This is a genomic window from Enterovirga sp. GCM10030262 (assembly GCF_042666435.1).
Lineage (GTDB): Bacteria > Pseudomonadota > Alphaproteobacteria > Sphingomonadales > Sphingomonadaceae > Allosphingosinicella.
Map to the genome: position 1 here is coordinate 930,001 of NZ_JBHTDC010000002.1, position 111,412 is coordinate 1,041,412.

At 67.4% G+C, this 111,412-nt stretch carries 106 protein-coding genes and 1 tRNA gene (2 of these 107 running past the window's edge); 49 read left to right on the top strand and 58 right to left on the bottom strand.

What is annotated here, in order from left to right; all coding sequences use genetic code 11:
• Positions 1-692 carry the end of an oligosaccharide flippase family protein gene (locus tag ACFQRC_RS13750; RefSeq protein ID WP_379962198.1) on the top strand. 790 nt of this gene lie to the left of the window's left edge, so only the last 692 of its 1,482 coding nucleotides appear in the window; the start codon falls outside the window, past its left edge; its stop codon occupies positions 690-692.
• Here ACFQRC_RS13750 and ACFQRC_RS13755 read toward each other — a convergent pair.
• The gene (locus tag ACFQRC_RS13755; protein WP_379962200.1) at positions 689-1,117 is read right to left on the bottom strand and encodes a CBS domain-containing protein; all 429 of its coding nucleotides are present in this window, start codon (positions 1,115-1,117) and stop codon (positions 689-691) included. The genes ACFQRC_RS13750 and ACFQRC_RS13755 overlap by 4 nt on opposite strands.
• 68 nt (positions 1,118-1,185) lie before the next feature.
• On the opposite strand from ACFQRC_RS13755, the gene ACFQRC_RS13760 reads away from it, so the two are divergent.
• Together ACFQRC_RS13760 and ACFQRC_RS13765 are read left to right on the top strand one after the other, a co-directional pair.
• Positions 1,186-1,476 carry a hypothetical protein gene (locus tag ACFQRC_RS13760; RefSeq protein ID WP_379962202.1) on the top strand — a complete coding sequence of 97 codons (291 nt, stop codon included), beginning with the start codon at positions 1,186-1,188 and terminating at the stop codon, positions 1,474-1,476.
• The gene (locus ACFQRC_RS13765) at positions 1,466-1,846 is read left to right on the top strand and encodes an acyl-CoA thioesterase (protein ID WP_379962204.1); all 381 of its coding nucleotides are present in this window, start codon (positions 1,466-1,468) and stop codon (positions 1,844-1,846) included. The genes ACFQRC_RS13760 and ACFQRC_RS13765 overlap by 11 nt, the downstream gene beginning before the upstream one ends.
• 21 nt (positions 1,847-1,867) lie before the next feature.
• Here ACFQRC_RS13765 and ACFQRC_RS13770 read toward each other — a convergent pair whose 3' ends face one another.
• From ACFQRC_RS13770 to hisS, 8 genes are all read right to left on the bottom strand, one after another.
• The gene (locus ACFQRC_RS13770) at positions 1,868-2,170 is read right to left on the bottom strand and encodes a hypothetical protein (RefSeq protein WP_379962206.1); all 303 of its coding nucleotides are present in this window, start codon (positions 2,168-2,170) and stop codon (positions 1,868-1,870) included.
• A gap of 119 nt (positions 2,171-2,289) precedes the next feature.
• Complete coding sequence (locus ACFQRC_RS13775) at positions 2,290-3,795, bottom strand: DUF4139 domain-containing protein (protein WP_379962208.1); 1,506 nt, start codon at positions 3,793-3,795, stop codon at positions 2,290-2,292.
• Between the two features lie 209 nt (positions 3,796-4,004).
• Complete coding sequence (locus ACFQRC_RS13780) at positions 4,005-5,387, bottom strand: DUF4139 domain-containing protein (RefSeq protein WP_379962213.1); 1,383 nt, start codon at positions 5,385-5,387, stop codon at positions 4,005-4,007.
• A gap of 110 nt (positions 5,388-5,497) precedes the next feature.
• A complete protein-coding gene (locus tag ACFQRC_RS13785) occupies positions 5,498-6,826 on the bottom strand; it encodes an OprO/OprP family phosphate-selective porin (protein ID WP_379962215.1) in 1,329 nt (442 codons plus the stop codon).
• Between the two features lie 188 nt (positions 6,827-7,014).
• Positions 7,015-7,605, bottom strand: a complete 591-nt coding sequence (locus ACFQRC_RS13790; protein WP_379962217.1) for a DUF4167 domain-containing protein — start codon at positions 7,603-7,605, stop codon at positions 7,015-7,017.
• A 246-nt stretch (positions 7,606-7,851) separates the two neighbouring features.
• The gene (prmC, locus tag ACFQRC_RS13795) at positions 7,852-8,682 is read right to left on the bottom strand and encodes a peptide chain release factor N(5)-glutamine methyltransferase (protein WP_379962234.1); all 831 of its coding nucleotides are present in this window, start codon (positions 8,680-8,682) and stop codon (positions 7,852-7,854) included.
• 3 nt (positions 8,683-8,685) lie between these two features.
• Positions 8,686-9,753: a peptide chain release factor 1 gene (prfA, locus tag ACFQRC_RS13800; RefSeq protein WP_379962236.1), complete on the bottom strand. Its 1,068-nt coding sequence runs from the start codon at positions 9,751-9,753 to the stop codon at positions 8,686-8,688.
• Positions 9,750-11,075: a histidine--tRNA ligase gene (gene hisS / locus ACFQRC_RS13805; protein ID WP_379962238.1), complete on the bottom strand. Its 1,326-nt coding sequence runs from the start codon at positions 11,073-11,075 to the stop codon at positions 9,750-9,752. Before hisS ends, prfA begins: the two co-directional genes overlap by 4 nt.
• 209 nt (positions 11,076-11,284) lie before the next feature.
• Here hisS and ppa point away from each other — a divergent pair, with 209 nt between their 5' ends.
• The 3 genes from ppa (at position 11,285) to ACFQRC_RS13820 (ending at position 15,530) form a co-directional block, all read left to right on the top strand.
• Positions 11,285-11,821 (top strand): inorganic diphosphatase, encoded by a 537-nt coding sequence (gene ppa / locus ACFQRC_RS13810; protein ID WP_379962240.1) that lies wholly within the window; start codon positions 11,285-11,287, stop codon positions 11,819-11,821.
• 150 nt (positions 11,822-11,971) lie between these two features.
• Positions 11,972-13,879, top strand: a complete 1,908-nt coding sequence (locus ACFQRC_RS13815) for a M61 family metallopeptidase (protein ID WP_379962242.1) — start codon at positions 11,972-11,974, stop codon at positions 13,877-13,879.
• Between the two features lie 19 nt (positions 13,880-13,898).
• Positions 13,899-15,530, top strand: a complete 1,632-nt coding sequence (locus ACFQRC_RS13820; RefSeq protein WP_379962244.1) for an amidase — start codon at positions 13,899-13,901, stop codon at positions 15,528-15,530.
• Between the two features lie 81 nt (positions 15,531-15,611).
• Here the strand turns inward: ACFQRC_RS13820 and ACFQRC_RS13825 are convergent, their stop codons facing one another.
• The 4 genes from ACFQRC_RS13825 to ispG form a co-directional block, all read right to left on the bottom strand.
• Positions 15,612-15,971 carry a TfoX/Sxy family protein gene (locus ACFQRC_RS13825; protein ID WP_379962246.1) on the bottom strand — a complete coding sequence of 120 codons (360 nt, stop codon included), beginning with the start codon at positions 15,969-15,971 and terminating at the stop codon, positions 15,612-15,614.
• Positions 15,971-16,285: a DMT family transporter gene (locus ACFQRC_RS13830; RefSeq protein WP_379962434.1), complete on the bottom strand. Its 315-nt coding sequence runs from the start codon at positions 16,283-16,285 to the stop codon at positions 15,971-15,973. The genes ACFQRC_RS13825 and ACFQRC_RS13830 overlap by 1 nt, the downstream gene beginning before the upstream one ends.
• A gap of 2 nt (positions 16,286-16,287) precedes the next feature.
• The gene (locus ACFQRC_RS13835) at positions 16,288-17,181 is read right to left on the bottom strand and encodes a DMT family transporter (protein WP_379962248.1); all 894 of its coding nucleotides are present in this window, start codon (positions 17,179-17,181) and stop codon (positions 16,288-16,290) included.
• A gap of 103 nt (positions 17,182-17,284) precedes the next feature.
• The gene (gene ispG, locus ACFQRC_RS13840; RefSeq protein ID WP_379962435.1) at positions 17,285-18,415 is read right to left on the bottom strand and encodes a flavodoxin-dependent (E)-4-hydroxy-3-methylbut-2-enyl-diphosphate synthase; all 1,131 of its coding nucleotides are present in this window, start codon (positions 18,413-18,415) and stop codon (positions 17,285-17,287) included.
• 94 nt (positions 18,416-18,509) lie between these two features.
• Between ispG and ACFQRC_RS13845 the strand changes: the two genes are divergently transcribed.
• The 4 genes from ACFQRC_RS13845 to ACFQRC_RS13860 all read left to right on the top strand — a co-directional run bounded on the left by ACFQRC_RS13845 (position 18,510) and on the right by ACFQRC_RS13860 (position 20,983).
• Complete coding sequence (locus tag ACFQRC_RS13845) at positions 18,510-18,857, top strand: DUF6152 family protein (RefSeq protein ID WP_379962250.1); 348 nt, start codon at positions 18,510-18,512, stop codon at positions 18,855-18,857.
• Between the two features lie 2 nt (positions 18,858-18,859).
• Positions 18,860-19,342, top strand: coding sequence for a hypothetical protein (locus ACFQRC_RS13850; RefSeq protein WP_379962252.1), 483 nt, complete (start codon positions 18,860-18,862; stop codon positions 19,340-19,342).
• Positions 19,343-19,394: 52 nt separating this feature from the next.
• On the top strand, positions 19,395-19,934 hold the full coding sequence (locus ACFQRC_RS13855) for a DUF488 family protein (protein ID WP_379962436.1): 540 nt from the start codon (positions 19,395-19,397) through the stop codon (positions 19,932-19,934).
• Between the two features lie 110 nt (positions 19,935-20,044).
• On the top strand, positions 20,045-20,983 hold the full coding sequence (locus tag ACFQRC_RS13860; protein WP_379962254.1) for an isoaspartyl peptidase/L-asparaginase family protein: 939 nt from the start codon (positions 20,045-20,047) through the stop codon (positions 20,981-20,983).
• A 246-nt stretch (positions 20,984-21,229) separates the two neighbouring features.
• Here ACFQRC_RS13860 and pal read toward each other — a convergent pair whose 3' ends face one another.
• The 7 genes from pal to ruvB form a co-directional block, all read right to left on the bottom strand.
• Positions 21,230-21,757: a peptidoglycan-associated lipoprotein Pal gene (pal, locus tag ACFQRC_RS13865; protein ID WP_379962256.1), complete on the bottom strand. Its 528-nt coding sequence runs from the start codon at positions 21,755-21,757 to the stop codon at positions 21,230-21,232.
• Between the two features lie 34 nt (positions 21,758-21,791).
• Positions 21,792-23,153, bottom strand: a complete 1,362-nt coding sequence (gene tolB, locus ACFQRC_RS13870) for a Tol-Pal system beta propeller repeat protein TolB (protein WP_379962258.1) — start codon at positions 23,151-23,153, stop codon at positions 21,792-21,794.
• A gap of 13 nt (positions 23,154-23,166) precedes the next feature.
• Positions 23,167-23,955: a hypothetical protein gene (locus tag ACFQRC_RS13875; protein WP_379962260.1), complete on the bottom strand. Its 789-nt coding sequence runs from the start codon at positions 23,953-23,955 to the stop codon at positions 23,167-23,169.
• The gene (locus ACFQRC_RS13880) at positions 23,955-24,398 is read right to left on the bottom strand and encodes an ExbD/TolR family protein (protein WP_379962262.1); all 444 of its coding nucleotides are present in this window, start codon (positions 24,396-24,398) and stop codon (positions 23,955-23,957) included. Before ACFQRC_RS13880 ends, ACFQRC_RS13875 begins: the two co-directional genes overlap by 1 nt.
• The gene (gene tolQ / locus ACFQRC_RS13885; RefSeq protein WP_379962264.1) at positions 24,398-25,090 is read right to left on the bottom strand and encodes a protein TolQ; all 693 of its coding nucleotides are present in this window, start codon (positions 25,088-25,090) and stop codon (positions 24,398-24,400) included. Before tolQ ends, ACFQRC_RS13880 begins: the two co-directional genes overlap by 1 nt.
• Positions 25,090-25,551 carry a YbgC/FadM family acyl-CoA thioesterase gene (locus ACFQRC_RS13890; RefSeq protein WP_379962266.1) on the bottom strand — a complete coding sequence of 154 codons (462 nt, stop codon included), beginning with the start codon at positions 25,549-25,551 and terminating at the stop codon, positions 25,090-25,092. The genes tolQ and ACFQRC_RS13890 overlap by 1 nt, the downstream gene beginning before the upstream one ends.
• Before the next feature lie 76 nt (positions 25,552-25,627).
• Positions 25,628-26,656, bottom strand: coding sequence for a Holliday junction branch migration DNA helicase RuvB (gene ruvB / locus ACFQRC_RS13895; protein WP_379962268.1), 1,029 nt, complete (start codon positions 26,654-26,656; stop codon positions 25,628-25,630).
• 109 nt (positions 26,657-26,765) lie between these two features.
• On the opposite strand from ruvB, the gene ACFQRC_RS13900 reads away from it, so the two are divergent.
• Complete coding sequence (locus ACFQRC_RS13900; protein WP_379962270.1) at positions 26,766-27,896, top strand: dipeptidase; 1,131 nt, start codon at positions 26,766-26,768, stop codon at positions 27,894-27,896.
• On the opposite strand, the gene ruvA is transcribed toward ACFQRC_RS13900, so the two are convergent.
• The 5 genes from ruvA to ACFQRC_RS13925 form a co-directional block, all read right to left on the bottom strand.
• Positions 27,893-28,486, bottom strand: a complete 594-nt coding sequence (ruvA, locus tag ACFQRC_RS13905) for a Holliday junction branch migration protein RuvA (protein ID WP_379962272.1) — start codon at positions 28,484-28,486, stop codon at positions 27,893-27,895. The genes ACFQRC_RS13900 and ruvA overlap by 4 nt on opposite strands.
• A gap of 110 nt (positions 28,487-28,596) precedes the next feature.
• Positions 28,597-29,085, bottom strand: coding sequence for a crossover junction endodeoxyribonuclease RuvC (ruvC, locus tag ACFQRC_RS13910; protein ID WP_379962274.1), 489 nt, complete (start codon positions 29,083-29,085; stop codon positions 28,597-28,599).
• Between the two features lie 97 nt (positions 29,086-29,182).
• A complete protein-coding gene (locus ACFQRC_RS13915; RefSeq protein WP_379962276.1) occupies positions 29,183-29,926 on the bottom strand; it encodes a YebC/PmpR family DNA-binding transcriptional regulator in 744 nt (247 codons plus the stop codon).
• Between the two features lie 92 nt (positions 29,927-30,018).
• A complete protein-coding gene (locus tag ACFQRC_RS13920) occupies positions 30,019-30,339 on the bottom strand; it encodes a heavy metal-binding domain-containing protein (protein ID WP_379962278.1) in 321 nt (106 codons plus the stop codon).
• A gap of 127 nt (positions 30,340-30,466) precedes the next feature.
• On the bottom strand, positions 30,467-30,709 hold the full coding sequence (locus tag ACFQRC_RS13925) for a DUF2312 domain-containing protein (RefSeq protein WP_379962280.1): 243 nt from the start codon (positions 30,707-30,709) through the stop codon (positions 30,467-30,469).
• Between the two features lie 134 nt (positions 30,710-30,843).
• On the opposite strand from ACFQRC_RS13925, the gene pyk reads away from it, so the two are divergent.
• The gene (gene pyk / locus ACFQRC_RS13930) at positions 30,844-32,304 is read left to right on the top strand and encodes a pyruvate kinase (protein WP_379962282.1); all 1,461 of its coding nucleotides are present in this window, start codon (positions 30,844-30,846) and stop codon (positions 32,302-32,304) included.
• Here the strand turns inward: pyk and ACFQRC_RS13935 are convergent.
• The 3 genes from ACFQRC_RS13935 to ykgO form a co-directional block, all read right to left on the bottom strand.
• The gene (locus tag ACFQRC_RS13935; protein WP_379962284.1) at positions 32,301-33,179 is read right to left on the bottom strand and encodes an NAD(P)H-hydrate dehydratase; all 879 of its coding nucleotides are present in this window, start codon (positions 33,177-33,179) and stop codon (positions 32,301-32,303) included. The two genes, pyk and ACFQRC_RS13935, sit on opposite strands and share 4 nt — an antisense overlap.
• 30 nt (positions 33,180-33,209) lie before the next feature.
• Positions 33,210-33,833, bottom strand: a complete 624-nt coding sequence (locus ACFQRC_RS13940; RefSeq protein ID WP_379962286.1) for an HAD family hydrolase — start codon at positions 33,831-33,833, stop codon at positions 33,210-33,212.
• 123 nt (positions 33,834-33,956) lie between these two features.
• Positions 33,957-34,082, bottom strand: a complete 126-nt coding sequence (ykgO, locus tag ACFQRC_RS13945) for a type B 50S ribosomal protein L36 (RefSeq protein ID WP_006833921.1) — start codon at positions 34,080-34,082, stop codon at positions 33,957-33,959.
• A 234-nt stretch (positions 34,083-34,316) separates the two neighbouring features.
• Here ykgO and ACFQRC_RS13950 point away from each other — a divergent pair, with 234 nt between their 5' ends.
• Genes ACFQRC_RS13950 through ACFQRC_RS13975 form a run of 6 tightly spaced genes read left to right on the top strand, consistent with a single transcriptional unit; the run spans position 34,317 to position 39,359 of the window.
• Positions 34,317-35,174 (top strand): cytochrome c oxidase subunit II, encoded by an 858-nt coding sequence (locus ACFQRC_RS13950; RefSeq protein WP_379962292.1) that lies wholly within the window; start codon positions 34,317-34,319, stop codon positions 35,172-35,174.
• Complete coding sequence (locus ACFQRC_RS13955) at positions 35,175-36,923, top strand: cbb3-type cytochrome c oxidase subunit I (RefSeq protein ID WP_379962294.1); 1,749 nt, start codon at positions 35,175-35,177, stop codon at positions 36,921-36,923.
• Complete coding sequence (locus tag ACFQRC_RS13960) at positions 36,920-37,552, top strand: heme-copper oxidase subunit III (protein WP_379962296.1); 633 nt, start codon at positions 36,920-36,922, stop codon at positions 37,550-37,552. The genes ACFQRC_RS13955 and ACFQRC_RS13960 overlap by 4 nt, the downstream gene beginning before the upstream one ends.
• A 16-nt stretch (positions 37,553-37,568) precedes the next feature.
• Positions 37,569-38,264, top strand: a complete 696-nt coding sequence (locus ACFQRC_RS13965; RefSeq protein WP_379962298.1) for a heme-copper oxidase subunit III family protein — start codon at positions 37,569-37,571, stop codon at positions 38,262-38,264.
• A 7-nt stretch (positions 38,265-38,271) separates the two neighbouring features.
• Positions 38,272-38,646: a cytochrome C oxidase subunit IV family protein gene (locus ACFQRC_RS13970; protein WP_379962300.1), complete on the top strand. Its 375-nt coding sequence runs from the start codon at positions 38,272-38,274 to the stop codon at positions 38,644-38,646.
• 2 nt (positions 38,647-38,648) lie between these two features.
• On the top strand, positions 38,649-39,359 hold the full coding sequence (locus ACFQRC_RS13975) for a c-type cytochrome (RefSeq protein ID WP_379962302.1): 711 nt from the start codon (positions 38,649-38,651) through the stop codon (positions 39,357-39,359).
• On the opposite strand, the gene ACFQRC_RS13980 is transcribed toward ACFQRC_RS13975, so the two are convergent.
• Both ACFQRC_RS13980 and galE read right to left on the bottom strand, forming a co-directional pair.
• On the bottom strand, positions 39,356-41,089 hold the full coding sequence (locus ACFQRC_RS13980) for a diguanylate cyclase (RefSeq protein ID WP_379962304.1): 1,734 nt from the start codon (positions 41,087-41,089) through the stop codon (positions 39,356-39,358). The two genes, ACFQRC_RS13975 and ACFQRC_RS13980, sit on opposite strands and share 4 nt — an antisense overlap.
• A gap of 85 nt (positions 41,090-41,174) precedes the next feature.
• The gene (gene galE, locus ACFQRC_RS13985; protein ID WP_379962306.1) at positions 41,175-42,188 is read right to left on the bottom strand and encodes a UDP-glucose 4-epimerase GalE; all 1,014 of its coding nucleotides are present in this window, start codon (positions 42,186-42,188) and stop codon (positions 41,175-41,177) included.
• 85 nt (positions 42,189-42,273) lie between these two features.
• Between galE and ACFQRC_RS13990 the strand changes: the two genes are divergently transcribed.
• Genes ACFQRC_RS13990 through gpmA form a run of 3 tightly spaced genes read left to right on the top strand, consistent with a single transcriptional unit; the run spans position 42,274 to position 44,692 of the window.
• A complete protein-coding gene (locus tag ACFQRC_RS13990; protein ID WP_379962308.1) occupies positions 42,274-42,879 on the top strand; it encodes a DUF4136 domain-containing protein in 606 nt (201 codons plus the stop codon).
• Entirely contained in the window at positions 42,876-44,006 is a 1,131-nt protein-coding gene (locus tag ACFQRC_RS13995) for a M14-type cytosolic carboxypeptidase (protein WP_379962310.1), read from the top strand. The genes ACFQRC_RS13990 and ACFQRC_RS13995 overlap by 4 nt, the downstream gene beginning before the upstream one ends.
• Positions 44,006-44,692, top strand: coding sequence for a 2,3-diphosphoglycerate-dependent phosphoglycerate mutase (gpmA, locus tag ACFQRC_RS14000; protein WP_379962313.1), 687 nt, complete (start codon positions 44,006-44,008; stop codon positions 44,690-44,692). The genes ACFQRC_RS13995 and gpmA overlap by 1 nt, the downstream gene beginning before the upstream one ends.
• An 18-nt stretch (positions 44,693-44,710) precedes the next feature.
• On the opposite strand, the gene ACFQRC_RS14005 is transcribed toward gpmA, so the two are convergent.
• Complete coding sequence (locus tag ACFQRC_RS14005) at positions 44,711-45,301, bottom strand: GGDEF domain-containing protein (RefSeq protein WP_379962315.1); 591 nt, start codon at positions 45,299-45,301, stop codon at positions 44,711-44,713.
• A 142-nt stretch (positions 45,302-45,443) separates the two neighbouring features.
• Here ACFQRC_RS14005 and purE point away from each other — a divergent pair, with 142 nt between their 5' ends.
• The gene (purE, locus tag ACFQRC_RS14010) at positions 45,444-45,932 is read left to right on the top strand and encodes a 5-(carboxyamino)imidazole ribonucleotide mutase (RefSeq protein ID WP_379962318.1); all 489 of its coding nucleotides are present in this window, start codon (positions 45,444-45,446) and stop codon (positions 45,930-45,932) included.
• Positions 45,929-47,023, top strand: coding sequence for a 5-(carboxyamino)imidazole ribonucleotide synthase (locus tag ACFQRC_RS14015; RefSeq protein ID WP_379962320.1), 1,095 nt, complete (start codon positions 45,929-45,931; stop codon positions 47,021-47,023). Before purE ends, ACFQRC_RS14015 begins: the two co-directional genes overlap by 4 nt.
• A gap of 31 nt (positions 47,024-47,054) precedes the next feature.
• Here ACFQRC_RS14015 and ACFQRC_RS14020 read toward each other — a convergent pair whose 3' ends face one another.
• Positions 47,055-49,949: a M16 family metallopeptidase gene (locus tag ACFQRC_RS14020; RefSeq protein ID WP_379962322.1), complete on the bottom strand. Its 2,895-nt coding sequence runs from the start codon at positions 49,947-49,949 to the stop codon at positions 47,055-47,057.
• Between the two features lie 132 nt (positions 49,950-50,081).
• Between ACFQRC_RS14020 and clpB the strand changes: the two genes are divergently transcribed.
• The 3 genes from clpB to ACFQRC_RS14035 are packed head-to-tail and all read left to right on the top strand — an operon-like array spanning position 50,082 to position 55,385.
• Positions 50,082-52,658 carry an ATP-dependent chaperone ClpB gene (clpB, locus tag ACFQRC_RS14025; RefSeq protein WP_379962324.1) on the top strand — a complete coding sequence of 859 codons (2,577 nt, stop codon included), beginning with the start codon at positions 50,082-50,084 and terminating at the stop codon, positions 52,656-52,658.
• Positions 52,659-52,701: 43 nt separating this feature from the next.
• Positions 52,702-54,468, top strand: coding sequence for a tetratricopeptide repeat protein (locus ACFQRC_RS14030; RefSeq protein WP_379962326.1), 1,767 nt, complete (start codon positions 52,702-52,704; stop codon positions 54,466-54,468).
• Complete coding sequence (locus tag ACFQRC_RS14035) at positions 54,465-55,385, top strand: class I SAM-dependent methyltransferase (RefSeq protein WP_379962328.1); 921 nt, start codon at positions 54,465-54,467, stop codon at positions 55,383-55,385. The genes ACFQRC_RS14030 and ACFQRC_RS14035 overlap by 4 nt, the downstream gene beginning before the upstream one ends.
• Before the next feature lie 262 nt (positions 55,386-55,647).
• On the opposite strand, the gene ACFQRC_RS14040 is transcribed toward ACFQRC_RS14035, so the two are convergent.
• A complete protein-coding gene (locus tag ACFQRC_RS14040) occupies positions 55,648-58,518 on the bottom strand; it encodes a TonB-dependent receptor domain-containing protein (protein ID WP_379962330.1) in 2,871 nt (956 codons plus the stop codon).
• 343 nt (positions 58,519-58,861) lie between these two features.
• Between ACFQRC_RS14040 and ACFQRC_RS14045 the strand changes: the two genes are divergently transcribed.
• Positions 58,862-59,389, top strand: coding sequence for a hypothetical protein (locus ACFQRC_RS14045; protein WP_379962332.1), 528 nt, complete (start codon positions 58,862-58,864; stop codon positions 59,387-59,389).
• 217 nt (positions 59,390-59,606) lie between these two features.
• Here ACFQRC_RS14045 and ACFQRC_RS14050 read toward each other — a convergent pair whose 3' ends face one another.
• From ACFQRC_RS14050 to xseA, 4 genes are read right to left on the bottom strand one after another with little or no spacing between them, the layout of a single operon-like run.
• Entirely contained in the window at positions 59,607-60,851 is a 1,245-nt protein-coding gene (locus ACFQRC_RS14050; RefSeq protein ID WP_379962334.1) for an aspartyl/asparaginyl beta-hydroxylase domain-containing protein, read from the bottom strand.
• Between the two features lie 23 nt (positions 60,852-60,874).
• Positions 60,875-61,762: a M23 family metallopeptidase gene (locus ACFQRC_RS14055; protein WP_379962336.1), complete on the bottom strand. Its 888-nt coding sequence runs from the start codon at positions 61,760-61,762 to the stop codon at positions 60,875-60,877.
• The gene (locus ACFQRC_RS14060; protein WP_379962338.1) at positions 61,759-61,959 is read right to left on the bottom strand and encodes a DUF2093 domain-containing protein; all 201 of its coding nucleotides are present in this window, start codon (positions 61,957-61,959) and stop codon (positions 61,759-61,761) included. The genes ACFQRC_RS14055 and ACFQRC_RS14060 overlap by 4 nt, the downstream gene beginning before the upstream one ends.
• An 11-nt stretch (positions 61,960-61,970) precedes the next feature.
• Complete coding sequence (gene xseA, locus ACFQRC_RS14065; RefSeq protein WP_379962340.1) at positions 61,971-63,350, bottom strand: exodeoxyribonuclease VII large subunit; 1,380 nt, start codon at positions 63,348-63,350, stop codon at positions 61,971-61,973.
• Between xseA and purD the strand changes: the two genes are divergently transcribed.
• From purD to ACFQRC_RS14080, 3 genes are read left to right on the top strand one after another with little or no spacing between them, the layout of a single operon-like run.
• On the top strand, positions 63,349-64,626 hold the full coding sequence (gene purD / locus ACFQRC_RS14070; protein WP_379962342.1) for a phosphoribosylamine--glycine ligase: 1,278 nt from the start codon (positions 63,349-63,351) through the stop codon (positions 64,624-64,626). The genes xseA and purD overlap by 2 nt on opposite strands.
• A gap of 49 nt (positions 64,627-64,675) precedes the next feature.
• Positions 64,676-65,110, top strand: a complete 435-nt coding sequence (locus ACFQRC_RS14075; RefSeq protein ID WP_379962344.1) for a hypothetical protein — start codon at positions 64,676-64,678, stop codon at positions 65,108-65,110.
• 27 nt (positions 65,111-65,137) lie between these two features.
• Positions 65,138-65,698 carry a hypothetical protein gene (locus ACFQRC_RS14080; protein ID WP_379962346.1) on the top strand — a complete coding sequence of 187 codons (561 nt, stop codon included), beginning with the start codon at positions 65,138-65,140 and terminating at the stop codon, positions 65,696-65,698.
• A 5-nt stretch (positions 65,699-65,703) separates the two neighbouring features.
• On the opposite strand, the gene ACFQRC_RS14085 is transcribed toward ACFQRC_RS14080, so the two are convergent.
• Entirely contained in the window at positions 65,704-67,029 is a 1,326-nt protein-coding gene (locus tag ACFQRC_RS14085; protein WP_379962348.1) for a hemolysin family protein, read from the bottom strand.
• A 144-nt stretch (positions 67,030-67,173) separates the two neighbouring features.
• On the opposite strand from ACFQRC_RS14085, the gene ACFQRC_RS14090 reads away from it, so the two are divergent.
• The gene (locus ACFQRC_RS14090; RefSeq protein WP_379962350.1) at positions 67,174-67,851 is read left to right on the top strand and encodes an OmpA family protein; all 678 of its coding nucleotides are present in this window, start codon (positions 67,174-67,176) and stop codon (positions 67,849-67,851) included.
• A 42-nt stretch (positions 67,852-67,893) separates the two neighbouring features.
• Here ACFQRC_RS14090 and ACFQRC_RS14095 read toward each other — a convergent pair whose 3' ends face one another.
• Positions 67,894-68,346, bottom strand: a complete 453-nt coding sequence (locus tag ACFQRC_RS14095; protein WP_379962352.1) for a nucleoside deaminase — start codon at positions 68,344-68,346, stop codon at positions 67,894-67,896.
• 103 nt (positions 68,347-68,449) lie between these two features.
• The gene (locus ACFQRC_RS14100) at positions 68,450-68,731 is read right to left on the bottom strand and encodes a hypothetical protein (protein WP_379962354.1); all 282 of its coding nucleotides are present in this window, start codon (positions 68,729-68,731) and stop codon (positions 68,450-68,452) included.
• Between the two features lie 195 nt (positions 68,732-68,926).
• Here ACFQRC_RS14100 and rpmB point away from each other — a divergent pair, with 195 nt between their 5' ends.
• Positions 68,927-69,217 (top strand): 50S ribosomal protein L28, encoded by a 291-nt coding sequence (gene rpmB, locus ACFQRC_RS14105; RefSeq protein WP_379962356.1) that lies wholly within the window; start codon positions 68,927-68,929, stop codon positions 69,215-69,217.
• A gap of 92 nt (positions 69,218-69,309) precedes the next feature.
• On the opposite strand, the gene ACFQRC_RS14110 is transcribed toward rpmB, so the two are convergent.
• The gene (locus tag ACFQRC_RS14110) at positions 69,310-70,278 is read right to left on the bottom strand and encodes an esterase-like activity of phytase family protein (RefSeq protein WP_379962357.1); all 969 of its coding nucleotides are present in this window, start codon (positions 70,276-70,278) and stop codon (positions 69,310-69,312) included.
• A 178-nt stretch (positions 70,279-70,456) separates the two neighbouring features.
• On the opposite strand from ACFQRC_RS14110, the gene ACFQRC_RS14115 reads away from it, so the two are divergent.
• Complete coding sequence (locus tag ACFQRC_RS14115; protein ID WP_379962358.1) at positions 70,457-70,861, top strand: glycine zipper 2TM domain-containing protein; 405 nt, start codon at positions 70,457-70,459, stop codon at positions 70,859-70,861.
• Between the two features lie 96 nt (positions 70,862-70,957).
• On the opposite strand, the gene cobT is transcribed toward ACFQRC_RS14115, so the two are convergent.
• The 5 genes from cobT to ACFQRC_RS14140 form a co-directional block, all read right to left on the bottom strand.
• On the bottom strand, positions 70,958-72,784 hold the full coding sequence (gene cobT / locus ACFQRC_RS14120) for a cobaltochelatase subunit CobT (protein ID WP_379962360.1): 1,827 nt from the start codon (positions 72,782-72,784) through the stop codon (positions 70,958-70,960).
• A gap of 6 nt (positions 72,785-72,790) precedes the next feature.
• Positions 72,791-73,180 carry a type II toxin-antitoxin system VapC family toxin gene (locus tag ACFQRC_RS14125; protein ID WP_379962361.1) on the bottom strand — a complete coding sequence of 130 codons (390 nt, stop codon included), beginning with the start codon at positions 73,178-73,180 and terminating at the stop codon, positions 72,791-72,793.
• Positions 73,177-73,461: a type II toxin-antitoxin system Phd/YefM family antitoxin gene (locus tag ACFQRC_RS14130; RefSeq protein ID WP_379962362.1), complete on the bottom strand. Its 285-nt coding sequence runs from the start codon at positions 73,459-73,461 to the stop codon at positions 73,177-73,179. The genes ACFQRC_RS14125 and ACFQRC_RS14130 overlap by 4 nt, the downstream gene beginning before the upstream one ends.
• Positions 73,462-73,525: 64 nt before the next feature.
• A complete protein-coding gene (gene cobS, locus ACFQRC_RS14135) occupies positions 73,526-74,485 on the bottom strand; it encodes a cobaltochelatase subunit CobS (RefSeq protein WP_379962437.1) in 960 nt (319 codons plus the stop codon).
• Between the two features lie 123 nt (positions 74,486-74,608).
• Entirely contained in the window at positions 74,609-75,307 is a 699-nt protein-coding gene (locus ACFQRC_RS14140; RefSeq protein ID WP_379962363.1) for a winged helix-turn-helix transcriptional regulator, read from the bottom strand.
• A gap of 61 nt (positions 75,308-75,368) precedes the next feature.
• Here ACFQRC_RS14140 and ACFQRC_RS14145 point away from each other — a divergent pair, with 61 nt between their 5' ends.
• Genes ACFQRC_RS14145 through ACFQRC_RS14170 form a run of 6 tightly spaced genes read left to right on the top strand, consistent with a single transcriptional unit; the run spans position 75,369 to position 79,152 of the window.
• Positions 75,369-75,797 carry a VOC family protein gene (locus ACFQRC_RS14145; protein WP_379962364.1) on the top strand — a complete coding sequence of 143 codons (429 nt, stop codon included), beginning with the start codon at positions 75,369-75,371 and terminating at the stop codon, positions 75,795-75,797.
• Positions 75,798-75,819: 22 nt separating this feature from the next.
• Complete coding sequence (locus ACFQRC_RS14150; RefSeq protein WP_379962365.1) at positions 75,820-76,314, top strand: SRPBCC family protein; 495 nt, start codon at positions 75,820-75,822, stop codon at positions 76,312-76,314.
• 19 nt (positions 76,315-76,333) lie between these two features.
• Positions 76,334-77,011, top strand: coding sequence for a glutathione S-transferase family protein (locus ACFQRC_RS14155; protein WP_379962366.1), 678 nt, complete (start codon positions 76,334-76,336; stop codon positions 77,009-77,011).
• Complete coding sequence (locus ACFQRC_RS14160) at positions 77,008-77,760, top strand: DUF1428 domain-containing protein (RefSeq protein ID WP_379962367.1); 753 nt, start codon at positions 77,008-77,010, stop codon at positions 77,758-77,760. Before ACFQRC_RS14155 ends, ACFQRC_RS14160 begins: the two co-directional genes overlap by 4 nt.
• A gap of 58 nt (positions 77,761-77,818) precedes the next feature.
• Complete coding sequence (locus tag ACFQRC_RS14165; protein WP_379962368.1) at positions 77,819-78,631, top strand: VOC family protein; 813 nt, start codon at positions 77,819-77,821, stop codon at positions 78,629-78,631.
• Positions 78,632-78,642: 11 nt separating this feature from the next.
• A complete protein-coding gene (locus ACFQRC_RS14170) occupies positions 78,643-79,152 on the top strand; it encodes a VOC family protein (protein ID WP_379962369.1) in 510 nt (169 codons plus the stop codon).
• A gap of 81 nt (positions 79,153-79,233) precedes the next feature.
• Here ACFQRC_RS14170 and ACFQRC_RS14175 read toward each other — a convergent pair whose 3' ends face one another.
• Entirely contained in the window at positions 79,234-79,818 is a 585-nt protein-coding gene (locus ACFQRC_RS14175; protein ID WP_379962370.1) for a J domain-containing protein, read from the bottom strand.
• A gap of 39 nt (positions 79,819-79,857) precedes the next feature.
• Here ACFQRC_RS14175 and ACFQRC_RS14180 point away from each other — a divergent pair, with 39 nt between their 5' ends.
• From ACFQRC_RS14180 to ACFQRC_RS14225, 10 genes are all read left to right on the top strand, one after another.
• The gene (locus tag ACFQRC_RS14180) at positions 79,858-80,145 is read left to right on the top strand and encodes a BolA family protein (protein WP_379962371.1); all 288 of its coding nucleotides are present in this window, start codon (positions 79,858-79,860) and stop codon (positions 80,143-80,145) included.
• Positions 80,146-80,247: 102 nt separating this feature from the next.
• Positions 80,248-81,150, top strand: a complete 903-nt coding sequence (locus ACFQRC_RS14185; RefSeq protein ID WP_379962372.1) for an alpha/beta fold hydrolase — start codon at positions 80,248-80,250, stop codon at positions 81,148-81,150.
• Between the two features lie 9 nt (positions 81,151-81,159).
• Entirely contained in the window at positions 81,160-81,615 is a 456-nt protein-coding gene (nusB, locus tag ACFQRC_RS14190; protein WP_379962374.1) for a transcription antitermination factor NusB, read from the top strand.
• 108 nt (positions 81,616-81,723) lie between these two features.
• The gene (thiL, locus tag ACFQRC_RS14195) at positions 81,724-82,674 is read left to right on the top strand and encodes a thiamine-phosphate kinase (RefSeq protein ID WP_379962375.1); all 951 of its coding nucleotides are present in this window, start codon (positions 81,724-81,726) and stop codon (positions 82,672-82,674) included.
• A gap of 142 nt (positions 82,675-82,816) precedes the next feature.
• Positions 82,817-84,991: a sodium-translocating pyrophosphatase gene (locus ACFQRC_RS14200; RefSeq protein ID WP_379962376.1), complete on the top strand. Its 2,175-nt coding sequence runs from the start codon at positions 82,817-82,819 to the stop codon at positions 84,989-84,991.
• 100 nt (positions 84,992-85,091) lie between these two features.
• A complete protein-coding gene (gene infA / locus ACFQRC_RS14205; protein ID WP_184014731.1) occupies positions 85,092-85,310 on the top strand; it encodes a translation initiation factor IF-1 in 219 nt (72 codons plus the stop codon).
• Between the two features lie 111 nt (positions 85,311-85,421).
• Entirely contained in the window at positions 85,422-85,994 is a 573-nt protein-coding gene (locus ACFQRC_RS14210; RefSeq protein WP_379962377.1) for a Maf family protein, read from the top strand.
• Entirely contained in the window at positions 85,987-86,979 is a 993-nt protein-coding gene (locus ACFQRC_RS14215) for a hypothetical protein (protein WP_379962378.1), read from the top strand. Before ACFQRC_RS14210 ends, ACFQRC_RS14215 begins: the two co-directional genes overlap by 8 nt.
• Positions 86,957-87,166: a DNA gyrase inhibitor YacG gene (locus ACFQRC_RS14220; RefSeq protein WP_379962380.1), complete on the top strand. Its 210-nt coding sequence runs from the start codon at positions 86,957-86,959 to the stop codon at positions 87,164-87,166. Before ACFQRC_RS14215 ends, ACFQRC_RS14220 begins: the two co-directional genes overlap by 23 nt.
• 38 nt (positions 87,167-87,204) lie before the next feature.
• Positions 87,205-87,280 (top strand) — tRNA-Phe (locus ACFQRC_RS14225).
• Positions 87,281-87,296: 16 nt separating this feature from the next.
• Here ACFQRC_RS14225 and ACFQRC_RS14230 read toward each other — a convergent pair.
• From ACFQRC_RS14230 to ACFQRC_RS14280, 11 genes are all read right to left on the bottom strand, one after another.
• Entirely contained in the window at positions 87,297-88,256 is a 960-nt protein-coding gene (locus ACFQRC_RS14230; RefSeq protein ID WP_379962381.1) for a 2OG-Fe(II) oxygenase, read from the bottom strand.
• 9 nt (positions 88,257-88,265) lie between these two features.
• Entirely contained in the window at positions 88,266-89,279 is a 1,014-nt protein-coding gene (locus ACFQRC_RS14235) for a DUF2891 domain-containing protein (protein ID WP_379962383.1), read from the bottom strand.
• A 14-nt stretch (positions 89,280-89,293) separates the two neighbouring features.
• Complete coding sequence (locus ACFQRC_RS14240; RefSeq protein ID WP_379962384.1) at positions 89,294-90,229, bottom strand: DUF979 domain-containing protein; 936 nt, start codon at positions 90,227-90,229, stop codon at positions 89,294-89,296.
• A complete protein-coding gene (locus ACFQRC_RS14245) occupies positions 90,226-90,906 on the bottom strand; it encodes a DUF969 domain-containing protein (RefSeq protein WP_379962385.1) in 681 nt (226 codons plus the stop codon). Before ACFQRC_RS14245 ends, ACFQRC_RS14240 begins: the two co-directional genes overlap by 4 nt.
• Entirely contained in the window at positions 90,903-94,568 is a 3,666-nt protein-coding gene (locus ACFQRC_RS14250) for a hydantoinase B/oxoprolinase family protein (protein ID WP_379962386.1), read from the bottom strand. The genes ACFQRC_RS14245 and ACFQRC_RS14250 overlap by 4 nt, the downstream gene beginning before the upstream one ends.
• A gap of 85 nt (positions 94,569-94,653) precedes the next feature.
• On the bottom strand, positions 94,654-95,961 hold the full coding sequence (locus ACFQRC_RS14255) for an amidohydrolase family protein (protein WP_379962387.1): 1,308 nt from the start codon (positions 95,959-95,961) through the stop codon (positions 94,654-94,656).
• A gap of 240 nt (positions 95,962-96,201) precedes the next feature.
• Complete coding sequence (locus ACFQRC_RS14260) at positions 96,202-100,416, bottom strand: translocation/assembly module TamB domain-containing protein (RefSeq protein ID WP_379962389.1); 4,215 nt, start codon at positions 100,414-100,416, stop codon at positions 96,202-96,204.
• A complete protein-coding gene (locus ACFQRC_RS14265) occupies positions 100,416-102,449 on the bottom strand; it encodes a BamA/TamA family outer membrane protein (protein WP_379962390.1) in 2,034 nt (677 codons plus the stop codon). The genes ACFQRC_RS14260 and ACFQRC_RS14265 overlap by 1 nt, the downstream gene beginning before the upstream one ends.
• Positions 102,450-102,532: 83 nt before the next feature.
• Positions 102,533-105,640 carry a CHAT domain-containing protein gene (locus ACFQRC_RS14270; protein ID WP_379962391.1) on the bottom strand — a complete coding sequence of 1,036 codons (3,108 nt, stop codon included), beginning with the start codon at positions 105,638-105,640 and terminating at the stop codon, positions 102,533-102,535.
• Positions 105,640-110,313, bottom strand: a complete 4,674-nt coding sequence (locus tag ACFQRC_RS14275) for a beta strand repeat-containing protein (RefSeq protein WP_379962392.1) — start codon at positions 110,311-110,313, stop codon at positions 105,640-105,642. Before ACFQRC_RS14275 ends, ACFQRC_RS14270 begins: the two co-directional genes overlap by 1 nt.
• Positions 110,313-111,412 carry the 3' portion of a ShlB/FhaC/HecB family hemolysin secretion/activation protein gene (locus tag ACFQRC_RS14280; RefSeq protein WP_379962393.1) on the bottom strand. The gene runs 733 nt beyond the window's last position, so the window shows 1,100 of its 1,833 coding nt (coding positions 734-1,833); the start codon falls outside the window, past its right edge; its stop codon occupies positions 110,313-110,315. Before ACFQRC_RS14280 ends, ACFQRC_RS14275 begins: the two co-directional genes overlap by 1 nt.

Consider the following 111,412-nt stretch of genomic DNA (forward strand, 5'->3'; position numbering starts at 1 on the left):
GCGGCGTCTTCTACCCCGCCTTCCGCCGCCTGCGCGACAAAGGCGAGGCGCTGGACGGGCCGTATCTCCGGGTGGTTTCGGGCTACACGGCGACGACCTGGCCGGCGATGGCGTTCCTCGCGGCCGCGTCGACGCCTCTGGTGCTGATGCTCTACGGACCCGTCTGGGCCGGAGTGGCGCCTCTGCTGGTGTGGATCGCCTTGAGCGAATTCGCCTTCACCGCGCTGCCGCTGCACATGGACATTCCGCTGCTGATGGGAAAGATGCGCCGGCTGCTGCAGCTCAACATCCTCGACACGATTGCCTCGATGGGCCTGCTGATCGCCGGCGCCCTGTGGAGCCTCGAATGGGCGGCGGCGTCGCGAATCGGCTATGGCCTCGCTTGGCTGTGCATCTACGCCGCCTTCATGCGGCGGCTGGTCGGCTTTCGCTGGAGCGCTATGGCCGCCATCTACCTCAAGAGCCTGGCGGCGACGGCGGCGACGGTCGCGCCGCTGTTGATCGTCTACTGGCGCTGGCGCTCGCCCGAAGAGGTGGATTTCCTCATCCTCGCAGCGTCGGCCCTCGCCGGCTGCCTGGGCTGGATCGTCGCCATCTTCCTGGTCCGCCACCCGGTCCGCGAGGAAGTATTGGCGGTGTTCGAATCGGCGCTCGACATGCTGCCGCGCCCGCTGCGATTAGGCCGTTTCTAGACGCTCTGTATGTAGACCCGCATCGCCTCGGCTTCCCGTTCGAAGCGGTCGATCCGGTATTTGACGAGATCGCCGATCGAGACGATGCCGATCAACCGGTCGCCACCGACCACGGGCAGGTGACGGATGCGGCGCTTGGTCATCTGCGACAAGGCCGCGAGCGCGCCGACTTCGGTCGAAACGGTGATGGCCGGCGCGGTCATCACCCGTTCCACCGGCCAATCGAGTATGTCGGCGCCGTCCGTCCTCAGGCAGTAGATGATGTCGCGCTCGGATATGATGCCGGCGACCGACTCTCCCTTGACCACGGGCAGCGCGCCGATCCGGTTCTCCGCGAGTATCGAGACGGCGTCCCGCACGGTCCGGTCGGCCCCGATGCTGTGGACCTTGTCGCCCTTGCCCCCCAATATCGCCGCTATCGTCATGGTTCGGCCTCCTCTTCATGCGCCGACTCAAGGCTTGATGATCCCATGACCCGCCGTCAAATGAAAGCATGGCCGATCGAGACATCCTCGCGCTCAGGACCGCGCGCGCCGCACGCGCGTGGGCGCGCTACAGGCGGTTCACGGGACGGCTGGCGGTCGCGGCGATCCTCGCTATATCGCTGTCCCTCATCTATCTGAAAGGTGCCGGCGAGCCGATCCCGATCCGTATGATGATCGCGATTCTCGCCGGGCTGGGCCTGTCGGTGCTGATCGGCACCGCCTTGATGGCCTTTTTCTTCCTTCGCAACGAATCGAGCCGCCGCGACGCGGCCTCGGGAAAGACTGAAAATGACGACTGAAACCAGGGGCGACCCGATATTGCGAGTCGTCCCCCGCCCAGGCGACATCAACGCCAATGGCCATATCTTCGGCGGCTGGGTGCTGAGCCAGATGGACATCGCCGCGGGCATCGTCGCCTCGCGCGAGGCCGAAGGCGCCGTCGCCACCGTGGCGATCGAGGCGATGGAGTTCATCGCGCCGGTGCTGATCCACGACATCATCTCCATCTATGCGACGATCGAGCGAATCGGCCGCACGTCGATGGCGATCCGAATCGAGGTCGTCGCCGACCGCGACCGCGGGTCGAGCCAGGTGAAGGTGACCGAAGGCCTGTTCACCTTCGTCGCGCTGGACGAGAATCACCGGCCGCGGCCGGTGAAGCGGGGCTGACGTCCGGCAGCCGAGCGCGGATCAGCTGGTCGTGTAGGTGCCTTGATACCAGCCGGAACCGCCGGCATCCCAGCAATATTCGAGCGTCTTGTCCTGGAAGTTGCAATAGACCCGGATGCAGGGTCCGTCCTGGTTCTGCCAGCACGTCGCCGACACGTTCGAGCCGGCCTGGGCGAATGCGCCGTCGGTCCACGCCGAACCATCCCAGCACCTCTCGGACACCTTGTAGCCGTCCGTCGAATAGACACGGATGTGAGATGATCCGCTGCTATCGAACCAGCTCACCGCCGCCGTGCCGACGGGAAAATTGAAGTTGGTCGCCATGCCGCCCTCCCCTCTTTTGCGTGGGCGACCTGTCGAGGTCGTCCTCAAGCCCGGCACTGTCTCCCGTTTGGGAGCTTCATTCAACCCTCCGCGATTCGATCGCGCGGCCCGCGCAGCCGCTAAGGCCGGGACTTGATCCGGTAGCTTAGGGTCGCGCTGCCGTTGGCGGGGACGGTCACCGTCCATAAGGGGCCGCCGTCGCGCGTCGACAGCCGCGCGCTCGGCCTGGAGATGCGATTCGCGGTGCCCGGCAGCTTCGCCTCGAACCGCACGGGCCGGTCCTTGGCGTTGGTCACCGTCAGCCGATAGGCGGCACTTCGCTCGTCCTCGGCTTCCATGACCAGCGACGTGCGGACATCGATCGATTCGCCAAGCTCGATCTCGACATCCTCGCCGACCGCGAGATCGCGCGTAAGACCCTGCCCAACGAGGATGCGCCTGCCGCCATGATCCTGGAAGAAGGCGACCTCTCCGGACGGCAGGGCGAGCCCGAGGCCGGCGCTTTCGCGATTGCGCGTAGTGACCACCGGCGTCGCGCCCGATTCGCCGGGTTGATAGAGGTTCGCCCGATAGACGATGGCGATGGAAACGTCGCCGCGCCGGAGCAACGCCACCTGCTTTTGACTCATCGCCGCAACCGTAACAGGCTCGGGAATTCGATAGAGCCTCAGATCCCCCAGGAATTCCTCCTCCGCGATCATCGCGAGGGGGCTCGTGGAGGTGAGGTCTCTCCTCTGCATCCGCGAACCGGTGACGACGATCGAATCGAGGGCCATCGGCGGAGGCGGTGGCGCCGCCGGAGGCGGTGGGACGCGCCTTTCGAGATCGCTGGTCGTGGTTCCCGCCGGCCAGCATTGGAGGACAAGCGGCTCCGCTCTCGGTTTGATGCCGCGGCGCGAATCGCGGTCGAGCCGTCCGGCCACCGCCTGGGTGTCGGCGTCGGCGAAGCCCGTCTCGTCGCCATTGGCAAGGGTCAGCCAGGCGAACAGGTCCATGCTTTTTTCGTCGGCCGACAGTTCGGCGACATAATCGGCCTGCCAGTCGAAGCCGGTGGCTAGATAGGAGAGGGTGACCGTCGCGCTGGCCGGCGCGGCGCTGCGAACCCGGACCGAAAGGGTCGGTTTCGCCGACAGTCCTTCGGGCACGCGATCATAGAGGATCGTCTCGGGAAGGCCGGTGCAGCGGAGCGCCTCGATTCCCGCCGGCGTTTCCAGCACCACCGCGCCGCCCGCGCCCGAGCGGATCACCGCGTCGGTCTCGCTCACCTCTCCGGTCGCGCCCGAGGTGCGCCGGATGTGGACGCGGCGGCCGAGCGAGGCGTCGAGCAGGCTGGCGGGCGAAAGGAGGTACGCGTCCTGGTTCTTCTCGATCACGCCATCGGGAAAGCCGGTGACGATCGCGCTTTCCGGAATGATTCCGCCCGCGACGCCCTCGAAGCGGACGTCCGATTCGCCGGGCGGGACAGAGACCGTGCGGGTCTCGCTGATCAGCGCATAGCCGTTGAGCCAGTCGATATCCATCGGATCGGCGCCGCGATTCGGGTCGCGATAGACGGTGATGGAGACGGATTCGGGGCCGGGCGAGGTGGTGACGGTTTGGGCAAGCGCCCCGCTGGAACACACCATCGCCCAAACCACAACCGTTCGTGTCGAGCGAAGTCGAGACAACCAGCCGAGCGAAGCCGAGGCTCTCATGCGCAAGAATATCTCGGCTACGCTCGATGGGGCGTCTCGACTTCGCTCGACGCGAACGGGTGGGGGTGGGGGTGGGTTCACCAATGAGGGCCCTTCGACAGGCTCAGGGCGAACGGAGACTTGAGCATCGGCGGTGCCCTTCAGAACCGCGTGTCGAAGGTGGCCGTGACCGTCGCCTCGCCATTGGCGGGAACGGCGACGCGCCACAGCGCCTCGTCGGCCGACCGCCGGTCGCTCTCCTGGCTCTCCTCCACGATTCGCGTGTCGCCCCACAGGCCGTCCTGGATGAGATCGACCGTCACCGGCTGCGGCCGTGCGTTGGTCAAGGTGTAGCGCATCGTCGTGCGCCAGCGCTCGTCGTTCACGCGCTCGCGCCGCTCGACCACCGGCTGGACCTTGACGTCGAACGCCTCGCCGGTGCGGATGGCGATGTCGGAGCCCATCGGCGTGTGGCCGATGGAATTCTCGCCGACGAACTGGGCGTTGCCGCGCGCGTCCTTCATATAGACGCGGACGGTTCCCGCCGGCAGCGCGTCGCCCAGACCGGCGTTGCGGGAGCTTGAGAATTGGAGAACGGTGTCGGCGCTCTCCGCCTGGTCGCGGGTCTGGAGCCAGCCGTTGCGATAGACGTAAGCGCGGCGCGCGGCCGCCCCGGTCACGTCGAGGAAGCTCACCTGCTTGGTCTGCTGGTTGGCGATCGTCGTCCGCTCGGGCAGCGGATAGAGATAGAAATCGCCGAGGCTCTCGCGCTCGGCCGTCTCGGTGCCGGGCCGGTTGCCGGGCGGAGGCGGAGGCGGAGGCGGCCGATAGCCGCGCCGGCCGCCATAATTCTGCTCCTGCTGCACCTGGCCCGCGATCAGCAAGGTATCGGCATCGGCAAAGGTGGTGCCGGTGCTGTTGGTCAACGTCACCCAGCCCTGCACGTCGATGGTGCCGGCGGCTTCGTCGAACAAGGTGACGTAATCCGCCTTCCACCCCATGCCGGGCGTCAAATAGCTGAGGGTCACCGGCCGCGTGCCGGCGCGCGGGCTCTCCAGCGTCACCGAAAGGGTCGGGCGGGCGCGGAGATTCTCGGGCACCTTGTCGAAAATGACGCGGACGGGAAGGCCGTCGTCGCGCAGCACTTCGATCCGCTCGCCGATCTGGAGCACGACGCCGCCATTCACCGCGAGCACCCGCGCCCGCTCGCGCTCCTCGGCGCCGGTGGCGGGGTTGGTGCGCACCAGGGTGATCGTCTCGCCGACCGCTTTTTCCATCAGGCTCGATGGCGATAGCAGGTCGAAATCGAAATTCTGCTCGACGATCGCGACATCGGGGGCGTTGAGCGTCACCGTCTCGGGGCTGATCTGGCCGGAGACGTTGGGAAATTCCTGCCGTGATCGGCCCGACGGGATCGCCATCTGGCGCGTGTCCTGCACCAGCGCGAGATTGTCGTTATAGATGGTGACGGCGACGTTGCCCTGCGCGCTCTGCGCCCAAGCAGGCGCGGCCAACAGGCTGGAAACCAAAAGCAAAGCGCGCATCAACAAGCTCCCCCCGCTGGATGGGAGGAGCTTGTTACATGGTGACTTGCGGTGTCAATGCAGCTTGGTTGGTATGGCCGGATCGGCTTCCTTGTTCCCCGGAACGCACCCTAGAAATCCACCTGCGCCCGCGCGCCGATGACGTCGATGCTGTAGTTGCGATCGCCGGCCAGCGCGGGGATGGCGGCGTCGTCATAGCTCATCCGCCCGTAGTTCAGCAGGAAGCGGACATGATCCTGCGGGATCCAGACGAGCGAGGCCTGATAGCCCTGCTGCCTGCCGCCCAGGATGCCGGCATCGTTGAGGTCGAGATGGTCGTAGCGCAGATTGACCTGGAAGGCGCCGAAGCCGCCGTCGCCGACCGGGTTCAGAACCTTGGTGCGGTCGAATTTGCCGCTCTTGTAGCCGCGCGTCTCGCCGGTGAGGAAATAGCCGACCTCGGCATAGCCGCCGAAGAAGGTGGGGCTGCTCGCGGCGGGATCGGCGAGGTCGGCGTCTAGCCAGTGCACCTCGCCCGCGGCGTGGAACGGGCCATGGATGGCGGCCGCCTCGAGGCCGTAGCTCGTCTCTTCGGTGACGCCGAGCTCGGGCGTCGCCAGGAAGCGTGTGTCGGTCGAATGGATGAGAGGCCGCTGGCGGTAGCGGACGGTGTCGCCCCGTTCCGCCAGGTCGCGATTGTCGCGATAATGGGCGGAGCCTCCGAAGTGGAGCTGCGTCTTGCCCATCTTGGGGGCGAGGACGATCCGGCCGTCGGCGCCGAGCGAGTTGTTCTCGTCGTCGAGGTCGTGGATATTGTCGGTGAAGATTCCGGCATTGGCGATGAAGGGCCCGTTCTCATAGCCCGCCGAGAGGCCGACGCGGCGTTCGAAATTGAAGGCGTCGGTAAAGGCCGCGCGCTCTATGAATGAGGTGGAGAGCGAGCTGGTCAGCTCCTCCAGCGACTGAAAGCCGTTATGCTGGCCGATGGTGAGGCCGAAGCCGCCCCCCGCATCATAGCCGATGGTTGCGTCGGTGATCTCGGCGTCGCCCTCGGCGAAGTCCAGCTCGAACTTGTAGTCGAACCCACCGGGAATCGTGCCCGTGACACCTAGGCGGGCGCGTCGCAGTTCGTTGGAGAAACCGAGGCCGCGATCGGCGACCCCATCGGGACTGCCGACATGGCCGACATCATATTGCAGCCGTCCGCGAGGCTTGAACGACCAGCCGTCTTCGCCTTTGAACTCCGGCGCGCCCTTCCAGGTCACCTGGGTGGCCGAAGCCTCGGCGGGCGCGGGCGCGGCGGCCTTGAGGGCCGCCACTTCCGCTTCGAGGCTGTCGATCTTGGCGCGCATCGCGGCCAGCTCGGCCGCGACATCGGCCGTGTCCTGCGCGAAAGCCGGCGTCGCGGCGGTGAGCGCGGTGGCGGACAGCAGAGCCGCCAGGAGGATTTTGTTGCCCATCGGGATTCCCAATCATCATTCCGGCGCCCAATGCGCCGACCGTTCGAGGCGGAACTAGGACATATCGGTGACAGGCAAAGGACAGTCACGTGACATTATTGTGACTGCAACTCGTGACGCAGCCGCGCAAACGAAAAGGGCGGCGACTCCATGGAATCGCCGCCCTCGCCGGTGATGGTTGAAAGACCTCAGGCGGCCGGAGCGATTTCCTCGTCGTCGCGTGAACGGCGGACCCGGCGGCGCGGCGCCTTGGGCGCGTCGCCGCTGTCGACGGAGGCGATGGCCGGCGGCAGGATGTCGGCGGAAATCCGCTCGTCCCCGTCTGACGAGCCTTCGTCCTCGCGATCGCGGCGCACGCGCGGGCGCTTGGGGCGGGGTTCGTCGCCGTTGCGCTTCTCGCGGGCCGCGCGCGGCTCGCGTTCGGGGCGCTCCTCGCGCTCCTCCCGGTCGTCGCTCTCGCCGGCGTTCATCCCCTCGTCCCGATCGTCGTCCTCGTCGGACTGGTAATCGTCACGGGGACGCCGCTGCTCCTCGAAGCGCGGGCGGTTCTCATTGAGGACGCGGAAATAATGGTCCGCGAACTGAAGGTAGGTTTCGGTCTGGACACGATCGCCGGCGAGCTGCGCGTCGCGCGCCATCGCCTTGTACTTCTCATGAAGCTGGCTCGCATTTCCGCGCGAGCGATTGTCCTGGCGATTGCCTGAATTGGGTGCATTGTTCGGCGAGCGGGGCCCGCCGCCGCGACCGCGTCTGCGGCCGCCCTGACGATTGTTGATCAAAGCTAGTCCTCGTCAAAGGTGGTTATAGCCACTCCATCGGCCGGGCCCTTCCCGGCCGTCTGTTTGCGCGACTCCCGTGGCGGGCGGCCGCGCGCGGCTCCCGCCTCCTCACGCCAGGACCGTCCAGAGACGCCAGAGCAATCGGGGGTCGGCGACGGGAAGCCTCACGCATCCAAAGCTGTGATTGGCCCCGTCCCTGCCGCCTATGTAACTATCCGCGCATGAAAAACCAAGCGGAAAGATGTTTCAGCGAGATGACGGGCGCAGGATGAGGCAACGGACATGTCCGGCAAGGTCGTCCCGGAACGCCGCTTCGAGGCCCCCCGCATCGAAAAGCGCGGCGACGGACTTGCTCTGCCCGGCGCCGACTTCAACGCAAGCCACGCCGCCTTGCGACAACAAAGCCGGGACCTGCAATGCCAGGCGGCGATAGGCGTCGAGCCCGTCCGGCCCGGCGAACAGCGCCTCCGCGGGCTCCCAATCCGCCACGTCCCGGGGCAGCAATGCGCCCTGCTCGATATAAGGCGGATTGCACAGGACGAGATCGAAACGCTCCTCCAGCCCCTCCGCCCAATCGCCGGCGCGGAACCGGGCGCGGCCGGAGAGGCCGAGACGATCGGCGTTGGCGCCGGCAAGCGCCAGCGCGCGCTCCGATCGATCGACCCCAAGCCCGAGCGCGAGCGGCCATTGATCAAGCGCGGCCAGCAGCAAGGTGCCGGGCCCGGTGCCGAGGTCCAAGATGGTGCGTGGGCCGGCCTCCCCGAAATGGTCGACCGCCGCCTCGATCAACGTCTCGCTGTCGGGCCGCGGGATGAGGACGCCGGGCGCCACTTCCAGCTCGATCGTCCAGAAGGCGCGGCGGCCGGTGATATAGGCGACCGGCTCTCCCGCCTCGCGGCGGCGCAGGAGGGATTCGAAAGCGGTGGGCGCTTCATCGCCGAGACCGGAGAGCAGCAAGCCCTCGCGCTCGATCCCCAGTGCGTGAGCCATCAGCAGTTCGGCATCCAGGCGGGCCGTTTCGCTGTTCGCGGCGAGCCGCTCGGTCGCCGCGAGCAAGGCGGCGCGGGCGCTCGTCACGCCTCAATCATCCAGAGCCGCAAGCCTCTCGGCCTCGTCCTCGGCGATGAGCGCGCCGATCAGTTCGCCCATCTGGCCCTGCAGGATTTCGGGGAGACGGTGGAGGGTGAGGTTGATGCGGTGGTCGGTCACCCGTCCCTGCGGGAAATTGTAGGTGCGGATGCGTTCGGAGCGGTCGCCCGAGCCGACCATCGACTTGCGCGCACCGGCGCGCTCGTCGGCCAGACGCGAGCGTTCGGCTTCATAAAGACGGGTGCGGAGCACCCTCAGCGCCTTGGCCTTGTTCTTGTGCTGCGATTTCTCGTCCTGCTGGATGACGACGAGGCCCGTCGGCAAATGGGTGATGCGGACCGCGCTGTCGGTGGTGTTGACCGACTGGCCGCCGGGCCCGGACGAGCGATAGACGTCGATGCGGAGGTCCGCGTCGTTGATCTGGACGTCGACATCCTCGGCCTCGGGCAGCACGGCGACGGTGGCGGCGGAGGTGTGGATACGGCCGCCGCTCTCGGTCGCCGGCACGCGCTGGACGCGGTGGACGCCGCTCTCGAACTTCAATTTGGCGAACACGCCCTGGCCGGTGACCGAGGCGACCACCTCCTTGTAGCCGCCGACATCGGACGGGCTGGCCGAGATCAGTTCGACCCGCCAGCCCTGCTCCTCGGCATAGCGCTGGTACATGCGGAAGAGGTCGCCGGCGAAGAGCGCCGCCTCGTCGCCGCCGGTGCCGGCGCGGATTTCGAGCATCGCCGGGCGGTCGTCGGCCGCATCGCGCGGCAGCAATTTCAGCGCCAGCGCCCGCTCCGCTTCGGGGAGCTTGCGGCGGATATCCTCCGCTTCGTCGGCGGCCAGCTCGCGCAGCTCCGGATCCTCGGCCATGCCGTTCAGCACGTCGAGCTCCGACCGCAACCGCCGCACCTCCCGCGCCGCCGCCGCGACCGGCTCGATCTCGGCATAATCCTTGGACAGCCGCACGAACGCGTCCGGCGCCAGATTGGGCGCCGACATGGCATTCTGAATCTCGTCCTTGCGCGCCTCGATCTGCGCGATCCGTTCGGCGGAAATGGAAGTCATTTTGGCGGCAGGCCGACTTTACGAGTACCATCCTCGGCGACGTGCGTGATTACACCTTCCATGAAATCGTTCGCAGCAAGTCGTTCGAAGAGTTCCATTGCAAGGAAGTCCAAGGGGGCCGACGACTGCGCGCCTGTTTCCATATCCCGAATTGTGGCCTCTCCCGCGGCGATCTCGTCATCGCCCAAAAGGACCACCCACCTCGCGCCCGCCGCGCTAGCCTTAGCCAACCGTTTCTTTAGGTTGCCGCGGAAAGCCATATCGCAGGACACACCCTCGCCACGCATCTCGGCGAGCAATCCAACTGCCTTCGCCTCTGCTGCCGGACCGAGAGGCACGAGGGCCGTGTATATCCTCTCCACCTTCGGCGAATCGATAAGCATCGCCAGCCGCTCGATGCCGGCGGCCCAGCCGACCGCAGGGGTATGCGGCCCACCAAGCGCTTCGATCAGGCCGTCATAGCGGCCGCCGGCGAGGACCGTCCCCTGCGCGCCGAGGCGGTCGGTGACGAACTCGAAGGCGGTGTGGCGGTAATAATCGAGGCCGCGCACCAGCCGGGCGTTGCGGGTCCAGGCGACGCCGGCGGCGTCGAGGCCGGAGGTGACCTTGGCGAAGAAATCCGCTGCTTCCACGGTCAGGAAATCGTCGATGGCGGGCGCCGTGTCGGCAACCGGACGGTCCTTCGGATCCTTGCTGTCGAGGATACGGAGAGGATTCTTGTCGAGCCGGGCCAGGCTGTCCTCGGACAATTCGCCACGATGTTTCTCGAAATGCTCAACCAAAGCCGTCCGCCAGGCATCGCGCGTTTCCGCGTCGCCGAGCGTGTTGAGCTGAAGCGTGACGCCCTCGGCGATCCCCAGTTCCTCCAGAAGCTGATCGGCGAAGGCGAGCAGTTCCACATCCGCCAGCGGCGAATCGGTGCCGATGATCTCGGCGTCCAACTGGTGGAACTGGCGGAAGCGGCCCTTCTGTGGGCGCTCGTAGCGGAAGACGGGGCCGTGGGTCGCGACCTTCAACGGCGCGAGCTGCTGCCAGCCTTCGGAGAGATAGGCGCGGCAGATGCCGGCGGTGAATTCGGGGCGGAGCGTCAGCGAATCGCCGCCGCGATCCGGAAAAGTGTACATCTCCTTCGAGACGATGTCGGTGGTCTCGCCGATCGAGCGGGCGAACACCTGCGTGTCCTCGAACACCGGCATCTCGATGCGCTGGAAGCCGTAGAGCCGCCGCACCTTGTCGAACGCCTCGACCACGCGGCCGAAGCGGTCGGCCTGCTCGCCCCAGATATCCTGGGTGCCCCTCACTCTCTGCGGTCCCTTGCTCATGCGCGGCCCTTAGCATTTTTGGCTCGCGTGGGAAGCGGGGCGGCGCTAGGGGCGGCTCCGAACCACAGCCCGCTCATCCTGAGGAGCCGCTGAGCGAAGGCGAAGCGGCGTCTCGAAGGACGTGCACCGGTCCTTCGAGACGGGCCTTCGCCAGGCTCAGTCCCTCCTCAGGATGAGCGGGTTAGTTTCCGATCAGCGAATGGAAGCCCATGAACATAGACCTCATCCCCGTCGGCGTCGATCCGCCCAACTCAGTCAACGTCATCATCGAGGTGCCGGTCGGCGGCGAGCCGGTCAAATATGAGTTCGACAAGGTTTCGGGCGCGATCTTCGTCGACCGCATCCTCCACACGCCGATGCGCTACCCGGCTAATTACGGCTTCATCCCGCATACCCTTTCGGAGGACGGCGATCCGCTCGACTGCATGGTCGTGGCGCGATCGCCCTTCATTCCGGGGTCGGTGGTCCGCGCGCGCCCGATCGCGGTGTTGATGCTCGAGGACGAATCGGGCGGGGACGAGAAGATCCTGGCGGTCCCGGTCGACACCACCTTCCCTTATTACGAGAAGGTCGACGAGGCCGACGACCTGCCGCCCATCGTCAAGCAGCAGATCGAGCATTTCTTCACCCACTATAAGGATCTGGAACCCGAGAAATGGGTGCGGGTCGGCACCTGGGGCGGCCGCGAGGACGCGCGGCGGATCATTCTGGAAAGCATCGATCGGGCGAAGGCGAACGGGAAATAGGCCGCCTCCCGTCATTCCAGCGGACACTGGATTCTCACTTCTGAAGGAAAACCAGATTCCAGCTTTCGCTGGAATGACGGGGTTCTGCGGGTGGACGTGGGCCGGTCGATCCTTCATCCAAGGGGCACAGCCTCTTCGATGGAGTTTCCGTTGCACCCCAGCCTGCTCGTCCCTCTCGCCCTCCTTCTCGCCACTTCGGCCATCGCCCAACCGACCCCGCCCCAGCCGCTGCCCATCGACGCGCGCATTCCGGCGGCGCGGGACATAGCCTATCCGGGCACGATCGAAATCGAGGTCGATGCGTCCGACACGGCGCGCGCCATTTTCCGGGTCAAGCAGACGATTCCCGTGGCCGGGGCCGGGCCGCTCGTCCTCCTCTATCCCGAATGGCTGCCCGGCAACCACGCGCCGCGCGGGCCGATCGCCTCCATCGCTGGGCTAAAGATCAGCGCGAACCGCCGGCCCATCGCCTGGCGCCGCGACCCGGCCGACGTCTATGCCTTCCACGTCAATGTGCCCGAGGGCGTCGAGGCCATTGAGGTCGAATTCCAGCACCTCTCGCCGACCGAGCCCAATCAGGGCCGCATCGTCATGACGCCCGACATGATGAACGTGCAGTGGGAGAAGATGACGCTCTATCCGGCCGGCTATTATGTACGGAACATCGAGGTCGCGCCGACCATCATCCTGCCCGCCGGGTGGCAGGACGCGACCTCGCTCGACGTGGCGGGCAAGAACGGCAGCCGCATCGCATACGCGCCCGTCTCCTACGAAACGCTGGTCGATTCGCCGATGTTCGCCGGGCGCTATTTCAAGGAAATCCCGCTCGGCGAGGACGTCGATCTCAACATCGTCGCCGACCGGCCGGCCGACCTCGCCGCCACCCCGGCCCAGATCGCCGCGCACAAGAAGCTGGTCGAGCAGGCGCTGAAGCTGTTCGGCTCGCAGCATTATGACGAATATGAGTTCCTGCTCGGCCTCACCGACACGATGGGCGGCATCGGGCTGGAGCATCTGCGCTCGTCGGAGAATACCCATCCGCGCACCTATTTCACCGAATGGAACAAGGGCTCGGCCGGCCGCGACCTCCTCGCCCACGAGATGACGCACAGCTGGAACGGCAAATATCGCCGCCCCGCCGACCTCTTCACCCCCGATTACCGGATGCCGATGCGCGACAGCCTGCTCTGGGTCTATGAGGGCCAGACCCAATATTGGGGCAACATCCTGTCGGCGCGCTCGGGCATGATGCCGGTCGAGGACGTGAAGGCGGAACTTGCCCGCACCGCGGCTTATTACGACATATTGCCGGGTCGGTCGTGGCGGCCGCTGATCGACACGACCAACGATCCGATCGTCGGCGCGCGGCGCCCCAAACCCTGGTCGAGCTGGCAGCGCTCGGAAGATTATTACAGCGAGGGCATGCTGATCTGGCTCGATGTCGACAGCATGATCCGCCAGCAGACCGGGGGCGAGCGTTCGCTCGACGATTTCGCCCGCGCCTTCTTCGGCATCAACCCCGGCCACGAAGGCATCGCCACCTACACGTTGGAGGATGTCGTCCGGACGCTCAACGAGGTCGCGCCCTACGATTGGGCGACCTACCTCAACCGCCGCGTCGAGCAGACCGGCGAAGCGCCGCTCGAATGGATCGAGCGCGGCGGCTACCGCCTCGTTTATAGCGAGACCCCGACCGACTATTTTAAGTCGCGCGAGAAGGATCGGGGGATACTCGATCTTACCTATACGATCGGAGTCACGATCGGAAAGGAGGGCGAGATAGAAGGCGTCGCCTGGGATTCGCCTCTCTTCGACCAGGGCGTGACGACCGGCAGCAAGATCGTCGCGATCGACGGCCGCGCTTATTCGAACGACGATTTCAGGCGCGCGATCAGTGCGGCCAAGGGCGGCAAACAGCCGATCTCGCTGCTGGTTAGGAAAGGCGACCTCTACCGCATCGTCGCGCTCGATTATCATGACGGCCTTCGCTACCCGCGGCTGGAGAGGGTCGGGAGCGGCCCCTCGACGCTGGACGCCCTGCTCGCGCCGCTGCCATAAGAAGGGGAAGGGGGACCCTATGCCGCCATCGTTCCCCGGCGAAAGCCGAGGTCCAGATCGGAGCCGGAAGCTGGACCCCGGCTTTCGCCGGGGAACTGCCAGGCTTTCAAGCTTCATTGTCGCCGCCGCGCTGGCCCTGGCGGGTTGCGCCAGCGCGCCGCCCGTCGCGATCGACCAGCGCCCCAGCCTCGGCGCGGCTTCCGCGGAGACCCGGACGCTCGCCGCCCTCGCCCGCATCGAACGGCTCAACCCGGCGCTCAACGCCGTCATCGCCGTCGATCCGACCGCGCTCGATCAGGCCGCGGCGCTCGACCTCCAGAGAAAGGCGCGCGGGCCGCTGTTCGGGATGCCCTTCCTCTTGAAGGACAATATCGAGGCGAAGGGGCCGCTCCCCACCACCGCGGGCAGCCTGGCGCTCAAGGACAATGTCACGGGCCGCGACGCGCCGCTGGTCGCCAATCTGCGCGCGGCGGGCGCGGTCATCGTCGGCAAGGCGAACCTGTCGGAATGGGCGAACATGCGCTCGTCAAACTCGATCTCCGGCTGGAGCGCGATCGGCGGCCAGACCCGTAACCCGCACGCGCTCGACCGCAACCCCTGCGGCTCGAGTTCGGGCAGCGGCGCGGCGGTGGCGGCGGGGATGGTGCCGGCGGCGATCGGCACCGAGACCGACGGCTCCATCACCTGCCCGGCGGCAGTGAACGGCATCGTCGGTTTCAAGCCCACGGTCGGCCTGGTCAGCCGCACCCATATCGTGCCCATCAGCCACAGCCAGGACACGGCCGGCCCGATGACCCGCAATGTCCGCGACGCCGCTTTGGTGCTGACGGCGATGGCCGGCACCGACTCCGCCGATCCCGCCACCGCCGAAGCGGACGCGCGCCGGACCGACTATGTCGCCGCCCTCTCCGCCGACGCCCTCAGGGGCCGGCGCATCGGCGTGATGCGCTTCGCCGACGGCTTCGGCACCGACGCGCCGTTCGAGGAGGCGCTGGCGACCTTGCGGCGGGCGGGCGCGGTGCTGGTCGACATCGCCAATTTCGAAGGACGCGGCGCCATCGGCGAGGCCGAATATCAAGTGCTGCTGACCGAGTTCAAGGCCGACCTCAACGCCTATCTGGCGACGCTGCCGCCGAACGTCGAGACGCGCTCGCTGGCCGACCTCATCGCCTTCAACAAGGCCCATGCGGCGCGCGAACTGGCGCTGTTCGGGCAGGAGATTTTTATCGAGGCGGAGGCAACCAGGGGTCTCGACGGCCCGGCCTACGTCAAGGCGAGGGCGGATTCGCTCCGCATGGCCGGCGCCGAGGGCATTGACCGGCTGCTGAACCAGCATGACGTGGTCGCCTTGGTCGGCCCGACCATGCCGCCGGCCTGGCTGATCGACGCGGTCAACGGCGACCAGATTTCAGGCGGCGGCGCCGGCGGCCTCGCCGCGGTGGCGGGCTATCCGCACCTCACCGTGCCGATGGGTGCGGTGAAGGGGCTCCCGGTGGGCCTCAGCTTCATCGGACCCAAATGGTCCGACGGGCTCATCCTGTCGCTGGGCTATGGCTATGAGCAGGCGTCGCAGAAGCGGGTGGAGCCGCAATTCCTCGAATCGATCGAGGAAGGTCCCGAAATCGCGCCATTGCTGGAGCCGGTGGAGTAAGGAAGATATGTCACCCTGAACTTGTTTCAGGGCCCATGTCTCCACCCGCGCAGAGGCTCGCAGATGGATGCTGAAACAAGTTCAGCATGACGGCTTTTTGCGAGGCTTCTTCTTCGCGGCGCCCCTGAGGCCGGCGTCGACCGCCAGCTTCGCCCAGCGCTGCATCGCTTCCGGCTCGTCATAGACGTCGCTCGGGCCGCGGCGGTAGTTCATTGTGTCGACGCGACCGTCCTTGAAGGTGACGGAGAAGCGCTCGCAGCCTTCGGCGTCCCAGATCGCGTCCGTCTCGGCATCGGCCTTGAACCAGATCTCGCCCTCGTCGAGGATCGCGAAGACGATTCCATCGAGGTACAGCGTAGCGCCGCCCATCATCTTGCGCATGGTCACGGCGCCCAGCGGCTCAAGCGCCTCCTGCACCCAGGCGTAGAGGCCCTCGTCCATCAGTGGATGAGCTTCAGGCCGGCGATGCAGGCGACGATGCCGAAGATGAACGCGATGCGCAGCGCTCCGGCGGGCTCCTGGAAGAAGAATATGCCGACCAGCACGGTGCCCACTGCGCCGATGCCGCCCCAGACGGCATAAGCGGTGCCCATCGAAATCTGGCGCGACGCCAGCTCCAGCAGGCCCATGGAGAGCGCCACGGAGACGAGGAAGGCGAGCGTCCACGGCACATTTTTAAACCCGTCGACGAAGCGCAGGCAAGTGGTGAAGCCGACCTCGAACAGGCCGCCCAGGATGAGCCAGACCCAAGCCATTGTCACAATGCCGCCTCCATCTCCGCTATCGATACGGGCCGGCGCCGCGTCGCGATGACGCAGGCGACAACGATCATCGCCGCGCCAATCAGGGTCAGCGGCAGCACCGGCTCCGAAAAGACGACAAGGCCGAAGAACGAGGCCCAGATGAAGGCGGTATATTCGACCGGCGCCAGATGCTGCGCCTCCGCCCGCGCATAGGCCCACGAAAGAAGCATCAGCGACACGAAGGCGAGCAGGGCGGCCCCGGCCAGCGCCGGCACCTGCGGCGCAGTCGGCGCCACGGCGAGCAGGGGCGCGGCGATGAGGAAGCAGGCGCTCATGATGAAGCTCATGAAGAAGGCGACCTCCAGCGGCTTGGCGAGCAGCGCCTGCCGGCGCATCAGGATGATGTTGTAGGCGTAAAGTCCGGCCGAGGCGAGGATGGCGAGCGCGCCCCGGAACGCCTCCGGCCCCATCTCCGCCGCCGCCTGCCCGGAAAGAATGACGAGCACGCCGGCGAAGCCGAGCAGGGAGGCCAGGATCGCCTGCCGCTCGATCTTTTCCTTCAAGAGCCAGGCCGCGAGATAAAGGGCGATGAGCGGCGCCACGAAGGACAGCGCCACTCCCTGCGCCAGCGGCACCCGCGCCAGCCCCCAGAAGAAAAGGAACGCCATCGCGGCCGAAAGCACGCCGCGCAGCACGTGTATTCGCGCCGCCTGCGGACCCGGCCACGGGCTTCGCCGCGCGAAGAACATCGCCCCGCCGATCACCGCCCCGGCGAGCGTCCGCCAGAGCAAGGCGTTGTACGCGCCCATCTCGACCGACAACCCCTTCATCAGGGCGTCCATCGCGGAGAAGGCGGCGATGCCGAAGGAGGCGACGCCGAAGGCGGTGGCGGTGGAGACGGGCTTCATCGTCCCTCCCCGTCATTCCCGGGAAAGCGGGAATCCCGCTTCTTGTACTCGGGCAGGGGAAAAGCTGGATCCCCGCTTTCGCGGGGATGACGGTGAGGATGTATCACTCGGCGGCGTCGGGGATCGGCGTGTCGATCTGCGCGGCTTCGATCTCCGCCGCCTTGGCCTCGACCAGCCTGACGATGTGGTCGACCATATCCGCATCCTGGACGTGGTGATCGGTGACGCCGGACAGATAGACCATGTGCTTGCCCTGACCGCCGCCGGTGATGCCGATATCGGTCTCGCGCGCCTCGCCGGGGCCGTTGACGACGCAGCCGAGCACCGACAGCGACATCGGCGTGCGGATGTGGGAAAGCCGCTCCTCCAGCTTTTCCACGGTGCGGATCACGTCGAAGCCCTGCCGCGCGCAGCTTGGGCAGGAGACGACCCGCACGCCCCGGTTGCGGATGCCGAGCGCCTTCAGCATCTCGAAGCCGACGCGGACCTCCTCCTCCGGCTCGGCCGAGAGCGAGACGCGGATCGTGTCGCCGATGCCGGACCAGAGCAGCATCCCCATTCCGATCGAGGATTTGACGGTGCCGCCGATCAGGCCGCCCGCCTCGGTGATGCCGAGGTGGAGCGGGCAGTCCACCGCTTCGGCGAGCTGCTGGTAGGCGGCGACGGCGAGGAACACGTCGCTCGCCTTGACCGCAACCTTATAGTCGCGAAAATCCTGGCCCTCGAGCAGCTTGATATGGTCGAGCGCGCTCTCGACCAGCGCCTCCGGGCACGGCTCGCCATATTTTTCGAGCAGATCGCGCTCGAGGCTGCCGGCATTGACCCCGATCCGGATCGCGCAGCCGTTGGCCTTGGCCGCGCGAACGACCTCCGCCACCCGCGCTTCCGAGCCGATATTGCCGGGATTGATGCGAAGGCACGCCGCGCCTGCGTCGGCGGCTTCCAGTGCGCGCTTATAATGGAAGTGGATGTCGGCGACGATCGGCACATTCGCGGCGCGGACGATCTGTTTCAGCGCCGCTGTCGAATCCTCGTCGGGGCAGGAGACGCGGATTATGTCCACGCCCGCTTCCTCGCAGCGCCTGATCTGGTCGATCGTTGCCTTCGCGTCGGACGTGAGCGTGTTCGTCATCGTCTGCACGGTGACGGGCGCGCCGCCGCCGACCGGCACATTGCCGACCATGATCTGGCGGGAGGGGCGGCGCGCAATGTCGCGCCAGGGGCGGATGGACATGCGCCGCATATAGAGGCTCGACGTTACAAGGCCAAGGCAGGGAGACGGACGCGGCCGCGATGCGTTATGCGTGTATCGAACATGGAGATAGCAGATGCGAAAAAGCCTCTATGCGGTGCTGGCCGTTCTCGCGGTACCGGCCGCCGCCGTCGCCCATCACGGCTGGAGCAGCTACGACGCCGACCGCGCGGTCGGGCTTGCCGGGCCATTCACGTCCGTTTCGTGGAGCAACCCCCATGGCACCGCCACGATGAACTGGCAGGGCCGGCAATGGGACGTGATCCTGGCGCCAGTCTCGCGAATGGAAGCGCGCGGCCTGACTCGCGAGATGATCGCGCCGAGCAACCGGATCAGGCTGCTCGGCTATCCGCGCAAGGACGGCACCGCCGAGATGCGGATCGAGCGGATCATCGCCGACGGCAAGACGGTCGAGCTGCGCTGACGGTGGAGAGCCTCGCCGGCTTCGCCGAAGCGTTACAGGCTTCCTCCTTCGGTGTCTGGGCGGGCCAGTCGTCAATCGCTTATCCGGTCGCCAATGTCGCCCACCTGCTCGGGCTCGTCATGCTGGTCGGCGGGATCGGCGTGGTCGATCTTCGGCTGGCGGGCGCGTTCCCCTCGCTACCGCCCGCCGCGCTTTCGAGAGCGCTGACTCCGGTCGCGATCGGCGGCCTGCTGCTAATGCTGCCGAGCGGCTTCACCATGTTCGCCGCCGACGCCGAAGCGCTCGCCACCTCGGATATTTTCTTCCGCAAGCTGGTTCTGATCGCGCTGGCGCTCGCCAACGCGGTCGCGTTCCGCTGGCTGTGGGGCCGGCGAATCGCCGACTGGCACATTGCGCCCCCATTGGCCGGGCGATTGATGGCGGCCGTCTCGCTGCTGCTGTGGCTGACGGTGGGAACCTTGGGCCGGCTGATAGCCTATACCTGATGCGGGGGGTGTGCCCCGTCCCGTATTGGAGACGACGATGACGGACGCGGCCATGAGCCTGCCCTTCTTCACCATCGGCCATTCGACGCGGTCGATCGAAGAGTTTGTCGACCTGCTCCGGGCCGGTGAAGTGGCCATGGTCGTCGACATCCGCACCGTGCCGCGCTCGCGGACCAATCCGCAGTACAATCTGGATGCGCTTCCGGAGTCGCTAGCCGCCTACCAGATCGGGCACAGCCGGATCGAGGAGCTTGGCGGACTTCGTGGGAAGGCGCGTGACGTGCCGCCGGAGGTCAATGGCTGGTGGAAGAATCGCAGCTTCCACAATTATGCCGACCACGCATTGTCCGACGATTTCCAGCGTGGCCTTGGCGCACTAGTGGCGCTCGGCCGCGAGCGGCGGGTGGCGATGATGTGCTCCGAAGCCGTCTGGTGGCGCTGCCACCGCCGCCTCGTCGCGGACCAGCTCCTCGTTCGCGGAGAGACGGTCTTCCACCTGATGGGCAAGGACCGGGTCGAGCCGGCGAAGATGACGCCCGGTGCTAGCGAGACCGCCAAGGGTATTCTGGCCTATCCCGCGCAAGCGGCGTAACCGGGGGCCGCGTCCACTTTTTTCGCGAGCGCCGATCGTGTCTCGCCGCTATTCGGGCGCGACGGGGAGAACCACTCATGCGTTTCATGCTATTGATCGGAGCTTTGATGATGACCACCGCCGCTAATGCCCAGACCGACTGGAAGCTCGTCATCCATGGCGGCGCGGGCGTCATCGAGCGCGACAGGCTGAGCCCGGAGAAGGAAAGGGAAATCCGCGCCGCGCTCGATCAGGCGCTGGCGACGGGATCAAAGATCCTGGCCGACGGCGGCGACGCGCTGGACGCGGTCGAGGCGACCGTCAAGGTGCTGGAGAACGACCCGAACTTCAACGCCGGCCGCGGTGCCGTCTTCACCTATGAAGGCAGGAGCGAACTCGACGCCGCGATCATGGAAGGCGAGACCCGCAAGGCCGGCGCCGTGGCCGGCGTGTCGGCGACCAAGAACCCGATCAGCCTCGCCCGCGCCGTCATGGAGGACAGCCCGCACGTCATGCTGAGCGGCGACGGCGCCGATATCTTTTCCAGGGAGCAGGGGCTGGAGCAGGCGCCGCCCGAATATTTCGCGACGCCGGAGCGCCGGCGGCAGCTTGAGGAGATGAAGTCGAACAAGCTTTCCTGGTTCGACGTCGACATGAAATACGGCACGGTCGGCGCGGTGGCGCTGGACAGCGAGGGTCATGTCGCCGCCGCGACCTCGACGGGGGGCATCACCGGCAAGCGCTGGGGCCGGATCGGCGATTCGCCGATCATCGGCGCCGGCACCTATGCCGACGACCGCGCCTGCGCCGTCTCGGCGACCGGAGCGGGCGAATTCTTCATCCGCGAGGGCGTCGCCCACGAAATCTGCGCGCGGATGAGGATGAAGGGCGACACCGCCGAGGTCGCCGCCGATGCGGTGATGGCCGAGGTGGCGGAACTGGGCGGGACCGGCGGCGTCATCGTCGTCTCGCCCCAGGGCGAAGCCGCCTGGTCGTTCAACACGCCCGGAATGTATCGCGGCAAGGCCAGCGCCGAGGGCCGGACGGTGGCGATTTTCGGGGACGAATAAGCGAAAGCCCCTCCCCCTTTGACGGGAGTGACGGGTCGGATTGTCCCCCGGACAATCCTCAACCGTGCGAGGCACGGTTGACCCGGCACTGGATACGGAGACTTGGCGGCTTTGCGCCTAGACGTAATTGGGTGAGGGTGACAGCGCCGTAGAATATCTGCGAGATCTGTCACCCTCACCCAGCTTCGCCTAAGCTCGTTCCTCGCTAAGGCTCAACCCTCTCCCCTCAAGGGAAAGGGGACAGCGTTATTGCGGGATGACCGTCACCGCGCGACGGTTCTGGGCCCAGGCATTCTCGTCCGAGCCCAGCGCCTCGGGCCGTTCCTTGCCCCAGCTGACCGTGTTCATCCGCGACGCCGGCACGCCGCGCGCGGCGAGGTAATTCTTCGCCGCATTGGCCCGGCGGTCGCCAAGCGCTAGATTATATTCGCGGGTGCCGCGCTCGTCGGCATGGCCTTCGATGGTGACGTTGACGCCGGGATTGCGCATCAGCCACTCGGCCTGCGTGTCCAACGTCTGCCGCGCCTGGTCGTCGACCGTGTGGCTGTCGGTGTCGAAGAAGACGCGATCCGACGAGACGTTCTGCAGGAAGTCCGCGCGCGATCCCGGAATGGCGCCCTGGCCGACGGTGCCGGTATCTTCGCCGATATCGGTGCCGGTCCCCGTGTCCGTAATGGGAGGTGGCGGCAGTTCCTCGGGCGCCTTCTTGGCGCAGGCCGCGGTCAGCGCGAGCGCGGCGGCGATCGCCGTTATCTTCAAGCTGGTCTTGTTCATGTTCTTCTCCTTGAAAAAGGGGTGGATGTGAAACCTACGGCAATAATGGCGACCAGGCCGGATCGGACCCGTCGAGCGGGGTGCCGATCCGGCGCTCGTTGACGCCGGTCAGGTCGACCGACCAGAGATCGGCCTTGCCCGACCCCTGCGCCGTCCTGAAGAACATGATGACCCGGCCGTTGGGCGCCCAGCTCGGCCCCTCGTCCTGCCAGGCGTCGGTCAATATCTGCTCGCCGCCGCCGCCCGGGCTCATCACGCCGATGCGGAAGCCGCCGCCGATCTTGGTGAAAGCGATGAGGTCACCGCGGGGGCTCCAGACGGGCGTTCCATATTGGCCGCCGCCGAAGCTGATCCGGCGCTGGTTGGAGCCGTCGGCGTTCATCACGTAAAGCTGCTGCGACCCGCCCCGGTCGCTTTCGAACACGATCTGGCGGCCGTCCGGCGAATAGCTGCCGCCGGTGTCGATGCCGGGCGCGTTGGTGAGCCGCTGCGGCGTCCCGCCCGAGGCGGGCACCCGGTAGATGTCGGTATTGCCGCCCACCGACATCGAGAAGACGACGTAGCGGCTGTCCGGCGAGAATCGCGGCGCGAACGTCATGTTGGGCTGGTTGACGAGCAGCCGCTGCGAGCCCGACCCGATGTCGTAGATATAGACGCGCGGCCGATCGCTGACATAGCTCATATAGACCAAAGTCTGCTGGTTGGGCGCGAAGCGCGGGGTCAGCACGGTGGACTGGCCGTTGGTCAGGAAGCGGTGGTTGGCGCCGTCCTGGTCCATGATGGCGAGCCGCTTGATGCGCCTGCCCTTGGGCCCCGTTTCCGAGACATAAGCGACGCGGCTGTCGAAATAGGGGCCTTCGCCGGTGAGGCGCGTATAGATGGTGTCGGCGCATTTGTGCGCGGCGCGGCGCCAGTAAGGCGGCGTCACGACGAAACCCTGCCGGTCAAGCTCGCTCCGCGCGGCGATGTCGTAGAGATAGCAGCCGACCGTCAGCGTGCCGTCGCCATTGGCCTGGACGAAGCCCTGGACCAAAGCCTGCGCGCCGGTGCCCCCCCAATAGCCGAAGTCCGGCGCGGTGACCTGATTATAGCCGACGGCCGGAAGACCGGCCGGCCCGATCGGCCTGAACAGGCCGGAATTGCGCAGATCGTTGGCGACGATCTCGGCCACCTGCCGCCCGAGCGCCGCGGTTTCGCCGGCGGCGGTGCTGGCCGAGGACGGCGTCGGCATGACCGGAATGGCGATCGGCATCGGCGCCGATATGCCGCCGACGACGTCGACCTCCAGCGGCGCCGGGCCGGACGGCGGCGGCGCCTCCTGGGACATCGCCGTTCCGCTCCATGCGAGCAGCGGCAGCGCCAGGAGACGGCATAAAATGCGGGCGGTTCGTTTCATCGCGTCTTGTCCCTCAAGGCAGCTTGTAGGTGAAACTGATGTTGCTCCAGCCGCCCCGGGGCGTCTGGTAGAGATCGTCCGGCAGCCCGCGCAGCGGCGAGCAGCCGGTGAAGGCGGCGATGGCGAGATCGGCCACGCGCTCGGCATAGCGGCCATTCTCGTCGTCGACCCCGGTCTGCGACACGATTCGCGGGCGCGAAGCCAGGGATCCGTCGCGGTTGAGCCGCAGGTTCAATTTGGTCGAGATGCGGTTGGCGCCGGGGCCGGGATTGACCTGCCGGTCGGCGCAGGGCTGGATCTGGCGCTGGATCGCCGCGACGATCCCGGCGAGCGCCGTCGCGCTCATCACCGCGCCGGTCGGCCGCTGCGACTGGGACGGCGATGGATCGCGGCCGATCCCTTTCAGGAAATCGTCGCCGAGCCGGGAGCCGCGCGCCTTTTCGGCCGCCCCGCTGCCGCTCCGCTCGCGCTGCTTCTGCTTGGGCTTGGGCGGCGCGGGTTCGGGCGGGGCGGCCCTGGTCGATGGCTGCGGCGTGGGCCTCGGCTCAGGCGGAGCGACGCTGGGCTGAGGCGCGGCTTCCTCGGGCGGCCCATATTCGGGCGCGACGCTCTGCGCGGGCGGTTCGACGGTCGGTTCGGGGACGGAATTCTGGAGGCCGATATCCTCGACGAAGGAGACCTCCATCGGCTGGCTCAGCATCGGCGGCTGGATGGCGCTGGCGAAGCCGAGCGACAAAGCGGCGAGCAAGGCGGCATGCCCCGCGAACGCCACTCCGATGCCGGTCGCCTCCGCTCTGTCCATCAGGGCGCCTCGCTGCCTTGCGTGCTGACGAGGGCCACCTTGCGGAGGCCGGCATTGTTGAGCTCGCCCATCACCCGCATCACTCGGCCGTAATCGAGGCCGCGATCGGCGCGGAGGAAGATGCGCGGGCCGCCTTCGTCCGAGTCGGGCGTCGCGATCTGCGCGAGCCGGGTGGACAAAGCGGCTTCGGGAACCGGCATGTCGTCGATGAAGATGGCGCCGCTCGCATCGAGCGAGATCTGGACGGGCTTCACTTCCTGGTCGAGCGCGCCGGCCTTGCTGTCGGGGAGGTCGACCGGCACGCCGGCGACCAGCAACGGCGCCGTCACCATGAAGATGATGAGCAGCACCAGCATCACGTCGACCATCGGCGTGACGTTGATCTCCGCCATCGGCGCGCGGCGGCCGCGGCGATTGTCGCCAAGGATCGGACCCATCGCCATTAGGCATCCGCCTCCAACTCGCGGCTGAGGGTCGCGTGGAAGCCGTCGGCGAAACGGCCGAGGCGCGCCTCCAGGCGATTGATGCCGTGGGTCATGCGATTATAGGCGATGACCGCCGGGATGGCCGCGAACAGGCCCAAAGCGGTCGCGAACAACGCCTCGGCGATGCCCGGTGCGACGACCGCGAGGCTGGTATTGTTGGCGCCGGCGATGTCGTTGAAGCTGCGCATGATGCCCCACACCGTGCCGAACAGGCCGACGAAGGGCGCCACCGATCCCACGGTCGCGAGGATGTTGAGCCGGTCGGAAAGACGGTCCACCTCGGCCGCGAGCGCGGAATGCATCGCCACCGACAGGCGGGCGCGGGTGCCGGCGCGGTCGAGCGTCTTTCCGGCGGTGGAGCGCCGCCATTCGGCGATGCCGGCGAAAAATATCTTCGCGCTCGGCCATTCCTCGCGCGCGTGCGCCTCGTGAAAGCGGTCGATGTCCTGCGCCTTCCAGAAGTCGCGCTCGAAGCGCTCATTCTCGCGCGCCACCTTCCTGATGCGAAGCCAGTGCCCGATGATGATCGCCCAAGTCCAGATGCTCGCCAGGATGAGGCCGATCATCACCGATTTCACGACGATGTCGGCCTGCATGAACAGGGCCACCGGCGACATCATCTCGGCGCCACCGGCCAGTTTCAGGTTCATCACGCTTCTTCGTCCCCTTTCAGCCGTTCGAACTTTTCCACCCACGCGCGCGGCTGCCGTTTCGGCCGGCCGTCCGGCGACAGGAAGGCCGCCGTCACGGTCGCATCGGTTAGGATTTGAGCCCCGCGCATGACTCGCTGCTGAATGACGCAGGAGGCGGCGCGCACTTCACGGACCGCGCTCACCACCACCAGCTCGTCCTCGAGCTTCGCCGGAGCGCGGTATCTGATCGCCACTTCGGCGACTGCGTAGACGCCATCGCCCGCCTCAAGCGCCGCCCTTTGGTCGATCCCGACCGCTCGCAGCATGTCCGAACGCGCCCGCTCCATGAAGCGGAGATAATTGGCGTAATAGACGATGCCGGCCGTGTCCGTGTCCTCGAAATAGACGCGGAGCGCGAAGCGGTGGATATTGCCGTGGAAGGCGCCCTCATAGGGCCGGTCGCGGAGCGGCTCGGTCATGGCCCGGTCTCTAGCAGCATTAACCTTTGGGTGAAGGGCCGAACGCCTTTTCGCGCCCATCCACGACGAGGCGAGCCTATTTGGCGTCGAACAACCCGTCCTGCGCTGCCGGGCGCGACGGCGGCAGCCCGAGATGCGTCCAGCCCCGCCCGTTGAGGCAGCGCCCGCGCGCGGTGCGCGCGACGAGGCCGAGCTGGATGAGATAAGGCTCGATCACCTCCTCGATCGTGTCGCGCGGCTCGGAGAGGCCGGCGGCGAGCGTTTCCACGCCGACCGGGCCGCCTTTGTAGATGTCGGCGATCATCGTCAGATAGCGCCGGTCCATCGCGTCGAGACCGAGCGCGTCAACCTCCATCCGGGTCAGCGCGCCATCGGCGACCTTGGCGTCGACCCGGTCGTCGCTTGTCGCATGGGCAAAATCGCGCACCCGCCGCAGCAGCCGACCGGCGATGCGCGGCGTGCCCCGCGAGCGGCGGGCGATCTCGGTGGCGCCGTCGTCGGTGAGGTCCAGAGCCATCAGTCCGGCGGCGCGGCGCACCACCTTTTCCAGCTCCTCGATCGTGTAGAAGCTGAGCCGGACGGGAATGCCGAAGCGGTCGCGGAGCGGCGTCGTCAGCAGCCCCTGCCGCGTGGTCGCGCCGACCAAGGTGAATTTGGGCAGGTCGATGCGCACCGACCGCGCCGACGGCCCCTCGCCGATCATCAGGTCGAGCGCGCGGTCTTCCATAGCCGGATAGAGCACTTCCTCGACCGCCGGATTGAGCCGGTGAATCTCGTCGATGAACAGGACGTCGCCATCCTCCAGATTGGTGAGCAGAGCGGCAAGGTCGCCCGATTTGGCGATCACCGGCCCGGAGGTGGCGCGAAAGCCGACACCGAGCTCGCGCGCGACGATCTGCGCCAGAGTGGTCTTGCCCAGCCCCGGCGGCCCGAAAAACAGCACATGGTCGAGCGCATCGCCGCGGCTCTTGGCTGCGTTGATGAAAACCCGCAGATTCTCCCGCGCCGCGCGCTGGCCGACGAACTCGTCGAGCGACTTCGGGCGCAGCGCCGCGTCGATATCCTCGGGGCGGCGGTCTCGGGTGATGATGCGCTCCTGCTCCACGCCGCAAGCTTTAGCGCAAGCACCGGTGCTGTCGAACCCTTTGAAGAGCGCTTGAGTGGCGCGTCGATCCGTATTAGCCTGCTAACACGCTTTAGAAGGGGCAGGGGCCATGGACCGACGCGCATTCATCCAATTCGCGGGAGTGGCCGGCACCGCGCTCGCTTTTCCGGCCGTCGGGCGGGCCGCCGAACCGGCGGTGCGTGCCGGGAATGCACGGTCCCTCTACATTGATGCCCAGGGCGCGCTCGACGGGTTCGAGCCGGACGGCAAGGGCAGCTACCGCCCCACCGCGCGGCTGATCGAGGCGGCGAAGCAGCGGCGGATCGATGTCGTCAGCATGACCATCGCCGAGGTCGGTAACGGCCCCGACCGTTTCCGCGGCGCGATGGAATCGATCGCCGCCTACGACCGGATCGTCGCCGAGCAGCCGGGCCTGCTCGTCAAGGTCGAGACCGCCGCCGATCTCGCCAAGGCGCGGGAGCCGGGCCGGATCGGCGTCATCTACAATTTCCAGGACACGACCGCGCTGGAAGCCGACCCGTCGAAGGCGACGATGTTCGGCACGCTCGGCGTCAAGGTCATCCAACTCACCTATAACAAGCGCAACCTCGCCGGCGACGGCTGCCTCGAATCGGCCAATGCCGGCCTTTCCGATTTCGGACGCGAAGCGATCGCGGAGATCGAGAAGGCCCGCATCCTGCTCGATCTCAGCCATTCGGGCCAGCGTACCGTCGCCGAAGGCATCGCCGCCGCGACCCGGCCGCCCGCCATCACCCACAGCGGTTGCCGCGCCCTCGTCGATTTCCCACGCAACATGCACGATGCCGAGATGCGGGCGTTGGCCCAGAAAGGCGGCGTGTTCGGCATCTATTTGATGCCCTTCCTCCGCGCCAAGGGACAGCCCGGCGGCGAAGATCTGATCCGCCACCTCGATCATGCGGTGAACATCTGCGGCGAGGATCATGTCGGCATCGGCACCGACAATCCGTTCCTCGGCTACGAAATCAACGACGAGACCCGCAAGCAGCAGCGCGAATTCTACGAGGACCGGGCCAACAAGGGGATCGCCGCGCCGGGCGAGGCGGCGGACGTGTTCAACCTGGTCGAAGGCTATAACAACGCCGCGCGCTATGACCGGCTCGCGGCGGATTTGAGAGGGAGAGGCTGGAGTTCCGCCCGGGTGGACAAGGTGCTGGGCGACAATTTCGCGCGGTTGTTCGCGCAGGTGTGGGAAGCCTAGCGCGCCGCCTTCTTGAGCGCCGTCCGCACCAGCGCATCCAGGGTCGCCTCCGGGCCCAGCTCGCCCTCGGCTTTCGCCACCGCCGCTGAAGCCTCCGCCGGCCTGAAGCCGAGATTCTGAAGTGCCGACACGGCATCGGCGCTGAAGCTTCCCGCCGGCGGGGCGGATGTCGCGCCGCCTAGGACGATTCCGCCCGCCTTGTCCTTGAGCTCGTTGACGATCCGCAAGGCGAGCTTGGGGCCGACGCCTTGTGCGCGCGCGACCATCGCCTTGTCGCCGCTGGCGATGGCGCGGTGGAGTTCGTCGCCGTTGAGCGCCGACAGGATGGCGAGCGCGACGCGCGAGCCGACGCCCTGGACGGAGGTGAGCAGCCGGAACCAGTCGCGTTCCTCGGCGGTGACGAAGCCGATCAGGCGGATCGCATCGTCCGACACCTGCATTTCGGTATGGAGCACCACCTCCTCCCCGATAGCGCCCAGCCCGGAGAGCGTCCGGGTGGAGGCGGCGACGAGATAGCCGACGCCTGCCACGTCGATCACCGCATGGTCGGCGCCGAAGCTGTCGAGCAGTCCCTTGAGCTTGGCGATCAAATGATGAACCCCAATCCGTTCAGGCTGAGCCTGTCGAAGCCCTGCCCTTTATCCATGCTGTAGAGAGAAGGGCAGCCCTTCGACAAGCTCAGGGTGAACGGCGGTGGTGGTCAACAGGCTGTGCGTCTCGCGCTGGCGAGATGATGGGCGTGGGTGATCGCCACCGCGAGCGCGTCGGCGGCATCCGCGCCGGCGATCCTCGCCCCCGGCAGCAGCCGCTGCACCATCGCGTGGACCTGCGCCTTTTCGGCGCCGCCCGTTCCGACCACCGCCTTCTTGACCAGCCGCGCCGCATATTCGCCGACCGCGATTCCGCTTCTTGCGGCGGCGAGCAAGATGACGCCCCGCGCCTGGCCGAGCTTCAGGGTCGATTGCGGATTGGCGTTGACGAATACCTCCTCGACCGCCGCGCCCTCGGGCCGATGCTCGGCAATCAGCGCCGTAAGGCGATCGTGGAGCTCAACCAGCCGCGCAGGCAATTCCGCCTTCGTGTCGGTCCGGATCTGGCCGTTGGCAACATGGCTCAGCCGATTGCCCTGGGCGGCGATCACCCCCCAGCCGGTGCAGCCGAGCCCGGGATCGAGGCCGATTATGAGCAAATCACGGTCTCCGTTCGTCCTGAGCGAAGTCGAAGGGCGTACGCTCCGACCTTCGTGCCAGCGCCCCTCGACTTCGCTCGGGACGAACGGAATATCATCAGCCTAGCTTCTCCATCACCTCGTCGGACACTTCGTAATTGCCCCAGACGGTCTGGATATCGTCATCCTCGTCGAGCGTGTCGATGAGCTTCAGCAGCGAGCCGGCATCCTCCTCGCCGACTTCGACCGGCGTCTGCGCGCGCCAGGCGAGCTTGGTGCTCTCCGGTTCGCCGAGCGCCTTCTCGAGCCCTTTGGCGACCTCGTGGAGACTCTCCTGAGCGGTCCAGATCTCGTGCATCTCCTCGGTCGATTCGATGTCCTCGGCGCCCGCCTCGATCGCTGCCTCCAGGACGGTGTCGTGGCTGCCGGCGGAGGCCGGATAGGTGATGAGGCCCAGCCGCTCGAAGCCGTGGCTGACGGACCCGGACGCGCCGAGATTGCCACCGTTCCTGGAGAAGATCGTGCGGACGTTGGTGGCGGTGCGGTTGCGGTTGTCGGTCAGCGCCTCGACGATCAGCGAGACGCCGCCCGGCCCGAAGCCCTCGTAGCGCAGCTCCTCGTAATTATCGCCCTCGCCCGCCGACGATTTGTCGATCGCGCGCTGGATATTGTCCTTCGGCATGGACTGCGCCTTGGCCGCCAGCACGGCGGCGCGCAGGCGCGGGTTCATGTCCGGATCGGGCGTGCCCATCTTGGCCGCGACGGTGATCTCGCGGGAGAGCTTGGAAAACATCGCCGAGCGCTTTTTGTCCTGCGCGCCCTTGCGGTGCATGATATTCTTGAATTTGCTATGGCCGGCCATTGCCGAAACGCATCCTTTGCTGGGAATGGTGCCGCTTTCTCTAGGCGAGCGCCGTGCCTTGACGCAATGGCCGTGCTGAGGCCCGGACGAGGCTAGCCGAGGCGCACGGCGGTGCCGGAGACCGTCACCATCAGCATGGATCCTTCCTTGCCGATCACCTCGTAATCGATGTCGACGCCGATCACCGCGTTGCCGCCCACCCGCGCCGCCTCGGCCTCCAGCTCCTCGAACGCCGTGTTCCGGGCGGACCGCAGCGTCTTCTCGTAGGAACCGGCACGCCCGCCGACGATGTCGCGGATGCCGGCGAACAAATCCTTGAAGATGTTCGCGCCGACGATGACCTCGCCGGTGACGATTCCCAGATATTGCTGAACCGGCCGGCCCTCCACGGATGTGGTCGTGGTGATGATCATGCGACTTCTCCCTTTCCTGCCTCCATTGTCATTGCGAGAAGCGTAGCGACGCGGCGATCCGGATCGGCGCAGGATGCGCGATTGGATCGCGTCCCCGGATCAAGTCCGGGGTCGCAATGACGAGCTTTCACTCCAGTCCGAGCGCGGCCTTGTAGGTGTCGAGCAGCGCCTCGGCTTCCTGGCGGACATGGCTCTCCATCTTGCGCAGCCGGACGATCGCCCGGATCGTCTTGGTGTCGTATCCGCGCGACTTCGCCTCCAGATAGACGTCCTTGACGTCGTCGGCGATCGCCTTCTTCTCTTCCTCCAGCCGCTCGATACGCTCGATCAGCAATCGCAGCTCGTCGGCCGCGACGGTACCTTCCGCCATTTAACACTCCGTCGATTCAAGATGAGCCTTGCCTCTAGGGGGTCGGCGGACGCGGCTCAAGCGCGCGCCGCACGTTCCGGTTGAACTGTCGCCAATAGTGGCTATTCCGCCACCGCAAGCCGACGGGAGAGACCATGCCGAGCCAGTTCGTTCCGCGCAGCCGCAAGGTCCGCATCCTCGCCACCCTCGGGCCCGCCAGCAACACGCCGCAAATGATCCGCCAGCTCGCCGAGGCCGGCGCCGACGCCTTCCGCGTCAACATGAGCCACGGAACCCACGCCGACCATCGCAAGCTTATTGAGACGATTCGCGGCCTGGAAAAGGAACTCGACCGGCCGACCACCATCCTCGCCGACCTTCAGGGACCGAAGCTTCGGGTCGGCCGGTTCAAGGGCGACAAGGCGATGCTGGAGACGGGCGCCACCTTCTTCCTCGATCGGGACACGAAGCTCGGCGACGCAACCCGGGTCAACCTTCCGCATAATGAGATTTTCGACGCGGTGGAGAAGGGTACGCGCCTCCTCGTCGATGACGGCAAGTTGGTGCTGCGCGTGGTCGGCGTCGCGCCGGAGCGGATCGAAACCTTGGTCGAGGTCGGCGGCGCCATCTCGAACAACAAGGGCCTCAACGTGCCCGACGTGGTGCTGCCGGTCGCGGCGCTGACCGAGAAGGACCGCGCCGACCTCGCCTTCGCGCTCGACAATCATGTCGACTGGATCGCGCTCTCCTTCGTGCAGCGCCCGGAGGATGTGGCCGAGGCGCGGCGGCTTATCGCCGGCCGGGCGTCTTTGCTCGCCAAGATCGAGAAGCCTGCGGCGGTCGAGCGGCTGGAAGGGATCCTCGAACTGGCGGACGCGGTGATGGTGGCGCGCGGCGACCTCGGCGTCGAACTGCCGCCCGAGGAAGTGCCGCCCTTGCAGAAGCAGATCGTCGAGGCGGCGCGGCGGATGGGCCGGCCTGTCGTGGTCGCGACCCAGATGCTCGAATCGATGATTACCTCGCCCTCGCCGACCCGCGCGGAAGTCTCGGACGTGGCGACGGCGGTCTATGACGGCGCCGACGCGATCATGCTGTCGGCGGAAAGCGCGTCAGGACAATGGCCGCTCGAATCGGTGTCGATCATGAACCGGATCGCGACCAGCGTCGAAGCCGATCCGAGCCACAGCGCTCGGGTCCACTTCACCGAAACCCTGCCCGATGCCACCACCAACGATGCCATCGCGCGCGCGGCCAGCGGCATCGTCCGCACCGTCGGCGCGGCGGCGATCGTCTGCTTCACCACATCGGGCTCGACCGCCCGCCGGGTGGCACGGGAGCGCCCGACGGTGCCGCTCCTCGTCCTCACGCCTTCGCTCAAGACGGCGCGCCGGCTCGGCCTTCTCTGGGGCGCCCACGCGGTCCGGACACGCGACGTGGCGAACTTCGAGGAGATGGTCGGCAAGGCCAGGCGCATGGCGCTCCGCCACGGCATCGCCGGCGCCGGCGAGCGGATCGTCGTCACCGCCGGGGTCCCCTTCGGCACGCCGGGCTCGACCAACGTCCTCCACATCGTCCGGCTGATCGGCGATGAACTGGAGCGGCACAGGAGCGCCTAACCGGGCAGCAGCGACGGCACCAGCGGCGCGATCTCGCGGGCCAGGAAACCGATCCGGCCGACAGCCCGGCTCAGCGTTCGGCCCGCCTCTCCGTGCAGCCATACGCCCCACAGGACCGCCGTCAGCGGGTCGGCACCGCGCGCGGCGAGGCCGCCGACGATACCGGCGAGCACGTCCCCCGAGCCCGACGTGGCGAGGCCGACGCCGCCGCCCTCGAACCGGAAGCTGCGCCCGTCCGGCGCGACGATGAAGCTCCGAGCGCCCTTGATAACCGCGACGCATCCGAATCGCTCCGACGCGGTGCGGGCGGACGCGAGCGGGTCGGCGGCGACGTCGTCCGGCGCGCGGCGAAGCAGCCGCGCCATTTCGCGGGCATGGGGAAGAAGAATCGCGCCGCCGCGCCACTCGCGGAGCGGCGCCGCCCGCTCGGCCAGACTGCCGAGAGCGGTCGCGTCGAGCACCAACGGAATCTCGATCTCGCTCGCCAGCAGCGAATCCAGCAAGGCGTCGAGCGGCGGCCCGTGCTGAAGGCCGCAACCGAGCGTCATCGCCCGCGCTTCCCTGGCCCAGCGCAGAATCGTATCGATCGCGCTCTCGGCGAGGCAGCCCTCCTCCGATTCATCCACCCCGATCACGCGCGCCTCGGGCACCGCCACGCCGAGCTGGGCGGCGATGCTCCTGGCGGTGACGATCTGGAGCTTGCCGGCCCCGGCCCTCAGCGCCGCCACTCCGGCCAGCACCGCCGCGCCCGGCAGTTGAGCACTGCCGCCGACGAGCAGCAGCCGGCCGCGACCCTCCTTGTCGCCATCCTCGTTATGGCGAGGCAGTGGAAAATCGCGAAGCAAGGTGGCGTCGAGAAGGCGAGGCTCGGTCATCGCCCACCAAAGCGCGTCGAGCGTGAAAGTTCAGAGCAGTCCTTCGGCCTCCAGCCGCGCCCGCAGGTCGCCAGCCGCCGTGAAGAGATGCGCGTGCATCCCGACGGCCCGCGCGCCTTCGACGTTGATCGCGCGGTCGTCGATGAAGAGCGCCTCGTCTGCCCTGAGGCCGAAGCGGTCGAGCGCGCGATAATAAAGCGCCGGGTCCGGCTTCAGCAAGTTCTCCTCGCCCGAGACGACGATGTCCCGAAAGCGGCGGAAGAAGGCGTCCTCGCGCGCCCGGAAAGGCGCCCAGAAGTCGGCGGAGAAATTGGTAATCGCGAACAGGGGCACCCCGCGCGCGTCGAGCGTCTCGACGATGGCGTGAACGCCGGGCACCGGATCGCTGATCGTCTCGCCGAACCTTTCGCCCCAGGCCGATATCAGGTGCGCGTAATCGGGAAATGTCTCGGAAAGCTCGGCCGCGGCCTCCTCGAACGGGCGGCCGCCGTCGAGCGTGTCGTGCCAGCCCCAAAGGTCGATATCGTCGATGAATTTGAGCCGCGCGGCATCGTCCGCGATCTGGCGGACGAGGAAGGATTCGGGATCCCAGCCGTAGAGGACGTTGCCGACATCGAAGATGACGGCGGTGGGTGCCGTAGGCTCAGACGTCATGCTGAACTTGGTTCAGCATCCAGGCACGTGGATACACCGCGTTTGACCGCGATCGCCGAACCTTGCCCGAAGATGGACCCTGAAACGAGTTCAGGGTGACGATCTCGCCTTCGGCCTTGATCGTCAGCCCTGGCGCGCCTTGAAGCGGCGATTCGTCTTGTTGATGACGTAGGTGCGGCCCCGGCGGCGGATCACGCGGCAGTCGCGGTGGCGCGACTTGAGGGACTTCAGGGAATTGCGGATCTTCATGGCGGGTGCGCCTGTCTTGTCTGCTTGAATGGCTGGAAAAAGAAGGCGCTCCCCTAGGCAGGTGCGCCGGTCAAGTCAAGCTTCGCGGTCGCCGATTTCCCCGGCTTCCCCCGCGGGAAATTTGCCTATATGCTCCCACACAGTTGGTTGGTGAGTTCCCGCGTGCCGGGTTGTACCAGGTCCAAGGTCATCCCCGCATGTCTGGCGATGTACTCGCCATAGACAGGAGGGGTGATGGCTGTCGCGATCGTGATTGCGCTGTTGGTGCTGGGCTCGATCGTCTTCCACATCTTCAGCCCGTGGTGGATGACGCCGCTCGCGTCCAACTGGAGCTCGATCGACGACGCGCTCATCATCACCATGTACATCTGCGCGGTCGCCTTCATCGCGCTGAACCTGTTCCTTGCTTATTCGATCTGGCGCTTCCGTCACCGCAAGGGAAACCGTGCTCATTACGAGCCTGAGAATGCCGGCCTCGAGAAAAAACTGACCCTGTGGACCGGGGTCGGCATCGCCGCGATGCTCGCGCCGGGGCTCATCGCCTGGAACGAATATGTCACCGTCCCGGCCGATGCCGCGGTGGTTGAGGCGACCGGGCAGCAATGGCAATGGGCCTTCCGCTTTCCCGGCGAGGACAATGTGCTCGGCACGGCGGCCACCGCCCATATCACCCCCGACAATCCCTTCGGCATCAACCCGCGCGATCCGCACGGCCGCGACGACGTGCTGATCGAAACCAGCGAGCTGCGCCTGCCGATCGGCAAGCCGGTCAAGATGGTGCTGCGGTCGAAGGACGTGCTCCATGATTTCTACGTGCCGCAGTTTCGCGCCAAGATGGATCTCGTCCCGGGCATCGTCACCTATTTTTGGGTGACGCCGACCAAAATCGGCACCTACGAGATATTGTGCGCCGAGCTGTGCGGCGTCGGCCATCACGCGATGCGCGGCACCGTCGTCGTCGAGGAGCAGCAGGCCTTCGACGCTTGGCTGGGCGAGCAGATGACCTTCGGCCAGCTCCTGGCCCAGAACGAAGCCGCGGCGGGCGTGCGGCTCGCCAGCGCCGATATCAAACCAGCGATCGGGGAACGTTGAATGGCAACCGTCACTCTGGCCGATGACCTCACGCCTCTCCACCACCCCAAGACCTGGATTGGAAAATATGTCTGGAGCCAGGACCATAAGGTCATCGCCATTCAATATGCGCTGACCGCCATCGCGATCGGCCTGGTGGCGCTGGTGTTGTCGGCGCTGATGCGGCTCCAGCTGGGCTTCCCCGGCACCTTCACCTTCATCCAGCCGGAAAACTACCTGCAATACGTCACCATGCACGGCATGATCATGGTCGTCTATCTGCTGACCGCGATCCTTCTCGGCGGGTTCGGAAACTATCTCATCCCGCTGATGGTCGGCGCGCGCGACATGGTGTTCCCCTACGTCAACATGCTGAGCTATTGGGTCTATCTGCTCGCGGTGCTGGTCCTCGCGGCGAGCTTCTTCGTGCCCGGCGGCCCGACCGGCGCCGGCTGGACGCTCTATCCGCCGCAAACGATCCTCGAAGGCACGCCCGGCCACAGCTGGGGCATCATCCTGATGCTGGTGTCGCTCGCCATCTTCATCATCGGCTTCACCATGGGCGGGCTCAATTACGTGGTGACGGTGCTCCAGGCCCGCGCCAAGGGCATGACCCTGATGCGGATGCCCTGCTCCGTCTGGGGCATCTTCGTCGCCGCGATCATGGCCCTGCTCGCCTTTCCGGCTTTGTTCGTCGCCTGCATCATGATGATCCTCGACGCCTTGATCGGCACCAGCTTCTTCATGCCGGTGGTGATGGCGATGGGCGGCGAGGATATGGGCTATGAAGGCGGCTCGCCCATTCTCTTCCAGCACCTCTTCTGGTTCTTCGGCCATCCCGAAGTCTATATCGTCGCTCTGCCCGCCTTCGGCATCGTCTCCGATCTCGTCAGCGTCCACGCCCGCAAGAACCTGTTCGGATACCGGATGATGGTCTGGGCGATCGTGATCATCGGCGCCTTGAGCTTCTTCGTCTGGGCCCATCACATGTACGTTTCGGGCATGAACCCCTATTTCGGTTTCTTCTTCGCCACCTCGACCCTGATCATCGCCGTGCCGACCGCCATCAAGGTCTATAACTGGCTGCTGACCCTATGGCGCGGCGACATCCACCTGCGCGTGCCGATGCTGTTCGCGATCGGCTTCCTCTTCACCTTCATCCATGGCGGCCTGTCGGGCCTGTTCCTCGGCAATGTCAGCGTCGACGTGCCCTTGAGCGACACCTTCTTCGTCATCGGCCATTTCCACATGGTGATGGGCGTGTCGCCGATCCTGGTGATCTTCGGCGCCATCTACCATTGGTATCCCCTGATCACCGGCCGGATGTGGAACGAAACGCTCGGCAAATGGCATTTCTGGATCACCTTCCTGGGCGTCTACGCCATTTTCCTGCCGATGCATTATCTGGGCTTCCTGGGCGTTCCCCGCCGTTATTTTGCGCTCGGCGAGACGGCGTTCATCCCGGAATCGGCGCATCTCGCCAACCAGGGCATCACCATCGCCGCCTTGATCGTCTTCTTCGCGCAGATACTCTTCTTCTGGAACATGATCTGGAGCCTGTTCCGCGGCCCAAAGGCGGACCCGAACCCCTGGGGCGCCGCGTCGCTCGAGTGGCAGACGCCCGAGACGCCCCCGGGTCACGGCAATTGGGGGCCCAGGCTGCCGGTCGTCCATCGCTGGGCCTATGATTACAGCGTGCCCGGCGCGGCGCGCGACTTCATCCCCCAGACGGAGCCGGCCGATCCGGCCGCGCGGCATCATCCGTCATGAGCCTGTTCGGACGCCTCGCCGAGAAAAGCTGGGAGACCACCGGCCCGGGCGATCTCGACCCGGCGGATTACCGGCCGGAAGCCGCGAGGGTGGGCCTCTGGGTATATTTCGGTGTCATCGTCATCCTCTTCGGCCTGGTCACGTCCGCCTATGTCGTGCGGATGGGCGACACCTTCATGATCCATGGGCCGACGACCGACTGGCGGGCGATGCCGGAGCCGCCGCTCATCTGGGTGAACAGCTTCATCCTCCTGGTCAACAGCCTCGCCTGGGAAGCGGCGCGGGTCGCCGCGCGGCGTGCCAACGCCACCGCCACCTTCGCCGGCTTGCTCGGCGCCGGCCTGATCGCCTTCCTCTTTCTTGCCGGCCAGCTCGGGCTCTGGGGACAATATGCCGCGCTCGGCTATTTCGCCGCGTCCAATCCCGCCAATGCCTTCTTCTACCTGATCACGGCGCTGCACGGCCTCCACATATTGGGTGGCCTGTTCTTCTGGAGCCGGGCGCTGTCGCGGCTGCTGGCGGGCGCCGAGACCGGCGCCGTGCGGCTGTCGGTCGAATTATGCGCCGCTTACTGGCACTTCCTGCTGCTGGTCTGGCTCATCATGCTGGGATTGCTGATATCGACTTGAATCGACGGGAGTGGACATGTCGCGGACCGTGAACACCCAAGGAGAAAGCGCCGCCGCCGCGGCCCAGGGTCTGCGCGAATTGTCGGACGATTGGTCCACGGACCAGGAGGTCTTCAAGGGCGTCCACTGGGGGAAGGCCATGATGTGGATCTTCCTCCTCTCCGACACCTTCATCTTTTCCAGCTTCCTCGTCTCCTACATGACGATGCGGTCGTCGGTGACAATGCCCTGGCCCAATGCCAGCGAGGTCTTCGCGCTCACTATCGCCGGCCAGTCGATCCCGATGGTGCTGATCGCGATCATGACCTTCATCCTCATCAGCTCGTCGGGCACCATGGCGATGGCCGTCAATTTCGGGTACCGCCGCAACCGCAAGGTCACCGCCGCCTTGATGTTCGCGACCGCGGTCCTCGGCGCCAGCTTCGTCGGCATGCAGGCGATCGAATGGACCAAGCTCATCCACGAGGGCGTCCGTCCCTGGACCAATCCGTGGGGCGCGGAACAGTTCGGCGCCTCTTTCTTCATGATAACCGGCTTTCACGGGCTCCACGTCTCGGCCGGCGTCGTCATGCTGCTGATCATCGCATCCAAGGTCCTGCGCGGCCATTACGAACGGCGCGGCGACTATTCGGCGGTCGAGATTGCCGGCCTCTACTGGCATTTCGTCGACCTCGTCTGGGTCTTCATTTTCGCTTTTTTCTATTTGTGGTGAGGGCCTCATGAACCACGCGACCCATGATATGCGGGAGACCGGCCATGCGCCGGCGGCGGCGACTCACGATCCCGGCCAGCAGCACCCGATCGGCATCTACCTGAAGATATGGGGGCTGCTCTTCGTGCTCAGCGCCATGTCCTACGCGGTCGATTATTTCCAGGTGCAGGGGACGATGCGCTGGGTGCTCATCATCACCTTCATGCTCCTGAAGGCCGGTCTGATCGTCGCCGTGTTCATGCACATGATGTGGGAACGAATGGCGCTCATCTACGCGATCCTGGTGCCGCCGCTGGCGCTGGGGACCTTGATCTGGCTGATGTGGATCGAGTCCGACTATACGTTCTGGACGCGCATCCTCTTCTTCGCGGGGGGAAGCTGACGATGGACCGCTGGGAATGGACCAAGGTGGGAGCGGCCGTAGGCGCCGCGCTGCTGGTGATGTTCGCCGGAAGCTGGTTCTCCGGCCAAGTGATCGGCGTGAGTTACCCCGAGCGACGCGGTTATGCCGTGGAGGGCGTCGCGCCGGTCGATCTTGCCTCGCTGCAGCGCAGCTGGCCCGCCGGCCTGGGCCGGCCCGGCGATCCGGCCGAGCTCAGGGGCTATATCGGCAACATCGAAAAGGCGGTGCTGCCCGTTGCCGCGGCGGGGGGCACGGCCTCCGTCCAGGCCGCGCCGGTCGATCTCGGCACGCTTCTCGCCGCCGCCGACGCGGGGCAGGGCGAGAGCGCGGCCAAGGTCTGCCTTGCCTGCCACACGTTCGGCCAGGGTGAGCCGAACCGGGTCGGACCCAATTTGTGGGGAGTGATCGGCCGGCCGGTCGCGGCGGCGCCCGGCTTCGCTTACTCGCCGGCGATCGAGGCTCATGGCGGCGCCTGGACCTACGAGCAGCTCGACCGCTACCTCGCGAGTCCCGCGCGCGCGATCCCGGGCAACAAGATGTCCTTCGCCGGCATCCGCAATCCCAAGAGTCGCGCCAATCTCCTGGCCTGGCTCGGCTCGCGGGGCGCCGCGCCCGCCCCCTTCCCGCCGCCCGCGCCGCCGGCGGTGGCCGAAGCGCCGGCCGGAGACGTCGCGGCGACGACTGGGTCCTAAGCGGCTTTCATCCGGTTGCCCGGCAGCATCTCGGCCTGGCCGGGATGGGCGAAGGCCACGCGGTTGCGGCCCGCATTCTTGGCGGCATAGAGCGCGCGGTCGGCCGATCGGTAGATGGCCGGGAAGCGCGATCCGCCGCGGGCCTCGGCCACGCCGATGCTGACGCTCACTCTGGCTCCTTCCCCGAGCAGATCGGATAAAGCGAGGGTGCCGAGGCTTGCCCGCACCCGTTCGGCGAAGTCAGCGAGATCGCATCGGGCGAGGCCGCTCGCGCCGAGCGCGAATTCCTCGCCGCCGAGGCGGGCGGCATGGATGTTCGGGCCTGAAAGCGCGTCGAGACGGGCGCCGATGCGCTGGAGAACGCCGTCGCCCGCGTCGTGGCCGAACCGGTCGTTGACCGCCTTGAAATGGTCGACGTCGATGAGCAGGAGCGCGAAGACGAGGTTTCCCCCGGCCTCATCGGGTTCCGCGAGAGCCGCCTCCGCCCGCCCGACAAACCCCCGGCGGTTGAGGAGCCCGGTCAGCGGATCGCGCTGCGCCAGCTCCGCCAGCTCCGACTGGGCGGCGCGCGCGACGTCCCGCTCGGTGCGGAGCCGCGCCAGGCGCAAGGTGGTCGAGACGGAGAGCCAGACGGTCTGGAACGCCGATGCGAACAGCACCGCGATCTGGGGGCCGCCGCCGAACAGGCTCGTCCCCATGTCGACCAACTCGGTGGCGGCCAGCACGGCCATCGGGATCGCCCAGGCGAAGAAGAAGGAACGCGCCTCGGCGCTCCCCCGCCGCCAGGCGATTCCGATCAGGATCGTGACGGCGGCCAGCAGCCCCAGAACCGCGATGCTCAGCACCGGGCCGAGCCAGTCGATCGCCAGAGGCGGCCCGAAGGCGACGGGAATACCGACGAGAGCCACGGCCCAACCGAGCCCCACCACCAGGCGCCGAAGCCAGCGCGGCACGGCGCCCGCCTCCGGGCACGTCGCGGCGCAGGCCGCGGCGAAGGCGATGGCGAGCGTCGCCAGCATGGTGCAGAGCCGCGCCGCCGCCGTCCCGGCGAGACCGGGAAAGAGCAACAAAGCGAGCTGGGACCAGAGCAGGCCCCAGACCAGGACGGTCGCCACCCAGGCGGAGTGCCAGACGACGTGGCGCTGGCGCGAGGCCCTCGCGAGAAGCAGGTTATAGGCGCTGCTGAGCGCCAGCAGGGTAAGGGCTCCGCCGATGAGGCTCGCCCCGAGCGCGGCATCGCGGGCCGCGTCGCCGGCGGGAAGAAGGCGCGTCCGCAGCAGCGAGTAGCGGGCAAGCTGGTCGAGGCCGAGGGCGACCGAGACGAGGGGCGCCTCCCGGCCAGGTGCGCTGAAGGCGAGCTGGCCACCAACGCGCCAGTGGGATTGGAAATCGCCGGCGCGGACCTGGTGGCGGAGGGTCCGGCCGTCGGCATAAGCGAACAGGATTGTCAGCCGCTCGAAACGGGTCTGGTGGACGAGAAGCGTCGCGCCTTCCGCCCCTGCGTCGCGCGCCGACAAAGGAGCGATGAGCCAGAGCCGCTGATTCTCATAAGCGCGGGGCTCGCCGTCACAAGCGAAGGCGGAAGCGGGAGGCAGAGCCACCTCGGTCCCGACCGGCGCGACGGCGTGGCAATAGCGATCCTCGATCGGAGGAAGCGGCGCTTCCGCCCGCGCGGCGACGGCGTGCGAAGCCAGCAGCATAGCGACCACGAACAACAGGCGCGCAAACACGATCGTCCCTCCAGGCTCCGGGCCATAACCGCGCCGGGGAAAGGAATGATTAATCGCGCGCGGTTCTTCTCTCGGGTGGCTCGCGCTACTCTCCGCCCCGCCCCGCCAGCGTCCTCTCCCACGCGAGCGCGTCGGCGACGATCGTGTCGAGGTCGTCCCGCCGAGGCCGCCAGGGGAGGGTCGCAAGGATGCGGCTATTGTCGGCGATCAGGGCGTCGGGGTCTCCGGCGCGGCGCGGTTGGAGCCGGCGGTCGAGCTTGAGATTGGTGACCCGGTCGACGGCGTCGAGGACTTCCAGGACCGAGAAGCCGCGCCCGTAGCCGCAATTCATGACGTGGCTCGTCTCGGGGTCGGCGATCAGCTTTTCGAGCGCGTCGACATGGGCGGCGGCAAGATCGCTGACGTGGATATAATCGCGGACCCCGGTGCCGTCGGGTGTGTCGTAATCGGTGCCGTAAACGGAGACGTGGCTCCTTTTGCCCGTCGCCGCCTCGACCGCGACCTTGATGAGGTGGGTGGCGCCCGCCGTGGACTGGCCCGAGCGCCCTTGCGGATCGGCGCCGGCGACATTGAAGTAACGCAGCGCGCAGTAATTCAGAGGATGCGCGGCGGCGGTGTCGGCGAGCATCCGCTCGGACATCAGCTTCGACCAGCCATAGGGATTGATCGGCTCGGTCCGCGCCGTCTCGGCCACCGGCACCTGCTCGGGGATGCCATAAGTGGCGGCGGTCGAAGAGAAGATGAAGTGGCGGACTTCGCCCTTGACCGCGCTCTCGATCAAAGCGCGGCTCTTCACCGTATTATTCTCATAATATTTGAGCGGATCGGCGACCGATTCAGGGACCACCACCGATCCGGCGAAATGGACGATCGCCTTGATGCGCTGCTCGGCGATCAGACGGCCGACCAGCCGCTGGTCGGCGATGTCGCCCTCGGCGAAAATGGCCGCGTCCGGCACCGCGGAGCGGAAGCCCGTGACGAGATTGTCGATCACGACGACTGGCCAGCCGGCATCGAGCAAGGCCAGCACGGCGTGGCTTCCGATATAGCCGGCGCCGCCGGTCACCAGCACCGCCGGCTTCTCGTCCCGATCAATCATTGGCAACTCCATGCTTCCGATTGCAGCAAAAAGACGGCAGGATCGTTTCAGCTCCCATACGAACCGAGATCCAAGAGGTGCCGCTATGAATGCCCATGTCACACGCGCCTGCATCATCGCAATGGCGGCCTCGCTCGCGGCCTGTTCCACCGGTTCGCGGGAACGGCCCGTTGACGTCACCCGCTTCCATCTTGGCCAGCAGCCGATCGCCCGCGCCCAGATCGCGGTCGAGCCGATCGACCCGGCCGCCGCGGGGACGATCGAATTCAGGGGCCAGGCCGATGCGGTGGCGCGGCAGCTCACCCGCCTGGGCTGGACCGTGGTCAACACGGTCGGCCAGTCGGAGCAGGTCGCGACCGTCCATGTCGAGCGTGGCACGCGCGAGAGTCTGCGCCAGCGCTCTCCGGTTACGGTCGGAGTGGGCGGGGGCACCGGAAGCTACGGCAGCGGCGTCGGCCTTGGAGTGGGTTTCGGCCTCGGCGGCGGCGGATCGCGCGAGATGATCGGCACCTTGCTCGAAGTCAGGATCAAGCGCCGCTCCGACGGAACCGTTTTCTGGGAAGGCCGCGCCACCACCGAGGCGCGCGCCGACAGCCCCATGGCCCAGCCGGCGGCGGCGGTCGAAAAGCTCGCCGACGCGCTGTTTCGGGACTTCCCCGGCGAGTCGGGCCGCACTATCAGGGTCGAATGACCTACAGCATTTCCAGCGCCTTCGACGGCGGCAACATTCGCCTAGTCGCCATCGAAGGCGACCGTATCGACCTCGAAATCGTCAAGGACCAAAGCTCCGATTTCTACCAATGGTTCTATTTCCGGCTGACCGGCGCCGGCGGCAAGGCGGTCGAGTTGCGGCTGCTCAATTGCGCCGGCTCGGCCTATCCGAACGGGTGGGACAAATATCGCGCCTGCCTGTCATACGACCGCGAATATTGGGAACGGGCCGAGACCCGCTATGAAGGCGGCGCGCTTATCATCAAGGTTACGCCGCCCTCGGACAGCGTCTGGTTCGCCTATTTCGCGCCCTACACGATGGAGCGGCATCACGACCTCGTCGCCTCGGTCGCCGCTTATCCCGACGTCGAATACAGATCGCTCGGCCAGACGCTCGACGGGCAGGAAATGGATTATTTCCGCGTCGGCGACGGGCCGCTGTCGGTCTGGCTCTACGCCCGCCAGCATCCCGGCGAGACGATGGCCGAATATTGGATGGAAGGCGCGCTCGAGAAATTGCTCGACGACGCCGATCCGGTGGCCCGCCGCCTTCTCCAGAAGGCGACCTTCCACATCGTTCCCAACATGAACCCGGATGGATCGAGGCGCGGGCACCTCAGGACCAACGCAGTCGGCGTCAACCTCAACCGCGAATGGCACGAGCCGTCGGCGGAAAAGAGCCCGGAAGTCCTCTGCGTTCGGAACGAGATGGACAGGACGGGCGTCGATTTCGCGATGGACATCCATGGCGATGAGGCGATCGCCGCCAACTTCCTGGCCGGCTTCGAGGGCATTCCCGGCTGGACCAGGGCGCAGCAGAAATTGTTCGACCGGTTCAGCGAAGAGCTCGTCCGCATCTCGCCCGATTTCCAGACCGAGAAGGGCTATGACATCCCGGCCCCGGGCCAGGCGAACCTGTCCATGTCGACCGCCCAGCTCGCCGAGCGGTTCGGCGCGGTGTCGATGACGCTGGAAATGCCGTTCAAGGACAATGACGATTTGCCCGATCCCGATCATGGCTGGTCGCCCGAACGCAGCCGGGCGCTGGGGCGCAGCTGCCTCGACGCCCTGCACGCGATCATCGACGAGCTGCCGAAGAAGCGCTAATGCCAAAGCTCGTCCTCATCCGCCACGGCCAGTCGTCCTGGAACCTTGAAAACCGCTTCACCGGATGGTGGGACGTCGACCTGACCGAATTAGGCGTGCGGGAAGCGCGGGAAGCGGGCGAACTGATGGCCGCGCGGGGCCTCGATTTCGACCTCTGCTTCACCTCGCTCCAGACCCGCGCGATCAAGACGCTCAATATCGCGCTGGAGGCGATGGGGCGGCTGTGGCTGCCCATCGAGAAGGACTGGCGATTGAACGAGCGCCATTATGGAGGGCTCACCGGGCTCAACAAGAAGGAGATGATGGCCAAGGTGGGCGAGGAGCAGGTCCATATTTGGCGCCGCTCTTTCGACATCCCGCCGCCGGCCATGGAGCCGGACAGCGCGTTCGATCTCGCCCACGACCGGCGCTATGCGGACATCGACGTGCCGCGGACCGAGAGCCTCAAGGATACGATCGCGCGTGTGCTGCCTTATTGGGAAGAGCGGATCGCGCCGGCGTTACGCAAGGGCGAGCGGGTGCTGATATCGGCGCACGGCAATTCGCTGAGGGCGCTGGTCAAACATCTGTCGAACATCCCGGACGACGAGATTACCGGCCTCGAAATCCCGACCGGGCAGCCGATCGTCTATGAGCTAAACGACGCGCTCGCGGCGGTCGATCGCTACTATCTGAAGGACCGCTGAGCCCCCCCCCCGGCTCGCCTAGCGTTCGGCCTTGGCGGCGTACATGTTGCGGTCGGCGCGGCGCATGACGTCGTCGACACTGTCGCCGGCGAGGATGGTAGCCGTTCCGATCGACGCCTCCAAGGTCACCATGGCGCTGCCGAGGTCGAGCGGTTCGGCGGCGATGCAGCGGGCCAGACGCTCTGCGGTCTCGATCGCGCTGTTGTGGTCGAGATGGTCGAGGATGAGGCCGAATTCGTCGCCGCCGATGCGGGCGAGGATGTCGGTCGAGCGAATGAGGCCGCCGAGCAATCTCGCGACGTGGATGAGCGCCGCGTCGCCGGCGAAATGGCCATGGCGGTCGTTGATCGCCTTCAGATTGTCGAGATCGAGGTAGAGCAGGGCCGCCGGCGTGCCGTGGCGGCCGGCATGGCTCACCACCCGTTCGAGCTCGCGCAAGAAGCGGCGGCGGTTGGGGAGCGGCGTCAGCGTGTCGCTGTCGGCGAGCTGCTCCAGTTCGGCCAGCCGCTCGCGCGTCTCCGCCAGCGAGGCGCGGAGCAGGGCATTTTCGTCGGCGAGGCCGGCGCTGGCATCCAGGCCTTTTCCTGCCTTGTTCTCCGCGTCAGCCATCGATCGCCCCCGTCAGCCGCCCTTGCCCGCACAGTCTATGGCAAAAGCGGTTAACGCAACGCCAAAATCCTGGCCCTTTGCGCAATTGCCTCGCCGCGGCCGGCCCGGTAGAGGTGCCGCTTGGCCGGGCAGAGGGTAAGGAATGGCAGAGGCAGCGCCGCCAGTCGGGATCATCATGGGCAGCCAGTCCGACTGGGAAACCATGCGCCATGCCGCCGACAGCCTCGACGCGCTCGGCGTCGCCTATGAGACGCGGATCGTCTCGGCCCACCGCACGCCGGATCGGCTCTATGCCTATGCCCGGGAAGCGGCGGGCCGGGGCTTGAAGGTGATCGTCGCCGGCGCCGGCGGCGCGGCCCATCTTCCGGGCATGACGGCGTCGATGACGCGGCTGCCGGTGCTCGGCGTGCCCGTCGAATCCAAGGCGCTCTCGGGCATGGACAGCCTCCTTTCCATCGTCCAGATGCCGGCCGGAATCCCGGTGGGTACGCTCGCGATCGGCAAGGCCGGAGCCGCCAATGCCGGGCTCCTCGCCGCCGCGATCCTCGCCACGGCCGACGAGGCGCTGGCCGGACGGCTCGACGAATGGCGGCGGCGGCAGACCGACGGCATCGCCGAAGCGCCGGAATGACTTCCTCGCCCGGCTCCACTATTGGCCCAGGTTCCACCATAGGAATCGTCGGCGGCGGCCAGCTCGGACGGATGCTGGCCATGGCCGCGGCCCAGCTCGGCTACAAATGCCACATTTACGCGCCCGACGAGGCGCCGCCGGCGGCGGAAGTCGCCGCCTTCTTCACCCGCGGCGCGTATGACGACGAGGCGGCGCTGGCCCGCTTCGGCGGCGAGATCGACGTCGCCACCTACGAATTCGAGAATATTGCCGCTGGACCCCTGAGCGCGCTCGCCGAAAAGGCGCCGCTCTATCCGCCCAGGGGAGCGCTGGAGATCGCCCAGGACCGGCTCGCCGAAAAGGATTTCGTTGCCGGCCTCGGCGGGCGTCCGGCGCCCTATGCCGCCGTTTCGAGCCGCGACGAGCTGGAAACCGCGCTGACCAGGATCGGTGCGCCGGCGATCCTGAAGACGCGCCGCTTCGGCTATGACGGCAAGGGCCAGGCGCGGATCAGGGAGGCGGCGGGCGCCGACGCGGCCTGGGATGCGGTCAAGGGCGCGCCTTGCGTGCTCGAAGGGTTCATCCGGTTCGACGCCGAATTCTCGATCCTGCTGTGCCGCGCGCCCAGCGGCGATATCGCCTTGTGGAACGCCCCGGAAAACGTCCACGCCAACGGCATACTCGATCATTCGAAAGTGCCCGCCTCGCCTGCCCTGCGATCTGCCATCGCCGAGGCCGAGGCGCTGGCGTGCAAGGTCGCGGACAGGCTGGATTATGTCGGCGTGCTGACCCTGGAATTCTTCGCCGGGGCGGAGGGCGCGGTGTTCAACGAAATGGCGCCGCGGGTCCACAATAGCGGCCACTGGACGATCGAGGGCGCGCTCACCTCGCAGTTCGAAAATCACATACGCGCCATTTGCGGACTGCCGCTGGGCGCGACGGACCTGGTGGTGCCCGAAGTCACCATGCAGAACCTGATCGGGGCCGACGTCGTCGAATGGCAAGCCATCCTCGGCGATCCGGCGGCACACCTGCACCTCTACGGCAAAGGCGAAGCCCGCCGCGGCCGCAAGATGGGCCATGTCACGCGGCTGGGCGGAAGCCTCGGCTAAGGGCTCGAAAGCTCCTGTCGAAGCGGACGGGTTATTCCAGAATCATCGTCTCCACGGGCAGGCCGAGCGCCTCGAGCTGCGGCCGGACCTTGGCTGCGTCGCCGACGACCACCCAGACCAGGTTGGCCGGATCGATCGCCGCGCGGGCGGCGCGGTCGAGGTCGGCGGCGGTCATCGACCGGTACCGGCTGGCGAGCGTGTCCTGATAATCGTCGGGTCGGTCGTAGAGCGCGTTGCCCTGCATCGCTCCGAGCACCGCCCCCGACGTCTCGTAGCTGCCGGGCAGCTCCCGGATATTGCCGCTGATCGTACGGCCAAGCTCCTCCTGTGTCGTTCCCCGGGTCGCGAGGAATGCGTTCATCTGCTCGCGCAGCGCCGCGATGGAGGGACCGGTCTGGTCGGTCTGGACGGGCGCATAGACGATATAGGGGACTTCGTGCTCGACCCTGTTGACGATGCCGTAGGCGCCGTAGCCCCAGCCCTTATTCTCGCGGATCTCCATGTTCAGGCGCGAGAGGAACTGACCGCCGAGCACGTCGTTCGCCGCCAGCAATGTCGCCAGTTCGTCCGTGCCCGCGACGGGCATCACCGTGCCGGCGAGGATCAGGGACTGCGGCGATTGCGGCCGGTCGATGAGGACGATGCGCGGCTGTGCAGGAGCGATCGGCCCGGCGAAGCTCTTGGCGCCCTTCGCCACCGCCGGCGGCGTCCATTCACCGAAGCGCGCTTCCAGCATCGGCATAATCTCGGCCAGAGTCGTGTCGCCGACGACGAAAATCTCGGCATTGTCGGGCCGGATCCAGCTTCGGTGCGCCGCGACGATGTCGTCGCGCGTGATCGCCGCGACGTCGTCGGCCGTACCCGAACCGGTGAGCGGCGTTCCGTATGGATGCCGCTCGCCGTAGAGCAAGGGCGGCAAGGTGCGGAGCGCGATGCCCATGGGCTCGGTCAGCTCGCTGGAGATGCCCGCCAGCTGCTGCGCCCGGAGCCGCTCGATCTCGCTCGGCTGGAAGGCGGGGTTCTTGACGATGTCCGCCATCAGGTCGAGCGACGCGCCGAGGTTCGGCCTCAGCGCCGACAGGGTCGCCGTCGTCCGGTCGAGCGAAGGCGCGACGGAGATGCCGGCGCCGAGCCGCTCGCGCGCCTCGGCCAGCTCGCGCGAATCCATGCTCGTCGTGCCTTCGTCCATCAGCCCGGCCATCAGGCTCTGGAGTCCCTGGCGGTTGTCGGGGTCGGCCGCATAGCCGGCATCGAACTGCATCGACACCAGCACCACCGGCACCGCCGTCCGCCGGGCGAAGGCGACCCCGATGCCGTTGGAGAGCGTCGCGCGCTCGACCTCCGGAAAGTCGAGATCGGCGATCGGGCCGACCTCGGGTAACTCGGAGCGATCGACCTGCGCGAAGCCGCGCGGCATCGGGGCAAGCGGCTTTTCGCCGGCGGCGGGCGTGCGATAGTAACGCGGTCCATGCGCGGACCCGCCTTGCGAGGCCTTGGCCTCCTCATAGGCGTCGCGCTCGCCCGGCACGACGCGTAGCGCGTAGACCGGCCGCGTCAGCCATTTCTGCATCGCGGCGCGGACGCTCTCCGGCGTCACCTGCGAATAAAGGAGCAGCTGATCCTTGTAGAAATCGGCGTCGCCCGCATAGAGCGCGCCTTCGGCGAGCGCGACCGCCTTGCCGCCGAAGCCGCCGACCTGCTCCAGCCCCTTGATGCGGCCGGCGACCTCGCTGACGGCGACGCGGCGGACCTCATCCTCGGTCGGGCCCGTGCGGATGAATTCCGCGATGATCGCGTCGAGCCGCCGCGCGACCTGGTCGGCGTCGGCACCAGGCTTCACGTCGACTTGCACTTCGAACATGCTAAGACGATGGAAGCGCTGGAGATTGGCCGAGACGCTGACGGCGGTCTGGTCCTGGCGGACCAATTCGTTGTCGAGCCTCGAGCTGGCGAGGCCGCCCAGCACCGCGGCGGCGACGTCGAGCGGTACCGATTCGGGATCGAGCAGACCGGGCACCACCCAGTCGCGATAGAGACGCGTGGTGGCGACGCGGTCCTTCATCACTTCGGTGACCGGCGCGTCGAGGGTCGGCACGGCCGCCTGCGCGGGTTCGTTGACCGGGCCGCGCGGGATATCGCCGAAATATTTCTCGACCAGCGGGCGCGCCTCGGCGGCGTCGATGTCGCCGGCGAGGACCAGCACCGCATTGTTGGGGCCGTAATTGTCGCGGAACCACTGCTTCACGTCGTCGAGGCTGGCCGAATCGAGGTCGGCCATCGATCCGATCGTCGAATGACGGTACGGATGGCCGTCGGGAAACAAGGCGTCGAGCTGCGCATATTCGACGAGGCCATAGGGCTGGTTGTCGCCCTGCCTCTTCTCGTTCTGGACCACGCCGCGCTGATTATCGAGATTCTCCTTGGTGACCGCGCCGAGCAGATGGCCCATGCGGTCGCTTTCCAGAAACAAAACGGTCTCCAGCGCGGCCCTCGGCACTGTCTCGAAATAATTGGTGCGGTCGAACCAGGTGGTGCCGTTGACGTCGGTCGCGCCGATCTTCTGCAACGGCTCGAAGAATTCGCCGGGCGCGTTTTCGGAGCCGTTGAACATCAGATGCTCGAACAAATGCGCGAAGCCGGTCTTGCCGGGCGGCTCGTCCTTGGAGCCGACATTGTACCAGATGGACACCGCGACGATCGGCGCCTTGCGATCTTCGTGGACGATGACCTTGAGCCCGTTGTCGAGGGTGAATCCCTCATAGGGGATGTCGACGGTCTGGACGAGTTCGGCGACGGGGGCGGGCTCTGTGGCGGCCGCCGCAGGGGCCACGGGGGCGAGCGCGGCGCTTTCAGATCCCGCGATGGGCGCGCACGCGGCGAGGGCGGCTGCCGATAGCAGGGCGATCGAAAGAATCAGGCGGCGCATCGGTGGTTCCTCATTGGATCGGCTGGCCGCAGCATAGCGAGGTGCTATGGTCGCGCAATACGGTTGTGAGTCGGGCTCTTGTGTTGCAGAATGGCAACATTACATCGCCACCGACCTATAACAGGGGCAGATATGAACCTCGAGAAATTCACCGAACGCGCGCGCGGCTTTCTTCAGTCCGCACAGACTGTCGCCGTCCGCATGAACCATCAGCGCATCGCCCCGGCGCACCTTTTGAAGGCTTTGCTCGAAGACGAGCAGGGCATGGCCTCTGGCCTCATCGCCCGCGCCGGAGGCAGCGCGCCGGCGGCGCTGCGCGAGACGGACGAGGCGCTGGCCAAGATACCGGTCGTGTCGGGCGGCGGCGCGACGCAGGCGCCGGCGCTCGACGGCGAGACGTTGCGGGTGCTCGACCAGGCCGAGCAGGTCGCCCAGAAAGCCGGCGACTCATACGTAACCGTCGAGCGGATGCTGCTCGCGCTCGTCCTGTCGAAGAATGACGCCGGCAAGGCGCTGGGCGACGCGGGCGTGAAGGCCGAAACGCTCAACGCGGCGATCAACGAACTGCGCGGCGGGCGGACGGCGGACACGGCCTCCGCCGAGGACCGCTACGACGCGATGAAGAAGTTCGCGCGCGACCTCACCCAGGCGGCGCGCGACGGCAAGCTCGATCCCGTCATCGGCCGCGACGAGGAGATCAGGCGGACGATCCAGATCCTGGCGCGCCGGACCAAAAACAATCCCGTGCTGATCGGCGATCCCGGGGTCGGCAAGACCGCGATCGCGGAAGGACTGGCGCTGCGCATCGCCAATGGCGACGTGCCGGATACGCTCAAGGACCGTCGGCTGATGGCGCTCGACATGGGCAGCCTGATCGCCGGCGCCAAATATCGCGGCGAGTTCGAGGAGCGGTTGAAGGGCGTGCTCGACGAGGTGCGCCAGGCCGAGGGTGAGATCGTGCTGTTCATCGACGAGATGCACACCTTGATCGGCGCCGGCAAGGGCGAGGGCGCGATGGACGCGTCCAACCTGTTGAAGCCGGCGCTGGCGCGGGGCGAACTGCACTGCATCGGCGCGACCACGCTCGATGAATATAGGAAGCATGTCGAGAAGGACCCGGCGCTGCAGCGGCGATTCCAGCCGGTCTTCATCGGCGAGCCCACGGTCGAGGACACGATCTCGATCCTGCGCGGCCTGAAGGAGAAATACGAGCTGCACCACGGCGTGCGGATCACCGACGGCGCATTGGTCTCGGCGGCGACGCTCTCCAATCGCTACATCACCGACCGATTCCTCCCCGACAAGGCGATCGACCTGATGGACGAGGCCGCGTCGCGGCTGCGCATGGAGGTGGAGTCGAAGCCCGAGGAGATCGAGGCGCTCGATCGGCGAATCATCCAGCTCAAGATCGAGCGCGAGGCGCTCAAGAAGGAGAGCGACAAGGCGTCCAAGGGCCGGCTCGTCGCGATCGAGGAGGAACTGGCGAATCTGGAGCAGCAGTCGGCGGAGCTGACGACGCGATGGCAAAGCGAGAAGGACAAGATCGCCGGCGAATCGAGGCTGAAGGAACAGCTGGACGCCGCGCGCCTTGAGCTGGAGCAGGCGCAGCGCGCCGGCGACCTCGCCAAGGCCGGCGAGCTGGCCTACGGGACCATTCCGACCCTGGAGAAACGCCTCGCCGACGCCGAGGCAGGCAGCGAAGGCGCGATGCTGCGCGAGGAAGTGACGAGCGAGGACATCGCCTCGATCGTGTCGCGCTGGACTGGCATACCCGTCGACAGGATGCTGGCCGGCGAGCGCGAGAAACTGCTCCAGATGGAGAGCGTGCTGGGCAAACGCGTCATTGGCCAGGAGGAGGCAGTGAAGGCGGTCGCCGCCGCCGTCCGCCGCTCGCGCGCCGGCCTCCAGGACCCGAATCGGCCCCTAGGCTCCTTCCTGTTCCTGGGCCCGACCGGGGTCGGCAAGACCGAGCTCACCAAGGCGCTCGCCGAATTCCTGTTCGACGATTCAAGCGCGATGGTCCGGATCGACATGTCCGAGTTCATGGAAAAGCATTCGGTCGCCCGCCTGATCGGCGCCCCTCCCGGCTATGTCGGCTATGAGGAAGGCGGCGTGCTCACCGAAGCGGTGCGGCGGCGGCCCTATCAGGTGGTGCTGTTCGACGAGGTCGAGAAAGCCCATGGCGACGTGTTCAACATCCTCCTCCAGGTGCTCGACGACGGCCGACTGACCGACGGGCAAGGCCGCACCGTCGATTTCGCCAACACGATCATCATCCTGACATCGAACCTTGGCAGCCAATATCTCTCGGGCCTCTCGGACGGGCAAAGCGTCGAGGATGTGGAACCGCAAGTGATGGAGGTGGTCCGCGGCCATTTCCGGCCCGAATTCCTGAATCGTCTCGACGAGATCATCCTGTTCCACCGGCTCGCCCAGGAGCATATGGGTCCGATCGTCGACATCCAGGTCGGGCGCGTCGGCAAATTGCTCGCCGACCGCAAGATCGCGCTGGAGCTGACCGACGGCGCCCGCGCCTGGCTCGGCCGAGTCGGCTATGATCCGGTCTATGGCGCGCGGCCGCTGAAACGCGCGGTCCAGAAATATCTCCAGGATCCGCTCGCCGACGCGATCCTGAGGGGCGAGGTTCCGGACGGCTCCACCGTCAAGGTCGAGGAAGGCGACGGCAGGCTGCTGCTCTCGGCCGGCTGACCATCCGCTGGACAGGGCGGCGGCGAGACGCCATGTCGCTTCCATGCAGGCGACGGACGTCAACAGCCTTTTCTCGCGCGCGGAGCAAGCCTTCGTCGCCGGCCGGATCGACGCCGCCCGCGCCGATCTTGGGCAGGTGCTGCGCCTCTCGGGCGACCATCCGGCGGTGCTCCATCTGCTCGCCCTGGTCGAGAAGAAGGCCGGCGACAGGGAGGCGGCCGCGAACGCCTTTCGCCGCGCGCTGGCGCTGGCGCCCGACGATCCGCAGATCAACAATAATTTTGGGAACCTCCTCGAGTCCCTCGGCGATCCGGAAGCGGCGCTGGCCCGGTTCGACCGCGCGCTCGCGGCCATGCCCGGCTTCGCGGACGCGCGCTACAATCGCGCGCTTCTGCTCCAGCGCCTGGGACGCGCGGACGAAGCGCTGGCCGAGCTGGACCGCATCCCCGCGCCGGCGCCCGCCAAGGTCCATTCCGCGCGCGGCGGCGTGCTGAAGCAGCTCGGTCGCCTTGCCGAGGCGGCGGACGCCTATGACGAGGCGCTGCGGCTGGAGCCCAAGCGGGTAACGGCGCTGCATGGGCGGGCGCGGGTGGCGATGGAGCGGGGGGAGCCGACCGCCTCGCTTTATTATGGCCACGCGCTGGCGGCTCGACCGGGCGATCTTGAGCTGCGCCTGGGGCTGGCGGAGGCGCTAGAGGCGGAGGGCGAGGCGATCGCCATCGACAGTTTGGCGGCGGTGGTCGCGACGGCGCCGGGCTGGCTTGAAGGACAAGCGGCGCTGGCGCGGATGCGCTGGGAGGCGGGCGAGGGCAAGCATTTCACCCGCGATCTCGAAGCAGCGCTGGCGACGACGCCCGGAAACCGGGAATTGTGGTTCACTTATGCCTCCGCGCTGGCCGCGGCCGACCTGCACGGCGAGGCCGCCGACGCGGCGGCGCGCGCGCGGGCGGCGGTGGGCGAGGATGATGCGTTGCGGCTCCTCGAGGCCGTCCATTCTTCCGAGGCGGGCGAAGTGGATCGTGCGCAAGCCCTGTTTGCGGCTTTGCCCGCCGATCTGCCGGGGCGGGCCGTGCACGAGATTCGCCACCGGGTGAGGCGGGGCGAACTGGAGCGGGCGACCGAACTGGCCGACGCGGCGCGCGCGCACCGGCCATGGGACGTCGGCGCCTGGGCCATGACCGGGATGCTGTGGCGGATGACCGGCGACGACCGCGCCGCGTGGCTGCACGAGCAATCGGGCCTGATCGGCACGCACGCGCTGGAGCTGTCGGCCGACGAGACGCAGGCGATCGCCGCGCATCTGCGTGGCCTGCACAAGACGCGCGCGCATCCGATCGGCCAGTCGCTGCGCGGCGGCACACAGACCCGCGGGCGCCTGTTCGAACGGGCCGAGCCGGAGATCGCGCGATTGCGCGACGTCATATTCGCGGCGGTGCGGGCGCATTGGGCGAAGCTCCCGCCGGTCGACCCGACTCATCCCTTGCTCCGGCATCGCGAGCGCGACGTGCGATTCGACGGATCCTGGTCGGTGCGGCTCACCGATGGCGGCTTCCATGTCGCCCATGTCCACCCCAATGGGCTGCTGTCTTCGGCTTGCTACCTGGCGGTGCCCCAAGAAGACGCGCCCAAGGCGGGATGGCTGGAGATCGGGCGCCCGCCCGCCGAGCTGGGCACCGCCCTTGCGCCGCTCGCGGAAGTGGAGCCGGCTCCGGGGCGGCTGGCGCTGTTCCCGAGCACCCTGTTCCACGGCACCCGACCCTTCGCGACGGGCGAGCGGCTGACCGCCGCTTTCGACATCGTGGCCGCATGACCGGGCCGAGCGGCGAGGCGGCCTGGGCCGACTATTGGGCGGCGGCCGGCCCCGGGTCGCAGGGCGGCGGCTGCCTCCCCAAGGCTATGCAGCAGGTCGAGGCGCTGCTCGCGCGGGTCTGGCGGGAGGCGGCGCGGCCCCTGCCGCGCGGTGCCCGGGTGATCGATCTCGCGACCGGCGACGGCGTGGTTCTTCGCGCGATGCGGGCGGAGCGAGCGGATTTGAAACTGATCGGAGTCGACAGCGCGAGTGTCTTGCCTCCAGCGCCCCGGGGCGTCTCCCTCCAGTCCGGAGTGCGGATGGAGAAGCTGCCGTTCGCCGATGGCCATGCGGCGCTCGCGACGAGTCAGTTCGGCTATGAATATGGGGATACCGCCCGGATAGCCGGTGAAGTGGTCCGGCTCCTCAAGCCGAGCGGAGGGCTCCGCTTCGTGCTGCATCACAGCGCGAGCCCGATCGTCGCTCATAATCTGGAGCGCCGCCGGGCTCTGGCTTGGGCGGCGGTCGAAAGCGGGTTGATCGGAAAAGCGCGGGCCTTGGCCACCGCCAGGAGCCGCGTCGACATCCCGACCCCACCCGCGTTTGGCGCAGCGGTGGCGGAAGCGAAGCGGCTGTTCCCGACGCAGGATGTGGCCACCGAGTTCGCGACAGCGGTCTGGCAGGCGGTGGAGCTTGGCCGCCGGTCACCTCCGGCGGAGACGCTGCGCGCGTTGTCGGTGCTGGAAGGCAAGGCCGCAAACGAGATGGCGCGGATCGACGCCCTCGGCGGCGCGGCGTCGGACGAGTACCGGATTGCGGGGATCGCCCGGGAACTCGCTGCGGCCGGCGTCCGGATCGACGAACCGACGACGCTAGGGGAGAACGGCGCGGGCCGTCCGCTGGCCTGGCTGCTCGTGGGGACGAAGCCCGGCCGCTGATCCGCGCTGTGGGTCCGCCGCGAGGCGCGCGGAGGGCCGCCGCGCGCTTGTCACATATCTCAAGGGAAGCGAGGCGGAGCGCGCACGGGGGCTGGCTACCGTCCAGGGCCATGAGCTGTGTCCCCGGGGGCTTGATCGCGCCGACGCGCCGTCTCTCGATGGATGAGAACACGCAATCGGCCCGCACCCGATTGCGGACGCCCCAACAAAAAAAGGGCGGCGGACCGAAGTCCGCCGCCCCCAATTTCACCCGAACTCTCGCTTAGAAGCGGAAGTTCGCCGAGACGAAATAGTCGCGGCCGAGCGGGTCGTACTGACCCGGATAGGTGTTGGCCTGCTGCTGGTTGAAGCCCAGCTGCTGCGGCATCTTGTCGAACAGGTTGTTGACACCCATCGCCATCGAGAACTCGTCGCTGATATCGTAGGCGAACGAGAGATCGAAGAGGTCGTAGGAGTCGAGCCGTTCGACGACATAGTCGGTGGCATCGTCGTCGTCGCGGACGCCGCTGATGTGCCTCCAGCGGAACGAGGTCGTCAACGGACCGTCGATCCAGGAGAGACGCGAAGTCCACTTCCACTTCGGAGTCGGCGTACCGCAGGCGAGGACGCCGAAGCGGCCGGCGCACTCGTTGACCTCATCCGGCAACACCGCCACCGGCGTGATGTCGAACTGATCGGTATAGGTGCCGAGGAAGAAGAAGTTCAGACGGCTGTCTTCGCTCATCAGGCCCATTCCGAGCGGCTGGGAATAATCGACCTGAAGATCGATGCCGCGCGTTTCGAGCTTACCGATATTGGCGTTGAGGATGACGGCCGGGAACTCGCCGCCAATCTCGCCGGTCCGGGGATCGCGATTGATCGCCTGGCAATACTGGCTGTTGATGTCCCGAACGACGTTGTAGCAGATGTTCAGCGTGTTGCCGAGACCGCCGCCGAGCACCGAGATCGAGTCATCCACGGTGATGTCGTAACCATCGATGGTGATGGAGAGACGCGGGATGAAGCTCGGACGGAGCACGACACCAGCGGTGTAGGTATCGCTGGTCTCTTCCTGCAGGTTCGGGTTGCCGCCGAACACACCTTCGATCTGCGCGTTCTGCTGCACCGAGTCGGCGAACACCAGGCCGGCCGGAACGCCGGTCTGAATGCAGAGCTGACGCAGGGCCTCTGAGCGGTTTTCCACGGGGGTGCGGCTCGAGCAGGGGTCGGTCGCCGGCGGGAAGCCGTTGCCGCCGCCGCTGAACAGCTCGCCCACGTTGGGAGCACGAACCGCGCGCTGATACTGGCCGCGGAAGGTGATGTCCCGAATGGGAGCCCATTCGGCGCCGACCGCGTAGGTCCACACGCCGCCGACATTCTCGAGCGAGTAATCCGAGTAGCGCGCGGCGCCGCTGATTTCGAGACGCTCGAAACCGGGACGATCGGCGATGATCGGAAGACGAAGCTCGGCGAAGACCTCGCGAACATTGTAGGCGCCCTCGGTGGCGTCGGCGGCATTGAAGCCGATGACGTCGCCCGAAGACAGAGCCGTGTCGGGAATGAACTGGCTCGCGACCGAGCGATATTCGACGCCAACCGCGAGGCCGATATCGTCCGCGCCCATGCCGAAATTGCCGAGCGAGCCCGCGATCGAGGCCTGGGCGACCTGGAGCGTCGAGATGTCGTTATTCTGCGCCAGGATCGAGATCGAGTTGCCCATTTCGCCCGTCAGCGTGCCGCGGCCGAAGATGTTGATGGCCACGGGACCAGTGCCGTCGAGACCGGCCTGGAAGGCCGAACGCGAGATGTTGCCCTCCTGGACGTTCGCGTTCCGCGTACGGGCATACATATAATATGCTTCGTAGTTGAAATTGGCGAAAGCCGGACCCTTGACACCCGCGAGGACGCGGAAGGCGTTGCGTTCGTCGAACGAGTTACGCGGCGCCGTATCGGTCGTGCGGCGGCTGACCGCCAGGTTGACGAGACCGTCATCCGCGCCGCCCGCGGCCACTTCCGCGGCTTCGATCGCCTGCAGAGCGGCGAAATCGGCAGCGGAGAGGAACGGACGCTGCTGCTCGACCAGGAAGTCGAAGTTGCCGGTGACCGGAGTCGCCGCCAGCTCGTTCTGCACCCGGTTGTTGACGAAGGTCGCTTCGCCGAAAACCGTGATCGCGTCCGAGACTTCGTACGAGCCGTAGCCGCCGAGCAGCCAGCGCTCCTGCGGAACCATCAGATAGTTCGCCGGAGCATAATTGTAGGTCTGGCCGGCATAGAGGCTGCTGGTGCCGGGCGTGCCGAAGAACGCGCCGGTGGAGTTGAAATTGCCAGCGGCGATGGTCTGGTCGCCCAGGTAGCGGAAACGGCCTTCCTCGACAGTGCCCGAACCGATCGGCAGCAGCTCGCCGTCGCCGTCGCCGAGCGAGTTGGTCGAGAATTCGCGATCGTCGGAGAAGACCGACTTGCGCTTGTAATATTCGCCGAAGACGGTGACGCTGCCGCGGCCGTCGGCGAATTCGGTGCCGAGCGCCAGGAACGCGTTGAAGCGGGCGCCGTCGCCCTCTTCGGTCAGCGCGTAGGACGCGCCGCCTTCCATGCCGTTGAGATCGGTCTTCAGGCGGAAGTTGACGACACCCGCCAGAGCGTCCGAGCCGTACACGGCCGAGGCACCGCCGGTCACCACGTCGACGCTGTCGATCAGGAACTGCGGAATGGTGTTCAGATCGACGACCTGGCCGGTATCGAAGAACATCCAGCGGCGACCGTTGACCAGCACCATGGTGCGGGTCGAGCCGAGGCCGCGAAGGTTCAGGGTGGCGACGCCGCCGCCTGGGTTGTTGGAGAAGGAGGTCGTGCCGGGAATGACCTGCGGCAGGGTGTTGATGACCTGCTCGACGTTGACCGCGCCCGAGAGCTTGAACTCTTCGTCCTGCACGACCGCCAACGGGCTGGTCGAGGTCAGGTCGCGGCGCTGAATGCGCGAGCCGGTCACGACGATGGCTTCGCTGCCTTCGCCCGCATCCTCATCGATCGAAACGCCCGCGGCGTTTTCCTGAACGTCCTCATCGACCGGCTGAGCGAAGGCCGGCGCGGCAAAGCCGGCGGCTCCGATCAACAGGGTCGACGCCAAAAGGCGCTGACGAAGAGTTGATTGCATTTCTTAGTCCCCTAGCAAGCGACGGCGTACCGTCGGATCTCCCAAAACCAGCGGCTGCCCCTTCTCGAAGGTCACCGCGCGGCTGCAAAAAGCAGCAAAAACGGCACAACAGCCGCTTTCACCCTTCTGTCTATGCCAGCAAGCGAGACTGTTGCAATCGCGCCGATGAACGCGCCGCACGTTCCCGACAGGGCTGTAGCAAAAAGGTCACATGGACCGTGCCGATGCGGACAGGGGTCCCCGCCGCGACAATTATCGCTTCCGGCCGCCCGGCCGACCTTGCCATAGAGGCGAAAGACGACTTACCTCCGCCGGACACATATAAGAGATCGGATACCCGCATATGCGCCCTGCCCCGTTCGCGATCCTCGCCTTCCTGGTTGTAGCCGCTTCGCCCGCCGCCGCGCAGGAGAGGGACCAGCCGCGGTCGCCCGCCCTCACCCGTCTGGTTGATTGCCGCGCGGTCGCCGGCGGCGAGGAGCGGTTGGCCTGCTACGACCGCGAGGTGGCTGAACTCGACGCCGCCGAGGCGCGCAAGGATGTCGTCGTCGTCGACCGCGAGCAGCTGCGCAAGACGCGGCGGACCCTGTTCGGGCTCACCCTCCCCAATCTTTCCATCTTCGGCGACGACAGCCCCGACCAGGAGGGCTTCCAGAAGATCGAGGCCAAGATCAAATCGGTGTCGCAGACGCCCTACGGCAAATGGATATTCGAGCTGGAGGACGGCGCGCGCTGGGTCCAGACCGACAGCCGCGAGCTGAACGTCTGGCCGAAGCCGGGCCACGACATTGCGATTCGCCGGGCGGCGATGGGATCCTACCTCGCCAACGTCAACAAGCAGATCGCGATCCGCGTCCGGCGCGAGCGGTAAGCGAGCCTTCAAGAGCGTGATGGGATTACATTGATCCGCTCATCCCGAGGAGCCCCTTCGACTGCCTGCCAAGGCAGGCGCTCAGGATAAACTGAGAGCCTGGCGAAACGGCGTCTCGAAGGACGCGCATCGGGTCCTTCGAGACGGGTCTTCGCCAAGCTCAGCCCCTCCTCAGGATGAGCGGATTGGGAATGGCTCGACCCGATCCCATCACGCTCTAGCCGATCACGCGGACAGCGGCCCGCTCCGCGTCGGTCAGCAGGGGATTCCAGACGTCGAGGATGAGGATGGCGCGCGGGCGGTCGCTGTCGTTCCACGCCTCATGCTCGATCGTATCGTCGAAGCCCCAGGCTTCGCCTTCCACCCACTGTCTTGTCTCGGCGCCGACGCGGAAGCCGCACCCCTCTGGCACGACCAGGGGCAGATGGACGGTGGTGCGGACGTTGCTGGACCCGGTGTGTGGGGGGATTCGGGTGCGAGGCTCCAATATCGAGAACATCACCGAGGGCGCCTTGCCGGGATTGTCGAGCAAGGGCACCGATTCGAGGGCTTTCGCGGTGGCGGGACAGCGCGCGCAATTCTCGTCCTGCCTGACGCCGTCCTTCCAGAAGAACCAGGCGCTCCAGCGCGGCGAATTGTTGAGCTCGGCCCATTGATTGACCGGCTGGGTAGGATCGAAGGCGACATAGGGGCGGAAGCCCTCATTCCCCTCGTCCCACAGACCCAGCAGCTCGCGCCGGATGTCCCCGGTCGCGGCCTCCAGCGCGTCGAACCAGGGAAAACAGCTCCGGTCGAAGAATTCGATCGCCGGCAGATAGGGGAAATGGCCGGCGGTGGGCTGCTGCTGATAGACCTTGCGCCGTCCGGCGCTGTGCTCCGCATAGCCGCGCGCGCGCGCGAAGTCCGCTTCGGGATAGGTCGCATAGACCGCGGCGAGCGGAGCCTCCATCGCATTCGCGCGCAGGGCATCCTCGACCGCAACCAGTTCGCGACCATGGGCCAGCGCGCGGCGGATCGGCTCGGGAAGCCCCTGATCGGACGGGCTTGCCGCGAGCAGCGCGCGATAGACCCCGGCGCTTTCGGGCAGCCGCCCGATTCGTTCCAGCGCCTGCGCCTTCTTGAGCAGAGCGGGCAGCAGATAGGGGTCGAGCGCGAGGGCGCGGTCGAGGCTGGCTATCTCCTCCCGGGGGTCTCCCGCCGCGCGATGGGCTTCGGCGAGGTTGAGCCAGACGGGAGGCGCCTTCGGGTCCGCCGCCGCCGCGCGCGTCAGATAGCCGATGGCCCGGCCGGAATCGCCCTCGCCCAGCGCGACCAGCCCCAGCGAATTGAGCGCGACGGCATGATTCGGCTCTTCGGCAACGGCCGCCTCCAGCAGCAGCCGCGCCTCATCCACCCGCCCCTGGCGGCGCGCTTCCGAAGCCCGCGCCAGCAACTCGCCCGATCGACCGCCCTGAACCGTCATTCCCGCTCCCATATTCTTCGAGCCTAGCGCGCCATCGGCCCGGCCAGCAATTGCGGATCCAGCCGCGCGTCGTTCCACTTGACGCTCCAGTGGAGATGGGGGCCGGTTGCGCGGCCGCTCGATCCCACCGTGCCGATCGACTGGCCCTGCCGCACGCTTTGCCCCTGGCGCACATTGACTTGGGCGAGGTGCAGGAAGGCGCTGTTGAGGCCCATGCCGTGGTCGATGATGACCAGATTGCCTTCGAGGCTGAACATCGGCGGCCCGGCGAGAACGACCATGCCGTCGGCGGGCGCGACCACAGGCGCTCCGGCACCGGGCGCGACATCGACGCCGCTATGATAGGAGCCCGGCTCGCCGCGATAGATGCGCTGGGAGCCGAAGCGGCCGCTGATCCGGCCGGTCGCGGGCCAGATGAAATCCTGCCGCCAGCCCCCGGCCGGCGAATCGACGGCGCGGGCGGCGTTGATCCGCGCGAGCTCGCCTTCGCGGATGCGCAGATAGTCTTCGCTCGCGCCGCCGGGCCGCCGGGCGATGCCGACATGCTCTATGTCCCAGGCGCGGGGCGCGACGACGAGCGCGCGAGTCGCGGTTCGCCCATCGGCAAGAGTGGCCGTGAGGACCGAGCGGGCGGACTGGTCGCGATCGAAGCCGATGACGAAGCGGCCGTCTCCGTCCAGGCGAACCGGCTTGCCGTCGAGCGTCAGGCCGACGGCGTTGCTCGGCGCCCTGCCGACGATGAGCCCGCCTTGCGAAAGCTGCCCCTCGATCTCGAATTCGGCGCGGACAGGCTGGGCCGGTCGGGGCGGCTCCTGAACCGGAGCGGGCGACGGCGGCGGAGGTATCGGGGCCGGCTGGACGCACCCCGCCAGCACCCCCGCGGCAAGGATATAGCCGGCGCGACGCTTCACCCGCGCTCTTCCGCCTGGGCCGAGGCTTCGGCGGAGACATAGGGCTCCTGCCGCGCGACGCTCCAGTAACGCAATTCGTCGAGCGGAATCGGAACGCCGGTGACCGCGCAGACGACATGGTCGCCGCCGCTCAGCATCCGGAAGGTGCCCGCCATATAATGGAGCTTGGCGGGTCGCCCCTTGTTCGACATCAGCATCGGCTTTTCCGTTACAATAGCTTGGGTTGATCGGGCTTGCCGGGGGAATAGGCCGGGCGGCGCGGCCGCTCAACCCCATCGACGCTCGCTTCGAGCCGGCCGTCGCCGAAGACAAGGCGCAGGCGCCCGGCGGCGCGCGCGGCCGCGGACGAGACCAGCGTTCGGCCGTCGCGATCCTCGACCCGGGCATAGCCACGTTCGAGCGGACGGTTCGGATGCACCGCCAAAGCGAGCCGCCACAGTGATTCCAGCCGGTCGCGCGCGCGGCCTTGCGTCGTGTCCAGCAGGGACGGCCGGAGCGCGCCGGCGGCCTGGCCGAGATCGGCGCGGGCATGGCTGAGGCGGCTCCCCAGGGCGCGCGGGAGCCGCTCCGAAAGCTCGTCGAGCCGCTGGCGCTGCGGAGCGAGCAGCGCTTCGCGCGCGGGCAGACGGCTCCGGACATATTCGAGTTGCTCGGCGCCGCGCTCGCGGGCGCGGGTCGCGCAGCGGGCGGCGCGGAGGCCTGTCTCGCGAAGCAGGGCCAGGAGCTCAGAGCGCACCGGCACCGCGATCTCGGCGGCGGCGGTCGGGGTCGGCGCGCGGACATCGGCGGCGAAGTCGCAAAGCGAGGTGTCGGTCTCATGGCCGACGGCGGAGATGATCGGGATCGAGCATCCAGCGACCGCCCGCACGACCTCCTCCTCATTGAACGCCCACAGATCCTCGATCGAACCGCCGCCGCGCGCGACGATGACCAGGTCCGGACGCGGAACCGGGCCGCTCGCTTCGGCCGAGTCGAAGCCGCGAATGGCGGCCGCGATCTGCGCCGCCGCGCCCTCGCCCTGGACCGCCACCGGCCATACGATGACGTGGCTCGGGCACCGGTCGGCGAGGCGGTGGAGGATGTCGCGGATGACCGCGCCGGTCGGCGACGTGACGACGCCGATGGTGCGGGGAAGGAAGGGGAGGCGCCGCTTGCGCTCCGCGTCGAACAGGCCTTCCACCGCCAGCGCCCTGCGCCGTTTGTCGAGCAGGGCCATCAGCGCGCCCTGGCCGGCGAGCTCGAGGCGGTCGATGACGATCTGGTAGCGCGAGCGGCCGGGATAGGTGGTGAGCTTGCCGGTCGCGACGACTTCGATCCCATCCTCCGGGTTGAAGCGCAGCGCGCCGGCCGTTGCTTTCCAGATGACTCCGTCGATCACCGCCTTGTCGTCCTTGAGGCAAAGGTAGCAATGGCCGGAAGCGGCGCGCTTCCACCCCGAAATCTCGCCGCGCACCCGGACGTGGCCGAACGAATCCTCCACCGTCCGCTTCAACGCGAAGGAGAGTTCGGAGACGCTGAGCGCGGGCGCGTTGTCGCCGGGCGTCTCGGTTGCTAACAGCCCCGCATCGTCTCGAGGAAAATCGTTCATGAATGTCCTGCTCATCGGCTCCGGCGCCCGCGAACATGCGCTGGCATGGAAGCTCGCGCAATCGCCGATGCTGGGCAGATTGTTCGCGGCGCCGGGGAATCCCGGCATCGCCCAACATGCCGAGCTGGTCGACGTCAACCCCGCCGACCATCGCGGGACGGTCGATTTCTGCCTCAAACATTCGGTCGAGCTGATCGTCATTGGGCCGGAAGCGCCTCTGGTCGATGGCCTCGCCGACAATCTTCGCACGATGGGCTTCTGCGTCTTCGGGCCCAACCGCATTCCGGCCCAGCTCGAAGGCTCCAAGGGCTTCACCAAGGATCTGTGCCGGCGCCACGGCATCCCGACCGCGCGCTATGTCCGCGCGGGCGACCTGCTGGCGGCGGAGGCGGCGCTCGAGGATTTCGGCCTGCCGGTGGTCATCAAGGCGGACGGCCTCGCGGCCGGCAAGGGCGTCATCATCGCCGAAACCGCCGAGGAGGCGCAAGCGGCGCTCGACACGATGTTCGACGGAGGCTTCGGCGCCGCCGGCGCTTCGGTGGTCATCGAGCAATTCCTCACCGGGGAGGAGGCCAGCTTCTTCGCAATTACCGACGGCGCGGCCGTGGTCCCGTTCGGCTCGGCGCAGGACCATAAGAGGGTCGGCGACGGAGATACCGGTCCGAACACCGGCGGCATGGGCGCCTACAGCCCCGCCTCGATCCTGACGCCGGAGCTCGAGGAGCGGGTGATGGCGGAGATCGTGCGTCCTACGGTGCGGGCGCTCGCGGAGGCAGGCACACCTTATTCGGGTGTGCTCTATGCCGGCCTGATGCTGACCCCGGACGGCCCCTCGCTGATCGAATATAATGCGCGCTTCGGCGACCCCGAATGCCAGGTGCTGATGATGCGGCTGGAAAGCGACCTGCTCGAATTGATGTACGCCACGGCGCGCGGCGAACTGGCCGAATTGGCCACGCCTCGCTTTTCCAACGACGCCGCACTCACCGTCGTCGTTGCCGCCAAAGGCTATCCCGCCACGCCCCAAAAAGGGGGTGGGATTGACGGGCTGGACGAGGCCGCGGCCCTCGGCGCCACCATCTTTCATGCCGGCACGGCCCGGTCGAAAGGGACATTGGTGGCGAGCGGCGGGCGTGTGCTTTCCGTTGCCGCGCGGGGCGGCACGGTGCTGGATGCCCGGCGAACGGCCTATGCGGCGGTCGATGCCATCGACTTCCCGGACGGCTTCTGCCGCCGCGACATAGGCTGGCGCGAAGTCGAGCGGCTCGCCCCTTGAACCGGCGGCCGCTCCGGGGGATAGTCGAGAGCCAAGCCAAAGGAGAGGCATGATGTCGCCGACCGCCAAATTCCTGATCGGGCTCGCCGCGATGCTGGTGATGGGCTGGGTCTATCATGGCCCGCTCGGCAACGGCGCGGCCTTCATCGACGGGCTCGAAGGCACGGCACGCCAGGCGGTGGCCGAGACCGAACTGCCCGGCATCGAAGTCCGGCTCGGCCATGATCCCCTGTCGAGGGCGGCGACCCTCTCCGGCCCGGCCGACGATTTCCAGCGCGAAGGCCAGGGCGAGTTCCCCGGCATCACCGACCGGGTGCGCGCCGTCGAAGGCCTCTCCGGCGTCGGCTGGGCCGACGAGGGCGGCCCGGACGCCGGACTGCCTCTGCTCGCCGAAACACTGCTGGGGCTCTTCATCGCCTATCTGCTGGGCTTGGCGCTCGGCTGGCTGATCTTCGGCCGCGAGCGCAGGGACAGCTATCTTTAAATTGCAGGACAAGGAACAGCCTTCACCATGATGAGCCTTCTGGAAGCCAATATCGTCCCCCTGATCGTCGCCTTGCTGATCGGCTTCGCGATCGGATGGTGGATGTTCGCGCACCGCCGCCGCGGCGATGCCGACAGGATCGAGCGCCCTTCGGAGCCGACGGATTCCGCCGTCGCCGCTCCGCCGCCCGCCGCCAAGGCGGTCGAACGGGAAAGGCCGGTGCCGCCTCGAGCGGACGGGTCCGAGGGCAACAGCATCGTCGATCAAGGCGCGGCCGCGACGACCGACGTCGCCGGCCAGATGCTGGGGGTCGAGGTCCATTCCCAGCTTCCGGGCGCGAGCGGTCCGCCCGACAATTTGCAATTGCTCAAGGGCGTCGGTCCCAAGCTCGCCATGAAGCTCAATGAGAATGGCATCATCCGCTTCGAGCAACTCGCGCGCCTCAGCCCCAACGAGGTCGGCATCCTCGAGGACAGGCTCGGCCCCTTCAAGGGCCGCCTCACCCGCGACCGGGTGGTCGAGCAGGCTCATTATCTGGAGCGCGGCGACAAGGACGGATTCGAGGCGAAGTTCGGCAGCCTCGGATAAAGCTCTCAGGCGCGGCGCTTGCGGGGTCGCTTGGCCGCGATCAGCTTGTCGATCTTGCGACCGTCCATGTCGACGATCTCGAAGTCCCAGCCGGCGAAGAAGAAACGCTCGCCGGTCTCGGGCAGGTGCCTCAGCACCGACAAGGCAAGGCCGGCCACCGTGGCGTAATCCCGGTCTTCCGGCAGGGTGATACCGAGCGCGTCTGTCAAAGCGTCGGCCGAAAGCGAGCCCGAGACGAGCCAGCTGCCGTCGTCCCGCTCGACCAGCGGATCGCTGTCGCCATCCTGGTCGGAGGCGAAGACCCCGGCGAGCGCGGCGAGCAGGTCGGCCGGGGTCAGCAGCCCGTCGAAATGTCCGTATTCGTCGTGGACGAAGGCCATCGGCACGTCGGCTTCGCGCAGCACCGCGAGCGCGTTCATCGCGTCCATCTGGTCGGGCACGACCGGCGCTTCTCGCGCCAGCTCGCGCAGGTTGAGCGGCCTGCCCTCGATCTGGGCGGCGACGATGTCCTTGAGCTGGACGACTCCGACCAGCCTGTCCACCGACCCTTCGGCGACGGGGAGCCGGCTGTGCGGGGTTTCGAGCAGCCGCTCGCGGATCGCGGCGGGCTCGGCGTCGATATCGATCCAGTCCACTTCGGTGCGCGGGGTCATCACCTCGCGGGTCGGGCGGTCGGCCAGGCGGACCACGCCGGAGATGATGGCGCGCTCATTCTCCTCGAGCACGCCGGCATGGTGTGCCTCGGCGACGACCATATGGAGCTCCTCGGCGGTGACCCGCGTCTTCGATTCGCGCTGCAGGCGGAGCAGGCGAAAAATGAGGGCGCTGGTCTGGTCGAGCAGCCAGACCAAAGGCGCCGTCGCCCGCGCCAGCCAGAGCATCGGCCGCGCCATGATGACGGCGATCCCCTCGGGCGCCCGAAGCGCGAACTGCTTGGGCACGAGCTCGCCGATAATCAGCGATGCGTAGGTGGTGAGCACGATGACCAGGACGAAGCCGAGCGTCCGCGCCAGCTCCGGATCGGCGCCGGTCCAGGCCAGCCGCTCAGCGACCGGCCCGCCGAGGCTGGCGCCGGAATAAGCGCCGGCGAGGATGCCGATCAATGTGATGCCGATCTGCACCGTCGATAAAAACCTGCCGGGATCTGCGGCGAGATCGAGCGCGGTCTGGGCACCGGGCCGTCCCGCCTTGGCCATCGCCTTCAGCCGCGCCTCCCGCGCCGAGACGATGGCGAGCTCCGACATGGCGAAGACGCCGTTCAGCGCCACCAGGAACAGGATGATGACGACATCGAACCAGGGAAATGGCGAGGGGGGTGGCGCGGGCGACATGGCTGCTGGGCCTCTCTTAGCCACGTTTCTCGGCAAGCCACAACCTGTTCCTCGTCCGCCCTCCGCTTCGCCCTGGGGAACAAGCTGGACGGACGGCGGGTTTGTTCCGCGTCCGATGGATTCCCCAAGACAGAAGGAATGAGTATGTTCGTTTCCAAGCGTATGACAGGCGTCGCCCTCGCGGCGGCGCTGATGACCACCACCGCGGCCTGCGTCACCGATCCGGTGACCGGCGAGCGCGGCATCTCCAAGGCCGCCATCGGCGCCGGCGTTGGCGCCATCGCCGGCTATTTCGGCGGCGACCTGATCGGCGGCCGGCAGGACCGCACCGAGAAGATCGTCGGCGCGGGCATCGGCGCGGTCGCCGGCGGCGCGGTCGGCGCCTATATGGACCGGCAGGAGCGCGAGCTTCGCGAGCAGACCGCCGGCACCGGCGTGGAGGTGGTGCGCCAGGGCGACGAGATCATCCTCAACATGCCGTCGGCGATCACCTTCGCCTTCGACCGCTACGACATCCAGCCGCAATTCCAGACCACTCTGAACGAGGTGGCGCAGACTTTGTCGGCCTATCCGTCCACCTATATCGACGTTTACGGCCATACCGATTCGGTCGGCACCGACGCCTACAACATGACCTTGTCGCAGAACCGGGCACAATCGGTCGCCAATTACCTGTCGTCGCGCAACGTCGCCGCGGCGCGAATCGCGACCCAGGGCTTCGGCGAGAGCCAGCCCATCGCTTCGAACGAAACCGAGCAAGGGCGCGCCGCCAACCGCCGCGTCGAGATCCGCATCGTGCCGATCGAGGATACGGCCGCGTAGAGCGGGCAGGTCGCTTCCCCTCTCCCGCGCCGGGAGAGGGGATTATCTTTTCGTCCTGAAGAAAAACCGGAGCATCTCCGCCGCTTCTTCCTCGCCGATCCCCGGATAGACTTCGGGCGCGTGGTGGCAGGTCGGCTGGCCGAACAGGCGCGGGCCGTGCAGCACGGCGCCGCCCTTCGGGTCGGCCGCGGCGAAATAGAGGCGCCTCACCCGCGCCAGGGCGATCGCTCCCGCACACATGGCGCAGGGTTCGAGCGTCACCCAGAGATCGCATTCGTCGAGACGCGAAGCGCCGAGCGCGGCGGCGGCGGCGCGGAGGACGACCATCTCGGCATGGGCGGTCGGATCGGCGGCCCCGCGCATGGCGTTGCGGGCCGCAGCCACGATCTCGTCTCCGCGCGTGACGACCGCGCCTACCGGGACTTCGCCGGCGGCGGCGGCTTCGCGCGCCTGGTCGAGCGCAAGCCGCATCGGTTCGGGCAAGGGAAAGGGCATAAGGCCGCCTTAGCGGCCGGGTCGCGCGGACGCCATTGGCGCGGGCGCAAGAAAAAGGCCGCGGCGGTCGATCCGAAGATCGCCGCCGCGGCCCGATACGAGCTTATTCCTCGCCGTTGTCCTTCACGCCGACGACCGGAACCTCGACCTGGGTTTCGTCGGTGCTGATGTCGACGTCGGGAACTTCGACATTGGTTTCGGTGGTGCCGACGACGACTTCCTTGGAATCGACGTCGAAGGCCGGCAGCTCGCCGCCTTCTGCGCTCACGTCGACATCGGGAAGAGCGCCTTCCTCGGTCTGGTTGACGTCCCAGAAACCGGTCGCGAACAGGATGATCACGATAACCACAATGACGGCGAGAATGCCGAGAACTTTGCGTGACATTGAATATTCCTCCATCTGAGCCTTCTAAAGCTTCGGAGCGACAACGCAGCTTTTGCCGATCGGTTGCAGTCCCGCAACGATCTTGCACGCGAAACCCGCTTCGTCAAAGGACTCGAAGGTTGACGAAGGCGCCGGCGGCGGCTATCCGCGCCCCCTTTCCGGGGACATGGAGTCCCTAACCCAGGACGAGACACGATGTCGCGCATTTGCGAACTGACCGGCAAGGGCCGGCTGGTGGGGAACAACGTTTCCCACGCCAATAACAAGACCAAGCGGACCTTTCTGCCCAATCTGCAGAAGGTGACCCTGATGTCCGACGCCCTCGACCGTGGCGTGAAGCTGCGCGTCTCGATGAGCGGCCTGCGCTCGGTCGAGCATGTCGGCGGCCTGGACAATTGGCTCGCCAAGACCTCGGACGAGAAATTGAGCGTCACCGCCCGCCGCCTCAAGCGCGAGATCGAGAAGAAGGCGGCCGCCGCCGCCTGACCCGCTTTCCCGTTCGAGGGCGAAGCGTAGTTTCACGACCAGTCGAATGAAGCCGGGCCTCTCCAGGGAGGCGCCGGCTTCTTCGTGCGTCTCTATTTCGCGTCCAGCGCGAACTTCAGGAGCAATGTGCGCTGGAGCGCGTTGAGATTGTCGTCCGACGCGACCCAGACGATCGTCCTTCCATCCTCGCGCGTCACGTCCAGCGCCTCCATATTGTCGACCGTCACCGGCTCCTCGAAATGGGCGATCTCCGCTCCACCGAGCGGTTCGTCGCCGGACGCTGGCGAAAACGGCCCGACCGTCAGCTTGGCCGAGACCCCTTCCAATATCCGGAACCGGCGGTTGAGGAAGAGCAGCCGCCCGTCCGGAAGCAGCGCCGCGTCGGTGATTCTATACCCCTTCGGCGGGCGATAGCCGAGGCTGGTGCTCGGCGTTTCCGCCAAAGCCGGATCGCCGTCGAACAGCAGAACCGCGCTCGTTCCGTCCCGGCGCAACCTGTCTTCGGAAAAGATGAGGAAGCGGCCGTCCGGCAGCCGGACCATCCCCTCGCTGCCGCCATTGCTGGGCCAGCGCCGCATCGGCGGAGGCCGGGTCGCGACATCGCTCCTCCAGTCGCCCAGCCGATAGCGCCAGACGGCGTTGCGCTGCTCGAAGCCGATCCAGGCGCGGCCTTCGTGCACCGTCATGGCTTCGGCGTCGCGATCGAGCTTGCTCTCCGCCGATCCCGGCCCATCGGGCAGTGGACGGACGTCGATCGACGCCGGGCCTGCGCCCGGCAGCGAGAAACGGATCAGCGAACCCGCGTCGCTGACCGCGAGCACCATCCCATCCTCGATATGGATCGCCGAGATGCCGCCGAAGCGGGGATCGTTGCTGCTGATCGCCCAGCCGCCGAGATAGGATAGGGAGCCCAGCCGCCGTCTCGCCGGGTCGTCCTCGTCGAGCGGCACCGCCTGGAAGGCGATCGTGGCCCGATCCGGATAGACCGGCCCGCTATAGAGCGACGGCGGCGCGAAGGTCGTCAGCAAAGGCAGGGCCGCCAAGGCCGCAAGGATGCGCATCGCCCGCCTGATAGCCGCGCCGGAGCCGCCCCACACCCCCTCAATTTCGATGAACGGCGGCTGACGGGGGCATTCAGCCATGGCTCAAGCGAATCGACCGATAAGGGAGGCAAGTCGACGAAGGAGACGGTTTCGTGCCCCTCGCGGCGCCGACACAGTGGACGAAAAGGAGATTGCCATGTTCAAGAAAATTGGCCTGACCGCCGCCGCCGCGCTGGCCGCGCTGACGGCGATCCCCGCAGCCGCCGAAGCACAGCCCTATCGCGCGCCCGGTTATTATGACAGCGGATCGCACAGCTATGCCTATCGCGACGGCTATCGCCGCTACCAGCGCGGCGACCGCTACGTCCGCTACAACAATCGCCGCTATGACAACCGGCGCTACGACAACAGGCGCTATGACCGCCGTTATTACGGCCAGCGTTACTGCCGCGACAACGGCTCGGCTGGCACCATCATCGGCGCGATTGCCGGCGGCCTGCTCGGCCACGAGGTCGCCGGGCGTGGCGACCGGACCGTCGGCACGATCATCGGTGGCGCCGCGGGCGCCGTCGCCGGCCGGGCGATCGACCGGAATTGTTAAGCCTTAGCGGTATCCCTCCAGTAGTGTAACGAGGGCGGGGCCCGGTGTTCTTGAAGAGCGCCGGGCCCCAAATATATGCGAAGCATGTGGGGAACGTCAGTTCGCGTCGAACAAGTCCGCGAGCTGTTCGACCATCGTCCCGCCCAGTTGCTCGGCGTCCATGATCGTCACCGCTTTCTGATAATAACGCGTCACGTCATGGCCGATTCCGATCGCGACCAGCTCGACCGACGAACGATTCTCGATCCAGGCGATGACCTGGCGCAGGTGCCGCTCGAGATAGGTGCCGCTGTTCACCGACAGGGTCGAATCATCGACCGGCGCGCCGTCCGAGATGACCATCAGGATGCGCCTTTCCTCGACGCGCCCGATCAGCCGGTTGTGCGCCCAGAGCAAAGCCTCGCCGTCGATATTCTCCTTGAGCAGCCCCTCGCGCATCATCAGCCCGAGATTCTTTCGCGCCCGCCGCCAGGGCTCGTCGGCTTTCTTGTAGACGATGTGCCGGAGATCGTTGAGGCGTCCGGGATGCGGAGGCCGGCCGTCGGCGAGCCAGCGTTCGCGCGCCTGCCCGCCCTTCCAGGCTCGGGTCGTGAAGCCCAGTATCTCGACCTTCACACCGCAACGCTCCAGGGTGCGCGCGAGAATGTCGGCCGAAATCGCCGCGATCGAGATCGGCCGCCCCCGCATCGATCCCGAATTGTCGATCAGCAAGGTGACGATGGTGTCGCGGAACTCCGTCTCCTTTTCGATCTTGTAGGACAGGGAATGAGCGGGGTTGACGATCACCCGCGCCAGCCGCGCCGAATCGAGCAGACCTTCTTCCTGGTCGAAATCCCAGCTCCGGCTCTGCTGCGCCATCAGCCGGCGCTGGAGCCGGTTGGCGAGCCTGGTGACCGCCCCCTGGAGGTGGACGAGTTGCTGGTCGAGATAGGAGCGCAGCCGGCCCAGTTCCTCCTCGTCGCATAGCTCCGTCGCCTCGACGACCTCGTCGAAGCGGCTGGTGAAGATGCGGTAGTCGAATTGCGGCGACAGGTCTGACAATGGCCGGTTCGGGCGGATCGGGAGCATTCCCTCCTCGCCCTCCTCGCCGAGCCCCTCGTCGCTCTCGGCCATATCCTCTTCGGACCAGTCGCTCTCGCTTTCCTCGTCGCCCGATTCGCCTTGCTCGACGCGCATGTCGGCCTCGCCCTCGCCGCCGTCATCGTCGTCGCCATCCTCGTCGGATTCGCCCTCGTCCTGATCGTCACCTTCGCCTTCATCGCCCTCCTCGGGCGCATGATCGAGATCCTGCTCGCCCTCGACCAGTTCGAGATCGCGCAGCAGCTTGGTGGCGAGCGAGGCGAAAGTCGCCTGGTCGTCCAGGGCGAGCCCGAGCGCGTCGAGATCGGAGCCGGCTTTCTCCTCGATCCAGTCGGAAATGAGCTTCAGCCCCTCGCGCGCAATCTCGGGCGGCGGCTCGCCGGTCAGTCGCTCGCGCACCATCAGCGAGATGGCGGTGGAAAGCGGCACCTCGTCGCGGTTGCGCGCCCGGGTGATTGGATCGGTGCGCATCCGCATCTCGGTCGCGCGGGCGAGATTGGCGCGCACGCCCTCCATCGCCCGCGCGCCCAACGCCTCGACCCGCGCCTGTTCGGCGGCGGCGAAGACGGCGCGCGCGGTCTCGTCGGCGGGCGCGTTGCGGGCATGGAGCGCCGGATCGTGATGCCGCATCCTCAGCGCCGCCGCGTCAGCGAAGCCCCGCGTCTCGGCGACCTCGCGCTCGGGCAGGGTGCGGCCCGGCATCGGCACCTTGACGCTCTTGCCCGATACCGCCGGCGCATCGGCGGTGAACCCCAGCTCCAGCTCCGCCTCCCGCGCAATCGCCCGGCTCGCCCCGGTCAACACCTGGCGGAAGGATTCGAGGGGATTTGCCGGCTCAGGCACTTCCGGTCACCACAAGGTTCTACATCCAAAATTGGCAAGCTGCGGATCGCGAGTGATGATAATCAGATCTTCGATCACGGCCTGTGCCGCGAGCATCCGATCAAAAGGATCTCGATGTCGGCCCGGCAGGAAAGCTGCCATCAGCGCATGATCGTCGCGCATAGCCAAGGATTCGAACCCATTGCGCGTCATCAAAGGCCGGTAATCGCGCTGGAAATCCTCGATCTCATTCAGCTTGCCCGATGCGGTCTTGATGGCGATCTCCCATATGCTCGCGGTGCTGACCACGATTGTTTGATCACCGGATTCAATCACGTGCCGCGCCGCGGCGCTGAGCTGGCCGGCTTCCGTCCACCACCAGATCAGGCCGTGCGTGTCGAGCAGGTATCCGGTCAATAGCCGTACTTCTCGAGACGCTTTCCTTCCCAAAGCGCGAGCTCCTCGTCCGGCAGCGGATCGAACCAGACGGCGTCGGGGATCGGACCGCTGACTTTCAGTCCGCCGGGCTTTCGCTTTGGCTGGCGCACGACATTCTCGATCGGCACCAGCTTCGCATAGGGTTTGCCTGCCTTGGCGAGAATGATTTCCTCGCCGGCATGGGCGCGTTCCAGCAGCCTGGAAAAGTGGGTCTTGGCATCGTGGACGTTGATCATCTTGCGCGGATCGGCTTCAGCCATGGCTTTACTCCAATGAGTTAGTCCGCTTAGTCCATCCCCCGGGTCGCAACAAGGATTTTCGCGTTCAACCCGCGCGGCCCACCACGCTCTCGGGCAGGTCCTTGCCGAACACGCGCTGATAATATTCGGCGATGAGCGGGCGCTCGGTCTCGTCGCATTTGTTGAGGAAGGAGAGCCGGAAGGCGAAGCCGAGATCGCCGAAGATGAGCGCGTTCTGGGCCCAGCTGATGACGGTGCGCGGGCTCATCACGGTCGAGATGTCGCCGTTGACGAACCCCTGGCGGGTCAAATCCGCCACCTTGATCATCTTCTCGACCTCCTGCCGGCCGCCCTCATGGTCGTACTCGCCCGATTTGGCGAGCACGATCTGGGCCTCGGTCGCGGCGGGGAGGTAGTTCAATGTCACGACGATGTTCCAGCGGTCCATCTGGCCCTGATTGATCTGCTGGGTGCCGTGATAGAGACCGGTCGTGTCGCCGAGGCCGACCGTGTTTGTGGTCGCGAAAAGCCGGAACCAGGGATTGGGGCGGATCACCCTGTTCTGATCGAGCAAGGTCAATTTGCCCTCGGTTTCCAGCACACGCTGGATGACGAACATCACGTCCGGCCGCCCGGCGTCATATTCGTCGAACACCAGGGCCGTCGGCGTCTGCAGCGCCCAGGGCAGCAGCCCCTCGCGGAACTCCGTCACCTGCTGGCCGTCCCTCAGCACGATCGCGTCGCGGCCGATGAGGTCGATGCGGCTGATATGGGCGTCGAGATTGATGCGGATCAGCGGCCAGTTGAGGCGCGCCGCCACCTGCTCGATATGGGTCGATTTTCCGGTGCCGTGATAGCCCTGGACCATCACCCGGCGGTTCTTGGCGAAGCCCGCGCATATTGCCAGCGTCGTGTCCGGATCGAAGACATAGGCCGGATCGAGGTCAGGCACCCTTTCATCCGCCTCGCTGAAGGCGGGCACTTCCATGTCGCTGTCGATGCCGAAAAGGTCGCGCACCTTCGCCATCCGGTCGGGCGCTTCCATGACCGTCGCCGAGCGGCTGTCGGGATTCGCGTTGGGGATATCGGTCATCGTCTTCTATCCTGTCGGGTGGCGTCGCCGCCTGTGTCCAGCGCTCGGTAGTATCTTGTGTTCCGCGCCGCAACGTCAGGCGGGCGGCGCGGCCTTGGGCGGCAGCGGGAACAGGGTCGTGAAGCGCTCGGCGAGCGCGCGGTCGCCCTCGACGCTGAGGACGCCCGCCGCTTCGAGGGCGTCGATCGGCTGGCCGCCATAGACCGCCGCGGCCACCATGGTCGGCTCTCCCGCGAAGACGATATCCGCCCCCGCCGTGTCGCCGCGGCCGACGTCGAAGCGGCCGCCGGCGATGCGGCCGGCGAAGGTCTCCGTCCCCACCCGGAAGCCGACTCGCGCGTCGATGCCCTGGGCCCGCGCGGGATCGAACATGGTGCGGAAGGAGAGCATCAGCGAAGTGGCGCTGAGCGGCAAGGTCGGGTCATGCGCCGGCGAGCGCGCCGCCCAGCGGCCGAGCGACTTCACGATCGGCTCCGCTTCATAGCCCCATAAGCTGAGCTCATAGACTTGCGCGGAGGTCGGCGGCGGCAGCTTGCGGCGGACGAGCAGGCCCGCGCCTTCCAGCCCCTCCAGCCGCTGGGTCAGCACGTTGGCGCTGATTCCGGGCAGATCGGCGCGAATGTCGCTGAATCGCTTCGGACCCAGCATAAGCTCGCGCATCACGAGCAAAGCCCAGCGCTCGCCGATCAGGTCGAGCGCATGGGCGGTTCCGCAGGCGTCGTCGTAGCGCCGGCGAACAGGTTGCGCCGTTTCGGTTATTTTTGGTAACTTCATAGTCGCTTTTTATAACTCATGCGGGCATCACGGTCAACAGCGATTCGGAAGGGAGAGAGAAATGCCCCGGATGATCTTCGTGAACCTGCCCGTCACCGATCTTGCGCGGTCGACCGCATTCTACGAGGCGATCGGCGCCGAGAAGAACCCGCAATTCTCCGACGACACGGCGGCCTGCATGGTCTTGTCCGACACCATCCACGTGATGATCCTGACCCACGACAAGTTCGCCCAGTTCACGCCCAAGCGGATCGCCGACGCGCACGAGACCAGCGAGGTGCTGATCTGCGTCTCCGAGGACAGCCGCGAGGGCGTCGACCGGATCACGGAGAGGGCGCTAGCCGCCGGCGGCCGCGAACCGCGCGCGGCCCAGGATTACGGCTTCATGTACGGCCGCAGCTTCGAGGATCCCGACGGCCATATCTGGGAGCCGATGTGGATGGACATGGAAGCCGCGAAAGAGGCCATGGCCCAGCCGGCCGCCGCCTGACCCGACGACGAGGATAGAAACGATGCCCGCACAGCATGAATTGTCGATCACCCGCTTCATCGATGCGCCGCCCGAGACGGTCTATCGCGTCTATACCGAGCGCACCGGCGAATATTGGTGCCCCAAGCCGTGGACGACCCCCGTCGTCGACTGGGACCTGAGGGCCGGCGGCCGCGCCAACACCGTCATGCGCTCTCCCGAGGGCGAGGACATGCCGCACGAAGGCGTGTTCCTCGAAGTCGTCCCGAACGAGAAGATCGTCTTCACCAACGCCTTCACCGCCGGCTGGACGCCGCAGGTGCTGAGCGGCGACGGCTGCGACTTCGGCATGGTGGCAATCGTCACCCTGGAGCCGGAAGGCTCCGGCACCCGCTACACCGCGATCGTCCGCCACTGGGACGAAGAATCGCTGAAAAAGCACGAGGAGATGGGTTTCCACGAAGGCTGGATGCAGTGCGCCGACCAACTCGCCGACATCGCCGAAGCCGAAGCGAAGGCGGAAAGCCAGGCGGCCTGAACCGAAGAGGAGAGCCGCCATGCCAGTCGATCCGAACGCGAAAATCGAGATCACCGCCTTCGCCTGGGTGCCGTCCTTCGCGCAAGGGTTCGTCCGCGACCTTCGCCCGCGCTGGGCCTGCGAGGAGATCGGGCTCGCTTATGCCGAGCGTCTGCTGGAGGTCGATCCCCGGCCGGCGGCCTATTTCCTAGAGCAGCCCTGGGGCCAGGTGCCGGCGTTGAAGGATGACGGCGTCTGCCTGTTCGAAAGCGGCGCAATCCTGCTGCATCTGGCGGAAAAGGACGAACGTCTGCTGCCGCGTGACCCGCAGGGCCGGGCCAGCACGATCAGCTGGCTGTTCGCGGCCTATAACAGCGTCGAGCCGATGATGTTCGAGCTCGGCAATGTCGACATCTTCGCGCGCGGCGAGGAATGGGCGAAGCTGCGGCGGCCGAGCCTGATGGAATTCGCCGGGCAGAGGCTCGACCGGCTCGCCGACGCGCTCGAGGGCAGGGACTATCTGGCCGGCCCCTTCACCATTGCCGACATCGCGATGGCGACGGTGCTGCGCGAGGCGGGCGATACCGATCTCGTCTCCAGCCGTCCCGCGCTCGCCGCCTATCGCGCGCGCTGCCTGGGGCGCCCCGCCTTCAAGCGCGCGCTCGATGCGCAACTGGCCGTGTTCGCGGCCAATCAACCCGAAGGAGAAGCAGCATGACCTATGTGGAAGGATTCATCGTCGCGGTGCCGACCGCCAATAAGGAAGCCTATCGCAAGCACGCCGCCGACGCCGCCCCCCTGTTCCGGGAATTCGGCGCGACCCGCATGGTCGAAGCCTGGGCGGACGACGTGCCGGACGGCAAGGTAACCGACTTCCGAAAGTCGGTGCAGGCAAAGGATGACGAGAGCGTCGTCTTCTCCTGGTTCGAATATCCCGACAAGGCGACCCGCGACGCCGCCAACCAGAAGATGATGAGCGATCCACGGATGAGGGAGATGGGCGCGACGATGCCGTTCGACGGTCAGCGCATGATCTTCGGCGGGTTCGATTCGTTCGTCGAAGAGGGCACGGGCGACCGTGGTTCCTATATCGACGGGTTCGTGCTGCCGGTGCCGAGCGGCAAACGCCAAGCGTATAACGACATGGCGTCCAAGGCGGCGGCGAAGTTCAGGGAATATGGCGCGATCCGGGACGTCGAAGCCTGGGGTGACGATGTGCCCGACGGCAAGGTCACCGACTTCAAACGGGCGGTGAAGGCGCAAGGAGACGAGAAGGTCGTCTTTTCCTTTATCGAGTGGCCCGACAAGGAAACCCGCGACGCCGGCTGGAAGCAGATGATGGAAGATCCGGACATGCAGCCGGACAAGCATGAGATGCCCTTCGACGGCCAGCGCATGTTCTGGGGCGGTTTCAGGCCGATACTCGACACCGCCGCCGAGACGGCGACGGAGCGCGAACCAGCCTGATCGCGGTCATGGGAGGCCGCCCGCGGCCTCCCATCCCCCACCGACGAAAGGACCGACAATGTCCGATCCTGCACCCGAAGTTGCGGTCAAGCCCACCGGCGAGACGCGTGGCCGCAATCCGCATGGCAGCTTCATCTGGTATGAATTGCTCACCACCGATCCCGACGCCGCCGCCATTTTCTACGGCAACGTCGTCGGCTGGCGGACGCGGAGCGCCGGCCAAGCAGGCGTGGACTACCGCCTCCTCTCGATCGACGGCACCGACATCGGCGGACTGATGAAGTCGGAGGAAGGCATGCCCCCGCCCGTCTGGCTCGGCTATATCGGAGTCGACGACGTCGACGCAGCGGCCACGACGATAAAGGAGGCCGGCGGCGCCATTCATGTCCCGCCCACCGACATTCCCAACGTCGGCCGCTTCGCGATGGTGGGTGACCCGCAGGGCGTCGTCTTCTACATCATGCGCGGGAACATGGATCAGGCGAGCACGGCCTTCGCCGGCATGACCCCCGGCCACTGCCGGTGGAACGAGCTCGTCACCACCGACCAGGCCGCCGCGCTCGATTTCTACATCGACCAGTTCAGCTGGGAGAAGGGCGACGCGATGCCGATGGGGGAGGCCGGCGACTATCGCTTCATCAATCATCATGGTGAGATGATCGGCGCGATGATGAACCGGATGGACGCCAAGCAGCGGCCGATGTGGAATTTCTATTTCGGCGTGCGGGACATCGACGCGGCGGTCGAGGCCGTCCGCGCCAGTGACGGAACCATCACTTTCGGTCCGCAGGAGATCCCGGGCGGCGAATATGCGGTGAACGCGATCGACCCCCAGGGCGCGGCCTTCGGCCTCGTCGGCCCCAGGACATAAGGAGAAAGACCATGTCCCCCATAACCACCAGCAAGATCGTCACCTGCCTGTGGTTCGACCATGGCGAAGCGCGCGAGGCGGCGGAATTCTATGCCGCCACCTTCCCCGACAGCCATGTCGGCCCCGCGCTCGCCTCTCCCGCCGATTATCCCGGCGGAGCGCAAGGGACGGAGCTGACCGTCGAATTCACATTGCTCGGCCAGCCCTTCGTCGGCCTCAACGGCGGCCCCGAATTCAAGCCGAACGAGGCGGTCAGCTTCCAGGTCTTCACCGACGACCAAGAAGAGACCGATCGGTACTGGAACGCGATCGTCTCCAATGGCGGACAGGAGAGCGAATGCAGCTGGTGCAAGGACCGCTGGGGCTTTTCGTGGCAGATCGCGCCGCGCGTGCTGATGGAGGGAATGGCCGATCCCGATCCCGCCGTGGCGAAGCGGGTGATGGAAGCGATGATGACGATGCGGAAAATCGACATCGCCAAGATCGAGGCGGCGCGCAGGGGTGAAACGGTGGCGGCATGATCCGCGCTGCCTGTTCCCCGGCGAAAGCCGGGGCCCAGTCAGGCGTTGTTGCTGGACCCCGGCTTTCGCCGGGGAACAAACTCACGCGAATGCCGGCCGCGATTTGAGCTGGGTGTAGGCTTCGATCACCGCCTGGAGCGCTTTCTCGTGGTCCCGGTCGCCGCCGTTGCGGTCGGGATGGTAGCGGCGGACGAGATCGGCGTAACGCTGCCTCAGCGCGCGCCGATCGGCGTCCGCGCCGAGGCCGAGCACGCGCAAAGATTTGCGATCCGATTCGCTGAGCGGCCTTCCATCCTTGCGCTCCGGCTCGACGCGCCGGAAACGCGCCCCGATCGCGTCGAGCGGATCGGTGAAGTCCGCCCAGCGCGGCGGCGGCGAGCCGTTGACCGAGAAAGCCCGCGTCTGCCGCTCCCAGCCGCCATATGGGGTCTGCGCCTCCTCGATCTCGTCGGGGCTCATGCCGCGGAAATAATTGTAGCGGTCGTTGAATTCGCGGACGTGGTCGAGGCACAGGAAGCGCCAGTCGCCGGGGCCGTCGAAAGTCGGGTTGCGGCCGGCGGGCGCGCGGAACTCGCCGGCTTCGACGCAGCCGGGATGGGCGCATATCCGCTCCTGGCCCTCGATCCGGCCGTGAAACCGGGCCTGCCTTTTTCCCGAACTCGCCAACGCGCTCCCTTTCCCTTCCAAACCCCCTATATAAGCGAAATGAGCGAGCCTTTAACCGGCCCCGTCGCGGCCGAGATCACAAGACGCCTGACGCAAGCGCTCGACCCGACGCATCTGATCGTGCGCGACGACAGCGAGAAGCATCGCGGCCATGGCGGCCACGACCCGCGCGGGGAAAGCCATTTCACGGTCGAGATCGTCTCCCCCGCCTTCGAAGGCGAGAGCCGCGTCGCGCGGCAGCGGGCGGTCAACCGCGCGCTTGCGCCGCTGCTGGAGGATCGCGTCCACGCGCTGGCGATCAAGGCGATGGCGCCGAGCGAATTCTAACCCGTCATTCCCGCGAAGGCGGGAATCCATCGGGCGCATGTGCCTGGTGGAGACTCCGTTTGGATTCCCGCTTTCGCGGGAATGACGAGAAAGGGGAGCGTTGTGACGAGGAATCTACGAACCGAGCGGATCGCGCTATCGACGGGCGCGACGCTGAACGTGCGGCTCGGCGGCGAGGGCGAGCCGGTCCTCTTCCTCCACGGTTTCCCCGAATCGCACCGCACCTGGCGGCACCAGCTCGCCGACCTCGCCCACGACCATTTCGTCGTCGCGCCGGACCAGCGCGGTTTCGCTGCTTCCGACAAGCCGGAAGGGATCGGGGAATATGAGACCGCCAAGATCGTCGCCGACCTGATCGCGCTCGCCGACGCGCTCGGCCTCGGCGCCTTCACGCTGGTCGGCCACGATTGGGGCGGCGCGGCGGCGTGGCTCGCGGCGCTGACCCATCCCGCCCGGGTGAAGCGCCTCGTCATCGTCAATGCCCCGCACCCGCTGATCTTCCAGAAGAGCCTGATCGAGGACGAGGCCCAGCGCGCCGCCTCCCAATATATGCGCGCCTTCAGGAGCCCCGCCATGGAAGCGGGTATCCGGGCCATGGGGCTGGACGCCTTCTTCGAGAAGAGCTTCGGCGGCCATGTCGATCTCGCCAGGATTCCCGATGAGGAAAGGCGGGCCTATCTCGACGACTGGTCCCGCCCCGGCGCGCTGACCGCCATGCTCAACTGGTATCGCGCCTCCAGGATCGAGGTGCCGGCGATAGGCGAGGAGGCGGAGCTGCCGTCCTGGACCCGCGCGCCCTTTCCACGCCTCGCCATGCCGGTGCTGGTCATCTGGGGCCTGAACGACAAGGCCTTGCTCCCGGTCCAGCTCGCCGGCCTCCACGACCTGGGGGACGACGTGCGCATCGTCACCGCCGATGCGGGCCATTTCGTGCCGTGGGAGGCGCCGGACGTGGTGACGACCGCGATCCGCGACTTCCTTGCCGAGACCGTCGGCGAAGGCTAAGCGCCGCCCATGTCCCAGACCCCCGCCCGTTCCCGATCGCGCTCCGCCGCGCGGCTCGCCGCCGTGCAGGCGCTCTATCAGCAGGACATGGAGAAGATTCCGCTTCCCACCCTGCTTCACGAATTCCACCACCACCGGCTGGGCGCGACGATCGAGGATGTCGAATATGCCGATGCCGAGGTCGATTTCTTCGACGACATCGTCAGCGGCGTCGATGCGCGCTCGGACGAGCTCGACGCGCTGATCGCCGGCAAGCTGGCCCAGGGCTGGTCGCTCGCCCGCCTCGACAAGCCGATGCGCCAGATATTGCGCGCCGGCGCCTACGAGCTGGTTGCCCGCATCGACGTTCCGACGGGCACGATCATCTCCGAATATGTCGATGTCGCCAACGCCTTCTACGACAAGCGCGAGGCCGCGTTCGTCAATGGCCTGCTGGATGCGGTCGCCAAGGACGTTCGGAAGTGAAGCGTCACCCTGAACCTGTTTCAGGGTCCAGGGCCGTGGCGCCGCGAGGTCGCCAACATGGATGCTGAAACAAGTTCAGCATGACGAATGGGGACTTATAGGGGGTTCGTGACCACGGAATCCGATTTCATCGCCGCCCTGCGCGCCCTCGCCACCGACCCCGCCGCGCGCGGGCTGCTCGATGACGCGGCGGTGCTCGAAATCGGCGGCGCCAAGCTCGTCCTCACCCACGACATGATCGTCGAGGGCGTTCACTTCCTCCCCGACGATCCGCCCGGCGACATCGCCTGGAAGCTGGTCGCGGTGAACCTGTCCGATCTCGCCGCAAAGGGGGCGAAGCCGCTGGGGGTCCTGCTCGGCTACACACTGGCGGGCGACGATGCGTGGAACGAGGCGTTCATCGCCGGTCTCCGCCAGACGTTGAGCGCTTTCCGCGTCGCCTTGTTCGGAGGCGACACCGTGGCCGCGTCTCCCGGGACAGCCCGCGCGCTGGGGCTGACCGCGATCGGCCTGGCCGATGCCTCGCCATCCCGCGCGGGCGCGGCGCCGGGCGACCATTTGTGGGTGAGCGGGACCATCGGCGACGGCGGCGCGGGGCTGCGAATCGCGAGAAGGGAATTGGACGGCCCGGCGGCTTTGGTCGAACGCTACCGGCAGCCCCGGCCGCGGCTGGAGCTCGGCCAGGCGCTCGCGCCATTCGTCCACGCGATGATGGACGTGTCCGACGGCCTGCTGATCGACGCGGGCCGCATGGCGGACGCCAGCAGCCTCGCCGTCGAGATCGACCTCGCGGTCCTGCCGCTCTCGGCGTCGTTCATCTCGATGCTCGGCGAGGATCGCGAAGCACGGCTCGACGCCGCGACGATGGGCGATGATTATGAACTGCTCTTCGCCGCGCCGGAAGCGCAGGCCGTGGAGCTGCTGGCTTTGGCCGAGCGCCTCGGTATCCCGCTGACCCGGATCGGAGAATTCGCGCAAGGCGCCGGGCTGCGGCTGGTCGACGGCGCCGAGACCGTGCCGCTCCCCGCCCGGCTCGGCTATGAGCATGTCCCGAAATAAGCCTTGGTCGTTGCCCGGTATGGGCAAGTGTCCGGAATAGTTGAAACGTCCCGGGCTTCCCCGTAAGACCCGCATCCTATCCGGACGCGCTCGCCTTGGGGGCTAAGGCCCTGTCCGGGATAATCAGGGGAAGGACGCTTTCATGACCGTCGTGCTCATCGCCATTGCCTGCGGATTGGCCGCAGTGCTCTACGGCATCGTCACCAGCCGCCAAGTGCTCGCCACCTCGGCCGGCAGCGAGAAGATGCAGGATATCGCCGCCGCCATCCAGGAAGGCGCCAAGGCCTATCTCGGCCGCCAATACACCACCATCGCCATCGTCGGCGTGGTCGTCGCGATACTCGTCTTCCTCTTCCTGGGAGAAACCTCCGCGATCGGCTTCGTGCTGGGCGCGGTGCTTTCGGGCGCGGCGGGCTTCATCGGCATGAACATCTCGGTGCGCGCCAACGTCCGCACCGCCGAGGCGGCCCGCACCAGCCTGCAGAAAGGGCTGACCGTCGCCTTCCGCGCCGGCGCGATCACCGGCATGCTCGTCGCGGGCCTGGCATTGCTCGCCATCTCCATCTTCTTCTATGTGCTGGTCGAGGTGATGGGCCACAGCCCGGTCGACCGTGAAGTCATCGACGCTCTCGTCGCCCTGGCCTTCGGCGCCTCGCTCATCTCGATCTTCGCGCGCCTGGGCGGCGGCATCTTCACCAAGGCCGCCGACGTCGGCGCCGACCTGGTCGGCAAGGTCGAGGCCGGAATCCCCGAGGACGACCCCCGCAACCCCGCCGTCATCGCCGATAACGTGGGCGACAATGTCGGCGACTGCGCCGGCATGGCCGCCGATCTGTTCGAGACCTATGTCGTCACCGTCGGCGCCACCATGGTGCTGATCGCGCTTCTCGTCGCGGGCAGCGACGCGCAACTCCTCAGCCTGATGAGCCTGCCGCTGATCGTCGGCGGCGTCTGCATCCTGACCTCGATCATCGGCACCTATTTCGTCCGCCTCGGCTCCAAGCAGTCGATCATGGGCGCGCTCTACAAGGGCTTCTGGACGACGGCGATCCTGTCGATCCCGGCCATCTATTATGTCACCGCCCAGACGCTGGGCGACATGAACGCCGTCATCGGCGGCGCCCAGGAAGCCGCGGGCTTCGACGTCGACCCGCTGGTCGCCGCGACCGCCGTCACCGACGGCTTCACCGGCATGGACCTCTTCTACTGCATGCTGGTCGGCCTCGGCGTGACCGGCCTGCTGGTCTGGATCACCGAATATTATACCGGCACCAACTATCGCCCGGTTCGCTCGATCGCCAAATCGTCCGAGACCGGCCACGGCACCAACGTCATCCAGGGCCTCGCCATCAGCCTTGAATCGACCGCTCTGCCGACGCTCGTCATCTGCGTCGGCATCATCGTCAGCTACCAGCTGGCGGGCCTGATCGGCATCGCCTTCGCCGCCACCGCGATGCTCGCGCTGGCCGGCATGGTGGTCGCACTGGACGCCTACGGCCCCGTCACCGACAATGCCGGCGGCATCGCCGAGATGGCCGGGATGGACGACGACGTTCGCGGCCGCACCGACGCCCTCGACGCGGTCGGCAACACCACCAAGGCCGTGACCAAGGGCTATGCCATCGGTTCGGCGGCGCTCGGCGCGTTGGTGCTGTTCGGCGCCTATACGACCGACCTCGATCGCTATGCGGCCGAGCTCGGGATCGGCGCCGCCGGCGTCGATTTCTCGCTCTCCAATCCTTACGTCGTGGTCGGCCTGCTCTTGGGCGCCCTGCTCCCCTATCTGTTCGGCGCGATGGGCATGACCGCCGTCGGCCGCGCGGCGGGCGACGTGGTGATCGACGTGCGCGAGCAGTTCCGGAGCAATCCGGGCATCATGGACGGCACTTCGCGGCCCAATTACGCCCGCACCGTCGACATGGTCACCAAGGCGGCGATCAAGGAGATGATCATCCCCTCGCTGCTGCCGGTGCTGGCGCCGATCGTCGTCTATTTCGTCATCGCCGCCATCGGCGGACGCGAGCAGGGCTTCGCGGCCCTGGGCGCGCTCCTGCTCGGCGTGATCGTCTCCGGGCTGTTCGTCGCCATCTCGATGACCTCGGGCGGCGGCGCCTGGGACAATGCCAAGAAATATATCGAGGACGGCAATTACGGCGGCAAGGGATCGGAGGCGCACAAGGCCGCCGTCACCGGCGACACCGTCGGCGATCCCTATAAGGACACGGCCGGCCCGGCGGTGAACCCGATGATCAAGATCACCAATATCGTCGCCTTGCTCCTCCTCGCGGCGCTCGCCGCGGGCGGCGCCGCCGGCTGATAAATACGTTTGAACAACCCCCGCCCGGAGCGATTCGGGCGGGGTTTTATTTTTGGCGGCGAGCGGCTAAGGGCGGCCGAACTTTTCCGGCAGGTATGGAATGGCCAAGGAAGAACTTCTGGAGATGCGCGGCCAGGTGGTCGAGCTGCTGCCCAACGCCATGTTTCGCGTGAAGCTCGAGAATGACCATGAGGTGCTCGGCCACACCGCCGGCAAGATGCGCAAGAACCGCATCCGCGTGCTGGTCGGCGACGAGGTTCTGGTCGAACTGACGCCCTATGATCTGACCAAAGGCCGCATTACCTATCGCTTCAAGTGACGGTCCCGACCGGCCGTCATCCTGAACTTGTTTCAGGATCCATTTTTGCACTGCCGCGATGAGACCGGCATGGATGCTGAAACAAGTTCAGCATGACGAATTGAGCAGCCTTTGCGCCTGATCCTCGCTTCCGCCAGCCCGCGCCGGCTCGACCTGCTGAAGCGCATCGGAGTCACGCCCGACGCGGTCGTGCCGGCCGATATCGACGAAACGCCGCGCAAAGGCGAGATTCCCCCGCATTACGCCTGCCGGATGGCGGCTGAAAAAGCGGCGGCCGTGCAGGCGAGCGAGGCCGGCGCCCTGATCCTCGCCGCCGACACCGTGGTCGCGGCGGGGCGGCGCATCCTTCCCAAGGCGGAAACGGAAGCGGAGGCGCGCCAGGCGCTGGGTCTGCTCTCGGGCCGGCGCCATCGGGTCCATTCGGCCGTCACCCTGATCGACGCGAGCGGCACGGCGCGCCATCGGCTTTCCACGTCCGTTGTCGCCTTCAAGCGCTTCGAGGAAACCGAGCTCGATGCCTATCTCACGACCGGCGAGTGGCGCGGCAAGGCCGGCGGCTATGCAATCCAGGGCCATGCCGAGGCCCTCGTCCGGTTCCTGTCCGGCAGCCATTCGGGCGTGATCGGCCTTCCCTTGTACGAAACCCGGGCGCTGCTCCGCGCGGTCGGCTATTCCCTTGGCTGATTGGCTTTACGAAGCGGGGATCGGCGAGAATCGCGCCGCCCTCGTCGAGGACGGCATCATCGTCGAAGCGATGATCGAGCTTCCGGGCCGGGTGCGGACGGGATCGGTTGTCGCCGGCCGGCTGTCGTCGATCCTGGTGCCCGCCCGAAGGGGCATCGTGACCCTGGCGGACGGGAGCGAGGCATATCTGGAGCCGATCCCGGCCGGAACGACCGAGGGCGCGGCGCTGCGCGTCGAGATTGTCCGCGAGCCGATCGCCGAACAAGGCCGCGCCAAGCTGCCAAAATGCCGCGCGACGGATGCGCCGGAGCGGACGGGACCCGCGCTACGCGAGCGGCTCGCCGCGACCGGCGCGGCGGTGACGATGGTCGGCGCACTCGATCGCGACCGGCTGGAGGAAGCGGGCTGGTCGGAACTGATGGAGGAGGCCCGGACCGGCGAAATCGCCTTTCCGGGCGGCGGCCTGCGGATGAGCCTCACCCCCGCAATGACCCTGTTCGACGTCGACGGCGCGCTGGCGCCCGCCGCGCTCGCCGTCGCGGGCGCGCAAGCGGCGGGGCGAGTGATCCGGCGGTTCGGCATCGGCGGCTCGATCGGCATCGACCTTCCGACATTGCCGTCGCGAGAGGACCGCCAGCGGGCGGCGGCGGCGCTCGACGCGATGCTGCCGCAACCGTTCGAGCGCACCGCCGTCAACGGCTTCGGCTTCCTCCAGATCGTGCGGCGGCGGGAGCGGGCGTCGTTGCCGGAATTGCTGCAGGGCGACCGGATCGGCGCGGCGGCGCGGGCGCTGCTGCGGCAGGCGGAGCGTTCGGGCGGACCCGGAGGCCGGGTTCTCCATGCCGCGCCGCCCGTGATCGCGCGGATCGAGGACCATCCGGAATGGCGGCAGGAACTGGCGAGGCGGGTCGGCGGACCCGTCGCCTTGCAGGCGGAGCTGGGGCTCGCCATATCGGCGGGCCATGTCCACAGCCGCCAAGCCTAAAGCCCGCCGCGACGCCTGCCCGCTCTGCGGCCAGCCCTCGAGCGAAACCCACGCGCCTTTCTGCGGCCAGGGCTGCCGCGACCGCGACCTGCTGAAATGGCTCGGCGACGGCTATCGCGTGCCCGGCCCGCCCGCCGAACCGGACGCGCCGGAATTCGGGCGGGATGGGCTGGACAGCGAGCGCTAGCCGCCTCTATAGGCGCGTCTTCCGCATCCGCCGGATACGCCCAGGTAGCTCAGTTGGTAGAGCATGCGACTGAAAATCGCAGTGTCGGCGGTTCGATCCCGTCCCTGGGCACCATTTCCACCAGCGAAGATCAGCTACCCTCGCTCCACGGGTGATAGGGGGCCTGCCTGATCCAGCGCGTCGCCAGCCATTTGGTGCCGCTGGTGACCGGGAGCCCGGCATGTTGGGTGAGCGGATCGCCTCGGCCGGCATCGTCGACATTGTGGAAGATGAGGGCGTCGCCCGCGCGGCCTGAAAATTCGACGCCGATCTTGTCGAAGCGGGTCGCGCCGCCGGCATAACCGTCGTTCAGATACACGAGCAATGTCCAGTGCCGCTGGTTGGCGACGCCGGGCAGGGCGTCGACATGGGGGCGATATTCCTGGCCGGGCGCGTAGTTCAATATGTGGAGCGGCTCGCCCCATTCGACGCGGGTGCCGGTGACGCGGGCGAGGCGGCGGTTGATCCGGCGGATGACCAGATCCTCGGTCGTAGGACCGAAGCTCATGCCGGTGGAGGTGCGCACCGGATGGGGCATCCGGCCGCCGGTGCGCGGATCGATGACGTAGGAAGGCTCGAGGCTCGGCTGCGCCATCGTCATGACGTAGCGGCATTCCTCCGGGTTCAGCAGGCCGCGTATGGCCTTGATGAGCGGCGCCTCGGACAGGGTCTCGACCGGAAGTCGCGACACTTCGGCCTCGCTCCGCATCTTGTCCTGGAAGGCGAGCTGGAGCGCGGCATAGGGATCCCGGCCCCTGATCTTGCCGAGCATCTTGACCGCCCTTTTCTCATCGGGCGCGCAGCCGGTGCCGTTGGCGAGCAGGGCGGCGCGGGTGCGGATCGCCTCGACATGACCCTTGTCCCCGGCCCGCCGCAGCAGCTCGTGCGCCTTCTTGAGGTCGCGCGGGCCGTTGAGGCCGAAAAGCCGCCAGTTGCCAAGCGCGAACTGGGCCTCGGCGTCGTTCCCGTCGGCGGCTCGCTCGACGAGGGCGACCGCTTCGGGCGTGCGGCCGGCTCGTGCCAGTTGCTGCGCCTGATCGATGATGGACATGGCCTCGGGCTACCCTTCCCGAGGCGCGGCATCAATGCCGAGCGCGAGCAAGGCGAAGGTCGCCAGCCAATGCTCGCCCATATAATCGCCGGCGACATGGGGCAGGCTGGCGTCAAGATGGGCTTCGGCGGTGGCCAGCGCCCTGGCCGCCATGTCGGGCTCCAGCGCGTCGGCGATCCCGCGCCAGCACCAGGCGCGGCTCAAATTGAAGCCGTCGAGATGGGCGATCTTGCCATCGGAGCGATCCGAGACGGTGGCGGGCGTGAACAGGCTTGCTGGCTCCCCGGCGGCTATATCGGGCAGGAATGCATCGAACCAGATGCGGAACCGAGCCGGGGCGAGCACGCGCTTCATGCACAAGGCTTCGATCATCGCCGACGACAGGAAATCGTCGCCGCCCGGTTCCCAGCCGGGGCAGCCCCGATCGGCGCCATAATATTCCGCCGCGCGCTCCCGGACCAAGGCGGCGAGCGCCGAATCATGCTCCTCCGCCCAATCGAGCGCGAGGATGAGCGCGAATGCGGTGTTGAAATGAGTGCCGGTGCGGATCGAGTAAGTGAGCTTGGGCAGGAACAGGCGGAAACGCTCGGCGAAATCGCCGGCGAGCGGAGCCAGCACGTCGCCCCATTCCCGGTCGCGGTGCCGCGCGGCTTCGCGGTGGAGGGCCAGCAGCCACGCCCAGCCATAGGGCCGCTCGAAGCCGCCCGAATAAGCGCGGAGCAGATAATCCCGTTCCTCCGCGACCTTTTCCGGAACGAGCATCTCGTCCGCCAATGTTTCGATGCGGCCGCAGACGGACAGGTCCGGGTAGAGTCGCCGCACGGTCAGCAGCAGCCAGTAACCATGGACGCAGCTGTGCCAGTCGAAGCTGCCGAAGAAGATCGGATGGAGCGCGCGCGGGCCGAGCACGTCCTCCGGCCCGTCCATCACATGATCGAGCTTGTGCGGATATTCGCGGGTGACGTGGCCGAGCGCCAGTTCAGCGAAGCGGGCGGCGGTTTCGGGCGTGAGGCTGTGTTTCATCGCCCCCTCCTACGTCAAAAGGCCAGGAAATAAATGAGGAGGAGGTTGACCGCGAGCAACGGGATGGCGGAGCCGACCTGCGCCTTGACGACCCCGTTCTGGTCCTTGAGGTCGAGCAGGACGGCGGGGACGATGTTGAAATTGGCCGCCATCGGCGTCATCAACGTGCCGCAAAAGCCCGCCAGCATGCCGATCGCGCAGACGATGGCGGGCTCGCCGCCATAATCGCCGATCAGGATCGGAATGCCGATCGCGGCCGTCATCACCGGGAATGCGGCGAAGGCGTTGCCCATGATCATGGTGAAGAGCGCCATGCCGATGGCGTAAGCAGCGACGGCGGCGAACAGGCTGCCCTCGGGAATCGCATCGCCCGCGATCCCCCCGACCACCTCGCCGACGCCAGCCAAAGCGAACACCGCGCCGAGCGCGGCGAGCATCTGCGGAAGCACCGCCGCCCAGCCGACCGAATCCATCAGCCGCCGCCCTTCCTGCAGGGGCGCGAGAAGGGGCGGACGAAGCCAGGCGAAGCAGATGGCGAGCGCGAGGAGGACGCCGAGACCCAGCGAGATCAACGTCACCTGCGCGGGGTCGATCAGGCCGCTGTCCTTGAGCAGGAACGTGCCCAGCAGGGCGGTCGCGGGAATGACCAAAGCCGGCAGGAACAGCTTGTTGCCGAGCTTTTTCGACCAGTCGATCCGCTCGCCGTCGCTGGTGGTCGGCGGGTCGCCGCGGCCCAGCGCGTGGAAACCGGCGAGCGCGACGAGGCACAGGACGAGGAGGCCGTTGCCGAAATCGCCCAAAAGGTCGCCGGCGAAGAAACTGATTGCGAGCAGGCCCCAGAAAGCGGCGTTGCCGAAGCGCTTGCCGTTGGTGCGGTCCAGCGCGCTCAGTAGCGAGAAGGCCGCGAACATGGCGCCGGCGAGCGCGTAGAGCCAGGGAAGCGTGATCATCGCCGGCCCCCTTTCCGCTTCAGTTGCCGGTCGAGGATCAAGAGGCGCGCGCCGTGGATCAGGAAGGCGGCGATGGCGGTGGGGATCGCCCAGACGGAGAGGTCGAGCGGTTCCAGGATGATGCCATATTGTTCGAGGAAGCCCTTCATCAGCAGGATCGACCCGATGGCGATGAAGATGTCCTCGCCGAAGAAGAGGCCGACATTGTCGGTGGCGGCGGAATAGGCCTTCACTTTCTCGCGCGTCGGGTCGTCGAGCCCGCCATGCTGCTGCTCGGCGGCGGCCTCGGCCATCGGCGCGACGATCGGACGGACGGTCTGGGGATGGCCGGCGACCGAGGTCAGGCCGAGCGCGGCGGTGACCTGGCGGAAGAGGAGATAGATGAGGAGAAGGCGCCCCGTCGTCGCCGTCCTGAACTTCGCGATCAGGGCGCGGGCGCGCTGCTGGAGGCCGTAGCGTTCGAGCAGGCCGATGACCGGAAGTAATATCCAGATGATGCTGACATAGCGATTCTCGTTGAAGGCGCGGCCGAAGGCGGAGACGACGGCGACGAGATCGAGCCCGGCGGCGAGGCCGGTGGCGAAGGCGGCGACGGTGACGACCAGCAACGGGTTCAAGCGCAGCAGGAAACCGATGACGACGATCAGGATGCCGGAAAGGACGAGGAGGTCGTTCATGGATTCCGGCCCTCGCCGGAATGACGGATCGGGGCGCCAAACCCTCCCCCGCCGGGTGTTTCGATCACGAACATGTCGCCCTTCTCCATATCCGCCGAAGCGGTGGCGGTGAGTTCCTCGACCGTGCCGTTGCGCCGCACCACCTGGTTGATTCCACCCTTGGCCTCGCCGCCGCCCGCCAGGCCGGCCGGCGGCACCCGCCGGCGGTTGGAGAGGATGTTGGCCCGCATCGGCTCCAGGAACCGGATGTGGCGCTCGACGCCGTCGCCGCCCTTATGCGCGCCCGCCCCGCCCGAGCCGCGGCGAATCGCGAAGCGTTCGAGGAGGACGGGGAAACGCGTCTCCAGGATTTCAGGATCGGTGAGTCGGCTGTTGGTCATGTGGGTCTGGACCGCGCTGGCGCCGTCGAAATCCGGCCCCGCCCCGGCGCCGCCGGCGATCGTCTCATAATATTGGTGGATTTCGTCGCCGAAGGTGAAGTTGTTCATCGTCCCCTGGCTCGGCGCCAGCGCGCCGCAGGCGGCGAAGAGGGCGTCGGTAATCACTTGGCTGGTCTCGACATTGCCCGCCACCACCGCCGCCGGATAGTTCGGGTTGAGCATCGACCCTTCGGGGACCAGAAGCGTGATGGGGCGAAGGCAGCCGTCATTCATCGGAATGCTGTCGTCGACCAGGGTGCGGAAGACGTAGAGCGTCGCGGCGCGGCAGATCGAATAAGGCGCGTTGAAATTGTTCGGCTGCTGATCGCTGGTGCCGGCGAAATCGATGATGGCGGAGCGCGACGCCGGATCGACCGACACCGAGACGGTCACGACCGCTCCATTGTCCATCTCATAGGCGAATGCGCCGTCCTTCAGCCCCTCGATCAGCCGCCGCACCGCCTCTTCGGCATTGGCCATGACGTGGCCCATATAGGCGTCGATCGCCTCCCGCCCATATTCGGCGGCGATGCGGCGGAGCTCGGCCGCGCCGCGCGCGCAGGCGGCGAGCTGGGCCTTCAGGTCCGAGATATTGCGATCGGGCTTGCGCGCCGGCCATTCGCCCGAGGCGAGGAGCGCGCGCATCTCCGCTTCGAGGAAGCGGTCGGCATCGACCAGGAGCTGGTTGTCAATCAATACGCCTTCGTCATGCACCGTTTTGCTGTCGGGCGGCATCGAGCCGGGCGCGATGCCGCCAATGTCGGCATGGTGGCCGCGCGCGGCGACATACCAGGCCGGATCGGCGTCGCCATCGACGAAGACCGGAACGATGACCGTGATGTCGGGCAGATGGGTGCCGCCGCGATAGGGAGCGTTCAGCGCATAGGCGTCGCCGGGCTTCATGCCGCGTCCGTCACGGGCATCGCCCCGCGCCTCGATGATGGTGCGGATGCTGTCCCCCATGGAACCCAGATGGACCGGGATATGGGGCGCGTTGGCGATCAGCGCGCCTCCGCGATCGAAGAGGGCGCAGGAGAAATCGAGCCGCTCCTTGATGTTGACCGACGAGGCCGTGTTCTGGAGCGCGACCCCCATCTCCTCGGCAATCGCCATGAACAAATTGTTGAAGATTTCCAGCATGATCGGATCGGCGCTGGTGCCGATGGCGGGCGCGGTGTCGCGCGCTTCGGCGCGGGTGAGGATGAGGTTGCCGTGCGTGTCTACCTCGGCCTGCCAGCCGGGTTCGACGATGGTGGTGGAGGACGGGTCGATGATGGTGGCAGGACCGGGGACGAGGGCGCCGGGCGGCAGGTGGTTCCTTTGCAGCACCCCACTCTCGTTCGTCCCGAGCCCTTCGGCTGCCGCCTGCGGCGGCCGCTCAGGATAAACCAAGGTCGAGGGGCGCTCGTTGTGAGTCGGGGCGATGCGCCCCTCGACTTCGCTCGGGACGAACGGAATTCTTTCGTCATTCAACGGCTTCCCGATCGCCTCGACGATCGCCGTCTCGATCACCACCGGCGTTTCCTCGGCGGTGAAGCCGAAGCGGGCGCGGTGGAGCTCCTCGAATTGCCGCCGCATCCCGGCGGGTTCGGAAACCTCCACCTCCAGCGCGCTGTCGCTGCCTTCGTAGCGGAGGGCGGCGCGGCGCTGAACCTCGATGGCCTCGGGGGCCACGCCCTGAGCGAGAAGGGCGCTCCGCCCCGCCTCCGCCAGTTCGTTCAGGAGCGGCGCCAATGCCTCCGCCTCGCCCAGCCCGCGTCCGAACGTCCGCTGCCTCAGCTCGGTCATGTCGGCGAGGCCCATGCCGTAGGCCGAGAGCACGCCCGCCAGCGGATGGATCATCACCCGCGTCATACCGAGCGCGTCCGCGACGAGGCAGGCGTGCTGGCCGCCGGCGCCGCCGAAGCAGGCGAGGGTGTAGCGGGTGACGTCGTGGCCGCGCGCGATCGATATCTGCTTGATCGCGCTCGCCATATTGTCGACGGCGATGCGGACGAATCCCTCGGCGATATCGCGGGGCGAGAGGCGCTTGCCGGTCGCCGCCTCCACCTCATCGGCCAGAGCCTCGAACTTGCTTTGGACGATCCCGGCGTCGATCGGCTGATCCCCGTCGGGGCCGAAGACGGCGGGGAAATGCTCCGGCCTGATCTTGCCAAGCATCACGTTGCAGTCGGTGATGGCGAGCGGTCCACCGCGCCGGTAGCAGGCGGGACCTGGCACGGCGCCGGCCGAATCGGGGCCGACCCGGAAACGGGCGCCGTCGAAATGGCAGATCGAGCCGCCGCCCGCCGCCACGGTGTGGATTTCGAGCATCGGAGCGCGGACGCGGACGCCGGCCACCATCTTCTCGGTGCTTCTCTCGTAAGTGCCGGCGAAGTGGGAGACGTCGGTCGAGGTGCCGCCCATGTCGAAGCCGATGATGCGGTCGAAGCCCGCTTCGGCCGCCGTCCGTGCCATGCCGACGATGCCGCCGGCGGGGCCGGAGAGGATCGCGTCCTTGCCCTGGAAAGCGGCGGCATCGGTGAGGCCCCCGCTCGATTGCATGAAGAAGAGGCGCGTATCCTCGCCCAGCGCGGCCACCACGCGGTCGACGTAGCGGCGCAGAACGGGCGACAGATAGGCATCGACCACGCTGGTGTCGCCGCGCCCGACCAGCTTGACGAGCGGGCCGACGCGGTGGCTGGCGGAAATCTGGGTGAAGCCGATGTCGCGCGCCATCCCGGCCAGCGTCGCCTCGTGCGCCGTCCAGCGCCAGCCGTGCATCAGTACGATGGCGATGGCGCGGTAGCCTTGATCGAAGGCGGCCTGAAGATCGGCCCGCGCCTTGCCCGCGTCGAGCGGACGCAGGATCTCGCCGTCTACGGTCATGCGCTCGTCGATCTCCACGGCCCTTTCGTAGAGCGGCTCGGGGAGGATGATCTGGCGGGCGAAGATGTACGGGCGGGACTGGTAGCCGATGCGGAGCGCGTCGCCGAAGCCCCGGGTGATGGCCAGCACCACCGGCTCGCCCTTGCGCTCCAGCAAAGCGTTGGTGGCGACGGTGGTGCCCATCTTGACGGCGCGGATCGGCGCGTCCCCATGCTCGGCGATCAGGGCGCGGATGCCGGCAACGGCGGCGTCGTCATATTGCTCGGGATTGTCGGAGAGCAATTTCTTCGTGACCAGCGCGCCGTCCGGCCGCCGGGCGACCACGTCCGTGAACGTGCCGCCTCGGTCGATCCAGAATTCCCAGTCGTCCGTCACCACGTCATTCCAGCGAAAGCTGGAATCTCTTTTGTTTCAACGAAGTGAGATACCAGCTTTCGCCGGGATGACGTTCTGGCGGCCATCAATTCTTGTCCTTGTGGACCTGGCCGCCCTTCATCACGAAGCCGACATTTTCCAGCACGGTCACGTCGGCAAGGGGGTTGCCGGAGACGGCGATGAGGTCGGCGGCCTTGCCGGGCTCCAGCGAGCCGATTTCGTTCGCCAGCCCGAGCAGGTCGGCGGCGTTGACGGTGGCCGCTTCGATGGCGGTAGCGGGGGTCATGCCGTGCTTCACCATCAACTCGAACTCGTCGGCGTTGCGGCCGTGCTTGGAGACGCCCGCGTCGGTGCCGAAGGCGATCTTCACGCCGGCCGGAACCGCCTCCTGAAGCGATTTGCCGGTGATGCCGATGCGCCAGTCGATCTTCTTCCTGACTTCGGGCGGATAAGCGTCGGGGTTGGCGGCGATGCGTTCGAGGTAGCCGTTCACCGTGGAAAGGGTCGGCACGTAATAAGCGCCGGTCTGCTTGAAGAGACGGATGCCTTCCGCGTCGAGCAAAGTGCCGTGCTCGATCGAATCGGCGCCGGCCTCCAGCGCCAAAGCGATGCCGTCGGCCCCGTGGGCGTGGACGGCGACATTCTTGCCGTAGAGGTGGGCGGTGTCGACGATCGCCTTCGCCTCGTCGTCGAACATCTGCGCGCCGAGGCCCAGGCCGATGCGGCTGTTGACGCCGCCGGTGGTGGCGATCTTGATGACATCGACGCCGCGGCTGATTTGGCGGCGCACCGCGCGGCGGCAGTCGTCGGCGCCGTCGCAGGTATTTTCGTGGCGATCGACGGCGGCGTGGAGCTCGTCGCGGAAGCCCAAGGTCGGGTCCATGTGGCCCGAGGTCGTCGAGATCGAGGTGCCCGCATCGACGATGCGCGGACCCACCGCCCAGCCCTTGGCGATGGCGTCGCGCAGCGCCAGGGTGACGCCGTCGGCGCTGCCGAGATTGCGGACGGTGGTGAAGCCAGCGTCCAGCGTCTTCTCCGCGTTCCAGGCGGCTTCATAGGCGCTGTCGGCGACATTGTCGGTCACCTCGGCGAGCTGGCCCTCGATGCCGGCGCGGTCGGAATCGAGATGGACGTGGCTGTCGATTAGGCCGGGGAGGACGAAGCGGTCGGCAAGGTCGATCAGGGTCGCGCCGGCGGCCGGCGGGACGAAGCCGTCCTGGACGGAGATGATGCGGCCGTCGCGGACGACGATCGTCGCATTGCCGCGCGGCGCCTGCCCCGGCCGGTCGAGCAAAGCCCCGGCGTGGATGACGATGTCGGCCCCGGAGGGCGCCTGGGCCGGAGCGGCGGTGGCGAGGGTGGCGGAAAGGAACAGGGCAAGGACAAGGCGCATCGATAACTCCCCCGAAGGCAGGCCGCGCAATAAAGAGGATTCGGGACACGAACGCCAGAGCCAGATGTTCGCGCGGTTCTGGCCCCGGGCTTCGCCGGGGGCCAGGGGATGATGAGTTTGGATTGCACCATCTCGTCATGCTGAACTTGCTTCAGCATCCATATCCGAGCCACATGACGGGTCGGTAGGTGGACCCTGAAACAAGTTCAGGGTGACGATTCAATGTCACCGCATCGCGCTCTAATATTCCTTGCGGTAGCGGATGCTGGCGCTGGTGCCGGCGAAGGAGCCGGCCTGGGAGAGCAGGCTGAGGCTCTTCGACAAGGCGATCTCGAGCTGGGTGGCGGTGAAGCCGCGAGCGTCGGTGATGACCTCCAGATAGATGTCGTCGCCGATATAGAATCCGGCCGACAAGGCGGTGCCGCGCCCGGTCGCCTCGTCGGCGCCGAGGATGCGCAGCCGGCTGAGGCCGGTCGCCGAGCGCAGCATGCCGAGCGGGTTGAGCCCGCCGCCCCCGCCGCGTAGCGAATTGAGTGACGCGGCGAGCTGGACCGCTTCGAGCGCGGACAATTCGGTGACCGATCCGCCGAACAGGAGCCGCGCCATGATCTCGTCCTGCGGCAGAGCGGGCGAGGAGCTGAAGGCGATCTGGGGGTCGGTGGCCCGGCCGCTGACATTGATGGTGACGGTGACATCCTCGACATCGCCCGAGGCAGTGATCGCGATGCGCGGATCGATGGTTTCGCCTCCGGTGAAGGTGACGTCGCCATTGGTCACCTCGAAGCGGGTGCCGGCGAAGCTGTAGGTGCCGCGAATCACCTGCGCCGTGCCGGTGACGATCGGACTGGCCGACGTGCCCTGGACGCGCAGGTCGGTCTCCCATTCCGATTCGAGGCCCATGCCGGAGACGAACACCTCATTGTCGGCGCGGACGCGCAAATCGAGATTCCAGATGCTGGGCGCCGCCGAGCGCTGGTTGACCTCGTCGGGGGCGAGGAGCGGCTCGCCGACGCGGCGGACGCCTTCCAGCTCGGCCACCTGCGCCGCGCCCTGGCGGATGATCTGGTAGCGGATCTCGGGCATTTGCAGGTCGCCGCTGATGAGGGCGGGCTGGTTCGGGCCATTGGTGATCGCGACCTCGCCGGTGACGGTCGCGCCGATGGCGTCGCTGCGCGCGAGCTGGGCGCGGTCGAAGACGAGCCGGACGTCGATCGGGAAACCGGCGTCGGCGGCGAGCCCGACGCTGCCCCGGCCGGTCACCGTTCCGCGTCCCGCGCGGCCGCTGAGCTGGGTAATCTCGAGGCGCGAACTGGTGAAGCGGCCCTGTAGCTTGAGGCCGGTGACGCGGGTGCCGTACGTTTCGTCGACCAAGGTCAGATCGTTGGCCCGAATGACGCCGGTGAATTGCGGGCGCTGGACCCGGCCGCTGAAATCGGCGGCGATCCCGATGGGGCCGGAGAGCTGCTGGTCCGCCATGCCGGTCAGCGACCAGATGACGTCGGCCGGCCCGTTATAGCGGATTCCGCCGGAGAGCGGCGAAGCGAGGAGGCGGGTGGTCCAGCTTCCGGCCGCGGGGGAAAGGGGCTGCAGGCGGGCCTGGGCGCGGCCGATGATCGCGCCGTTCCGGCGGATCACCGCGCCGGCGGAGCCGCCCTCCGGCCGCAGCTGGCCGGCGAAGGCGATATCGACCGGCTCCGAGAAGGTGGCGACGCCGGTGCGGGTGAAATCCTCGACGGTGAGGCGGGCATCGGCGCGCGGGAAAGAGGCGCCCGAGGGCTGGACGAAATCGAGGCTGCCGGTCGCCTTGCCGCCAAGGCCGAGCGCCGGCGCGAAGGCGTTGACGATCGAGAGATCGAGACCGTCCATCCGCGTCTGGACGACCAGGCCGTCGCCATAGCGGCCGGCGAGGCGGACATTGCCTTGCGGGAAGACGATCGTGGCGGGCGCGAGGCGCCAGTCGCCGCCGACCTTGCGTATGTCGGCCGGTCGCGCGAAGCGGAAGTCGATGCGGTTGATCGTCCCCTGGGCCGCCGCGCGGATGTGGTCCGGCGCCAGCGCCACGTTGGTGGCAACGCGCCAGGGCACGCCGCTCCGTCCGTTGGCGACGAGCTGCGCCTGGCCACGGCCGCCGCGAACATTGATCTTCGCCCGCGCCGCTTCGATCGCCATTTCACCGCGCCTGACACCGGCGAGCTGGACATCGCCGACGATCGAGGGTGCGCCCGGATAGAGGATCGCCGTCGCCTGGACGAGGCCGCGCTGGACGAGGATCGGTGGCTCGCCAGGGATGAGGGCGCCATTGGCGCGGGCGGAGATGTCGGCGCGCTGATACTGGCCGGCGGCGGCGAGGCGGACGACGCCGTCGAGGCCGGAACCGCTGAGGGTCAAGGTGCCCGCGAAGGGTCCCGCCGCGGTCTGCACCACCCGGCCGGCAAGGTTGATGCCGGCGATGGTGAGGCGATGGATGTCGATGGTCAGCGGCCCGGACCCGGAGAGTATCGTGATGTCGGCCGAGAAGGGCCCGTATTCGGATTCGCCCGTCGCCGCGATCCTGTAGCCGTTCGCCGTCGCGCGTATTTCCGCCTCGACATTAAAAAGGCCGATGCCGAAGCCGGGGCTGGCGGCGCGGAGGCGGATATTGGGCTGGGCGACGGTGCCGCTGACCACGACCGCGAGGGGGCCGTAAGCGGTGGAGATTCCGGCGAGGCGGAAGTCGATCGCGCCGTTCGGGCTATAAGTGCCACTGCCGGAGGTGATGCGAAGCCCCGGCGAGGAAAGGCGGATGTCGCTGAGCCGGACCACCCCGTCCTCGTTCATGTCGATGGCGGCGGTGACGATGGCGTTTCCGCCGAGGAAATCGCGGGCCGACGCATTGTCGATGCGGCGGGTGCGGATGGCGACGCGGCCATTGATGCCGAAGCCGTCGCCCCGGCTTACGACGTCGAGATCGCTGTCGATGTCGAGAAGGCCGATGCCGCGAACGAGATAATTGTTCACCCGGCCCTGCAACCCGGCGCGATATTCGCCCTGGGCGAGATCCGCGACAATGATCGCGGTGGCGTCGATCCTGTCCGACCGGATGCGCAGATCGTCGGAGAGGATGCGCGAGCCGGCGATGTTGAGCGTGCCGTCGATCCGCACATCGGTGAGCAGCCCGCCCACCGCCTCGTTGAGGCCGGTGATCCGCTGAATAGTCGCGGAGACGGGGATGGTGATGCGGTCGGTGTCGATCCTGGCCCGGCCACGGGCGCGGAGGCCCTCGACCACCGTTTCGCCGAAGCCCAGCGTCCCCGCGCGAAGATCATAGGCGACCACCGGCGTCGCGAACGGCCCGTTCAGCACCATCGCGAGCTGGACGTCGCGGCCGTTGAGATTGGGGGCGATGGCGCCCGGCTGAAGCAGGCGGGCGGCGACGCGGACGCCCTCGAACCGGCTCTCGCCGAGGTCGACCATCCCTCCGGCCGCGACGGCGAGGGCCGACGATGTGAGACGAAGGCGGGTGTCGGCGCGGCGCTCCTGAAGCGTGGTGACGAGATTGACCTGGACGAGCGGCGCGACGAGGCGCTGGTGCGGTCCTTCCTCGAACATCAGGCCGGGCCGCAGCGGGCCGTCGACGGTGAAGGTGCCGTCGCGGCCGACGACGGAGAGGTTGGCCAGCCCCTGCCCGGCCAGCGTCGCCTGCGCCCGGCCGCTCCAGTTCGCCCAGCTCCCGCGCCCGCTGACGGCGGCGGCGAGCGGCTGGCCCAGCCCCGTCAGCCCGGCGACGAAGCCGTCGCCCGGCGCCTGGAGCCGCGCCTCCAGATCGAAGCGGTCGGCTTCGGGCACTGCGTCCAGCCGCAAGACGAGGCGGTCTCCGCCGGCCATGCCCGGCGCGGTCAGCGCTTCGGCGTCGGCGGAGACCTGCGCGCGGCCGTCGGCGATCTTCGCCATGCCCGACAAGGTGAGCAGATGCCGTCGCCCGGTGACCGCGGGCTCGATGAGCAGGCGCCCCACCTGAAGCCGGCCGATGTCGATATCGAGATCGGGCAGCAGCGGCGCGTTTGGATCGCCCGGCTCCAGCTCCGGCAGCCGCGCGAGCCGTGCCTGGGGCAATGTCAGCGACCGGATGTCGACATGATTGCGGAGGTAAGCGAACGGGCGCCAGTCGAGTTCGGCGACCGGCGCCGTGAAGAAGGTGCCGCGCCGGTCGCCCAAGGTCAGGTCGTGGAGGACAAGCTTGCCGTAGAGCGAGCCCTCGATCCGGCCGATGCCGATCTCCAGGCCGGACGCCATTTCAAGGTTGTTGATCTGGCGGACGACATAGCGTCGGCCCGGATCGGTGTTAAGGCCGACATAGAGCAAGGCGAGCAGCGCCAGCAGGCCGGCGAGGACGATCCCCGCCCATTTCGCGCCCGTGCGCCACGGGGAGCGGCGGGCGGGAGGCTCGGCATCGTCCAGGACCGCCTCCTCCGCCATCAGAAGGCCTGACCGATGGAGATGTAGAGCGAGATGCGCGATTCGCCGGGCTGGCGGTTGATGGGTGTTGCGACATCCACCCGGAGCGGGCCGAAATTGGTGTAGAGGCGGCCGCCCACGCCAATGCCGTAGCGCAGGTCGGAAAGGCGCGGGGTCTGGCTCTCATAGACCTGGCCGGCGTCGATGAAGGCGACGGCGCCGTAATTGCCGAAACGATAGCGCCCTTCCAGCGCGAATTCGGTGAGGCTGCGGCCGCCGATCGGATTGTTCTCCGAGTCCTTGGGTCCGAGCTCCTGATAGCCGAAGCCGCGCACCGACCCGCCGCCGCCGGCGTAAAGCCGCCTCGACGGCGCGAGATTGGACCGCTCGATGCCGTAGATCGAGCCGAAGCGGGCGCGGCCGGCGATCACCAGATCCTCGCTCACCGGATAATAAGCGCTGCCGTCGATGAGGTTGCGGATATAGGGATTGGCGCCGTCCTTGAGCGAGACTTCGGGATTGGCGCGGGCCAGCAGGCGGAAGCCGCTGGTCGGGTTCAGCAGGGAATCGCTGGTGTCGTAGCCGATCTGGCCGACGAGGCCACCGATGAAATAGGTGTCGCTCGGCTGGTTGAAATCCCGCCGCCGGAAGCGGCTCTCGTTGGTCGCGATCAGCTCGGCGCCATAGGCCCAGGTCCAGCGCTTGTGCCAGATCGGCGTCGATTCGCGCGCGATCCGGCCGGAGAGCAAGGCGGTATAGCCTTCATAGGCCGGATAATCGCGCCGCCCCGCCTCCAGCGTGAGCAGCAAGGTCCGGTCGCGCTTGCCGGCGTTGGAGCGACGGAAGGTGACGCCGAGCGACTGCTCCTTGGTGCCCGCGACGGCGGCGACGCGCAGCGAACCCTCGGGCGGGAACAGGTTGCGATGTTCCCACGCCCCTTCGAGGCGGAAACCCTGGCCGGTGCTGAATCCGCCGGTGGCGGTGAGCGAGCGCGGCGGCCCGGCATCCTGACGGACGAGGATGTCGACATATTCGGTGCCGTCGGGCGCGGTCTCGCCGGTCCGCACCGGCTCGGCCGAGACGCTGCTGAACAGGTTGGTCGCGACCATCGCCTCGCGCAGGTCGTCGACCTTGCGGCTGTCGTAGAGCGCGCCGCGCTCGAAGCGGGCTAGGACGCCGACATGGCTTGCGTCGAAGGCGAGGTCGCCCGTTGTCCGATACCCGCCGAAGCGGACGCGCGGGCCGGGCTCGACGGGCAAGGTGTAGTCGCCAAGGCCGGTCGCCGGATCGAGCAGCACGTCGCGCGGGCCGATCTCGACGAAGGGATAGCCCTGCTCCGGCAGCCGGAGCATCAAGTTGGCCTCCGCGCCCTCGACGATGGCGGCGACGATCGGATCGCCGCTTTTCAGCGGAAGCTCGGAGCGGGGGAGCCCAGGCGGGACCGTCTCCGGCCCGGGAAGGGCGATTTCGCCGAAATCGTAGCGCTGGCCGGGCGCGGCGGTGAGGACGACCCGCAATCGCCCCGGCTGCTCGGGCACCTGCTCGATCGCCGCCACAGCGGTGCCATCATAATAGCCTTCCGAGCGGAGCAGGCGGATGGCGAGCGCCTCGTCCTCGCGCGCCCGGGCCGCGATCATCGCGCCGTTCGCGGCTTCCCCGTCGGCTTGCTCCAGCGCCGAAAGGTCGCGGAAACGCCCGGCGAGGCCGACTTCGTCCAGCCCCTCGACGGTGAGGCTGTAGCGAACCGGGGCCAGTTCGGTCGCGTCGCCATCGTCGGTCGCTTCGGGCGTCGTGACATCGAAGGTCGAAAGCGGCGGCAGCGGCTGAGCCAGAGCGGGATCGGGGAGCGCCGCGTCGGGCACCGGCTCGGCCGGGACGGGCACGGCCGGGCCTTCGAAATCGCCGATCGGCTGGAGCGGCTCGCCAAGCGCCGGATCGAGCGGCGGCAAGCGGGATTCGAATGCTTCGTCCGATATGACCGGCTCGTCGGCCACAGGCTGCGCGTGGGCGACGCCGCCCAGCGTCAGCGTCCCCCCCGCAACGATCGCGATCAAAAGTCCATTATTATCCAAGAAGCCTCGCCCCCGTTTGGGGAACGAAACGAAAGAGAAGCGAAAAAGTGCCGCGCCGGAAATCCTTAGCGGCTTTGGGCGGGACCGCCGGCGGACTGCGCCGCGGTCTGGCTCTCGGCTCCGGCCTCAGGGATGACCGGCGAGGCGCCATCGCCGATGATCGCGAAGCCCGACCAGTAATAAGGATGGGACGTCGCCGCATCGTCCATCAGCGCCGCCTGCGCGGTTCGCAGGGCCGTCGCCGTCGAGGTGCCCGGCGGGGCCGTGAACAGCCCGGAAATCAGCCGGTTGGTGGCATCATAATCGTCCGGCACCGGCCAGTGGCTGGCGACGACCGAACGGCCGCCGGCGCCGACAAAGGCGCGCACTAGGCCGTCCAGGGCATAATCGCCGCCGGTGCCGAGGCCGGCCTCGCGGGTCGCCGCGACCGACGCCTTGCCGGCGGTGTCGCAGGCCGAGAGGATGACGAGATCGGCGTCGATCCGAAGGTCGTAGATCTCGCGAAAGGTGAGCAGGCCATCCGATTCGCCGCCGCCGAAGCTGGTCATCAAAGCCGGTCGGGCCGGGCATTCGGGCCGGGGCGCCGTCACCAGGCCGTGGGTCGCGAAATGCATGATCCGATATTGCGCCAGATCCTCGCGATTCTTGATCGACGTGTCGGTGAAGGCCTCGCCGGTGACGATCGCCGGTTCACCGCGATTCAGGAACCGGCTTGCGGTGCGCAATTCCTCGGACGAGATCGGCTTGCCCCAGGCCGTCATCGGCCAGGCGCAGCCCGCCATATCGTCGGTCAGGCCACGAAAGGCGCTCTCGGCGCCGGCGATGCCGGGGGGCGGCGCATTCTCGCCGAAGCCGATATAGCCGTTGGCCGCGTCCGACCGCCCGACCTGCCGCACGTCGCGGAAGGAGCGGGCGGAGACGGCGGTGCTGACGTCGCGGTCCCGGCCCAGCCATTGCACGCCGGTGAAATCGAAACCGTCATCTTCGGGCCGGCTCGCCCGGGACAGATAGGCGTCGACCCCCGATTGCTCGGTCACGAGCAGGTTGACCGGAAGCCGAAGCATCGCCCCGTCGGGCTCGAAGATCAGATGGTCGACGGCCGCCAGCTCGGCCTCGACCGGCCGGAAGAGTTCGCCGAACAGCTTGTGCGACGTCGCCACGTCGAACGGATAGGTGACGAGCTGGCCGTTCTCCACCGTCGAGATCGTATCGCGGAGCGCGTCGACCTGGGTTTCGAGCGCATGCGGGGTCGCGCCGATGCGGAAGGCGCGCGCCGTCGACGGCGTCACGAACACGGCGTAGGCGGCGTCCCCGACCACGGTCATCTTGTAATAAGCCTCGCCGTCGCGGAGCACTTGCCGCAACTCGTCGAGGCCCATCGCGCCGCCGGACAGGACCCGGTAGCGCGGGAATGCGGCGAGCTTGGCCTGTGTGGCGACCTGGTCCCGCTCCATCTGGGCGAGCTGGAGACGCAATTCGGCGAGGCGGACATTGTCCGCGGTGCCGGGATCGGTGAGCGCGCCCAGGCGAGAGGCCTCGACCCGCGTCCGCTCGATGTCGCGGGTCAGGGTGACCGACTGGCGGAACAGGCGCGACGCTTCGTCGCTGCCGCCGCTCAGCTCGCGGGCGAGCACCGCCTGGGTCTGGGCGACGCCGGGCCGGACCATCAGCTGGCTGGCCTTGAACATGTCGGCCACCGCTTCGGGCCGCGACGCCTGGTCGGCGAGGAGCGCGAAATAGGGCGCCAGGGTGCGCTTGAGCGCCGGCGAGCTGTCGCCGCCTTGGGCGGCGGCGTCGACGATCTGCCGGTAGAGCGCCATCGCCTGATCCGACTGGCCGGTGCGGGCGTAATAGGCGGCGAGCCGGGCCTGCGCGCTGAGCGCCGCGGCGGAGCCGGGATAATAAGCGCCGACCAAAGCCACCGCTTCCTGATGCCGCCGCTCGGCGCCGGCGCGGTCGCCCTGCTCTTCGGCGATGTCGGCGAGGCCGCCGAGCAGCTGGCCGCGCATCCACACGGTCGACGTCACCCGGCCGCCGCGGACCGCGCCAAGCTGCGCGAGCGCGGCGTCGTAAGCGACGGCGGCTTCCTGGGGCCGGCCCTCGAGGCGCAGGATGGCGCCGCGAAGCTGCTTGGCCTGCCCCTCCAATATCTCGACTTTCTCTTCGGGCTGGAGCGAGGAGCCGGCGGAGCTCAGCTGGCGGGACACCGGCGATTCGGCGTTGAGCCGTGCCGCGGTGTCGGCGTCGATGACGAGGTCGGCTATCTCCGCTCCGGCGAGGGCGGCGACCTGGGGCAGCGGCCGGTCGAGCTCGGCCAGCGCGGCTTCCGGGCGCTGCTGGTTGAGAAGATGCATGGCGCGGTAGTTGCGCAACATGCGGGCGACGACGGGATCGCCGGAAGCCTGCGTTTCGGCCTGGGCGAACAGCCGGTTCGCCTGGCTGTAATCGCCGAGATTCGATTGCTGCAGCGCCTGGTTGACCAGCGCTTCGGCCTGACCGGGGCCGTCGCCGAGCAGGGAGCCGAAGAATTCGGCGGCTTCGGCATAGCTGCCGCTATTGTTGCGGCGATAGGCTTCGGCCAGCGCGAGCTCGGGATCGAGGGTGCCGGCCTGGACCCGGGCGAAGGCGGCGGGATCGCCGGCGGCGGTGGTGGCGATCGAGACCTCGCCGTCGACGGGGGCGTCGGCGACGACGGTGCGAAGGCCGAGGCGCAGCGCCGAATCATAGCCGGCGAGGCCCTCCGCCACGTAGAGCGTGTCCCCCTCGCGCCATTCATAGACGCGGTAAGGGACGTCGAGCTCCTTCATGCGGCAGGTCGCGGCCGAGACCGTTCCCAACCCATCGATCTCCTCGCCGGCGGGCGCGCCGCATTCCGCTTGCTCGGCGCGGAGCGCGGCCAGCCTTCCGGCCGGGTCGCCGCCGCGCTCGCGAAGGGCGTAGAGACGGCCGACGGGGACCGCGGCGTCGCGGCAGACGATCGAATAAGCGCGGTCGAACATGTCGCTCAGCGCTTTGTCGCGGCTGCTCGTCTGGGCCGAGCACAGGACGCCCGAACCCGAGCCGATGCGGAACGTGTCGCGCAAGCTGATCGACTGGGCGGGAGCCATCGACGCGAAGGAGAGCGACGCCGCCGCGAGCGCGGCCGCGATCAGGGGACTCGTCCGGATGCTCATCATTCTTCCTCGTCCTCATCGTCGTCGTCGTCGTCGTCGTCCTCGTCCTCGTCGGTCCACATCGTGCTGTCGCCGCCGCTGGCCACCGGCTCCTCGATCAGCGCCTCGGCCTGGAGCGAATTGGTGTCGACGAGCCCGACGAAGCCCGAGCCGAACCCGCCCGGCCCGTCGTCGCCGCCCTCGTCGCTTCCCGTCACGCCGCCCGTTCCCTCGAGAGGTCCGAGCACCACTTCCGAGCCCGATACCGGCGGCGGCACCTCCTCGGGCGGAGGAGGAGGAGGCGGGGGCGGGGGTGGGGGTGGCGGCGGCGGCGGTGGTGGCGGCGGCGGCGGAGGCGGAGGCGGAGGCGGCGTGGTTCCCGCCAGGATGTTGACCCCGTTGAATTCCGAATCCTCGGAGAAGAAGTTGGTCTCGCCGTCGGTCAGGAACTGCACCTCGTCAAAGAAGGCATCGCCGGTGACATTGGCGCCGTCCGGATTCTCGCGGCGGCCGAAGCCGATGACGGTCACCGTCTCTCCGCTGAAAGGGGCGACCAGCAGCCCGCTCTCGCCGACGGTGACGCCGCCCAGATCGGTGGCCGTGCCGGTATTCTGCACGAACAGGGTGTCGCTGGCGAACAGCGCGATGCCGCCGGCCTGGACATATCCTGCCGGATTGTTGGGCCCGCTATTGGCCAGCAGGGCCTCGTCGCGGCCGACGAAATTCGGGTCGGCGGCGAGCCGCCCCGCCAGCGACAGGTCGGTGACCACGATATTGTCCGAGACCAGCTCGAGGAAGCCGGAAAGCTCGCCGTGCTCGTTCCGCATCTCGATGCTGCCGGTGGGGGTGATGACTTCCAGCCGGTCGTTGCTGCCGATGAAGAGGACGTCGCCGGCATCGGCGCCGACGACCTGCACGGCGCCGTCGACCCGAACCGTGCCGTCGCTGAACAGCGACACGAAGGACACGCCCCCGGCCTCGGAACCCTGGATGACGAGATCGCGGACCAGCACCTCGGGTTCGTCGCCGATAGTGTTGCCGGCGACGGTCACGGTCACGCCATTGCCCTCGATGCGCGAGGCTTCCGCCTGGGTCAGGGTATAGCCAGGCCCTTCGGTATTGCCGCCGATCACCGTCTGCAAACCATCCGAATTCGCGAAGAGATGCACCGTCGAAACGCCCTCGATGCCGACGGTCGCGCCGTTGCGTATGTCGATGTCCGAGGACAGGACGAAGATGCTGGGCGCGAGCAATTCGCCGAGAAGGACGGCATTCTCCGCCGAGACGGCCGCCGAGGAGCCGGCTTCCACATTGCCGATCACCGCGTCGCCCTCGGTCGAGATCGAAACGATGCCGACGGCCCCGATCAGCGAATCGGCGGTCGATTGGAATCCGCCGGCCCCGTCCAAGGCGATGTCCGTGCCGCCGAGCGTTGTCCCGCCCGCCGGGCGCTGGCTGTGGCGGACCGAGATCGTGCCGTCGGCCACCGCGACGATTCGGTCCGCCGTGATGCTCCCCGATCCGGCCGCCGCGAATTCGATGTCGGCCGATGTCCCGATGTCGAGCGAGTTCGCGATCTGAATCGTGCTCGCATTCGCCCGAAGATAGGCCGGCCCGGCCTCTTCACTCACCGGAATGCCATTCTCGTCGAGGAAGGTGAAAATGCGGGGCACCGCCCCTTCAACCCTCATATCGACCGTATCGAAACGGGCGGAGCTCCCGTCCCGCGCTTCGATCCCGGTCTCGCCGAACCGGGCCGGGCCGACCGTCGCCCCTCCGCCGCCGAACCCGCGCGCTTCGAGGCTCAAAGTGGTGACGTCCGCCTGGCCGGGATCGCTCCCCTCGGAGCGGCTGGTGATCAGCGCCGCCGATCTACCGCCGCCGCCGGCGCCCCCCCGTCCGCCGCCGCCATCGCCGCCTCGGCCGTTGGCGACGAGCGTGGCGCTGTTCGCGGAAACCGACCCGCCGCGCGCGACCAGGACCGAATCGCCGCCGAGCCCGACGCCGCCGTCCCCTCCGCTGGAGCCGGCACCGCCCGATCCGCCGAATCCGGATGAATCGACGACGATATCGGTGAAGGCCGCGGTGCCGGCGGCCGTCGCCGAGCTTGGCGCCCCGGTGGTGGTCCCGACATTGGCGCTTCCGCCGATGGCGTCTCCGCCGGCGCCCCCGGCGCTCCCATCGATGCCGTCCCCGCCGTCACCGCCACGAGCGATGACGTCGACATTCGTCGACCCCAGTTCGAGATTGCCGTTGATCGCCTGGGCGAGCACGCGAACGTCGCCTCCATCGGCGGTGCCTCCGGCGGCGCCCATGCCATTCCCCGTCGTCCCGCCCGCGCCGCCTATCGCGGTGGCGTCCAGGTCGACGCTTGCGATGTCGACGAGCGACGGCGCGGAGCCGTCGAAAGCGGTGATGGCGGTCAGGCCGCCGGTGGCGTCGCCGCCGGCGCCCGCGTTGCCGCTGCCGCCGATCCCGGCCGAACTCGCGTCCAGGAGGTTGCCGCTGATCGTCCCCCCGTTTCGTGCAGCCACCAGCGCGCCGCCATTGGGATCCTCCTCGGTGCCGGTATTGATGCCTCCGCGGCCATTGCCGCCGATCACGCCTCCGCCTCCGGCCCCGGTCGCGGTGACGAATCCGTTCTCGAAGCCAAGCTCGCCGCCGTTGGCCCTGACGATTGCAAGGCCGCCTGTCCCGTCGCCTCCGACGCCCGCGCTGCCCGAGCCGGTGCCGCCATTGCCGTTCGCGGACGCCGTCAACGTTCCGGCGATGGTCAGTTGTCCGCCGTTCGACCGTATCCGGGCCGCGCCGCCGACGCCCGATCCGCCCGATCCGCTGCCGCTCACCGAACCGCCGGCTCCGTCGGCGCTTACCATGCTGCTGCCGGCGCTCAGCGAACCGTCGTCCGACACGGTGAGCGAGGCGTCGCCACCGGTTCCCGCGCCGCCGTCGCCGCCGCCGAACGTGGTGCCGCCGAGGCCGAGAGCCGTGGCGTCGATGCTGCCGGAAATGTCGATCGCGCCCCCCTGCGCGACGATGGTCGCCGTGCCGCCTTGCCCGGTGCCGCTTGCCCCACTGCCCGACTGGTTGATGCCGGCAAGGCCGATCGCCCGCAGCGAAGCATTTCCCCCCACGGCGATGCTTCCGCCGCTCGTGGCCGAGAGCAAGGCCTCGCCGCCGGTTCCGGAGGGTCCGCCTTGTCCCTGGGTCGTCCCGCCGGCGTTTCCGCCCGCGTCTATCGTCAGGTCGCCGTCCACGTTCAGCGTTCCGCCCACGACGGTGACCCGCGCCGTACCGCCGGTCGCCGCCTCCGCCAGACCGCCCCTCGTGCTGGCATCGACGGTCGCATCGCCGGCTATCGTGACGGTCGAACCGGCATTCGCGAAGAGCTGGGCGTCGCCGCCGACGCCACTTTCAAAACCCGAGAAGCCGTCGCCTTTGCCATTGCCGACGACAGCATCGCCCGCGACCGTGAGGTTCAGGCCGTTGGCGGCCCCCAGGCTGGCGCCTTCGCTGCCCAGGAGAGTGACGTTTCCGGCGAAGGTGAGATCGCCGGTCTGGGACGCCGCCAGCGCGAGGCCGCGCGCCCGCGCCGAGACATCCGACGTGAAATCGCCGCCGACGATGTTGATGTCCGCGCCGGCGGCGGGGCCGGGACCGCCGACGAACGCGCCGCCGAAGACATTGTGGCCCGCCGACAGGATGATCGCGCCATTCTCGATCGACACATTGGTCGCGGCGTCGAAGCCGACATTGCCCTCCAGCAGGACGGTGATCGCCTGATTCTTGGGCATGGCGACCATGTAGATATTGTGGTGGTCGCCCAAAGCGCCGCTCGCCGGACCGCCGGTCGATCCGCGGTGGCGGATGGCGTCGGCTACCTCGCTGCCCGTCTGCACATTGATGTCGAACAGGCCGTCGTTTATCACGAGGTCGACCGCCTCGGCCGCTATATAGGCCGCCGAGCCATTCACCCGGACATCTCCTTGCTGGACGATGCCGGGCGCGATCATGCCGATATAGCTGCCTTCCGCGAGGGCTTGGATCCGCGCGCCCGGCTGAACCTGGATGGCCGACGACGCGCTGCCGAGCTCGGCGTCGAGCCGCAGCGAAATCTCGCCGCCCGTGCCGAAGAAATTGCCGCTGCCGTCGCGCACCGGGTCGAGCGTGGTAAGGAGCAGGCTGCCGACGTCGAAGACGGCGTTCGACCCGATGAGGATGCCGCCCGGACTGTAGAAGGCGACACCTCCCCCAGGGCCGGTCACGTTGCCGGCCGCGTCCTGAAGCTGGCTGATGACGGTGCCGTTGAACGCCACGACCCGGCCCGGATCGGTCGGCAGGATCCGGTTGAGGATGACGAAGGTCGGCAGACCCGGCTCATTCTGGAATATCGCTGTATTGCCGTTGGGCAGGAAATTCACCGGGCCGGAGCCAGAGGCGTCGAACGGGTCCCAGTTGACCACCGCGGTCGGCGTTCCCACGGTGATGACGTCGGTATTGGGCGTGCCGCTGTCGAAGGTGACCTGGCCCGAATCGACCGTCGGCGTCCCCTGGAATCCCTGGGCCACGGCCTCGTCGCCGGATCCGGCGAGACCCAATGCGGCGCCCACGGCACAGGAAAGAAGGAGGCTCCTCCGAACCGAGCCGAGCCCGGTGGTCGAGGACGGTGCGTGCGATATGAGCTTAGCCGTCATCATGACCTCCATGGCCAAAGCTTGGTGGTGAACGAGACGAGAAGCCGCGGGTCCGGCCGTTCGGTCATCAGCATTCCGGCGCGGTCGAGCGGCACGGCGAGCACCACGTCGAGCTGCGCACGGTCGCCGTACAGGGCGCGGATGCCGCCGCCGACCGAGGTCAGTTGCTGCCGCACGTCACGCGCGTTGAGCCGGTCCTCGTTCCACACCCAGCCGGCATCGAAGAAGACATAGGGCTGGACGGAAAAGCGGTTGAGCGCTTTGGGAATGATGCTGCCGAAGCGAAGCTCGGCCTGGAATCCCAGTCCATTGTCGCCGAGCAGGGTGCCGGGATCATAGCCGCGCCCGACCGTATAATTGCCGAGCGAATATTCCTCGAAGCTCAGCAGCGGATCGGCGGAGGCCTGGCCGCGCATGCCCAAAGCGAAAGCGATGTTCGGCACGGGCCGGTACTCGCCATAGGTGCTGAACCGGAAGACGGTGCCGGTCGGGTCGCCCTCCGGCCGGCTGAGCCGCGACTCGCCAGGGGTGTTGCAGCGCCTGAAGGCGGGTCCGCAATCCTCGCTCGCACCCAATATGCCAAGCCCTTGGCGAAGCTCGACGCTGCCGACGAACCGCCAGCGCGGCTCCGCCGCCGAATAGCCGCCCAGGCGGCCGATACTGTCGGCGTCGGCGGCGTCGATGTCCGCGCGCAGGTAGGCGACCCGCAATTTGTCGCGGTTGAGCTCGATCGCCTTGTTGAGAGTGACGCGCTGGTTGATGAGATCGAGACCGCCGGCTCCGCGCAAAGTGAAAGACTGGGTTCGGACGAATGGATAGGAGGCTTCCACCGTCGCCAGCAGCGTCCTCGCCTTGACGTCGAGCAAAGGGTTGCCGAGAGCCGGATCGGCCCAGGCATAAGTGAACTGGCCCGAGAGCGTCAGGCCTTCGCTGCCGACCCGGAAATCATGGCCCAGTTGCAGCGTCTGCTGCTCGTCGAAGTCGGCGGTGCTGAAGAATGCGATCGTGGTGCGGTCGCCAAGCCCCGTCAGCCCGTAAAATTCGCCGCGCAGCAAGCCGCCCCAGCGGCCCAGGTCGCGCGACCCGAAATTCTGGATGT

Bases quoted from the DNA above. Each gene is read 5' to 3' on its own strand.
- ACFQRC_RS13830 (WP_379962434.1), bottom strand. From the start codon at position 16,285: ATGGCTTGGGTCTGGCTCATCCTGGGCGGCCTGTTCGAGGTCGGCTTC.
- ACFQRC_RS14130 (WP_379962362.1), bottom strand. From the start codon at position 73,461: ATGGCTGAAGCCGATCCGCGCAAGATGATCAACGTCCACGATGCCAAG.
- ACFQRC_RS13925 (WP_379962280.1), bottom strand. From the start codon at position 30,709: ATGGCGGAAGGTACCGTCGCGGCCGACGAGCTGCGATTGCTGATCGAG.
- ACFQRC_RS14255 (WP_379962387.1), bottom strand. From the start codon at position 95,961: ATGCGCCTTGTCCTTGCCCTGTTCCTTTCCGCCACCCTCGCCACCGCC.
- ACFQRC_RS13880 (WP_379962262.1), bottom strand. From the start codon at position 24,398: ATGGCGATGGGTCCGATCCTTGGCGACAATCGCCGCGGCCGCCGCGCG.
- ACFQRC_RS14075 (WP_379962344.1), top strand. From the start codon at position 64,676: ATGATGTCGCCGACCGCCAAATTCCTGATCGGGCTCGCCGCGATGCTG.
- ACFQRC_RS14160 (WP_379962367.1), top strand. From the start codon at position 77,008: ATGACCTATGTGGAAGGATTCATCGTCGCGGTGCCGACCGCCAATAAG.
- ACFQRC_RS13875 (WP_379962260.1), bottom strand. From the start codon at position 23,955: ATGGACAGAGCGGAGGCGACCGGCATCGGAGTGGCGTTCGCGGGGCAT.
- ACFQRC_RS13825 (WP_379962246.1), bottom strand. From the start codon at position 15,971: ATGGACGAGGGCCTCTACGCCTGGGTGCAGGAGGCGCTTGAGCCGCTG.
- rpmB (WP_379962356.1), top strand. From the start codon at position 68,927: ATGTCGCGCATTTGCGAACTGACCGGCAAGGGCCGGCTGGTGGGGAAC.
- ACFQRC_RS14165 (WP_379962368.1), top strand. From the start codon at position 77,819: ATGTCCGATCCTGCACCCGAAGTTGCGGTCAAGCCCACCGGCGAGACG.
- cobS (WP_379962437.1), bottom strand. From the start codon at position 74,485: ATGGAAGCGCCCGACCGGATGGCGAAGGTGCGCGACCTTTTCGGCATC.
- ACFQRC_RS13900 (WP_379962270.1), top strand. From the start codon at position 26,766: ATGGACCGACGCGCATTCATCCAATTCGCGGGAGTGGCCGGCACCGCG.
- pal (WP_379962256.1), bottom strand. From the start codon at position 21,757: ATGAACAAGACCAGCTTGAAGATAACGGCGATCGCCGCCGCGCTCGCG.
- ACFQRC_RS13920 (WP_379962278.1), bottom strand. From the start codon at position 30,339: ATGATCATCACCACGACCACATCCGTGGAGGGCCGGCCGGTTCAGCAA.
- ACFQRC_RS14020 (WP_379962322.1), bottom strand. From the start codon at position 49,949: ATGCGCCGCCTGATTCTTTCGATCGCCCTGCTATCGGCAGCCGCCCTC.
- ACFQRC_RS13990 (WP_379962308.1), top strand. From the start codon at position 42,274: ATGAATGCCCATGTCACACGCGCCTGCATCATCGCAATGGCGGCCTCG.
- ACFQRC_RS14170 (WP_379962369.1), top strand. From the start codon at position 78,643: ATGTCCCCCATAACCACCAGCAAGATCGTCACCTGCCTGTGGTTCGAC.
- ACFQRC_RS14015 (WP_379962320.1), top strand. From the start codon at position 45,929: ATGACTTCCTCGCCCGGCTCCACTATTGGCCCAGGTTCCACCATAGGA.
- ACFQRC_RS14270 (WP_379962391.1), bottom strand. From the start codon at position 105,640: ATGAGCATCCGGACGAGTCCCCTGATCGCGGCCGCGCTCGCGGCGGCG.
- tolB (WP_379962258.1), bottom strand. From the start codon at position 23,153: ATGAAACGAACCGCCCGCATTTTATGCCGTCTCCTGGCGCTGCCGCTG.
- ACFQRC_RS14035 (WP_379962328.1), top strand. From the start codon at position 54,465: ATGACCGGGCCGAGCGGCGAGGCGGCCTGGGCCGACTATTGGGCGGCG.
- ACFQRC_RS14040 (WP_379962330.1), bottom strand. From the start codon at position 58,518: ATGCAATCAACTCTTCGTCAGCGCCTTTTGGCGTCGACCCTGTTGATC.
- ACFQRC_RS13955 (WP_379962294.1), top strand. From the start codon at position 35,175: ATGGCAACCGTCACTCTGGCCGATGACCTCACGCCTCTCCACCACCCC.
- ACFQRC_RS14155 (WP_379962366.1), top strand. From the start codon at position 76,334: ATGCCAGTCGATCCGAACGCGAAAATCGAGATCACCGCCTTCGCCTGG.
- clpB (WP_379962324.1), top strand. From the start codon at position 50,082: ATGAACCTCGAGAAATTCACCGAACGCGCGCGCGGCTTTCTTCAGTCC.
- galE (WP_379962306.1), bottom strand. From the start codon at position 42,188: ATGATTGATCGGGACGAGAAGCCGGCGGTGCTGGTGACCGGCGGCGCC.
- ACFQRC_RS14235 (WP_379962383.1), bottom strand. From the start codon at position 89,279: ATGAAACACAGCCTCACGCCCGAAACCGCCGCCCGCTTCGCTGAACTG.
- ACFQRC_RS13950 (WP_379962292.1), top strand. From the start codon at position 34,317: ATGGCTGTCGCGATCGTGATTGCGCTGTTGGTGCTGGGCTCGATCGTC.
- ACFQRC_RS14050 (WP_379962334.1), bottom strand. From the start codon at position 60,851: ATGACGGTTCAGGGCGGTCGATCGGGCGAGTTGCTGGCGCGGGCTTCG.
- ACFQRC_RS13965 (WP_379962298.1), top strand. From the start codon at position 37,569: ATGTCGCGGACCGTGAACACCCAAGGAGAAAGCGCCGCCGCCGCGGCC.
- ACFQRC_RS14085 (WP_379962348.1), bottom strand. From the start codon at position 67,029: ATGTCGCCCGCGCCACCCCCCTCGCCATTTCCCTGGTTCGATGTCGTC.
- ACFQRC_RS13970 (WP_379962300.1), top strand. From the start codon at position 38,272: ATGAACCACGCGACCCATGATATGCGGGAGACCGGCCATGCGCCGGCG.
- ACFQRC_RS14140 (WP_379962363.1), bottom strand. From the start codon at position 75,307: ATGAAGTTACCAAAAATAACCGAAACGGCGCAACCTGTTCGCCGGCGC.
- ACFQRC_RS13820 (WP_379962244.1), top strand. From the start codon at position 13,899: ATGCCGCCATCGTTCCCCGGCGAAAGCCGAGGTCCAGATCGGAGCCGG.
- ACFQRC_RS14220 (WP_379962380.1), top strand. From the start codon at position 86,957: ATGTCCACAGCCGCCAAGCCTAAAGCCCGCCGCGACGCCTGCCCGCTC.
- ACFQRC_RS14080 (WP_379962346.1), top strand. From the start codon at position 65,138: ATGATGAGCCTTCTGGAAGCCAATATCGTCCCCCTGATCGTCGCCTTG.
- infA (WP_184014731.1), top strand. From the start codon at position 85,092: ATGGCCAAGGAAGAACTTCTGGAGATGCGCGGCCAGGTGGTCGAGCTG.
- ACFQRC_RS13780 (WP_379962213.1), bottom strand. From the start codon at position 5,387: ATGCGCGCTTTGCTTTTGGTTTCCAGCCTGTTGGCCGCGCCTGCTTGG.
- hisS (WP_379962238.1), bottom strand. From the start codon at position 11,075: ATGAGCAAGGGACCGCAGAGAGTGAGGGGCACCCAGGATATCTGGGGC.
- prfA (WP_379962236.1), bottom strand. From the start codon at position 9,753: ATGACTTCCATTTCCGCCGAACGGATCGCGCAGATCGAGGCGCGCAAG.
- nusB (WP_379962374.1), top strand. From the start codon at position 81,160: ATGTCCCAGACCCCCGCCCGTTCCCGATCGCGCTCCGCCGCGCGGCTC.
- ACFQRC_RS13975 (WP_379962302.1), top strand. From the start codon at position 38,649: ATGGACCGCTGGGAATGGACCAAGGTGGGAGCGGCCGTAGGCGCCGCG.
- ACFQRC_RS14110 (WP_379962357.1), bottom strand. From the start codon at position 70,278: ATGCGCATCCTTGCGGCCTTGGCGGCCCTGCCTTTGCTGACGACCTTC.
- ACFQRC_RS13935 (WP_379962284.1), bottom strand. From the start codon at position 33,179: ATGACCGAGCCTCGCCTTCTCGACGCCACCTTGCTTCGCGATTTTCCA.
- ppa (WP_379962240.1), top strand. From the start codon at position 11,285: ATGAACATAGACCTCATCCCCGTCGGCGTCGATCCGCCCAACTCAGTC.
- tolQ (WP_379962264.1), bottom strand. From the start codon at position 25,090: ATGAACCTGAAACTGGCCGGTGGCGCCGAGATGATGTCGCCGGTGGCC.
- ACFQRC_RS14100 (WP_379962354.1), bottom strand. From the start codon at position 68,731: ATGTCACGCAAAGTTCTCGGCATTCTCGCCGTCATTGTGGTTATCGTG.
- ACFQRC_RS13765 (WP_379962204.1), top strand. From the start codon at position 1,466: ATGACGACTGAAACCAGGGGCGACCCGATATTGCGAGTCGTCCCCCGC.
- ACFQRC_RS13890 (WP_379962266.1), bottom strand. From the start codon at position 25,551: ATGACCGAGCCGCTCCGCGACCGGCCCTATGAGGGCGCCTTCCACGGC.
- ACFQRC_RS13835 (WP_379962248.1), bottom strand. From the start codon at position 17,181: ATGAAGCCCGTCTCCACCGCCACCGCCTTCGGCGTCGCCTCCTTCGGC.
- ACFQRC_RS14200 (WP_379962376.1), top strand. From the start codon at position 82,817: ATGACCGTCGTGCTCATCGCCATTGCCTGCGGATTGGCCGCAGTGCTC.
- ACFQRC_RS13915 (WP_379962276.1), bottom strand. From the start codon at position 29,926: ATGGCCGGCCATAGCAAATTCAAGAATATCATGCACCGCAAGGGCGCG.
- ACFQRC_RS14230 (WP_379962381.1), bottom strand. From the start codon at position 88,256: ATGTCCATCATCGATCAGGCGCAGCAACTGGCACGAGCCGGCCGCACG.
- ACFQRC_RS14245 (WP_379962385.1), bottom strand. From the start codon at position 90,906: ATGAACGACCTCCTCGTCCTTTCCGGCATCCTGATCGTCGTCATCGGT.
- ykgO (WP_006833921.1), bottom strand. From the start codon at position 34,082: ATGAAGATCCGCAATTCCCTGAAGTCCCTCAAGTCGCGCCACCGCGAC.
- ACFQRC_RS14240 (WP_379962384.1), bottom strand. From the start codon at position 90,229: ATGATCACGCTTCCCTGGCTCTACGCGCTCGCCGGCGCCATGTTCGCG.
- xseA (WP_379962340.1), bottom strand. From the start codon at position 63,350: ATGAACGATTTTCCTCGAGACGATGCGGGGCTGTTAGCAACCGAGACG.
- ACFQRC_RS14045 (WP_379962332.1), top strand. From the start codon at position 58,862: ATGCGCCCTGCCCCGTTCGCGATCCTCGCCTTCCTGGTTGTAGCCGCT.
- ACFQRC_RS13760 (WP_379962202.1), top strand. From the start codon at position 1,186: ATGGCCGATCGAGACATCCTCGCGCTCAGGACCGCGCGCGCCGCACGC.
- ACFQRC_RS13860 (WP_379962254.1), top strand. From the start codon at position 20,045: ATGACCACCGCCGCTAATGCCCAGACCGACTGGAAGCTCGTCATCCAT.
- ACFQRC_RS14095 (WP_379962352.1), bottom strand. From the start codon at position 68,346: ATGCCCTTTCCCTTGCCCGAACCGATGCGGCTTGCGCTCGACCAGGCG.
- purE (WP_379962318.1), top strand. From the start codon at position 45,444: ATGGCAGAGGCAGCGCCGCCAGTCGGGATCATCATGGGCAGCCAGTCC.
- ACFQRC_RS14180 (WP_379962371.1), top strand. From the start codon at position 79,858: ATGAGCGAGCCTTTAACCGGCCCCGTCGCGGCCGAGATCACAAGACGC.
- ACFQRC_RS14060 (WP_379962338.1), bottom strand. From the start codon at position 61,959: ATGCTGATGTCGAACAAGGGGCGACCCGCCAAGCTCCATTATATGGCG.
- ACFQRC_RS13755 (WP_379962200.1), bottom strand. From the start codon at position 1,117: ATGACGATAGCGGCGATATTGGGGGGCAAGGGCGACAAGGTCCACAGC.
- purD (WP_379962342.1), top strand. From the start codon at position 63,349: ATGAATGTCCTGCTCATCGGCTCCGGCGCCCGCGAACATGCGCTGGCA.
- ACFQRC_RS14150 (WP_379962365.1), top strand. From the start codon at position 75,820: ATGCCCGCACAGCATGAATTGTCGATCACCCGCTTCATCGATGCGCCG.
- ACFQRC_RS13855 (WP_379962436.1), top strand. From the start codon at position 19,395: ATGAGCCTGCCCTTCTTCACCATCGGCCATTCGACGCGGTCGATCGAA.
- ACFQRC_RS14030 (WP_379962326.1), top strand. From the start codon at position 52,702: ATGCAGGCGACGGACGTCAACAGCCTTTTCTCGCGCGCGGAGCAAGCC.
- ispG (WP_379962435.1), bottom strand. From the start codon at position 18,415: ATGTCCATCCGCCCCTGGCGCGACATTGCGCGCCGCCCCTCCCGCCAG.
- ACFQRC_RS14145 (WP_379962364.1), top strand. From the start codon at position 75,369: ATGCCCCGGATGATCTTCGTGAACCTGCCCGTCACCGATCTTGCGCGG.
- ACFQRC_RS13960 (WP_379962296.1), top strand. From the start codon at position 36,920: ATGAGCCTGTTCGGACGCCTCGCCGAGAAAAGCTGGGAGACCACCGGC.
- pyk (WP_379962282.1), top strand. From the start codon at position 30,844: ATGCCGAGCCAGTTCGTTCCGCGCAGCCGCAAGGTCCGCATCCTCGCC.
- ACFQRC_RS14090 (WP_379962350.1), top strand. From the start codon at position 67,174: ATGTTCGTTTCCAAGCGTATGACAGGCGTCGCCCTCGCGGCGGCGCTG.
- ACFQRC_RS13995 (WP_379962310.1), top strand. From the start codon at position 42,876: ATGACCTACAGCATTTCCAGCGCCTTCGACGGCGGCAACATTCGCCTA.
- ACFQRC_RS14005 (WP_379962315.1), bottom strand. From the start codon at position 45,301: ATGGCTGACGCGGAGAACAAGGCAGGAAAAGGCCTGGATGCCAGCGCC.
- ACFQRC_RS13770 (WP_379962206.1), bottom strand. From the start codon at position 2,170: ATGGCGACCAACTTCAATTTTCCCGTCGGCACGGCGGCGGTGAGCTGG.
- ACFQRC_RS13845 (WP_379962250.1), top strand. From the start codon at position 18,510: ATGCGAAAAAGCCTCTATGCGGTGCTGGCCGTTCTCGCGGTACCGGCC.
- ACFQRC_RS13940 (WP_379962286.1), bottom strand. From the start codon at position 33,833: ATGACGTCTGAGCCTACGGCACCCACCGCCGTCATCTTCGATGTCGGC.
- ACFQRC_RS13785 (WP_379962215.1), bottom strand. From the start codon at position 6,826: ATGGGCAACAAAATCCTCCTGGCGGCTCTGCTGTCCGCCACCGCGCTC.
- gpmA (WP_379962313.1), top strand. From the start codon at position 44,006: ATGCCAAAGCTCGTCCTCATCCGCCACGGCCAGTCGTCCTGGAACCTT.
- ACFQRC_RS14260 (WP_379962389.1), bottom strand. From the start codon at position 100,416: ATGGCGGAGGAGGCGGTCCTGGACGATGCCGAGCCTCCCGCCCGCCGC.
- ACFQRC_RS14275 (WP_379962392.1), bottom strand. From the start codon at position 110,313: ATGACGGCTAAGCTCATATCGCACGCACCGTCCTCGACCACCGGGCTC.
- ACFQRC_RS13775 (WP_379962208.1), bottom strand. From the start codon at position 3,795: ATGGTGTGTTCCAGCGGGGCGCTTGCCCAAACCGTCACCACCTCGCCC.
- ACFQRC_RS14115 (WP_379962358.1), top strand. From the start codon at position 70,457: ATGTTCAAGAAAATTGGCCTGACCGCCGCCGCCGCGCTGGCCGCGCTG.